At 57.9% G+C, this 110,600-nt stretch carries 116 protein-coding genes, 2 tRNA genes and 1 other RNA gene (2 of these 119 cut by a window edge); 60 read left to right on the top strand and 59 right to left on the bottom strand.

The features are described from left to right. From arcB to mtgA, 3 genes are all read left to right on the top strand, one after another. On the top strand, window positions 1-740 hold the 3' portion of the coding sequence (gene arcB, locus ACOI7Z_RS17780) for an aerobic respiration two-component sensor histidine kinase ArcB (protein ID WP_032454177.1). It extends 1,600 nt beyond the left edge of the window; the window shows 740 of its 2,340 coding nt (coding positions 1,601-2,340); its start codon lies beyond the left edge, outside the window; its stop codon occupies window positions 738-740. 233 nt (window positions 741-973) lie between these two features. Next, a complete protein-coding gene (gene elbB, locus ACOI7Z_RS17775) occupies window positions 974-1,627 on the top strand; it encodes an isoprenoid biosynthesis glyoxalase ElbB (RefSeq protein ID WP_086075708.1) in 654 nt (217 codons plus the stop codon). After that, window positions 1,624-2,349 carry a monofunctional biosynthetic peptidoglycan transglycosylase gene (gene mtgA, locus ACOI7Z_RS17770; RefSeq protein ID WP_087848552.1) on the top strand — a complete coding sequence of 242 codons (726 nt, stop codon included), beginning with the start codon at window positions 1,624-1,626 and terminating at the stop codon, window positions 2,347-2,349. The genes elbB and mtgA overlap by 4 nt, the downstream gene beginning before the upstream one ends. 63 nt (window positions 2,350-2,412) lie before the next feature. On the opposite strand, the gene npr is transcribed toward mtgA, so the two are convergent. The 11 genes from npr to ACOI7Z_RS17715 all read right to left on the bottom strand — a co-directional run bounded on the left by npr (window position 2,413) and on the right by ACOI7Z_RS17715 (window position 10,309). Continuing rightward, complete coding sequence (gene npr, locus ACOI7Z_RS17765) at window positions 2,413-2,685, bottom strand: PTS phosphocarrier protein NPr (RefSeq protein WP_002918431.1); 273 nt, start codon at window positions 2,683-2,685, stop codon at window positions 2,413-2,415. Then, window positions 2,682-3,536 carry an RNase adapter RapZ gene (gene rapZ / locus ACOI7Z_RS17760; protein ID WP_004206208.1) on the bottom strand — a complete coding sequence of 285 codons (855 nt, stop codon included), beginning with the start codon at window positions 3,534-3,536 and terminating at the stop codon, window positions 2,682-2,684. The genes npr and rapZ overlap by 4 nt, the downstream gene beginning before the upstream one ends. 45 nt (window positions 3,537-3,581) lie before the next feature. Further along, a complete protein-coding gene (ptsN, locus tag ACOI7Z_RS17755) occupies window positions 3,582-4,070 on the bottom strand; it encodes a PTS IIA-like nitrogen regulatory protein PtsN (protein WP_004144926.1) in 489 nt (162 codons plus the stop codon). Window positions 4,071-4,140: 70 nt separating this feature from the next. Beyond that, window positions 4,141-4,428 (bottom strand): ribosome hibernation promoting factor, encoded by a 288-nt coding sequence (hpf, locus tag ACOI7Z_RS17750; RefSeq protein ID WP_004206206.1) that lies wholly within the window; start codon window positions 4,426-4,428, stop codon window positions 4,141-4,143. A gap of 22 nt (window positions 4,429-4,450) precedes the next feature. Further along, window positions 4,451-5,884 (bottom strand): RNA polymerase factor sigma-54, encoded by a 1,434-nt coding sequence (gene rpoN / locus ACOI7Z_RS17745; protein WP_004206204.1) that lies wholly within the window; start codon window positions 5,882-5,884, stop codon window positions 4,451-4,453. Window positions 5,885-5,931: 47 nt separating this feature from the next. Beyond that, window positions 5,932-6,657: an LPS export ABC transporter ATP-binding protein gene (gene lptB, locus ACOI7Z_RS17740; protein ID WP_004206203.1), complete on the bottom strand. Its 726-nt coding sequence runs from the start codon at window positions 6,655-6,657 to the stop codon at window positions 5,932-5,934. A gap of 6 nt (window positions 6,658-6,663) precedes the next feature. After that, window positions 6,664-7,209: a lipopolysaccharide ABC transporter substrate-binding protein LptA gene (gene lptA / locus ACOI7Z_RS17735; protein WP_002918415.1), complete on the bottom strand. Its 546-nt coding sequence runs from the start codon at window positions 7,207-7,209 to the stop codon at window positions 6,664-6,666. Next, entirely contained in the window at window positions 7,178-7,753 is a 576-nt protein-coding gene (gene lptC, locus ACOI7Z_RS17730) for an LPS export ABC transporter periplasmic protein LptC (protein ID WP_002918413.1), read from the bottom strand. The genes lptA and lptC overlap by 32 nt, the downstream gene beginning before the upstream one ends. Beyond that, window positions 7,750-8,316 carry a 3-deoxy-manno-octulosonate-8-phosphatase KdsC gene (gene kdsC, locus ACOI7Z_RS17725; RefSeq protein WP_087848553.1) on the bottom strand — a complete coding sequence of 189 codons (567 nt, stop codon included), beginning with the start codon at window positions 8,314-8,316 and terminating at the stop codon, window positions 7,750-7,752. The genes lptC and kdsC overlap by 4 nt, the downstream gene beginning before the upstream one ends. Before the next feature lie 14 nt (window positions 8,317-8,330). Beyond that, complete coding sequence (kdsD, locus tag ACOI7Z_RS17720) at window positions 8,331-9,335, bottom strand: arabinose-5-phosphate isomerase KdsD (protein ID WP_369707981.1); 1,005 nt, start codon at window positions 9,333-9,335, stop codon at window positions 8,331-8,333. Next, a complete protein-coding gene (locus ACOI7Z_RS17715; RefSeq protein WP_023291127.1) occupies window positions 9,332-10,309 on the bottom strand; it encodes a calcium/sodium antiporter in 978 nt (325 codons plus the stop codon). Before ACOI7Z_RS17715 ends, kdsD begins: the two co-directional genes overlap by 4 nt. 209 nt (window positions 10,310-10,518) lie before the next feature. Here ACOI7Z_RS17715 and mlaF point away from each other — a divergent pair, with 209 nt between their 5' ends. The 7 genes from mlaF to murA all read left to right on the top strand — a co-directional run bounded on the left by mlaF (window position 10,519) and on the right by murA (window position 15,325). Continuing rightward, a complete protein-coding gene (gene mlaF / locus ACOI7Z_RS17710) occupies window positions 10,519-11,331 on the top strand; it encodes a phospholipid ABC transporter ATP-binding protein MlaF (protein ID WP_004206196.1) in 813 nt (270 codons plus the stop codon). A gap of 7 nt (window positions 11,332-11,338) precedes the next feature. After that, the gene (gene mlaE / locus ACOI7Z_RS17705) at window positions 11,339-12,121 is read left to right on the top strand and encodes a lipid asymmetry maintenance ABC transporter permease subunit MlaE (protein WP_004150949.1); all 783 of its coding nucleotides are present in this window, start codon (window positions 11,339-11,341) and stop codon (window positions 12,119-12,121) included. A gap of 4 nt (window positions 12,122-12,125) precedes the next feature. After that, window positions 12,126-12,677, top strand: a complete 552-nt coding sequence (gene mlaD, locus ACOI7Z_RS17700; RefSeq protein ID WP_004206195.1) for an outer membrane lipid asymmetry maintenance protein MlaD — start codon at window positions 12,126-12,128, stop codon at window positions 12,675-12,677. An 18-nt stretch (window positions 12,678-12,695) separates the two neighbouring features. After that, entirely contained in the window at window positions 12,696-13,331 is a 636-nt protein-coding gene (mlaC, locus tag ACOI7Z_RS17695) for a phospholipid-binding protein MlaC (protein WP_023291126.1), read from the top strand. Then, a complete protein-coding gene (mlaB, locus tag ACOI7Z_RS17690; RefSeq protein ID WP_023291125.1) occupies window positions 13,331-13,621 on the top strand; it encodes a lipid asymmetry maintenance protein MlaB in 291 nt (96 codons plus the stop codon). Before mlaC ends, mlaB begins: the two co-directional genes overlap by 1 nt. Before the next feature lie 136 nt (window positions 13,622-13,757). Continuing rightward, window positions 13,758-14,012 (top strand): BolA family iron metabolism protein IbaG, encoded by a 255-nt coding sequence (gene ibaG, locus ACOI7Z_RS17685; RefSeq protein WP_004144910.1) that lies wholly within the window; start codon window positions 13,758-13,760, stop codon window positions 14,010-14,012. Between the two features lie 53 nt (window positions 14,013-14,065). After that, on the top strand, window positions 14,066-15,325 hold the full coding sequence (gene murA, locus ACOI7Z_RS17680; RefSeq protein WP_023291124.1) for a UDP-N-acetylglucosamine 1-carboxyvinyltransferase: 1,260 nt from the start codon (window positions 14,066-14,068) through the stop codon (window positions 15,323-15,325). A 54-nt stretch (window positions 15,326-15,379) separates the two neighbouring features. On the opposite strand, the gene sfsB is transcribed toward murA, so the two are convergent. Continuing rightward, window positions 15,380-15,652 carry a DNA-binding transcriptional regulator SfsB gene (gene sfsB, locus ACOI7Z_RS17675; RefSeq protein WP_004206189.1) on the bottom strand — a complete coding sequence of 91 codons (273 nt, stop codon included), beginning with the start codon at window positions 15,650-15,652 and terminating at the stop codon, window positions 15,380-15,382. A gap of 203 nt (window positions 15,653-15,855) precedes the next feature. Then, the gene (gene ispB, locus ACOI7Z_RS17670; protein ID WP_023291123.1) at window positions 15,856-16,827 is read right to left on the bottom strand and encodes an octaprenyl diphosphate synthase; all 972 of its coding nucleotides are present in this window, start codon (window positions 16,825-16,827) and stop codon (window positions 15,856-15,858) included. A gap of 260 nt (window positions 16,828-17,087) precedes the next feature. On the opposite strand from ispB, the gene rplU reads away from it, so the two are divergent. From rplU to cgtA, 4 genes are all read left to right on the top strand, one after another. Further along, window positions 17,088-17,399, top strand: a complete 312-nt coding sequence (rplU, locus tag ACOI7Z_RS17665) for a 50S ribosomal protein L21 (protein ID WP_002918379.1) — start codon at window positions 17,088-17,090, stop codon at window positions 17,397-17,399. A gap of 20 nt (window positions 17,400-17,419) precedes the next feature. Beyond that, window positions 17,420-17,677 (top strand): 50S ribosomal protein L27, encoded by a 258-nt coding sequence (gene rpmA / locus ACOI7Z_RS17660; protein WP_002434222.1) that lies wholly within the window; start codon window positions 17,420-17,422, stop codon window positions 17,675-17,677. Between the two features lie 93 nt (window positions 17,678-17,770). Further along, window positions 17,771-18,736, top strand: coding sequence for a DMT family transporter (locus tag ACOI7Z_RS17655; RefSeq protein WP_004206187.1), 966 nt, complete (start codon window positions 17,771-17,773; stop codon window positions 18,734-18,736). A gap of 15 nt (window positions 18,737-18,751) precedes the next feature. Beyond that, a complete protein-coding gene (gene cgtA, locus ACOI7Z_RS17650; protein ID WP_004206186.1) occupies window positions 18,752-19,930 on the top strand; it encodes an Obg family GTPase CgtA in 1,179 nt (392 codons plus the stop codon). Between the two features lie 52 nt (window positions 19,931-19,982). On the opposite strand, the gene dacB is transcribed toward cgtA, so the two are convergent. After that, window positions 19,983-21,416, bottom strand: a complete 1,434-nt coding sequence (gene dacB, locus ACOI7Z_RS17645; protein WP_420702429.1) for a serine-type D-Ala-D-Ala carboxypeptidase — start codon at window positions 21,414-21,416, stop codon at window positions 19,983-19,985. Window positions 21,417-21,651: 235 nt separating this feature from the next. On the opposite strand from dacB, the gene greA reads away from it, so the two are divergent. Beyond that, entirely contained in the window at window positions 21,652-22,128 is a 477-nt protein-coding gene (gene greA / locus ACOI7Z_RS17640; RefSeq protein ID WP_002918375.1) for a transcription elongation factor GreA, read from the top strand. Window positions 22,129-22,280: 152 nt separating this feature from the next. On the opposite strand, the gene yhbY is transcribed toward greA, so the two are convergent. Then, window positions 22,281-22,574 (bottom strand): ribosome assembly RNA-binding protein YhbY, encoded by a 294-nt coding sequence (gene yhbY / locus ACOI7Z_RS17635; protein ID WP_002918374.1) that lies wholly within the window; start codon window positions 22,572-22,574, stop codon window positions 22,281-22,283. 123 nt (window positions 22,575-22,697) lie between these two features. Between yhbY and rlmE the strand changes: the two genes are divergently transcribed. The 7 genes from rlmE to ACOI7Z_RS17600 all read left to right on the top strand — a co-directional run bounded on the left by rlmE (window position 22,698) and on the right by ACOI7Z_RS17600 (window position 28,837). Then, entirely contained in the window at window positions 22,698-23,327 is a 630-nt protein-coding gene (gene rlmE / locus ACOI7Z_RS17630; protein WP_008806638.1) for a 23S rRNA (uridine(2552)-2'-O)-methyltransferase RlmE, read from the top strand. A 99-nt stretch (window positions 23,328-23,426) separates the two neighbouring features. Continuing rightward, window positions 23,427-25,361, top strand: coding sequence for an ATP-dependent zinc metalloprotease FtsH (gene ftsH, locus ACOI7Z_RS17625; protein WP_004206183.1), 1,935 nt, complete (start codon window positions 23,427-23,429; stop codon window positions 25,359-25,361). A gap of 96 nt (window positions 25,362-25,457) precedes the next feature. Next, window positions 25,458-26,306 (top strand): dihydropteroate synthase, encoded by an 849-nt coding sequence (folP, locus tag ACOI7Z_RS17620; RefSeq protein ID WP_004206182.1) that lies wholly within the window; start codon window positions 25,458-25,460, stop codon window positions 26,304-26,306. Next, on the top strand, window positions 26,299-27,636 hold the full coding sequence (glmM, locus tag ACOI7Z_RS17615; protein ID WP_004206179.1) for a phosphoglucosamine mutase: 1,338 nt from the start codon (window positions 26,299-26,301) through the stop codon (window positions 27,634-27,636). Before folP ends, glmM begins: the two co-directional genes overlap by 8 nt. A gap of 229 nt (window positions 27,637-27,865) precedes the next feature. Continuing rightward, window positions 27,866-28,195, top strand: coding sequence for a preprotein translocase subunit SecG (secG, locus tag ACOI7Z_RS17610; protein ID WP_002918369.1), 330 nt, complete (start codon window positions 27,866-27,868; stop codon window positions 28,193-28,195). 9 nt (window positions 28,196-28,204) lie between these two features. Continuing rightward, window positions 28,205-28,291, top strand: a tRNA-Leu gene (locus ACOI7Z_RS17605). 297 nt (window positions 28,292-28,588) lie between these two features. Beyond that, a complete protein-coding gene (locus ACOI7Z_RS17600) occupies window positions 28,589-28,837 on the top strand; it encodes a hypothetical protein (RefSeq protein ID WP_072420646.1) in 249 nt (82 codons plus the stop codon). A gap of 42 nt (window positions 28,838-28,879) precedes the next feature. Here ACOI7Z_RS17600 and ACOI7Z_RS17595 read toward each other — a convergent pair whose 3' ends face one another. From ACOI7Z_RS17595 to argG, 3 genes are all read right to left on the bottom strand, one after another. Further along, window positions 28,880-29,431 (bottom strand): YfaZ family outer membrane protein, encoded by a 552-nt coding sequence (locus ACOI7Z_RS17595; RefSeq protein WP_087848555.1) that lies wholly within the window; start codon window positions 29,429-29,431, stop codon window positions 28,880-28,882. Between the two features lie 344 nt (window positions 29,432-29,775). Continuing rightward, entirely contained in the window at window positions 29,776-30,405 is a 630-nt protein-coding gene (locus ACOI7Z_RS17590) for a winged helix-turn-helix transcriptional regulator (RefSeq protein ID WP_023291118.1), read from the bottom strand. 172 nt (window positions 30,406-30,577) lie between these two features. Further along, a complete protein-coding gene (gene argG, locus ACOI7Z_RS17585) occupies window positions 30,578-31,921 on the bottom strand; it encodes an argininosuccinate synthase (RefSeq protein ID WP_004144895.1) in 1,344 nt (447 codons plus the stop codon). A 307-nt stretch (window positions 31,922-32,228) separates the two neighbouring features. Here argG and ACOI7Z_RS17580 point away from each other — a divergent pair. The 12 genes from ACOI7Z_RS17580 to mtr all read left to right on the top strand — a co-directional run bounded on the left by ACOI7Z_RS17580 (window position 32,229) and on the right by mtr (window position 45,929). Then, window positions 32,229-32,305, top strand: a tRNA-Met gene (locus ACOI7Z_RS17580). A gap of 208 nt (window positions 32,306-32,513) precedes the next feature. Further along, complete coding sequence (gene rimP / locus ACOI7Z_RS17575; RefSeq protein WP_002918364.1) at window positions 32,514-32,966, top strand: ribosome maturation factor RimP; 453 nt, start codon at window positions 32,514-32,516, stop codon at window positions 32,964-32,966. A gap of 27 nt (window positions 32,967-32,993) precedes the next feature. Then, window positions 32,994-34,481 (top strand): transcription termination factor NusA, encoded by a 1,488-nt coding sequence (gene nusA, locus ACOI7Z_RS17570; RefSeq protein WP_002918252.1) that lies wholly within the window; start codon window positions 32,994-32,996, stop codon window positions 34,479-34,481. 24 nt (window positions 34,482-34,505) lie between these two features. Then, window positions 34,506-37,196, top strand: coding sequence for a translation initiation factor IF-2 (gene infB / locus ACOI7Z_RS17565; RefSeq protein WP_023291117.1), 2,691 nt, complete (start codon window positions 34,506-34,508; stop codon window positions 37,194-37,196). A 102-nt stretch (window positions 37,197-37,298) separates the two neighbouring features. Next, complete coding sequence (gene rbfA, locus ACOI7Z_RS17560; RefSeq protein ID WP_002918248.1) at window positions 37,299-37,700, top strand: 30S ribosome-binding factor RbfA; 402 nt, start codon at window positions 37,299-37,301, stop codon at window positions 37,698-37,700. Then, the gene (gene truB, locus ACOI7Z_RS17555) at window positions 37,700-38,644 is read left to right on the top strand and encodes a tRNA pseudouridine(55) synthase TruB (RefSeq protein WP_023291116.1); all 945 of its coding nucleotides are present in this window, start codon (window positions 37,700-37,702) and stop codon (window positions 38,642-38,644) included. Before rbfA ends, truB begins: the two co-directional genes overlap by 1 nt. A gap of 147 nt (window positions 38,645-38,791) precedes the next feature. After that, window positions 38,792-39,061 carry a 30S ribosomal protein S15 gene (gene rpsO / locus ACOI7Z_RS17550; protein ID WP_002918244.1) on the top strand — a complete coding sequence of 90 codons (270 nt, stop codon included), beginning with the start codon at window positions 38,792-38,794 and terminating at the stop codon, window positions 39,059-39,061. 242 nt (window positions 39,062-39,303) lie between these two features. Continuing rightward, on the top strand, window positions 39,304-41,439 hold the full coding sequence (gene pnp, locus ACOI7Z_RS17545) for a polyribonucleotide nucleotidyltransferase (RefSeq protein ID WP_023291115.1): 2,136 nt from the start codon (window positions 39,304-39,306) through the stop codon (window positions 41,437-41,439). A 108-nt stretch (window positions 41,440-41,547) separates the two neighbouring features. After that, the gene (gene nlpI / locus ACOI7Z_RS17540) at window positions 41,548-42,432 is read left to right on the top strand and encodes a lipoprotein NlpI (RefSeq protein WP_004206169.1); all 885 of its coding nucleotides are present in this window, start codon (window positions 41,548-41,550) and stop codon (window positions 42,430-42,432) included. Between the two features lie 104 nt (window positions 42,433-42,536). Further along, window positions 42,537-42,617: a protein YrbN gene (gene yrbN, locus ACOI7Z_RS17535; protein ID WP_085903200.1), complete on the top strand. Its 81-nt coding sequence runs from the start codon at window positions 42,537-42,539 to the stop codon at window positions 42,615-42,617. Continuing rightward, window positions 42,610-44,541, top strand: a complete 1,932-nt coding sequence (deaD, locus tag ACOI7Z_RS17530) for an ATP-dependent RNA helicase DeaD (protein WP_023291114.1) — start codon at window positions 42,610-42,612, stop codon at window positions 44,539-44,541. Before yrbN ends, deaD begins: the two co-directional genes overlap by 8 nt. Window positions 44,542-44,684: 143 nt before the next feature. Continuing rightward, window positions 44,685-45,929: a tryptophan permease gene (gene mtr, locus ACOI7Z_RS17525; protein ID WP_023291113.1), complete on the top strand. Its 1,245-nt coding sequence runs from the start codon at window positions 44,685-44,687 to the stop codon at window positions 45,927-45,929. A 44-nt stretch (window positions 45,930-45,973) separates the two neighbouring features. On the opposite strand, the gene ACOI7Z_RS17520 is transcribed toward mtr, so the two are convergent. From ACOI7Z_RS17520 to ubiU, 3 genes are all read right to left on the bottom strand, one after another. Next, window positions 45,974-46,981 carry a luciferase-like monooxygenase gene (locus tag ACOI7Z_RS17520; RefSeq protein ID WP_087848556.1) on the bottom strand — a complete coding sequence of 336 codons (1,008 nt, stop codon included), beginning with the start codon at window positions 46,979-46,981 and terminating at the stop codon, window positions 45,974-45,976. A 143-nt stretch (window positions 46,982-47,124) separates the two neighbouring features. Further along, a complete protein-coding gene (locus ACOI7Z_RS17515) occupies window positions 47,125-48,003 on the bottom strand; it encodes a U32 family peptidase (protein ID WP_087848557.1) in 879 nt (292 codons plus the stop codon). Between the two features lie 5 nt (window positions 48,004-48,008). Further along, on the bottom strand, window positions 48,009-49,004 hold the full coding sequence (ubiU, locus tag ACOI7Z_RS17510) for a ubiquinone anaerobic biosynthesis protein UbiU (protein ID WP_004206164.1): 996 nt from the start codon (window positions 49,002-49,004) through the stop codon (window positions 48,009-48,011). A gap of 221 nt (window positions 49,005-49,225) precedes the next feature. Here ubiU and ubiT point away from each other — a divergent pair, with 221 nt between their 5' ends. Both ubiT and ACOI7Z_RS17500 read left to right on the top strand, forming a co-directional pair. Continuing rightward, entirely contained in the window at window positions 49,226-49,750 is a 525-nt protein-coding gene (gene ubiT, locus ACOI7Z_RS17505; RefSeq protein WP_002918231.1) for a ubiquinone anaerobic biosynthesis accessory factor UbiT, read from the top strand. Beyond that, the gene (locus tag ACOI7Z_RS17500; RefSeq protein ID WP_087848558.1) at window positions 49,744-50,247 is read left to right on the top strand and encodes a GNAT family N-acetyltransferase; all 504 of its coding nucleotides are present in this window, start codon (window positions 49,744-49,746) and stop codon (window positions 50,245-50,247) included. Before ubiT ends, ACOI7Z_RS17500 begins: the two co-directional genes overlap by 7 nt. On the opposite strand, the gene ACOI7Z_RS17495 is transcribed toward ACOI7Z_RS17500, so the two are convergent. Continuing rightward, window positions 50,234-50,524, bottom strand: a complete 291-nt coding sequence (locus ACOI7Z_RS17495; protein ID WP_032429219.1) for a GIY-YIG nuclease family protein — start codon at window positions 50,522-50,524, stop codon at window positions 50,234-50,236. The two genes, ACOI7Z_RS17500 and ACOI7Z_RS17495, sit on opposite strands and share 14 nt — an antisense overlap. Window positions 50,525-50,573: 49 nt before the next feature. Between ACOI7Z_RS17495 and ACOI7Z_RS17490 the strand changes: the two genes are divergently transcribed. Beyond that, window positions 50,574-51,017, top strand: a complete 444-nt coding sequence (locus ACOI7Z_RS17490) for a YhbP family protein (protein WP_023291108.1) — start codon at window positions 50,574-50,576, stop codon at window positions 51,015-51,017. On the opposite strand, the gene ACOI7Z_RS17485 is transcribed toward ACOI7Z_RS17490, so the two are convergent. After that, on the bottom strand, window positions 50,979-51,515 hold the full coding sequence (locus tag ACOI7Z_RS17485; RefSeq protein ID WP_004206160.1) for a type 1 glutamine amidotransferase domain-containing protein: 537 nt from the start codon (window positions 51,513-51,515) through the stop codon (window positions 50,979-50,981). The genes ACOI7Z_RS17490 and ACOI7Z_RS17485 overlap by 39 nt on opposite strands. 128 nt (window positions 51,516-51,643) lie before the next feature. Between ACOI7Z_RS17485 and ACOI7Z_RS17480 the strand changes: the two genes are divergently transcribed. Both ACOI7Z_RS17480 and ACOI7Z_RS17475 read left to right on the top strand, forming a co-directional pair. Continuing rightward, entirely contained in the window at window positions 51,644-52,291 is a 648-nt protein-coding gene (locus ACOI7Z_RS17480) for an NAD(P)H-binding protein (protein ID WP_023291107.1), read from the top strand. A gap of 75 nt (window positions 52,292-52,366) precedes the next feature. Continuing rightward, window positions 52,367-53,407: a permease gene (locus tag ACOI7Z_RS17475; RefSeq protein ID WP_023291106.1), complete on the top strand. Its 1,041-nt coding sequence runs from the start codon at window positions 52,367-52,369 to the stop codon at window positions 53,405-53,407. Between the two features lie 120 nt (window positions 53,408-53,527). Here ACOI7Z_RS17475 and dolP read toward each other — a convergent pair whose 3' ends face one another. Genes dolP through ACOI7Z_RS17455 form a run of 4 tightly spaced genes read right to left on the bottom strand, consistent with a single transcriptional unit; the run spans window position 53,528 to window position 57,181 of the window. Then, window positions 53,528-54,103: a division/outer membrane stress-associated lipid-binding lipoprotein gene (gene dolP, locus ACOI7Z_RS17470; RefSeq protein ID WP_023291105.1), complete on the bottom strand. Its 576-nt coding sequence runs from the start codon at window positions 54,101-54,103 to the stop codon at window positions 53,528-53,530. A gap of 9 nt (window positions 54,104-54,112) precedes the next feature. After that, window positions 54,113-54,703 (bottom strand): DnaA initiator-associating protein DiaA, encoded by a 591-nt coding sequence (gene diaA, locus ACOI7Z_RS17465; RefSeq protein WP_002918211.1) that lies wholly within the window; start codon window positions 54,701-54,703, stop codon window positions 54,113-54,115. Window positions 54,704-54,728: 25 nt separating this feature from the next. Then, a complete protein-coding gene (locus ACOI7Z_RS17460; protein WP_044524830.1) occupies window positions 54,729-55,115 on the bottom strand; it encodes a YraN family protein in 387 nt (128 codons plus the stop codon). Beyond that, window positions 55,073-57,181 (bottom strand): penicillin-binding protein activator, encoded by a 2,109-nt coding sequence (locus ACOI7Z_RS17455; RefSeq protein WP_087848559.1) that lies wholly within the window; start codon window positions 57,179-57,181, stop codon window positions 55,073-55,075. The genes ACOI7Z_RS17460 and ACOI7Z_RS17455 overlap by 43 nt, the downstream gene beginning before the upstream one ends. Window positions 57,182-57,244: 63 nt before the next feature. On the opposite strand from ACOI7Z_RS17455, the gene rsmI reads away from it, so the two are divergent. After that, window positions 57,245-58,108: a 16S rRNA (cytidine(1402)-2'-O)-methyltransferase gene (gene rsmI, locus ACOI7Z_RS17450; RefSeq protein WP_023291102.1), complete on the top strand. Its 864-nt coding sequence runs from the start codon at window positions 57,245-57,247 to the stop codon at window positions 58,106-58,108. 199 nt (window positions 58,109-58,307) lie between these two features. On the opposite strand, the gene garD is transcribed toward rsmI, so the two are convergent. Continuing rightward, entirely contained in the window at window positions 58,308-59,879 is a 1,572-nt protein-coding gene (gene garD, locus ACOI7Z_RS17445; RefSeq protein WP_048298401.1) for a galactarate dehydratase, read from the bottom strand. A gap of 564 nt (window positions 59,880-60,443) precedes the next feature. On the opposite strand from garD, the gene garL reads away from it, so the two are divergent. The 5 genes from garL (at window position 60,444) to ACOI7Z_RS17420 (ending at window position 65,117) form a co-directional block, all read left to right on the top strand. Next, window positions 60,444-61,214, top strand: a complete 771-nt coding sequence (gene garL / locus ACOI7Z_RS17440; protein WP_087848560.1) for a 2-dehydro-3-deoxyglucarate aldolase — start codon at window positions 60,444-60,446, stop codon at window positions 61,212-61,214. Window positions 61,215-61,240: 26 nt separating this feature from the next. Beyond that, a complete protein-coding gene (gene garR, locus ACOI7Z_RS17435; RefSeq protein WP_032454164.1) occupies window positions 61,241-62,131 on the top strand; it encodes a 2-hydroxy-3-oxopropionate reductase in 891 nt (296 codons plus the stop codon). Window positions 62,132-62,379: 248 nt separating this feature from the next. Further along, window positions 62,380-62,762: RNase P RNA component class A (gene rnpB / locus ACOI7Z_RS17430), an RNA gene on the top strand. A 934-nt stretch (window positions 62,763-63,696) separates the two neighbouring features. Then, complete coding sequence (locus ACOI7Z_RS17425; protein WP_023291098.1) at window positions 63,697-64,560, top strand: mechanosensitive ion channel domain-containing protein; 864 nt, start codon at window positions 63,697-63,699, stop codon at window positions 64,558-64,560. 149 nt (window positions 64,561-64,709) lie between these two features. Beyond that, the gene (locus tag ACOI7Z_RS17420) at window positions 64,710-65,117 is read left to right on the top strand and encodes a Spy/CpxP family protein refolding chaperone (RefSeq protein ID WP_048298394.1); all 408 of its coding nucleotides are present in this window, start codon (window positions 64,710-64,712) and stop codon (window positions 65,115-65,117) included. A 73-nt stretch (window positions 65,118-65,190) separates the two neighbouring features. Here the strand turns inward: ACOI7Z_RS17420 and ACOI7Z_RS17415 are convergent, their stop codons facing one another. Together ACOI7Z_RS17415 and ACOI7Z_RS17410 are read right to left on the bottom strand one after the other, a co-directional pair. Next, the gene (locus ACOI7Z_RS17415; protein WP_004206134.1) at window positions 65,191-65,358 is read right to left on the bottom strand and encodes a hypothetical protein; all 168 of its coding nucleotides are present in this window, start codon (window positions 65,356-65,358) and stop codon (window positions 65,191-65,193) included. A gap of 24 nt (window positions 65,359-65,382) precedes the next feature. Further along, window positions 65,383-66,084, bottom strand: a complete 702-nt coding sequence (locus ACOI7Z_RS17410; RefSeq protein ID WP_023291096.1) for a pirin family protein — start codon at window positions 66,082-66,084, stop codon at window positions 65,383-65,385. A 104-nt stretch (window positions 66,085-66,188) separates the two neighbouring features. Here ACOI7Z_RS17410 and ACOI7Z_RS17405 point away from each other — a divergent pair, with 104 nt between their 5' ends. Further along, window positions 66,189-67,085: a LysR family transcriptional regulator gene (locus ACOI7Z_RS17405; RefSeq protein WP_004144865.1), complete on the top strand. Its 897-nt coding sequence runs from the start codon at window positions 66,189-66,191 to the stop codon at window positions 67,083-67,085. 39 nt (window positions 67,086-67,124) lie between these two features. Here ACOI7Z_RS17405 and ACOI7Z_RS17400 read toward each other — a convergent pair whose 3' ends face one another. From ACOI7Z_RS17400 to ACOI7Z_RS17350, 11 genes are all read right to left on the bottom strand, one after another. Beyond that, entirely contained in the window at window positions 67,125-67,493 is a 369-nt protein-coding gene (locus ACOI7Z_RS17400) for a DUF805 domain-containing protein (RefSeq protein WP_017900662.1), read from the bottom strand. 126 nt (window positions 67,494-67,619) lie between these two features. After that, window positions 67,620-68,606, bottom strand: a complete 987-nt coding sequence (locus tag ACOI7Z_RS17395) for a glutathione S-transferase family protein (protein ID WP_023291095.1) — start codon at window positions 68,604-68,606, stop codon at window positions 67,620-67,622. Between the two features lie 91 nt (window positions 68,607-68,697). Next, entirely contained in the window at window positions 68,698-69,090 is a 393-nt protein-coding gene (locus ACOI7Z_RS17390; RefSeq protein WP_002917920.1) for a DoxX family protein, read from the bottom strand. Window positions 69,091-69,450: 360 nt separating this feature from the next. Further along, entirely contained in the window at window positions 69,451-69,747 is a 297-nt protein-coding gene (locus ACOI7Z_RS17385) for a YqjK-like family protein (protein WP_023291094.1), read from the bottom strand. Then, the gene (locus ACOI7Z_RS17380; RefSeq protein ID WP_087848561.1) at window positions 69,744-70,142 is read right to left on the bottom strand and encodes a phage holin family protein; all 399 of its coding nucleotides are present in this window, start codon (window positions 70,140-70,142) and stop codon (window positions 69,744-69,746) included. Before ACOI7Z_RS17380 ends, ACOI7Z_RS17385 begins: the two co-directional genes overlap by 4 nt. A 2-nt stretch (window positions 70,143-70,144) precedes the next feature. Next, window positions 70,145-70,450, bottom strand: a complete 306-nt coding sequence (locus tag ACOI7Z_RS17375) for a DUF883 family protein (protein WP_002917916.1) — start codon at window positions 70,448-70,450, stop codon at window positions 70,145-70,147. Window positions 70,451-70,495: 45 nt separating this feature from the next. Then, a complete protein-coding gene (locus ACOI7Z_RS17370; protein WP_004206124.1) occupies window positions 70,496-70,864 on the bottom strand; it encodes a DUF1090 domain-containing protein in 369 nt (122 codons plus the stop codon). Between the two features lie 149 nt (window positions 70,865-71,013). Then, entirely contained in the window at window positions 71,014-71,391 is a 378-nt protein-coding gene (gene mzrA / locus ACOI7Z_RS17365) for an EnvZ/OmpR regulon moderator MzrA (protein WP_072096611.1), read from the bottom strand. 8 nt (window positions 71,392-71,399) lie between these two features. Next, on the bottom strand, window positions 71,400-72,062 hold the full coding sequence (gene yqjA / locus ACOI7Z_RS17360) for a DedA family general envelope maintenance protein YqjA (protein WP_023291090.1): 663 nt from the start codon (window positions 72,060-72,062) through the stop codon (window positions 71,400-71,402). A gap of 341 nt (window positions 72,063-72,403) precedes the next feature. Then, a complete protein-coding gene (gene exuR / locus ACOI7Z_RS17355; RefSeq protein ID WP_065812767.1) occupies window positions 72,404-73,180 on the bottom strand; it encodes a transcriptional regulator ExuR in 777 nt (258 codons plus the stop codon). A 130-nt stretch (window positions 73,181-73,310) separates the two neighbouring features. Beyond that, on the bottom strand, window positions 73,311-74,612 hold the full coding sequence (locus ACOI7Z_RS17350) for an MFS transporter (protein WP_023291089.1): 1,302 nt from the start codon (window positions 74,610-74,612) through the stop codon (window positions 73,311-73,313). 479 nt (window positions 74,613-75,091) lie between these two features. On the opposite strand from ACOI7Z_RS17350, the gene uxaC reads away from it, so the two are divergent. The 3 genes from uxaC to ACOI7Z_RS17335 all read left to right on the top strand — a co-directional run bounded on the left by uxaC (window position 75,092) and on the right by ACOI7Z_RS17335 (window position 78,695). After that, on the top strand, window positions 75,092-76,504 hold the full coding sequence (gene uxaC / locus ACOI7Z_RS17345) for a glucuronate isomerase (protein WP_023291088.1): 1,413 nt from the start codon (window positions 75,092-75,094) through the stop codon (window positions 76,502-76,504). 18 nt (window positions 76,505-76,522) lie between these two features. Further along, window positions 76,523-78,010, top strand: a complete 1,488-nt coding sequence (locus ACOI7Z_RS17340) for a UxaA family hydrolase (RefSeq protein ID WP_065882619.1) — start codon at window positions 76,523-76,525, stop codon at window positions 78,008-78,010. A 130-nt stretch (window positions 78,011-78,140) separates the two neighbouring features. Then, window positions 78,141-78,695 carry a YgjV family protein gene (locus ACOI7Z_RS17335; protein WP_087848562.1) on the top strand — a complete coding sequence of 185 codons (555 nt, stop codon included), beginning with the start codon at window positions 78,141-78,143 and terminating at the stop codon, window positions 78,693-78,695. A gap of 15 nt (window positions 78,696-78,710) precedes the next feature. On the opposite strand, the gene sstT is transcribed toward ACOI7Z_RS17335, so the two are convergent. The 5 genes from sstT to ACOI7Z_RS17310 all read right to left on the bottom strand — a co-directional run bounded on the left by sstT (window position 78,711) and on the right by ACOI7Z_RS17310 (window position 83,655). Beyond that, the gene (gene sstT / locus ACOI7Z_RS17330; RefSeq protein WP_023291085.1) at window positions 78,711-79,958 is read right to left on the bottom strand and encodes a serine/threonine transporter SstT; all 1,248 of its coding nucleotides are present in this window, start codon (window positions 79,956-79,958) and stop codon (window positions 78,711-78,713) included. Window positions 79,959-80,225: 267 nt separating this feature from the next. Next, window positions 80,226-81,197: a TerC family protein gene (locus ACOI7Z_RS17325; protein ID WP_004188496.1), complete on the bottom strand. Its 972-nt coding sequence runs from the start codon at window positions 81,195-81,197 to the stop codon at window positions 80,226-80,228. Window positions 81,198-81,469: 272 nt separating this feature from the next. Then, window positions 81,470-82,459, bottom strand: coding sequence for a Gfo/Idh/MocA family protein (locus tag ACOI7Z_RS17320; protein WP_023291084.1), 990 nt, complete (start codon window positions 82,457-82,459; stop codon window positions 81,470-81,472). A 73-nt stretch (window positions 82,460-82,532) separates the two neighbouring features. Next, window positions 82,533-83,033, bottom strand: a complete 501-nt coding sequence (locus ACOI7Z_RS17315; RefSeq protein ID WP_023291083.1) for a M48 family metallopeptidase — start codon at window positions 83,031-83,033, stop codon at window positions 82,533-82,535. A gap of 19 nt (window positions 83,034-83,052) precedes the next feature. After that, window positions 83,053-83,655: a helix-turn-helix domain-containing protein gene (locus ACOI7Z_RS17310; protein WP_065882621.1), complete on the bottom strand. Its 603-nt coding sequence runs from the start codon at window positions 83,653-83,655 to the stop codon at window positions 83,053-83,055. A gap of 43 nt (window positions 83,656-83,698) precedes the next feature. On the opposite strand from ACOI7Z_RS17310, the gene ACOI7Z_RS17305 reads away from it, so the two are divergent. Continuing rightward, a complete protein-coding gene (locus ACOI7Z_RS17305) occupies window positions 83,699-84,406 on the top strand; it encodes a B3/4 domain-containing protein (RefSeq protein ID WP_072420637.1) in 708 nt (235 codons plus the stop codon). 85 nt (window positions 84,407-84,491) lie between these two features. Then, entirely contained in the window at window positions 84,492-85,622 is a 1,131-nt protein-coding gene (rlmG, locus tag ACOI7Z_RS17300; RefSeq protein WP_023291080.1) for a 23S rRNA (guanine(1835)-N(2))-methyltransferase RlmG, read from the top strand. A 131-nt stretch (window positions 85,623-85,753) separates the two neighbouring features. Here rlmG and ACOI7Z_RS17295 read toward each other — a convergent pair whose 3' ends face one another. The 3 genes from ACOI7Z_RS17295 to lsrR all read right to left on the bottom strand — a co-directional run bounded on the left by ACOI7Z_RS17295 (window position 85,754) and on the right by lsrR (window position 90,602). After that, complete coding sequence (locus ACOI7Z_RS17295; RefSeq protein ID WP_087848563.1) at window positions 85,754-87,775, bottom strand: NADPH-dependent 2,4-dienoyl-CoA reductase; 2,022 nt, start codon at window positions 87,773-87,775, stop codon at window positions 85,754-85,756. Window positions 87,776-87,994: 219 nt separating this feature from the next. Next, window positions 87,995-89,593, bottom strand: a complete 1,599-nt coding sequence (gene lsrK, locus ACOI7Z_RS17290) for an autoinducer-2 kinase (protein WP_023291078.1) — start codon at window positions 89,591-89,593, stop codon at window positions 87,995-87,997. 37 nt (window positions 89,594-89,630) lie between these two features. Then, window positions 89,631-90,602, bottom strand: a complete 972-nt coding sequence (gene lsrR, locus ACOI7Z_RS17285; RefSeq protein ID WP_004206105.1) for a transcriptional regulator LsrR — start codon at window positions 90,600-90,602, stop codon at window positions 89,631-89,633. Window positions 90,603-90,820: 218 nt separating this feature from the next. On the opposite strand from lsrR, the gene lsrA reads away from it, so the two are divergent. Genes lsrA through lsrG form a run of 6 tightly spaced genes read left to right on the top strand, consistent with a single transcriptional unit; the run spans window position 90,821 to window position 96,551 of the window. Continuing rightward, a complete protein-coding gene (gene lsrA / locus ACOI7Z_RS17280; protein ID WP_087848564.1) occupies window positions 90,821-92,308 on the top strand; it encodes an autoinducer 2 ABC transporter ATP-binding protein LsrA in 1,488 nt (495 codons plus the stop codon). Further along, window positions 92,305-93,339 (top strand): autoinducer 2 ABC transporter permease LsrC, encoded by a 1,035-nt coding sequence (lsrC, locus tag ACOI7Z_RS17275; RefSeq protein WP_087848565.1) that lies wholly within the window; start codon window positions 92,305-92,307, stop codon window positions 93,337-93,339. Before lsrA ends, lsrC begins: the two co-directional genes overlap by 4 nt. Further along, window positions 93,340-94,338 carry an autoinducer 2 ABC transporter permease LsrD gene (gene lsrD / locus ACOI7Z_RS17270; protein ID WP_087848566.1) on the top strand — a complete coding sequence of 333 codons (999 nt, stop codon included), beginning with the start codon at window positions 93,340-93,342 and terminating at the stop codon, window positions 94,336-94,338. A 7-nt stretch (window positions 94,339-94,345) separates the two neighbouring features. Further along, entirely contained in the window at window positions 94,346-95,359 is a 1,014-nt protein-coding gene (gene lsrB, locus ACOI7Z_RS17265; RefSeq protein WP_064155346.1) for an autoinducer 2 ABC transporter substrate-binding protein LsrB, read from the top strand. Window positions 95,360-95,370: 11 nt separating this feature from the next. Beyond that, window positions 95,371-96,258, top strand: a complete 888-nt coding sequence (gene lsrF / locus ACOI7Z_RS17260) for a 3-hydroxy-5-phosphonooxypentane-2,4-dione thiolase (RefSeq protein WP_023291072.1) — start codon at window positions 95,371-95,373, stop codon at window positions 96,256-96,258. Continuing rightward, window positions 96,255-96,551, top strand: a complete 297-nt coding sequence (gene lsrG, locus ACOI7Z_RS17255) for a (4S)-4-hydroxy-5-phosphonooxypentane-2,3-dione isomerase (protein ID WP_004181386.1) — start codon at window positions 96,255-96,257, stop codon at window positions 96,549-96,551. The genes lsrF and lsrG overlap by 4 nt, the downstream gene beginning before the upstream one ends. Window positions 96,552-96,621: 70 nt before the next feature. Here lsrG and ygjG read toward each other — a convergent pair whose 3' ends face one another. Both ygjG and ACOI7Z_RS17245 read right to left on the bottom strand, forming a co-directional pair. After that, window positions 96,622-98,001: a putrescine aminotransferase gene (gene ygjG / locus ACOI7Z_RS17250; protein ID WP_023291071.1), complete on the bottom strand. Its 1,380-nt coding sequence runs from the start codon at window positions 97,999-98,001 to the stop codon at window positions 96,622-96,624. A 257-nt stretch (window positions 98,002-98,258) separates the two neighbouring features. Next, a complete protein-coding gene (locus ACOI7Z_RS17245; protein WP_023291070.1) occupies window positions 98,259-98,813 on the bottom strand; it encodes a PadR family transcriptional regulator in 555 nt (184 codons plus the stop codon). Between the two features lie 238 nt (window positions 98,814-99,051). On the opposite strand from ACOI7Z_RS17245, the gene ACOI7Z_RS17240 reads away from it, so the two are divergent. Beyond that, a complete protein-coding gene (locus tag ACOI7Z_RS17240; protein ID WP_074442618.1) occupies window positions 99,052-99,828 on the top strand; it encodes a siderophore-interacting protein in 777 nt (258 codons plus the stop codon). 154 nt (window positions 99,829-99,982) lie between these two features. On the opposite strand, the gene ACOI7Z_RS17235 is transcribed toward ACOI7Z_RS17240, so the two are convergent. The 5 genes from ACOI7Z_RS17235 to ACOI7Z_RS17215 form a co-directional block, all read right to left on the bottom strand. After that, a complete protein-coding gene (locus ACOI7Z_RS17235) occupies window positions 99,983-101,632 on the bottom strand; it encodes a glycerone kinase (RefSeq protein WP_048298371.1) in 1,650 nt (549 codons plus the stop codon). A gap of 74 nt (window positions 101,633-101,706) precedes the next feature. Beyond that, on the bottom strand, window positions 101,707-103,128 hold the full coding sequence (dhaM, locus tag ACOI7Z_RS17230) for a dihydroxyacetone kinase phosphoryl donor subunit DhaM (protein ID WP_087777160.1): 1,422 nt from the start codon (window positions 103,126-103,128) through the stop codon (window positions 101,707-101,709). Window positions 103,129-103,138: 10 nt separating this feature from the next. After that, on the bottom strand, window positions 103,139-103,771 hold the full coding sequence (gene dhaL, locus ACOI7Z_RS17225) for a dihydroxyacetone kinase subunit DhaL (protein WP_017899726.1): 633 nt from the start codon (window positions 103,769-103,771) through the stop codon (window positions 103,139-103,141). A 10-nt stretch (window positions 103,772-103,781) separates the two neighbouring features. Then, on the bottom strand, window positions 103,782-104,852 hold the full coding sequence (gene dhaK / locus ACOI7Z_RS17220) for a dihydroxyacetone kinase subunit DhaK (protein ID WP_065882628.1): 1,071 nt from the start codon (window positions 104,850-104,852) through the stop codon (window positions 103,782-103,784). Window positions 104,853-105,007: 155 nt separating this feature from the next. Then, entirely contained in the window at window positions 105,008-105,211 is a 204-nt protein-coding gene (locus tag ACOI7Z_RS17215) for a hypothetical protein (protein WP_048298715.1), read from the bottom strand. A gap of 251 nt (window positions 105,212-105,462) precedes the next feature. On the opposite strand from ACOI7Z_RS17215, the gene ACOI7Z_RS17210 reads away from it, so the two are divergent. Together ACOI7Z_RS17210 and dhaR are read left to right on the top strand one after the other, a co-directional pair. Continuing rightward, window positions 105,463-106,560 (top strand): glycerol dehydrogenase, encoded by a 1,098-nt coding sequence (locus ACOI7Z_RS17210; RefSeq protein WP_008806556.1) that lies wholly within the window; start codon window positions 105,463-105,465, stop codon window positions 106,558-106,560. Window positions 106,561-106,661: 101 nt separating this feature from the next. After that, the gene (gene dhaR / locus ACOI7Z_RS17205) at window positions 106,662-108,587 is read left to right on the top strand and encodes a dihydroxyacetone kinase operon transcriptional regulator DhaR (protein WP_044524806.1); all 1,926 of its coding nucleotides are present in this window, start codon (window positions 106,662-106,664) and stop codon (window positions 108,585-108,587) included. Here dhaR and ACOI7Z_RS17200 read toward each other — a convergent pair. The 3 genes in view from ACOI7Z_RS17200 to dhaT are tightly spaced (at most 20 nt apart) and all read right to left on the bottom strand, a layout consistent with a single transcriptional unit that may run on beyond the window. Then, window positions 108,565-109,095 carry a cob(I)yrinic acid a,c-diamide adenosyltransferase gene (locus ACOI7Z_RS17200; RefSeq protein ID WP_044524805.1) on the bottom strand — a complete coding sequence of 177 codons (531 nt, stop codon included), beginning with the start codon at window positions 109,093-109,095 and terminating at the stop codon, window positions 108,565-108,567. The genes dhaR and ACOI7Z_RS17200 overlap by 23 nt on opposite strands. Further along, window positions 109,096-109,449: a glycerol dehydratase reactivase beta/small subunit family protein gene (locus ACOI7Z_RS17195; protein ID WP_023291062.1), complete on the bottom strand. Its 354-nt coding sequence runs from the start codon at window positions 109,447-109,449 to the stop codon at window positions 109,096-109,098. A 20-nt stretch (window positions 109,450-109,469) separates the two neighbouring features. Then, window positions 109,470-110,600 carry the 3' portion of a 1,3-propanediol dehydrogenase gene (dhaT, locus tag ACOI7Z_RS17190; protein WP_032454132.1) on the bottom strand. It continues 33 nt past the right edge of the window, so the window shows 1,131 of its 1,164 coding nt (coding positions 34-1,164); its start codon lies beyond the right edge, outside the window; the stop codon is at window positions 109,470-109,472.

The raw sequence follows: 110,600 nt of genomic DNA, 5'->3' as shown, positions 1-110,600 counted from the left end.
ATATTGAGCTCAACGTCATTGTGGCGCGCTCGGTGCTGGAAAAGCTGGGCAACAGCGTGGATGTCGCGATGACCGGCAAAGCCGCGCTGGAGATGTTTGAGCCTGGCGAGTACGACCTGGTGCTGCTGGATATCCAGCTGCCGGATATGACGGGACTGGATATTTCTCGTCAGCTAAAACAGAATTTTGCCGCGGATGAGCTGCCGCCGCTGGTGGCCCTGACCGCCAACGTGCTGAAGAATAAGAAAGAGTATCTGGATGCCGGCATGGACGATGTGCTGAGCAAGCCGCTATCGGTGCCGGCGCTGACAGCCATGATTAAAAAATTCTGGGATGCGCCGGAAGAGGAGGCGCAGGAAGCGCCGGCGGCCGATCGGCATAAAGCCGATGCGGTGCTGGATACCGATATGCTGGAGCAATATATCGAACTGGTGGGACCGAAGCTTATCAACGATGGCCTCGCGGTATTTGAAAAGATGATGCCGGGCTATATGTCCGTCCTTGAGTCTAATCTCACCGCCCGGGATCAAAAAGGGATCGTCGAAGAGGGGCATAAGATCAAAGGGGCTGCGGGCTCTATTGGCCTGCGCCACATCCAGCAGCTGGGTCAGCAGATCCAGACGCCGGACCTGCCTGCCTGGTCTGATAATGTCGCTGAATGGGTTGAAGAGATGAAATCCGAGTGGCAAAACGACGTGGCGGTTCTGAAGGCGTGGGTGGCGAAGGCCGGGAAAAAATGACCCCGGACAGACCGGGGTGCGCGAATACTGCGCCAACACCAGGGAACTGGTGGTTGAGCCAGTGTGATTTGAGTGATGTTGTTACGTGGCGCAACCTGAGAAGTGGATTGCTCGCTCATTAAGATAGCAAAGCTTAACTAATTTGTTACATGAATCAGTAAAATATGTGAAGCATAGCGAGTAAATCGACATTTTTGACTGGTTTCAGCGAGTTGCATGGAGGAGCGAAGGCGATGAAAAAAATTGGTGTGGTACTGAGCGGCTGCGGCGTGTACGACGGCAGTGAAATTCATGAGGCAGTGATTACCCTGCTGGCGATCGCGCGCAACGGCGCGCAGGCGGTCTGCTTTGCGCCCGATAAACCGCAGCGCGACGTCATCAACCATCTGACGGGCGAACCGTTGACCGAGCAACGCAACGTGCTGCTTGAAGCGGCGCGCATCGCCCGCGGCGACATCCTGCCGCTGGCGCAGGCGCGTGAGGAGACGCTGGACGCGCTGATCGTCCCCGGCGGCTTCGGCGCGGCGAAAAACTTAAGCAGCTTCGCCGCCGAGGGCAGCGAATGCGAGGTGGACCGCGACCTGCGGGCCCTGACGCTGGCGATGCATCAGGCCGGCAAGCCGCTGGGCTTTATGTGCATCGCTCCGGCGCTGCTGCCGAAGATCTTTGCGTTTCCGCTGCGGATGACTATCGGGACCGATCTCGACACCGCCGATGTGGTGGAGGAGATGGGGGCGGAGCATGTGCCTTGCCCGGTCGACGACATCGTGGTGGATGAAGAGAACAAAGTGGTTACCACTCCGGCGTATATGCTGGCGGAGAATATTGCGCAAGCCGCTACCGGGATCGAAAAACTGGTCGCCCGCGTGCTGGCGCTGAGCGCATGAAGCTCCGCATTGCGCCCTTCGCGCAGCTTAAACGACTGGCGCTGCGTCTGCTGCTGATCGCCGCCGTCTTCTGGGGCGGGGGGATCGCGCTGTTTAGCGTGCTGCCGGTGCCCTTTTCGGCGGTCATGCTTGAGCGGCAGGTTAGCGCCTGGCTGTCCGGAGATGTCCACTATCTGGCGCACTCCGACTGGGTCGCCATGGATAACATCTCCCCGTGGATGGGGCTGGCGGTGATTGCCGCCGAAGATCAGAAGTTCCCTGAACACTGGGGGTTTGACGTCCCGGCGATAGAAAAGGCGCTGGCGCACAATGAGCGTCACGATACCCGCATTCGCGGCGCATCAACGCTGTCGCAGCAGACGGCGAAAAACCTGTTTCTGTGGGATGGACGTAGCTGGCTGCGCAAGGGGCTGGAAGCCGGGTTGACCGTCGGCATGGAAACCGTGTGGAGTAAAAAGCGGATCCTGACCGTCTACCTGAATATTGCCGAGTTTGGCGATGGGATTTTTGGCGTGGAAGCGGCCGCCCAGCGCTATTTTCATAAGCCCGCCAGCCAGTTGACGCCGGGGGAAGCGGCTCTGCTGGCCGCGGTGCTGCCAAACCCGATCCGCTATCGCGCCGACGCGCCTTCGGGCTATGTGCGCAACCGCCAGGCCTGGATCTTACGTCAGATGCGACAGCTGGGTGGGGAAGGGTTCATGCGTGAGCATAAGCTCTATTAGCGGGTTAATCCGGCGCCGGGGCTGGTACAGTCGCCAGTCGTCCGTCGCCGGGAAGCTTCACGTTTAATCTTCGTCAAACCCGGCATTAAACAGGGCAATCACCGCGGCGAGGGCTTCCACTTCCTGCGGACCGCTGGCCTCCACCTCTATCTGCCGTCCTTTCGCCGAGTCCAGCATCAACAGGGCAATGACGCTGTTGGCTTCCGCCTCCGTGCCTTCATCGTTGCGCAGCAACACCTCGGCATCGAAATTCTGCATTAGTTCGAACAGCTTCATCGCCGGGCGGGCGTGCATGCCCAGCTTATTGGTGATTTCAACGGTCTGCTTTACGGTCATGATTTACGTTTTTCCAGCGTCCGATGACGAGACTGTACGTTTTTGCCGCGCGAGCGGAAGTAGTCAGCCAGTTGTTCAGCAATATAAACCGAACGATGTTTACCGCCGGTACAGCCAATGGCCACCGTCAGATAGCTGCGATTGTTGGTCTCCAGCATCGGTAACCATAGCTCAAGATAGCTCCGGGTCTGGTAAATAAAGTTGTGCACTTCGGTGTGCCGATCGAGGAAGGCGGCCACCGGTTTATCCAGACCGGTCATAGGACGCAGCTTCGGATCCCAGTGCGGGTTTGGCAGAAAGCGCACGTCAAAGACGTAATCGGCATCGATCGGGATACCGTGCTTAAAGCCGAAGGATTCGAAGACCATGGTCAGTTCGCGTTCACGTTTACCCAGCAGCCGGGTGCGCAACATTTCCGCCAGCTCGTGAACCGACATCTCCGAGGTATCGACAATCAGGTCGGCCCGCGAGCGCAGGGGCTCCAGCAGATCGCTCTCTTCGTCGATGGCGCTTTCCAGCGACAAATTCTTGCTCGACAGCGGATGCAGGCGACGGGTGTCGCTGTATCGACGGATCAGCGTGTTGCGATCGGCATCGAGAAACAGCAGCTGCGGCGAAAAGCACTCCGGCAGGTTTTTCATGGCCTGCTCGAAGATCTCCGGTGATTCCGGCATGTTCCGCACGTCGATGCTGACGGCCGCCGAAATATTGCGGTCAGCCAGCGACCGTGCCAGATCGGGCAGCAGCACGACCGGCAGGTTATCCACGCAGTAAAAGCCCATATCTTCCAGCGCTCGCAGAGCGACGGATTTACCCGAGCCCGAGCGGCCGCTGACGATCATCAGTACCATGTACCGTTTCTCCTCAGTACGATAAAGGATAAGGTGCGACTGCCGTTATGCGTCATCGCTGCTTCCTGCTTCGGTGATGATCTCATACAACTCTTCATCGCTCTGCGCCGCGCGCAGGCGACGACAAATCGCTTTGTCGGCCAGCCGTTTGGCCACCAGGGAGAGCGTATGCAGGTGGGTTTTTGTCTGATCGGCCGGCACCAGCAGCGCGAACAGCAGGTCGACAGGCTGATTGTCGATCGCGTCGAAGGCGATGGGGGTTTCCAGCTGGACAAAAACGCCGACAGCACGCAGCGTATCCTCTTCCAGTTTTCCGTGGGGAATGGCGATACCATTGCCAATCCCGGTACTGCCCATTTTTTCACGGGTGAGGATCGCTTCGAACACCACCTGCGGCGGCAAACTTAACTGTTTGGCGGCCAGTTCGCTAATGATTTCCAGAGCACGCTTCTTGCTCTGGCAGTGAACCTGGCTACGGGTACATTCCTGGTTCAGGACGTTGCTCAGTTGTAGAGCCGAATCGTTGTTCATCATAATTTCACCTGAGCGCCCCCGCGCCCGTCGCCGATGTTAACTGACGGCGGACGCAGGGGGGCCCGGACAATTAGTGTTGTTTTAGTTTATCTTTATGCTTCGTTAACTGCCTTGCCAGCTTGTCGATAAGACCATCGACAGCCGCATACATATCCTGCCCTTCCGCACTGGCATGGATTTCGCCACCGTTGACATGCAGATTCGCGTCCGCAATTTGCGTCACTTTCTCTACTTTTAACACAATATAGACCTGATTGATCCGGTCGAAAAATTGTTCCAGCTTGCTGAACTTCGCCGTGACGAAGTCGCGCATCGCGGGAGTGATCTCGACGTTGTGTCCTGTAATGTTGAGCTGCATAGTGTCTTCCTTATCGGTTGTGTCAGACCAGTTGTTTACGCTGGTTTGACGGCGGGATGGATAAAGACTCTCTGTACTTCGCGACAGTGCGGCGCGCGACCATGATACCCTGCTCGGACAACATGGAGGTGAGCTTACTGTCGCTCAACGGCTTCGCGGGGTTTTCCGCGGCGATGAGTTTCTTCACCAGCGCGCGAATCGCCGTCGACGAGGCTTCGCCGCCGCCTTCGGTATTAACATGGCTGGAGAAGAAATACTTCAGTTCAAAAATACCGCGCGGACTGTGCAGATATTTTTGCGTGGTGACACGGGAAATCGTCGATTCATGCATCTCGACGGCCTGGGCGATATCGGCCAGCACCATCGGCTTCATATACTCTTCACCCTGTTCGAAAAAAGCCTGCTGCTGTTCTACGATGCAGCGGCTGACGCGAAGCAGGGTGTCGTTGCGGCTTTCAAGACTTTTGATCAGCCAGCGGGCTTCCTGAAGATTGCTGCGAATGAACTGGCCGTCGGCGTCATTGCGGGCGCTGTTGCCCATTGCCGCATACTGCTGATTAATTTTCAGCCGTGGAATGCTGTCGGCGTTGAGCTCCACGGTCCAGCGGCCGCTGACCTTGCGCACCAGCACGTCGGGAATGACATATTCCGGTTCGCTGGTTTGAATGGACTGGCCAGGACGGGGATCCAGGGACTGGATCAGATTTACCGCCTCTTTCAGCACCTCTTCTTTCAGGCGGGTCACCCGCATCAGGGTGCGGAAATCATGGTTGGCCAGAAGATCGAGATGATCGCTGATAATCAGCCGGGCCTCTTCCAGCCATGGCGTCTCTTTGGCGAACTGCGAGAGCTGGATCAGCAGGCAGTCGCGCAGATCTTTCGCCGCGACGCCAACCGGATCGAAACGCTGGATGCGCTTCAGGACGGCTTCCACTTCTTCGAGGCCGATCTCCTCATCGCCGATGCTGTCGACGATATCTTCAATCTGAACGGTGAGGTAGCCCGTATCGTCGACGGCGTCGACAATGGAGGTGGCGATGGCGCGGTCGGTATCGGTGAAGGGCGTCAGCTCGACCTGCCACATCAGGTAATCCTGCAGCGTCTGGGTGGTCTCGCCTTGATAAACGGGGAGTTCGTCGTCCTGGTAGTCCACGCCGTTGCCTGACGGCGTACCGGCGGTATAGATTTCATCCCAGCTGGCATCGAGAGGAAGCTCGTCGGGCATCTCTTTTTGCTCAAGCGCGTCGACGGTATCGAGAGACTCGCGGTCCTCCACCTCTTTCGCCTCTACCTCGTCGTGAAGATCGGTTTGCTCAAGCAACGGGTTACTTTCCAGCGCTTGCTGGAGCTCTTGCTGGAGTTCTAACGTGGACAACTGCAGCAAACGAATCGCCTGCTGCAGCTGCGGCGTCATGGCAAGCTGTTGGCTAAGCCTTAATTGCAAACCTTGCTTCATGTTCAGGGTAAATATCTCCGGCTAAAACGTCTGTAACCTCTACCCTATCAGAGTCTGAAGTCTTCCCCAAGATACACGCGCTTAACCTGCTCATCTTCGAGGATCTGCTGCGGTGTACCATGAGCGATAAGGTGTCCCTGACTGACAATATACGCGCGTTCGCAGACGGCGAGCGTCTCTCTGACGTTATGATCGGTAATCAATACGCCGAGGCCGCTGTCGCGCAAATGCTCAATGATGCGTTTGATATCGATAACCGAGATCGGATCCACGCCGGCAAAGGGTTCATCCAGAAGAATAAATTTCGGGTTTGCCGCCAGCGCGCGGGCGATTTCGACGCGGCGGCGTTCGCCACCGGAGAGCGCCTGACCGAGGCTGTCGCGCAGGTGCTCAATATGAAACTCTTCCATCAGCTCTTTGGCGCGATCTTCCCGCTGTTCGCTGCTCAAATCGTCACGGATCTGCAGGACCGCCATCAGGTTGTCATAGACGCTCAGGCGACGGAAAATCGAGGCTTCCTGCGGCAGATAGCCGATCCCCCGGCGCGCGCGCGCGTGCAGCGGCAGCAGGCTGATGTCTTCGTCATCAATGATGATATTGCCCGCGTCGCGCGGCACAATCCCGACCACCATGTAGAAGGTGGTGGTTTTACCGGCGCCGTTGGGGCCGAGCAAGCCGACAATCTCCCCCGAGTTAACGGTGAGACTGACATCTTCCACCACGCGGCGGCCTTTATACGCTTTAGCGAGATTCTTCGCAGTTAAGGTTGCCATAACGGATTAGTTACTCTTCTTTTGCTGGTTGCCGCTTTTGTCCTGCAGCTCGGACGGCACCAGAACGGTGGTGACGCGTCGACCTTTGTCGCTGAAGGCCTGCATTTTTTGCTCTTTCACCAGATAGGTGATCTTGTCGCCCTTGATGTTGCTGTCGAGCTGTTCAAGGTACGCGTTGCCGGTCAGCACGACGTAATCGTTCTGCAGCTCATAGCGCATTTTCGACGCCCGGCCTTTTACCGGTTTGCCGTTATCCTGCATCTGGTAGAAGGTGGCCGGGTTACCGAAACCTTCGATCACCTCTTTGCCTTTTTCATTGCCCGGACGGGTGACCACCACTTTATCAGCGTTAATCTTGATCGTCCCCTGAGTAACGACCACGTTACCGGTGAAGGTGACGACGTTGCCCTGCATATCCAGCGACTGCTGATCGGATTCGATATGGATCGGCTGATCGGTATCGCCCGTCTTGGCGAGGGCCGGCAGGCTGGCGGCCAGTAACGCGCCGGCGAGCGCAATCTTAAGGCTGAGTTTGTTTGTTCTGAATTTCATAAGAGGTTCTCACCTTTTCAATCAGCTCGGCATTTTTGCTGCGAAGGTTTCCACGCATTTTCAGGCCGCTGGAATTAAATGTGGTGCCGTATAACGTCACCATGTCATCGGAGGTAACGTCCTGCGTTACCAGATTTATCTGGGCGTTATCCGTCGTAATTTTGCGCAGTTGAGAGTCTGGCGCGAGCGCATTCACCTCAACGTGCCCGTAAAGATAGAGCATCCGGTCATTTGTCAGCTTCGCTTTATCAGCCCTGACTGACCAGGTCGGCACCTTATTGGTATCAAAGGTGGTCATCACCGGTTTGGTAAACCAGGAGACCTCCTGATCGGAAAAATACTCCACGTGCTCGGCGATCAGCCGATAGCTCAGGGCGCCTTCCGGACTGTACACCACGGTGTCAGTGTGTTCGCTTTTATACGTCGGGTCGTTGGGATTGACCTCCGGCTGGGCCGTGTCGTCCGTATTCGCCAGATTCAGGCCGATGAGGATCAGCGCAAGCAGCGACAGTAAAATGATAACCCAACGTCTGGTTTTACTCATATTGATTGCCCTTTGGCCTCATCCAGCTTGCCCTGCGCCAATAGTAACAAATCGCAGACTTCGCGTACCGCGCCGCGTCCGCCATTAATCCGGGTGATGTAATCGGCGCGCGGCAGCAGCAGCGGATGCGCATCCGCGACGGCGACGCTGAGGCCCACTTCGGCCATCACCGGCCAGTCAATCAGATCGTCGCCGATGTAGGCGACTTCCTCTGGCCGCACGCTCAGTTTGTCAATGAGATCGCGGAACGCCAGCAGCTTGTCCGACTGCCCCTGATACAAATGCGTAATGCCCAGCGTCTGACAGCGATCTTCTACCAGTTTAGCTTTTCGTCCGGTAATAATCGCCACTTCAATGCCAGAGGTCAGCGCGCAGCGGATACCATAGCCATCGCGGACGTTGAACGCTTTCAGCTCCTCGCCGTGATTACCCATATAGATAAGCCCGTCGGATAATACACCGTCGACATCGAGGATCAGTAGACGGATCTTAGCCGCGCGATCGAGAAACATCTGGCTTACCGGCCCATAGCAGGTCGCTAACTGAGCATCAGCATTATTCATTATTTTTTCCTTACTTACACTACGCCCGCGCGCAGGAGATCGTGCATATGTACCACACCCAGCAGATGGTCGCCATCGGCAACCAGCACGCAGGTGATATGACGGGATTGCATCAGGTTTAGCGCATCCACCGCGAGGGTGCCGGGACGGATGCGGATCCCTCCCCGGGTCATGACGTCGGCAATGCTGGCATCGCGCATATCGACGCCGGTGTCGAAGACCCGGCGCAGGTCACCGTCGGTAAAGATACCGATGATGTTCATGTCGTCATCGCAGATAGCGGTCATACCTAAATTTTTACGAGTGATTTCCAGCAGCGCATCGCGCAGGGTGGCCTGCAGGCCGACGTGCGGGATCTCATCACCGGTATGCATAATATCATTGACGCGCAGCAACAGCTTACGACCGAGTGCGCCGCCCGGATGCGAGAGAGCGAAATCCTCAGCGGTAAAGCCGCGAGCCTCCAGCAGGGCGACGGCGAGGGCATCGCCCATCACCAGCGCGGCGGTGGTGCTGGAGGTGGGGGCCAGCCCTAATGGACAAGCCTCTTTCGGCACTTTCACGCACAGATGGATATCCGCCGCGCGCGCCATGCTGCTTTCAGGCCGGCTGGTGATGCAGATAAGCTTCACCTGCTGGCGTTTCAGGACCGGGATCAGCGCGAGGATTTCGTTCGATTCGCCGGAGTTCGACAGCGCAATCACCACGTCCTGCGGCGTAACCATGCCCAAATCGCCGTGCGCGGCTTCGCCAGGGTGGACAAAAAATGCCGACGTGCCGGTACTGGCGAAGGTTGCCGCCATTTTGCGGCCGATATGACCGGATTTGCCCATCCCCATCACCACGACTTTCCCGCCGCAGCGGAAAATCGTTTCGCAGGCACGGGTGAAATCTTCATTTATATATTGATCGAGCTGGGCCAGACCTTCACGTTCAATTTCCAGCACCTGACGGCCGGCCTGTTGAAAGTCAAAATCCGTGGGCAAATCTATTTGCGACATGATGTTATCCCGAGTCATTCAACGAAGAGCGGCGCTGTCCAGAACAGCATCGCCAACCAAACCACAAAACCACCGACCAGCAGCGCGCCAACCAGTCGTCCCGGCTGCTGCCTACGGCGCCAGCACAGCACCGCGAAGATCAGGCTGACCAGCAACATCACGCCATAGTCGCGGGTAAAGGCTTCCGCCGCAAAGGCTCCCGGCGCGATCAGCGCCGGCAAACCCAGCACCAGCGCAATATTGAGGATATTCGCGCCGATGATATTGCCGATGGCAATGTCATCTTCCCCTTTGCGCGCCCCGGCGATGGCGGTGGCCAGCTCCGGCAGGCTGGTGCCTATCGCCACTACCGTCAGGCCGACGGTTAGTTCGCTGATGGCAAAATAGTTTGCCAGCACCGTGCTGTTATCCACCACCATGCGGGTGGCCATCGGCATGACGATCATCGCCACCCCTAACCACAGCAGAGCGACCGGCAGCGACCCTTCACGCGGCAGTTCCGCCAGCTGTTCGCGGGTCAGGCTATCGCTTCCCTGGCGTTCCGCCAGACGGGCAATCTTGATGGTGAACAGCAGCCATAGCAGCGCCAGCGCCAGTAAAAACAGGCCGTCGAGACGGGACAGTTGACCATCATAGAGCACCAGCCCCGCCAGCACGCTGACCAGCAACATTAGCGGCAATTCGCGGCGCAGAATATCAGAATGCACGGTAAATGGCCTGAGTAAGGCAGCCAGACCGAGGATCAGGAGAATATTGGTGATATTGGAGCCGAGCGCGGTGCCCACCGCCAGATCGGTCTGCCCATGCAGCGAGGCCGCGGTGGAAACCATGATCTCTGGCAGGCTGGTGCCAATACTCACCACCGTCATACCGATGATCAGCGGCGGGATCCCCAACATGCGACAAAGGATGGAGGCGGCATAGACCAGACGATCGGCGCTGTAGACAACCAGCAATAAACCAATAATTAACAGAGCCGTCGCTAAGAGCATCTAAAGTCCTTTCTTCAGGTATAATCGTCGCCTCGCTGGGTTATCCCTACGCAGCGTAACGAATTCTTAATTTTGACTTTATGCGTGCCAAAAGTAAAACAAATGCCAGCTTTCGCTAACCTGTGCAGGTAAGATTCTGTAAAAATGTTGTGATTGTGGCGTAAGAAAGGGCGATGCTTGCCCATCAGGTGCTTAGTAAGGATGATTTTATGAGCCAAACTCAGGCGAATTTAGTTGAAGTGCGCGGTATCCGCTTTTCTCGCGGCGATCGCGTGATCTTCGACGACATCTCGCTGTCGGTGCCGCGCGGTAAAATTACTGCGATTATGGGACCTTCGGGGATCGGCAAGACTACCCTGTTACGCCTGATCGGCGGACAGATCCCGCCGGACAGGGGAGAGATCCTGTTCGATGGCGAGAACGTGCCGCAGATGACCCGTTCACGTCTGTACACGGTGCGTAAGCGGATGAGCATGCTGTTCCAGTCCGGGGCGCTGTTTACCGACCTCAATGTTTTTGACAACGTCGCCTACCCGCTGCGCGAACATACGCATCTGCCGCCTGCGCTGCTGCATACGACGGTGATGATGAAACTGGAGGCGGTGGGGCTGCGCGGTGCGGCGAAGTTAATGCCCTCCGAGCTTTCCGGCGGCATGGCGCGCCGCGCCGCCCTGGCGAGGGCCATCGCCCTGGAGCCGGATCTCATTATGTTCGACGAACCGTTCGTCGGGCAGGATCCCATCACCATGGGCGTGCTGGTGAAGCTGATTTCTGAACTCAACAGCACGCTGGGCGTCACCTGCATCGTGGTTTCGCACGATGTGCCTGAGGTGCTGAGCATCGCGGACTATGCGTATATCGTGGCGGATAAAAAGATTGTCGCCCACGGCAGCGCCCAGTCGCTACGGGAGAATGCCGACCCTCGGGTTCGTCAGTTCATTGATGGTATTGCCGACGGCCCGGTGCCGTTCCGTTATCCGGCTGGCGACTATCACCATGATTTATTAGGCATAGGGAGTTGAGCGACTGATGCTGTTTAATGCGCTGGCCGCGCTAGGCCATCGCGGTATTAAAACCACCGCGACCTTTGGACGCGCCGGATTAATGCTGTTTAACGCCGTTGTCGGCAAACCAGAGTTTCGCAAGCACGCGCCGCTGCTGGTTCGTCAACTCTACAACGTCGGCGTTCTGTCGATGCTGATTATCATTGTATCGGGCCTGTTTATCGGTATGGTGCTCGGGCTGCAGGGTTATCTGGTCTTAACCACCTACAGCGCTGAGACCAGTCTTGGCATGCTGGTGGCGCTGTCGCTGCTGCGCGAGCTGGGGCCGGTGGTCGCCGCGCTGCTGTTTGCCGGTCGCGCCGGGTCGGCGCTGACCGCCGAGATTGGCCTGATGCGGGCCACGGAACAGCTCTCCAGTATGGAGATGATGGCGGTGGATCCGCTGCGCCGCGTCATTTCTCCCCGTTTCTGGGCCGGCGTCATTTCGCTGCCGCTGCTGACGATTATCTTCGTCGCGGTGGGGATCTGGGGTGGCGCGCTGGTGGGCGTGAGCTGGAAGGGCATTGACGGTGGTTTTTTCTGGACCGCGATGCAAAATGCCGTCGACTGGCGAATGGATCTGGTGAACTGCCTGATTAAGAGCCTGGTATTCGCCATTACGGTAACCTGGATTGCGTTATTCAATGGTTATGACGCTATCCCCACTTCCGCCGGGATTAGCCGGGCGACTACGCGCACCGTGGTGCATGCGTCGCTGGCGGTTCTGGGGCTGGATTTTGTGCTGACTGCGCTGATGTTTGGGAATTGAGTTCATGCAAACGAAAAAAAATGAAATCTGGGTAGGGGTGTTCTTACTGGTGGCGCTGCTGGCGGCGCTGTTTGTCTGCCTGAAGGCGGCCAACGTCACCTCGTTACGTACCGAGCCGACTTACCGTCTTTACGCGACCTTCGATAATATCGGCGGCCTGAAAGCGCGCTCGCCGGTGCGCATCGGCGGTGTGGTTGTTGGCCGCGTGGCGGACATCACCCTCGACCCGAAAACCTATCTGCCGCGCGTGGAGCTCGATATTGACGAGCGCTACAACCATATCCCCGATACCAGTTCGCTGGCGATCCGCACCTCTGGCCTGCTGGGCGAGCAGTATCTGGCGCTGAACGTCGGTTTTGAAGACCCGGACCTCGGGACGACTATCCTTAAAGACGGCGGTACTATCCAGGACACCAAGTCCGCCATGGTGCTGGAAGATCTGATTGGTCAGTTCCTTTATAACAGCAAGGGCGGCGACAATCAGAATTCTGGCAATGATAAGGCCGAGGCAGAAGGTCATACTGACGCGACGCCGGCAGCCGGCACGACGCATTAATTTCAGGAGAAATACGATATGTTTAAACGCTTACTCATGGTCGCCATGCTGGTGATTGCCCCGCTGACCGCGGTCCAGGCGGCAGACCAGTCCAATCCGTATAAGCTGATGAATGAAGCGGCGCAGAAAACCTTCGATCGCCTGAAGAATGAACAGCCGAAGATCAAGGCCAACCCTAACTATCTGCGCGACATCGTCGACCAGGAGCTTCTGCCGTATGTGCAGGTGAAGTATGCCGGCGCGCTGGTGCTGGGCCGCTATTACAAAGAAGCCACCCCGGCGCAGCGTGAAGCCTATTTTGCCGCCTTCCGTGAATACCTGAAGCAGGCCTATGGCCAGGCGCTGGCCATGTACCACGGTCAGACCTACCAGATTGCCCCGGAACAGCCGCTGGGCAGCGCGACCATCATTCCGATCCGCGTCACCATCCTCGACCCGAATGGCCGTCCGCCGGTACGTCTCGACTTCCAGTGGCGTAAAAACACCCAGACCGGCAACTGGCAGGCCTACGATATGATCGCGGAAGGGGTCAGCATGATCACCACCAAACAAAACGAGTGGAGCGATCTGCTGCGTACCAAGGGCGTTGATGGCCTGACCGCGCAGCTGAAAGCGATCTCCGCTCAGCCGATCACCCTGGAACAGAAAAAATAATGAGCGGGCAGCTGAGCTGGACTCGTGATGGCGAGACGCTGGCGCTGCACGGAGAGCTGGATCAGGATCTGCTGGTCCCGCTCTGGGAGGCACGCGCCCAGGCGACGGCGGGGACAGCGATCATCGATCTCAGCCAGACCACGCGCGTGGATACGGCGGGCCTGGCGCTGTTAGTGCATTTTGTCGCGCTGATTCGCCGCCAGGGCCGGGAAGCGCAGCTGATCGGCAAGAGCGAAAATCTGCAAACGCTGGTCGGTCTTTACAACCTGCCTGCCGATATGATCCCATAATCTTTTCAGTGCCTTAGCATTGAAGCTATTCCGAAAGCCCCGGCAATCTTTTCGCCGGGGCTTTTTGCTTGTTTAAGACCGCGCCACTTTCCTCTAAGATGTTGGGCTGTTTTCACTATCAGATAAATTTGAGCCCATGGAAAATCATGAAATTCAGACCGTGCTGATGAACGCACTCCCCCTCCAGGAAGTCCACGTCTCTGGCGATGGCAGCCACTTTCAGGTTATTGCTGTGGGTGAGATGTTCGATGGCATGAGTCGGGTTAAAAAGCAGCAGAGCGTCTACGCGCCGCTGATGGAATATATTGCTGACAACCGCATCCATGCGCTGTCGATCAAGGCCTTTACTCCGCAGGAGTGGGCGCGAGACCGCAAACTAAATGGCTTCTAAGCTGTGGGGGATCCCCTGCAGCGTATGTGAATTTTTAATAGAGAACAGAATCAATGGATAAATTCCGTGTTCAGGGGCCGACTCGCCTTCAGGGCGAAGTCACCATCTCCGGTGCAAAAAACGCCGCCCTGCCAATCCTCTTTTCCGCGCTGCTTGCCGAAGAGCCGGTAGAGATCCAGAACGTACCTAAGCTGAAAGACATCGATACCACCATGAAGCTGCTGAGTCAGCTGGGCGCGAAGGTAGAGCGCAATGGTTCGGTGTGGATTGACGCCGGCCCGGTCGATGTATTCTGTGCTCCGTACGATCTGGTGAAAACCATGCGCGCCTCCATCTGGGCGCTGGGCCCGCTGGTGGCGCGTTTCGGTCAGGGACAAGTCTCTCTGCCTGGCGGCTGCGCCATCGGCGCGCGTCCGGTCGATCTGCATATTAGCGGGCTGGAACAGCTGGGCGCCGAGATCAAACTGGAAGAAGGTTATGTTAAAGCCTCGGTCAATGGTCGTCTGAAAGGCGCGCATATCGTGATGGATAAAGTGAGCGTCGGCGCCACCGTCACTATCATGAGCGCAGCGACCCTCGCCGAGGGGACGACGATTATCGAAAACGCCGCTCGCGAGCCGGAGATCGTCGATACCGCGAACTTCCTTAACGCGTTGGGCGCAAAAATCAGCGGCCAGGGCACCGATCGCATCACCATCGAAGGCGTGCAGCGTCTGGGCGGCGGCGTTTACCGCGTGCTGCCGGACCGTATTGAAACCGGGACCTTCCTGGTTGCCGCAGCCATTTCCGGCGGCAAGATCCTCTGCCGTCACGCGCAACCAGATACCCTGGACGCCGTACTGGCGAAGCTGCGCGACGCCGGAGCCGACATCGAAACGGGCGAAGACTGGATCAGCCTTGATATGCACGGCAACCGTCCGAAAGCGGTTAACGTGCGTACCGCGCCGCATCCGGGCTTCCCGACGGATATGCAGGCCCAGTTCACGCTGCTCAACCTGGTCGCGGAAGGGACCGGCGTGATCACCGAAACGATCTTTGAAAACCGCTTTATGCACATTCCGGAACTGATCCGTATGGGCGCCCACGCGGAGATCGAGAGCAATACCGCGATCTGTCACGGCGTGGAGCAGCTTTCGGGCGCGCAGGTGATGGCGACCGATTTGCGTGCCTCGGCGAGCCTCGTGCTGGCAGGTTGTATCGCTGAGGGAACCACCATCGTCGATCGCATCTATCATATCGATCGTGGCTATGAGCGTATCGAAGATAAACTGCAGGCGCTGGGTGCCAATATTCAGCGCGTGAAAGGCGAGTAACCGCATCCTGTCAGGGCCCGGGCGTCTATCCCGGGTCCTTGTCGAACAATCACATCACTTGTCCATCTTCTTTTGACGCATCATCTGCGTTCTGTCGATAAACTCATGCGTTACCGGATCATGGTAGCGTGACGGCCAGATGACCCACGGCTGTGTATCCAGCGCTGTGGCGATGATTAATTCGCCTTTCGGCCAGGGGCGGGTCAGGGCGTTCGCCAGCGTTGAAGAACTCAGACCGTGCCGTCGCGACTCTGCCGCCAGCGATGTTCCCCGTTTACGTAATCCCGCAACAATATCTGCGGGATGCCAGTCGATGAACTTATCCATAAATTCTCCTGGTGATAAAGATCCTGATCGGCCCATATGGGCGACGGGGACACTATACCCGCGCACCAGGTAAGGTTCTAACAAGTTCTGTTAAAGCGCCGGAATATTCAGAATGTATCAAGGCATCCGGAAATTTACGGTAGGGAATGGGTTTTTACTGGAACTTTCCCGCGCATTGCGCGGGAAGGGGGAGGGGGAGGGGATTAATGATCGCGCTGAACCGCAATATGCGCCAGCCCGATCAAGGCTTCACGCCAGGGGGTGTCAGGGAGAACCTGCAGCGCGGCAATCGCTTTGTCAGCTTCTTCTTCGGCACGTTTCTGCGTCCACTCCAGCGAACCGCAGGCAGCCATCGTTTCCAGGACGGCATCCAGCAGATGGCGGCCGTTGCCCTGCTCGATTGCCCCGCGGATCATCGCCGATTGATCGGCGGTACCATGGTGCATGGCGTGCAGCAGCGGTAGCGTCGGTTTGCCTTCGTTGAGGTCATCACCGACGTTTTTACCAAGCCGCTCTCCGTCGGAGCTGTAATCGAGTAAATCGTCGATCAGCTGGAAAGCGGTGCCGAGATAGCGGCCATAATCCTGCAACGCGCGCTCTTCTTCCGCAGTGCAGTCGGCCAGTAATCCCGCACACTGCGAGGCTGCCTCAAACAGACGCGCCGTCTTGCTGTAGATGACGCGCATGTAGTTCTCTTCCGTGATATCCGGGTCATTGACGTTCATCAGCTGCAGCACTTCGCCTTCGGCAATGACGTTCACCGCTTCCGACATGACCTCGAGGATCTTCAGCGAGCCCAACTGGGTCATCATCTGAAAGGCGCGGGTATAGATAAAATCGCCGACCAGCACGCTGGCGGCATTGCCAAACGCCGCATTTGCCGTGGCTTTGCCGCGACGCATATCAGACTCATCGACGACGTCGTCATGCAGCAGGGTGGCGGTATGAATAAATTCAATCAGCGCAGCAATGGTGACATGCGCGCTCCCCTGATAACCCACCGCGCGGGCGGCGAGCACAGCAATCATCGGGCGAATGCGTTTGCCGCCGCCGCTGACGATGTAATAGCCTAACTGATTGATAAGCTGAACATCGGAGTTGAGTTGCTCAAGAATCGTCGCATTGACACCCGCCATATCTTGCGCGGTTAACTCATTGATTTTTTCTAAATTCATCGCAAAAGCCGGGCCAAATGTCCTGTTACCATGAATCCAGGTGGGATCACAGAAGGATTAAGACAGAATTAAAAGAAGTTATGATTGTACTGAAAAATTGCCGTAGATAAACGTTGTCGTGAAAGTTGTGTTTTTTTTCTGCATTGATCGCTAATCGCTCTTGTCAAAGGCTCGCGTTTTGCGTAATATTCGCGCCCTATTGTGAATATTTATAGCGCACTCTGAATCACACGAAGAGGTGCGCGGAAGCGGAGTTTTATATGTACGCGGTTTTCCAAAGTGGTGGTAAACAACACCGAGTAAGCGAAGGTCAGACCGTTCGCCTGGAAAAGCTGGACATCGCAACTGGCGAAGCTGTTGAGTTCGCTGAAGTGCTGATGATCGCAAACGGTGAAGAAATCAAGATCGGCGTTCCTTTCGTTGAGGGCGGCGTAATCAAAGCTGAAGTTGTTGCTCACGGTCGTGGCGAGAAAGTTAAAATCGTTAAGTTTCGTCGTCGTAAACACTATCGTAAGCAGCAGGGCCATCGTCAGTGGTTCACTGATGTGAAAATCACTGGCATCAGCGCCTAAGACCTGAGGAGTAGATTTAAATGGCACATAAAAAGGCTGGCGGCTCGACTCGTAACGGTCGCGATTCAGAAGCTAAACGTCTGGGCGTAAAACGTTTCGGCGGTGAAGCAGTTCTGGCAGGTAGCATCATCGTTCGTCAACGTGGTACCAAATTCCACGCTGGCACCAACGTTGGTTGCGGCCGTGACCACACTCTGTTCGCTTTGACTGACGGTAAAGTCAAGTTCGAAGTTAAAGGCCCGAAAAACCGTAAATTCATCAGCATCGTTGCTGAATAAGTTTTTCGCGTCCCGGTAACGGATGAAAGCCCCGCAACACGTTGCGGGGCTTTTTACATTCGTCTACCGGAAAATTTTTGCAGGGAAACAGGCATGAAGCAGCAGGCTGGGATTGGCATTATTCTGGCGCTTACCACCGCGATGTGTTGGGGAGCGTTGCCGATTGCAATGAAGCAGGTTCTTGAGGTGATGGCGCCGCCAACGGTGGTGTTTTATCGCTTCCTGATGGCCAGTATTGGCCTTGGCGCGATCCTCGCGATCAAAGGCAAACTGCCGCCGCTGCGAATTTTTCGCAAGCCGCGCTGGCTGGTCTTATTAGCGATTGCCACCGGCGGCCTGTTCGGTAACTTCATCCTGTTCAGTTCTTCCCTGCAGTATCTCAGCCCCACGGCTTCTCAGGTCATCGGCCAGCTATCGCCGGTAGGCATGATGGTGGCTAGCGTCGTGATTCTGAAAGAGCGCATGCGCGGCACCCAGGTGGTGGGCGCGTTAATGCTGCTCAGCGGGTTGGTGATGTTCTTCAACACCAGCCTGATTGAAATCTTTACCCGCCTGACGGACTACACGTGGGGGGTAATTTTCGGCGTTGCTGCCGCCACGGTGTGGGTAAGCTACGGCGTCGCGCAAAAGGTGTTATTGCGCCGTCTGGCATCACAGCAGATACTATTTTTGCTGTACACTTTATGTACGATTGCATTACTGCCGCTCGCTGAGCCTGGTGTGATATCCCGGTTAAGCAGCTGGCAACTGGCATGCCTGATTTTTTGCGGGCTGAATACCCTTGTCGGCTACGGGGCGCTGGCGGAAGCCATGGCGCGCTGGCAGGCGGCGCAGGTCAGCGCGTTAATCACCTTGACGCCACTGTTTACGCTACTGTTTTCTGATTTATTATCAATGGCCTGGCCCGATGTTTTCGCCAGACCGATGTTAAACCTGATTGGTTATCTCGGTGCGTTTGTCGTGGTTGCGGGCGCGATGTATTCCGCCATCGGTCATCGTCTTTGGGGACGTTGGCGTAAGCGAGAGGCGGTAGTACCGCTGCCCCGCTCAGGCGAATGATTTACGGAGAGTAAAATGAAGTTTGTAGATGAAGCAACGATCCTGGTCGTAGCAGGTGACGGCGGCAATGGTTGCGTAAGCTTCCGCCGCGAAAAATATATTCCGAAAGGCGGCCCGGACGGCGGCGATGGCGGTGACGGCGGCGATGTCTGGCTGGAAGCGGACGAAAACCTGAATACCCTGATCGACTACCGTTTTGAAAAATCTTTCCGCGCCGAACGCGGGCAGAATGGCCAGAGCCGCGACTGTACCGGTAAGCGTGGTAAAGACGTGACGGTAAAAGTGCCGGTCGGGACCCGGGTTATCGACCAGGGCACCGGCGAGACCATGGGCGATATGACCAAACACGGTCAGCGTCTGATGGTGGCGAAGGGCGGCTGGCACGGTCTGGGCAACACCCGTTTTAAATCATCCGTTAACCGTACGCCGCGTCAGAAGACCATGGGTACGCCGGGTGATAAGCGCGACCTGCAGCTGGAGCTGATGCTGCTGGCGGACGTCGGAATGCTCGGGATGCCGAACGCCGGTAAATCCACCTTCATCCGTGCGGTCTCCGCCGCCAAGCCGAAAGTGGCTGACTATCCGTTTACCACCCTGGTGCCAAGCCTGGGCGTGGTGCGTATGGACAATGAGAAGAGCTTTGTGGTCGCCGATATCCCGGGGCTGATTGAAGGCGCAGCGGAAGGCGCAGGCCTCGGCATCCGCTTCCTCAAGCACCTTGAGCGCTGCCGCGTATTGCTGCACCTGATCGACATCGAGCCTATCGACGGTTCCGATCCGGTTGAGAACGCGCGCATCATCATCGGCGAGCTGGAGAAATACAGCGAGAAGCTGGCCTCCAAACCGCGCTGGTTAGTCTTTAACAAGATTGACCTGATGGACAAAGCGGAAGCCGAAGCTAAAGCGAAGGCAATTGCTGAAGCGCTGGGTTGGGAAGAGAAATTCTACCTGATCTCCGCCGCCAGCCAGCAGGGCGTAAAAGATCTGTGCTGGGACGTGATGACCTTCATCATCGAAAACCCCATCGTGCAGGCGGAAGAAGAGCAGAAGCCGGAGAAAGTCGAGTTTATGTGGGACGACTATCACCGTCAGCAGCTTGAAGAGGCCGAAGCCGAAGTGGAAGATGACGAAGACTGGGATGACGACTGGGACGAAGACGACGAAGAAGGCGTTGAATTCATCTACAAACGTTAATCCTGACTTCTCTGGATCAAAAAGGGCCGCATCTGATGCGGCCCTTTTGTTTTTAGTTGTTCTGGTACAAATCTTTATAAAGCCGGCTTTCAAAGCGCACCAAGGGTATGCGGCGGTTACGCTGATCGGCTGGCTCCACGGCGTAGCCGGAGAGGTATTGCACGAAGGCCACCTTTTGCCCGCTGGCGGTAGTGATGAAGCCCGCAAGGTTATAAACCCCCTGCAGCGACCCGGTTTTCGCCGAGACTTTGCCATCGACGCCCGCCTGATGGAGGCCGGCGCGATACTGCAGCGAGCCGTCATGGCCCGCCAGCGGCAGCATAGAGATGAAGTTGAGCTCGGTGTCGTGCTGGGCGATATACTGCAACACCTGCATCATGGTCGCCGGGGCGATCAGGTTGTGGCGCGACAGGCCAGAGCCGTCGGCGATGATGGTGTTGCCGAGATCAACCCCAGCCTGTTGACGCAGGATCTGACGTACGGCATCGGATCCTGCCCGCCAGGTCCCTGGTACGCCGAACCGGGCATGACCGATGGTACGAAAAACGGTATCCGCAATCATGTTGTCGGATTTCTTCAGCATGATCCGCAGCAGATCGTGCAGCGGCGCCGACTGGGTGGTGGCTAATACCGTGCCGGGCTCATTGGCCAGCGTCTGACGCAGCAGCGTGCCGCTATAGGCGATCCCCGCCTGCTTCAGCTCCGCTTTAAGGATCGCCCCGGCGTAGCTGGCGCCATCCTGTATCGCGAAGGCCAGCGGCAGCGGTTCGCTACGCTGCGGCAGGCAGCCGGTGAGGGTATAGCGATTGAGGTCGCCCGGCACCACGTCCAGTTCGCAATACTGGGCTTCCGATGAGTCACGCGCCAGGGTGCGAACCTGACTGAACATGGTGACCGGATAATAGGAGGCGACGCGAATGAAGGCGAGATCGCCCGGCTTCTGCGCGCTATACAGCGAGACCGAGAAGCAGTTGCGGTCGACAATCGCCGCTGCAGGTGGAGCGCTGAAGCATTGCGTCAGGTCGTTCCACGGCCACCCCGGCGCTTTATCATGGCTGGCGAAGACCGAGGTATCGATAAGCACATTGCCGTCGATACGCTGCACGCCAGCTTTTTTCAGCATCGCCACCATGTTGCGAATATCCTGCCGCTTCAGCGTCGGGTCGCCGCCGAAGCGGGCGATCAGATCGCCTTTCAGCACGCCGCCGTCCAGTGAGCCTTTGGTTTCCAGCGTGGTGGTGAAACGAAAATCGGGACCCAGCTGCAGCAGGGCCGCCAGCGCGGTGATGACCTTTTGCGTACTGGCCGGAAGCGCCATTTGCTGGCTGTGATAGTCGATTTCCGGCGTCGATGCGCCGACCTTTTGCGCCATAAAGGCAAGGTTCGCACCGGCGGGAAGCTGGGTGATGTACTCGTCAATATTCGCCGCCTGAGCGCTAAGCGCTATACCGGCAGTCAATCCGATGATAAATCTGGGAAATCGCATAATCTCGCGCTAACAACCTGAAGCCAGGCCGTCATACTACGGTGCAACGCCCAGTAAAGTAAACGATGACCCATAATGAACTTCGGGGTAAAATACCTATCAAATGAAAAATTGCTGCTGACCTGGGGAGTGTTTCCCGGGTCGGTTTCTTTTTGCTCGTGTCCTGCCCGTGGACAGGACAGGTGGCGGAGCGGAGCTATCCGTTTCCTGAAGGAATGATAAAGAGGTATAACTAATGCAAGCGATTCCGATGACCTTACGTGGCGCTGAAAAACTGCGCGAAGAACTGGATTATCTGAAGTCTGTGCGTCGTCCTGAAATCATTGCCGCTATTGCTGAGGCCCGTGAACACGGCGATCTGAAAGAGAATGCCGAGTATCACGCCGCGCGTGAACAGCAGGGCTTCTGCGAAGGGCGTATCAAGGATATCGAAGCGAAGCTGTCCAATGCGCAGGTTATCGATATCACCAAAATGCCGAATAATGGCCGGGTGATTTTTGGCTCTACTGTCAGCGTGCTGAACCTCGATACTGACGAGGAACAGACCTACCGTATCGTGGGCGATGACGAAGCTGATTTTAAGCAGAATCTGATCTCCGTGAACTCGCCGATTGCCCGTGGTCTGATCGGTAAAGAGCAGGATGACGTCGTGACTATCCGTACACCGGGTGGGGAAGTGGAATACGAAATTACCAAGGTTGAATACCTGTAAGGCGAATTTCCCGCTACGATGTTTATAGATTGTAAAGAAAGGAAAAAGGCCGCATAGCGGCCTTTTATCAACGTCACGAGCATGGCATTTTGCTCGCCTGGCCACAGAAATCCCTCGTTTTACACAAAGTTGTGTCGGGATTGAGGATATTCTTAGCGTGGCAGCGAGATTTTACGCTCTGGCGTTGGGCGGTACAGAACCAGCGTTTTACCGATGACCTGTACGTTACAGGCGCCGGTTTCGCGCACGATGGCTTCCACGATCAAGGCTTTAGTTTCGCGATCTTCTGAGGCGATCTTCACCTTGATGAGTTCATGGTGCCCTAACGCTTGTTCGATCTCGGCCAGTACCCCTTCGGTCAAACCATTGTTGCCAAGCATAACTACCGGCTTGAGCGGATGTGCCAGACCTTTCAGGTGCTGTTTTTGTTTAGTACTCAGATTCATCGTATTTTTTTGCTTACGTTGGGATTGAAAACGGGTCATTCTACCGCCATCTCCCATATATCGCCAAACTACCGCGTCGATTTTTACGCAGTAAAGTACGATGAACCCGAACGGGAATGTTAAATGACAGGTAAAAAGCGTTCTGCCAGCTCAAGCCGCTGGCTTCAGGAACACTTTAGCGATAAATATGTTCAACAGGCACAGAAAAAGGGGTTACGTTCCCGTGCCTGGTTTAAACTTGATGAAATACAGCAAAGTGACAAAATTTTTAAGCCGGGGATGACGATAGTTGACCTCGGCGCTGCTCCCGGAGGCTGGTCGCAGTATGCGGTCACGCAGATCGGCAACAGCGGCCGCATCATCGCTTGCGATCTTTTACCAATGGATCCAATCGTTGGTGTGGACTTCCTTCAGGGCGACTTTCGTGATGAATTAGTCCTGAAAGCGTTACTTGAGCGAGTAGGCGACAGTAAAGTGCAAGTGGTCATGTCCGATATGGCGCCGAATATGTGCGGAACACCGGCGGTGGATATTCCCCGGGCGATGTATCTGGTAGAACTGGCGCTTGAAATGTCTCGTGATGTATTAGCGCCAGGTGGTAGTTTTGTAGTGAAGGTGTTCCAGGGCGAAGGCTTCGATGAGTATCTTCGAGAAATTCGCTCCCTGTTTACGAAGGTCAAAGTTCGTAAGCCGGACTCTTCCCGCGCTCGTTCGCGTGAAGTGTATATTGTAGCGACCGGGCGTAAACCATAACCGGCAGATTTCAAATGAAAGTTTGAAAGAAACTGGATATAGCGTATCCTGACGCTGTTTTTAACACAGTTGTAATAAGAGGTTAATCCCTTGAGTGACATGGCGAAAAACCTAATACTCTGGCTGGTCATTGCCGTTGTGCTGATGTCAGTATTCCAGAGCTTTGGGCCCAGCGAGTCGAATGGCCGCAAGGTGGATTATTCTACCTTCCTGCAAGAGGTCAATCAGGACCAGGTTCGCGAAGCGCGTATCAACGGACGTGAGATCAACGTTACCAAGAAAGATAGTAACCGTTACACGACTTACATTCCGGTTAACGATCCGAAGCTGCTCGATAACTTGTTGACTAAAAACGTCAAAGTTGTTGGTGAACCACCAGAAGAGCCAAGCCTGCTGGCTTCCATCTTCATCTCCTGGTTCCCAATGCTGCTGTTGATCGGCGTCTGGATCTTTTTTATGCGGCAAATGCAGGGCGGCGGCGGAAAGGGCGCGATGTCCTTCGGCAAAAGCAAAGCCCGTATGCTGACGGAAGATCAGATCAAAACCACTTTTGCTGACGTTGCCGGGTGTGACGAAGCGAAAGAGGAAGTCGGCGAACTGGTGGAATACCTGCGTGAGCCGAGCCGCTTCCAGAAACTGGGCGGTAAGATCCCGAAAGGCGTCCTGATGGTCGGTCCTCCGGGTACCGGTAAAACGCTGCTGGCGAAAGCGATCGCTGGCGAAGCAAAAGTGCCGTTCTTTACTATTTCCGGTTCTGACTTCGTAGAAATGTTCGTCGGTGTTGGTGCATCCCGTGTGCGTGACATGTTCGAACAGGCTAAGAAAGCAGCGCCTTGCATCATCTTCATCGATGAAATCGACGCCGTCGGCCGCCAGCGTGGCGCCGGTCTTGGCGGTGGTCACGATGAACGTGAGCAGACCCTGAACCAGATGCTGGTTGAGATGGACGGCTTCGAAGGTAACGAAGGCATTATCGTTATCGCGGCGACTAACCGTCCGGACGTTCTTGACCCCGCGCTGCTGCGTCCGGGCCGTTTTGACCGCCAGGTGGTGGTTGGCCTGCCGGATGTTCGCGGTCGTGAGCAGATCCTGAAAGTGCATATGCGTCGCGTTCCGCTGGCGCCGGATATCGATGCGGCAATCATTGCTCGCGGTACCCCTGGCTTCTCCGGTGCGGACCTGGCCAACCTGGTCAACGAAGCGGCCCTGTTTGCTGCCCGCGGCAACAAACGCGTCGTATCGATGGTTGAGTTCGAAAAAGCGAAAGACAAAATCATGATGGGTGCGGAACGCCGCTCCATGGTGATGACGGAAGCGCAGAAAGAGTCCACCGCTTACCACGAAGCGGGCCACGCGATTATCGGTCGTCTGGTGCCGGAGCACGATCCGGTGCACAAAGTGACGATTATCCCGCGCGGTCGTGCGCTGGGTGTGACCTTCTTCCTGCCGGAAGGCGATGCGATCAGCGCCAGCCGTCAGAAACTGGAAAGTCAGATCTCCACCCTGTACGGCGGTCGTCTGGCGGAAGAGATTATCTACGGTCCGGAACACGTTTCTACCGGCGCGTCTAACGACATTAAAGTGGCGACGAACCTGGCGCGTAACATGGTGACCCAGTGGGGCTTCTCCGACAAACTTGGTCCGCTGCTGTACGCGGAAGAAGAGGGTGAAGTGTTCCTCGGCCGCAGCGTCGCGAAAGCGAAGCATATGTCCGATGAAACTGCACGTATCATCGACCAGGAAGTGAAATCGCTGATTGAGCGTAACTACGGTCGTGCTCGCCAGCTGCTGAACGACAACATGGACATTCTGCACGCGATGAAAGATGCGCTCATGAAGTATGAGACCATCGATGCGCCGCAGATTGACGACCTAATGGCTCGTCGCGATGTTCGTCCGCCAGCGGGATGGGAAGAACCCGGTTCTTCTAACAACTCTGACAACAATGGCACGCCTCGTGCGCCGCGTCCGGTCGATGAACCGCGTACGCCGAACCCGGGCAACACCATGTCAGAGCAGCTGGGCGACAAATAAGCTGCCGCTGTTGATGTCTTGTTTTAACCTTAAAACCCCGGGGCGCCCGCTCCGGGGTTTTTCTTTTTTAACCTCTTCAGTCTCAGGGATTTTGTGATGAAACTTGTAGCCCAGGGCTCAACCCTCGATCTCTCTCACCCCCACGTGATGGGTATTCTTAATGTGACGCCTGACTCCTTCTCCGATGGCGGCGCCCATAATTCGCTGATTGAGGCGGTGAAGCATGCCAATCTGATGATCAACGCCGGGGCGACCATCATTGATATCGGCGGTGAATCGACGCGGCCAGGGGCGGCTGAGGTTAGCGTGGAAGAGGAGCTTGCGCGGGTGATCCCGGTGGTGGAGGCTATCGCCCAGCGCTTTGAGGTGTGGATCTCCGTGGATACCTCCAAAGCGGAGGTTATCCGCGAATCCGCCCGGGCAGGGGCGCATATCATTAACGATATTCGTTCGCTGACCGAACCCGGCGCGCTGCAGGCTGCGGCGGAAACCGGGCTGCCGGTGTGTCTGATGCATATGCAGGGACAGCCGAAAACCATGCAGGAGGCGCCGAAGTATGAGGATGTCTTCGCCGATGTGGAGCGCTTTTTTAATGAACACATCGTGCGCTGCGAACAGGCAGGGATCGCAAAAGAAAAATTGCTGCTCGACCCGGGATTCGGTTTCGGTAAAAATCTCACCCACAATTATCAACTGCTGGCCAGGCTGGGAGAGTTTCATCACTTTGGTCTGCCGCTGCTGGTCGGTATGTCGCGTAAGTCGATGGTAGGTCAGTTGCTGAACGTCGGGCCGTCGGAACGGCTGAACGGCAGCCTGGCGTGTGCCGTCATTGCAGCAATGCAGGGCGCGCAGATTATCCGCGTCCATGATGTCAAAGAAACGGTAGAAGCGCTGCGCGTGGTGGAAGCCACTCTCGCCGCTAAGGGAAAAAAACGTTATGAGTAACCGCAAGTATTTTGGCACCGATGGTATTCGTGGCCGCGTCGGCGATGCGCCGATCACTCCGGAATTTGTGCTTAAGCTCGGCTGGGCGGCGGGCAAAGTGTTAGCGCGTCACGGCTCGCGTAAAATTATCATCGGCAAGGATACCCGTATTTCGGGCTATATGCTGGAATCGGCGCTGGAAGCCGGGCTGGCGGCTGCGGGGCTCTCTGCGTCGTTCACCGGGCCAATGCCAACGCCGGCGATCGCCTACCTGACGCGCGCCTTTCGCGCCGAGGCGGGGATCGTCATCTCCGCTTCACATAACCCTTTCTACGACAACGGCATCAAGTTCTTCTCCATTGAGGGCACCAAGCTGCCGGATGATGTGGAAGAGGCGATTGAAGCCGAAATGGAGAAAGAACTCACCTGTGTGGACTCGGCTGAGCTGGGTAAAGCCAGCCGCATCGTCGATGCCGCAGGCCGCTACATTGAGTTTTGTAAAGGCACCTTTCCTAACGAGCTGAGCCTCTCCACGCTGAAAGTGGTGGTGGACTGTGCACACGGCGCAACCTACCACATCGCGCCCAATGTTTTCCGCGAACTGGGCGCCCAGGTTATCGCGATGGGCTGCGAGCCTGACGGCCTCAACATCAACGAAGAGGTCGGGGCCACCGACGTGCGGGCGCTGCAGGCGCGCGTGCTGGCGGAAAAAGCCGATCTGGGCATTGCCTACGATGGCGATGGCGATCGGGTGATCATGGTTGACCACGAAGGCAATAAAGTCGATGGTGACCAGATCCTCTACATCATCGCCCGGGAAGGGCTGCGTCAGGGACAGCTGCGCGGCGGCGCCGTCGGTACGCTGATGAGCAATATGGGCCTGGAGCTGGCGCTCAAGCAGCTGGGCATCCCGTTTGCCCGCGCTAAGGTGGGTGACCGCTATGTGCTGGAGATGCTCCAGGAAAAAGGCTGGCGCATCGGTGCGGAAAACTCCGGCCATGTGATCCTGCTGGATAAAACCACCACCGGCGATGGCATCGTCGCCAGTTTGCAGGTGGTTGCGGCGATGGTACGCAACCATATGAGCCTGCATGACCTGTGCAGCGGCATGAAGATGTTCCCTCAGCTGCTGGTGAATGTGCGCTTTACCGAGGGCAGCGGTAACCCTCTGGAGAATGAGCATGTCAAAGCGGTGACCGCAGAAGTGGAAGCGGCGTTAGGTAAGCGTGGCCGCGTCCTGCTGCGTAAATCGGGTACGGAACCGCTGATCCGCGTCATGGTGGAAGGCGAGCATGAAGATCAGGTGCACGAGTTTGCGCATCGCATCGCCGAAGCGGTAAAAAGCGTCTAAGCTTGTCGGCTAAGTGGTTAAAAAGGCGGCGCTTGCCGCCTTTTTTATGATCGAATACCGGCTTTTTGCTGTTTTTTTCTGCAGTTGATACAATGTGTCGAAATTGCCCTTGCGAAGGTCATTCGCTTTGGTTAGTATTCACACCCGCTTCAGTGGGAAACGTTAAAACGTCCCGCTTTATTGGTCGAAGCACTTGGTATGCGGCGAATCCGCAAGGAACAGGTTGATTATGTACGAAGCTCTTTTGGTTGTTTTCCTTATTGTAGCGATTGGCCTCGTAGGTCTGGTTATGCTGCAGCAAGGTAAAGGCGCTGATATGGGAGCCTCCTTCGGTGCAGGCGCTTCCGGCACACTGTTTGGGTCCAGCGGTTCTGGTAACTTCATGACCCGTATGACCGGCATCCTGGCTGCGCTGTTCTTCATCATCAGTCTGGCGCTGGGTAACATCAACAGCAACAAGACCAGTAAAGGAAGTGAGTGGGATAACCTGAGCGCGCCGAAAACAGAGCAAACTCAGCCAACTGCGCCGGCTCAGCCGACCAGCGATATCCCGCACTAAGTATTCTGTACCGAGGTGGTGGAATTGGTAGACACGCTACCTTGAGGTGGTAGTGCCCTAACGGGCTTGTGGGTTCGAGTCCCATCCTCGGTACCAATATTCCAGAAAAAAGACGCTGAAAAGCGTCTTTTTTTGTTTTTATCCCCGCCGGTCATTTATTAATAAACATCTCTTCACTGGCTCCCGCCTTTTACTGTCGTTAAAGTCGCCACGTCTAATCAACAGAGGTGAAGTGACACAATGAACAAGATCGGGTTGCTTATCGTCGCCGGCGCGCTCGGTTTAGCGGGATGCAGTTCAACATCGCCATCCAAAACGGTGGAGACGATTAATGCGCTAACCGTACCGGTATCATACAGTGAGCCTGGCGTTGCAGCGAATAATGCCCAGGCGGTGACGCGCTATTTCCAGGACAATACGGCACTGATTGGCCGCCTTAACCATTCATTGAAAAGCCATTATCTGCAGGATGTTGAGCGCCGCGATGTGTTCGACAGACACAGCGAGGCGTATCAGGTGTATGGCGCTCTGACCCGCCTGGAGCAGATGGCGTCCATGAATGAGGTTTACCGCAAAGAGAATAATGTTGCTGGCCTGCAGGAGATTAACCGCGTACTGAAAAGCGTGCCGCAGGCCAGTTAAGAATGAAGCAGGGACTGCCGGATGGCAATCCCTGTGCATGGATTAAAAGCGGAAGTTAACCCCGGCGTAGGCCCCGTCGGCGAGGGTGTTGTCGCGATGGCCGTCTTTCCCCGCCATATCGATATATCGATAGCCTGCTTCGATATTCAGCGACGGCAGCACGTTAAGGCGTACCCCGGCATTGGCCTCCACATAATCATCGACGCCGCTGGACATCGAGTCCGGCGAGTAATAGCCCTCACCGAAGAGCGTGAAGTACTGGCTGAGAGGAAGCTCTGCTCCGCCACCCGCGGCGATGGCGTAGCCTTCATCCCCATCTTTAGGGTTCAGATAGATGCCTTTACCGCCCAGCGTCATCAGGAAAGGCCCGAGGTTGAAGTTATAACCCATACCCAGTCCAATAGTGTCGCCGTCATTGTCACTATGCGCCCACTGGGTATTGAACGTCATTCCAGGTTCCCCGGCGCCAAAGCTGGCAGACAGATTGGTAAACTCGCTACCGGCTTCACCATGCAGATTAACGGATGCGCAGGCGGCGCCGCTGGCCCCCACAGCGATCATCAGGGCTACCATTTTTGGAGCAATAGACTTCATTGTTGAATTCCTTCAGATAAAAAAAAGCCCGATACGGGTGTTCGGGCAAAATTAACGGGTTTTTGGATCTCATCGTTATGGTCGAGCAGGCGGTAGGAGAGGGGATCAACTCCCGCTACCGCTGCTCACGCCTGGCCGATTGCCGGCGGCATATCCTGCACCTGCGCAGGCCCGGCGATGCACGCCTTGGCTGTCTGCTGGTCGTACCCGGCACAGGATGTCCTCCGGTAACTCAGGTATTTAGCTTAAAATTATTTTTTTGTTACCGTTAGCGTTTATTGGTTTAAATTTAAACAACTTCAGCTGTGAGATGAATAGCCACAAATGACAGAGGTTGGCGCGAGTCAGAATTTTTCAGGAAGTGAGGCAATGCTTTGTAAATAACCCCCCCGGGCAAAGGCAATATAACCGCCTTTCTTTAAGGCTGACAAGACATTAAGAATACTGCTGCGTGAGAGATGAGTCCGGTCCTGAATATATTCAAGAATAGATACGCGCTGTCGTGTCTCTTCGGTTAAGAGCATCATTTCCAGCAGATGGTTACGGATCACCGAATAGGTTCGCTGTTGCAAGACCAGATCGTCACGATACACCATATACGAGGTATGATAGGCCAGCAGGATTGTCACTTCTTCCCACAGATTATGCTGACGAAATAGCGCCGACGCCAGATCGTAGTCGATACGTAGCAGCTCGGATGAGACCTCTGCACGCAGGCTATGACTGCGGCTGGGCTGCAGCATTTCCGCCACGCCGAAAAGGTGGGGTTCATAGACGGTCACCATCAAGAGCCTGTCGGAATTACGAATAATCGACAACTCGCCTTTTTTAAAAATAAAGAGCTGGGTTTTGCCTTTATATTCCCACGTGAGTCTTTTTCTGGCGATCGCGTTAACGGGCGTCGCGTGTGGCTCAAGCACATCGATCAATCGGTCAATGGCCTTCTGCGGCCTGATAGGCGGTTTAATATTCATGATGTTTATCACCAGATACGAATTAATCAATTGAGGATATTATAGTCAACAATTTTGCTGACCAGGCGATAAGGAAATAATGCCTCTTTTCGAATTTTCTGGTGCAGACTGGTAACAAAAAATAAAAAAGCCGGCGGAGAGCCGCCGGCAGAGAGTAAACATCGTCAGGCGATTATTTGCCTTTGTTTTCCAGATTTTCAACCTGCGGTAAACCCGTCGCTGAGGAGGCGCTCAGCAGGCCAGACTGCGCGTAGCCGAACAGCTTCTCGCGGGTATCGGTGATATCCAGATTACGCATGGTCAGCTGGCCGATACGGTCTTCAGCGGTAAACATGGAATCGCCTTTTTCCATGGTCAGACGCTCTGCTTTATAGGTCAGGTTGTCTGATACCGTATTGAGGATCGAGTAGTCGTTGCCGCGACGCAGCTCAAGGGTGACTTCGCCGGTGATCTGGCTGGCGACCCAGCGCTGCAGCGAATCACGCAGCATCAGCGCCTGGGAATCGAACCAGCGGCCCTGATACAGCAGACGGCCCAGCTGGCGACCGTGAGCGTGATATTGCTCGATAGTATCTTCGTTATGAATACCGGTCAGCAGACGCTCGTAAGCGATATGCAGCAGCGCCATCCCCGGGGCTTCATAAATGCCGCGGCTTTTCGCTTCGATAATCCGGTTTTCGATCTGGTCGCTCATGCCCAGGCCGTGACGACCGCCGATGCGGTTGGCTTCCAGCATCATCTCGACGTCATCGGCGAAGGTTTTGCCATTAAGCGCTACCGGGTGACCTTGCTCAAAGCGTACGGTGACCTCTTCCGCAGGGATCTTCACGTTTTCGTCCCAGAACTTCACGCCCATAATCGGGTTGACGATCTTGACGCTGGAATTCAGAAACTCCAGATCTTTCGCTTCGTGGGTAGCGCCGAGCATGTTGGAGTCGGTGGAATAGGCTTTCTCGACCGACATCTTGTAGTCGAAGCCGCAGGCGATCATAAATTCGGACATTTCGTGACGGCCGCCGAGTTCATTGATGAAATCGCTGTCCAGCCACGGTTTGTAGATCTGCAGTTCAGCGTTGGTCAGCAGGCCGTAGCGATAGAAACGTTCGATATCGTTGCCTTTATAGGTGCTGCCATCGCCCCAGATGTTGACGCCGTCTTCTTTCATTGCCGCTACCAGCATGGTGCCGGTGACCGCGCGGCCCAGCGGCGTGGTGTTGAAGTAGGTCAACCCGCCGGTGGTGTTATGGAAAGCGCCACACTGAATCGCGGCGATCCCTTCTGCGACCAGCTGTTTGCGGCAGTCGATCAGACGGGCGCCTTCGGCGCCGTACTCTTTCGCGCGGCGCGGAATAGCATCGTAGTCGTCTTCGTCCGGTTGACCCAGGTTAGCGGTATATGCATAAGGCACGGCGCCTTTTTTGCGCATCCATAACAGCGCGGCGCTGGTATCCAGTCCACCAGAGAAAGCGATACCAATACGTTGACCAACCGGGAGATGCTTGAGAATCGTCGTCATAAAATAAAACCCTGCTCGATAGACTGTGGTGAGTTCGACTCAACAACCTTAACTGCATTTTTATGCATTAATTGTGAGTATTCATTTAACCATCTTTTACTGGTGACAGGAAGGGCTTCATCATCTTTTTGCTAAAAAAGCCTGAAATACCAGCACAAACGGCAATCGGGGGCGATAAAATGCATGTTGACAAAATATACTAATTGTCGTTACAATTCATCCCGATTTTATGTCCCGTCTTCGGTACCAAATCCCAGCAGTATTTGCGTCTTTTGCTCAAAAAGAGTAAAATATGCCACGTTTCAGGCGCGGGGTGGAGCAGCCTGGTAGCTCGTCGGGCTCATAACCCGAAGGTCGTCGGTTCAAATCCGGCCCCCGCAACCACTTTCCCATTAAGTACTTTTTCAAATATACTGTGAGGACTAGGTGTCCTTCGTAGCCGAATTTGAAAGAATTCTTGCGGAAGGTGTTCCAGATCGCCATGGCGATCTCAGGGTTCAGTTATCTAAAGCCCCGATTTATCGGGGTTTTTTGTTATCTGACTTCAGAATAACTGGGCTATACGCCCTTTTTTTATGTCTTGGGGGTGGGTTTGTCCACATTAGAGCAAAAATTGACAGAGATGCTCACTGCGCCGGTTGAAGCGCTTGGCTTTGAGCTGGTCGGCATCGAATTTATTCGCGGTCGCACATCCACACTGCGCATCTATATTGATAGTGAAGATGGCATCAACGTTGATGATTGTGCTGATGTGAGCCACCAGGTAAGCGCCGTCATGGATGTCGAAGACCCGATCACTGTCGCTTACAACCTGGAAGTCTCTTCGCCTGGTCTCGACCGTCCGATGTTCACCGCCGAACACTATCAACGTTTCACTGGCGAAGAAGTTGCGCTGGTGCTGCGCATGGCGGTTCAGAACCGTCGCAAATGGCAGGGCATTATCAAAGCGGTAGACGGTGAAATGATCACGGTAACCGTCGAAGGCAAAGATGAAGTGTTCGCGCTGAGTAACATCCAGAAGGCGAACCTGGTTCCCCACTTTTAACAGTCTGGATTGAGGTGAAAGGCCCCGATGAACAAAGAAATTTTGGCTGTTGTTGAAGCCGTTTCCAACGAAAAAGCGCTGCCGCGTGAGAAAATTTTCGAAGCGCTGGAAAGCGCGCTGGCAACGGCCACCAAGAAAAAATACGAACAAGAGATCGACGTTCGCGTTGAAATCGACCGTAAGAGCGGCGATTTCGACACTTTCCGTCGCTGGCTGGTTGTAGAAGAAGTCACCCAGCCGACGCGCGAGATCACGCTGGAAGCCGCGCGTTTCGAAGATGAAAGCATGAACGTCGGCGACTACGTCGAAGATCAGATTGAATCTGTCACCTTCGACCGCATCACCACCCAGACCGCTAAACAGGTTATCGTGCAGAAAGTTCGCGAAGCCGAGCGCGCGATGGTGGTCGATCAGTTCCGCGAGCACGAAGGTGAGATCATCACCGGCGTGGTGAAAAAAGTGAACCGCGACAACATCACTCTGGATCTGGGCAACAACGCTGAAGCCGTGATCCTGCGTGAAGATATGCTGCCGCGTGAAAACTTCCGTCCGGGCGACCGCATTCGCGGCGTACTGTACGCCGTCCGTCCGGAAGCGCGTGGCGCCCAGCTGTTCGTGACCCGTTCCAAACCTGAGATGCTGATCGAACTGTTCCGCATCGAAGTGCCGGAAATCGGTGAAGAAGTGCTGGAGATCAAAGCGGCAGCTCGCGATCCGGGCTCTCGTGCCAAAATCGCGGTGAAAACCAACGACAAGCGTATCGACCCAGTTGGCGCTTGCGTCGGTATGCGCGGCGCGCGCGTTCAGGCGGTATCCACCGAGCTGGGCGGCGAGCGTATCGATATCGTCCTCTGGGATGATAACCCGGCGCAGTTCGTGATTAACGCTATGGCGCCGGCAGACGTCGCGTCCATCGTGGTGGATGAAGATAAACACACCATGGATATCGCGGTAGAAGCGGGCAACCTGGCGCAGGCGATTGGCCGTAATGGTCAGAACGTCCGCCTGGCCTCGCAGCTTAGCGGCTGGGAACTCAACGTGATGACCGTTGACGATCTGCAGGCTAAGCACCAGGCGGAAGCGCATGCCGCTATCGATACCTTCACCAAATATCTCGATATTGATGAAGATTTCGCGACAGTGCTTGTTGAAGAAGGCTTCTCCTCACTGGAAGAGCTGGCCTATGTGCCGATGAAAGAACTGCTGGAAATCGACGGTCTGGATGAAGCCACCGTTGAAGCACTTCGTGAGCGTGCGAAAAACGCACTGACTACGCTGGCGCTGGCTCAGGAAGAAAGCCTGGGAGATAACAAACCTGCCGATGATCTGTTGAATCTCGAAGGTCTGGATCGTGCCCTGGCATTCAAACTGGCTGCCCGTGGTGTTTGTACGCTGGAAGATCTCGCCGAGCAGGGCGTTGATGACCTGGCTGATATCGAAGGGATGACCGACGAGAAAGCTGGCGAGCTCATCATGGCCGCTCGCAACATTTGTTGGTTCGGCGACGAAGCGTAATAAACTGTAGCAGGAAGGAACAGCATGACAGATGTGACTATTAAAGCGCTGGCCTCAGAGATTCAGACCTCTGTGGATCGCCTGATACAGCAATTTGCTGACGCAGGCATCCGCAAAACGGCTGATGATTCTGTGACCTCGCAAGAGAAACAAACTTTGTTGACGCACCTGAACCGTGAGCACGGTTCGGCGCCAGACAAGCTGACGTTACAGCGTAAGACGCGCAGTACGTTGAATATTCCAGGTACCGGTGGAAAGAGTAAATCGGTACAAATCGAAGTCCGCAAGAAACGCACCTTTGTGAAACGCGATCCGCAAGAGGCTGAACGCCTGGCCGCGGAAGAGCAGGCGCAGCGTGAAGCGGAAGAGCAGGCCCGTCGTGAAGCTGAAGAAGCAGCGAAACGCGAGGCGCAATTAAAAGCTGAACGTGAGGCCGCAGAACAAGCTAAACGTGAAGTCGCTGATAAAGCGAAACGTGAAGCTGCGGAAAAAGACAAAGTGAGCAATCAACATACCGACGAAATGACCAAAACCGCCCAGGCTGAAAAGATCCGTCGCGAGAACGAAGCCGCGGAACTGAAGCGCAAATCGGAAGAAGAAGCACGCCGCAAACTTGAAGAAGAAGCGCGCCGTGTAGCGGAAGAAGCACGCCGTATGGCAGAAGAAAACGAAAAAAATTGGTCTGAAACTTCAGACAGCCCGGAAGACACCAGCGACTATCACGTCACCACGTCACAGCATGCACGTCAGGCTGAAGATGATAACGATCGTGAAGTCGAAGGCGGCCGCAGCCGCAGCCGTAGCAGCAAAGCGGCGCGTCCGGCGAAGAAAGGCAACAAACACGCTGAATCTAAAGCCGATCGTGAAGAAGCCCGTGCGGCCGTTCGCGGCGGCAAAGGCGGTAAGCACCGTAAAGGTTCCGCTCTGCAGCAGGGCTTCCAGAAGCCGGCGCAGGCCGTTAACCGTGACGTCGTGATCGGCGAAACCATCACCGTTGGCGAACTGGCTAACAAGATGGCGGTGAAAGGTTCGCAGGTCATCAAAGCGATGATGAAGCTGGGCGCCATGGCGACCATCAACCAGGTCATCGACCAGGAAACCGCACAGCTGGTTGCCGAAGAGATGGGCCACAAAGTTATCCTGCGTCGTGAAAACGAGCTGGAAGAAGCGGTAATGAGCGACCGTGACACCGGCGCGGCGGCTGAACCGCGCGCACCGGTTGTGACCATCATGGGTCACGTTGACCACGGTAAAACCTCGCTGCTGGACTACATTCGTTCCACTAAGGTTGCCTCCGGCGAAGCGGGTGGTATTACCCAGCACATCGGTGCTTACCATGTAGAAACCGACAACGGCATGATCACCTTCCTGGATACCCCGGGCCACGCCGCGTTTACCTCCATGCGTGCTCGTGGTGCGCAGGCGACGGATATCGTGGTTCTGGTGGTGGCGGCAGACGACGGCGTGATGCCGCAGACTATCGAAGCTATCCAGCACGCCAAAGCGGCGCAGGTGCCGGTGGTGGTTGCGGTGAACAAGATCGATAAGCCTGAAGCCGATCCGGACCGTGTGAAGAACGAACTGTCCCAGTACGGCATCCTGCCGGAAGAGTGGGGCGGCGAGAGCCAGTTCGTCCACGTCTCCGCGAAAGCCGGTACCGGTATCGACGACCTGCTGGACGCGATCCTGCTGCAGGCTGAAGTACTCGAGCTGAAAGCGGTCCGTAACGGGATGGCGAGCGGCGCGGTGATCGAATCCTTCCTTGATAAAGGTCGTGGTCCGGTCGCTACCGTTCTGGTTCGCGAAGGTACTCTGCACAAGGGCGATATCGTTCTGTGCGGCTTCGAATACGGTCGTGTGCGTGCGATGCGTGACGAACTGGGTCGCGAAGTGCTGGAAGCGGGTCCGTCCATTCCGGTGGAAATCCTCGGCCTGTCCGGTGTGCCGGCTGCCGGTGATGAAGTGACCGTGGTTCGTGACGAGAAAAAAGCGCGTGAAGTGGCGCTGTATCGTCAGGGCAAATTCCGTGAAGTTAAGCTGGCGCGTCAGCAGAAATCTAAACTGGAAAACATGTTCGCTAACATGACCGAAGGCGAAGTTCACGAAGTGAACATCGTGCTGAAAGCGGACGTACAGGGTTCTGTCGAGGCGATTTCCGATTCCTTACTGAAACTGTCTACCGACGAAGTGAAAGTGAAGATCATCGGTTCCGGCGTAGGTGGTATCACCGAAACCGACGCCACCTTGGCTGCAGCATCCAACGCGATTCTGGTTGGCTTCAACGTTCGTGCCGATGCCTCTGCGCGTAAAGTTATCGAAGCGGAAAGCCTGGATCTGCGTTACTACTCCGTCATCTATAACCTGATCGACGAAGTGAAAGCGGCGATGAGCGGCATGCTGTCTCCGGAACTGAAACAGCAGATCATCGGTCTGGCTGAAGTGCGTGATGTCTTTAAATCGCCGAAATTCGGCGCCATCGCGGGCTGTATGGTTACCGAAGGGACGATCAAACGTCACAACCCAATCCGCGTGCTGCGTGACAACGTGGTTATCTATGAAGGCGAGCTGGAATCCCTGCGCCGCTTCAAAGATGACGTTAACGAAGTCCGTAACGGCATGGAATGTGGTATCGGTGTGAAGAACTACAACGACGTTCGCGTTGGCGATATGATCGAAGTGTTCGAAATCATCGAAATCCAGCGTAGCATCGATTAATCATCGGATGGCTAAGCCGTCGGGGAAGCGAAGCGCCACCCGGCAATCATTTTAAAAAGGGGCTTTAGGCCCCTTTTTTGTCTTTATTCTGGAGAATTTATTATGGCGAAAGAATTTGGTCGCCCGCAGCGCGTGGCCCAGGAGATGCAAAAAGAGATTGCTATCATCCTGCAGCGTGAAATTAAAGATCCGCGTCTGGGCATGATGACCACCGTTTCCGGGGTGGAAATGTCCCGTGACCTGGCCTATGCCAAGGTGTATGTCACCTTCCTCAACGACAAAGATGAAGCCGCGGTGAAAGCGGGCATCAAAGCGCTGCAGGAAGCCTCTGGCTTTATCCGCTCTCTGCTGGGGAAAGCGATGCGCCTGCGCATCGTGCCGGAGCTGACCTTCTTCTACGACAACTCACTGGTGGAAGGGATGCGTATGTCCAACCTGGTCACCAGCGTGGTGAAACACGACGATGAGCGTCGTGTGAACCCGGACGACAGCAAGGAGGACTGATGAGTCGTCCTCGTCGTCGCGGCCGCGACGTGCACGGCGTATTGCTGCTGGATAAGCCTCAGGGCGCCTCCAGCAACGATGTGCTGCAGAAAGTAAAGCGTATATATAACGCCAACCGCGCCGGACACACCGGCGCGCTGGATCCGCTGGCGACCGGTATGCTGCCGATCTGCCTTGGCGAAGCGACCAAGTTTTCCCAATACCTGCTGGACTCCGATAAGCGCTACCGCGTGATAGCTAAACTTGGCCAGCGCACCGATACCTCCGATGCCGATGGCCAGGTGGTGGAAGAGCGCCCGCTGACCTTTAGCGACGAACAGCTGGCGGCGGCGCTGGACAGCTTCCGCGGCGAGACGCAGCAGGTGCCGTCGATGTATTCGGCGCTGAAATATCAGGGCAAGAAGCTGTACGAATATGCCCGTCAGGGGATTGAGGTCCCGCGTGAAGCTCGGCCGATTACCGTTTATGAGCTGCTGTTTATTCGCCATGAAGGCGATGAGCTGGAGCTGGAGATCCACTGCTCGAAAGGCACCTACATCCGGACGATTATCGATGATTTAGGTGAGAAGCTCGGATGCGGCGCGCACGTGATTTTCCTGCGTCGCCTGGCGGTGAGCAAATACCCGGTTGAGCGGATGGTGACCCTCGAGCAGCTGCAGGCGCTGGTCGATCAGGCGGCGGCGCAGGATATTCCTGCCGCGCAGCTGCTCGATCCGCTGCTGATGCCCATGGACAGCCCGGCGTCGGACTATCCGCTGGTGACGATCCCGGAGACCTCCGCGGTCTACTTTAAAAACGGCAACCCGGTACGTCAGTCAGGCGCGCCGCTTAACGGGCTGGTGCGGGTGATGGAAAGTGAATCCGGCAAGTTTCTCGGCATGGGCGAAATTGACGATGAAGGCCGCGTGGCGCCGCGTCGTCTGGTGGTGGAATACCCGGCGTAAGCGCTTTTCTTGCGATAAAAGCCTGCTACGAGTAGAATATCGCCGCTTAACGTCCGCTAAAGTGTTTTAACATTTTCGGGCGTTGCATCAGGGGTCGCTGAATTAGAGATCGGCACCCTTTCTTTCTTTTAATTTTGGAGTTCTAAAATGTCTCTAAGCGTTGAAGCTAAAGCAAAAATCGTTTCTGAGTTTGGTCGTGGCGAAAACGACAGCGGTTCTACCGAAGTTCAGGTTGCACTGCTGACTGCACAGATCAACCACCTGCAGGGCCACTTTGCAGAGCACAAAAAAGATCACCACAGCCGTCGTGGTCTGCTGCGCATGGTTTCTCAGCGTCGTAAACTGCTCGACTACCTGAAACGTAAAGATGTTGCACGTTACTCTGCGCTGATCGAGCGTCTGGGTCTGCGTCGCTAATTCTGCGAGTTTCAGAAAAAGGGGCCTGACGGCCCCTTTTTTCGACCGGGCGGCAGCAATTCATTCAAAACTCATGTATTGTTGCTAGTAATGATCTTCATGCAGAGGTTCGCGCGGCTAATGAGAGGCTTCATCCGCAGGGGCGGGTAAAGGTTGTCATTAGTCGCGAGGATGCAGAGGATCGGGTCAATAGACGCTATGTCGTAGATATGGCGTGATTTATAGATAAAAAGGATAGAATTTTGCTTAATCCGATCGTTCGTAAATTCCAGTACGGCCAGCATACCGTGACCCTGGAAACCGGCATGATGGCGCGCCAGGCAACGGCCGCTGTGATGGTTAGCATGGATGACACTGCGGTATTCGTGACCGTTGTGGGCCAGAAAAAAGCGAAGCCAGGCCAGGACTTTTTCCCGCTGACGGTTAACTACCAGGAGCGTACCTACGCTGCCGGTAAAATCCCGGGTGGTTTCTTCCGTCGTGAAGGCCGCCCAAGCGAAGGCGAAACCTTGATCGCGCGTCTGATTGACCGCCCGGTTCGCCCGCTGTTCCCGGAAGGCTTCGTTAACGAAGTTCAGGTTATCGCCACCGTGGTTTCCGTTAACCCGCAGGTTAACCCGGATATCGTCGCGATGATCGGCGCTTCCGCAGCGCTGTCCCTGTCTGGTATTCCGTTCAATGGCCCAATCGGCGCCGCGCGCGTGGGTTACATCAACGACCAGTACGTACTGAACCCAACCCAGGAAGAGCTGAAGTCCAGCAAACTGGATCTGGTGGTTGCCGGTACCGAAGCGGCCGTGCTGATGGTGGAATCCGAAGCGGAACTGCTGAGCGAAGACCAGATGCTGGGCGCGGTGGTCTTTGGCCACGAGCAGCAGCAGATTGTTATTCAGAACATCAACGACCTGGTGAAAGAAGCCGGTAAACCGCGTTGGGACTGGCAGCCGGAAGCCGTCAACGAAGCGCTGAACGCGCGCGTGGCTGCGCTGGCTGAATCCCGCCTGAGCGATGCTTACCGTATCACCGACAAACAAGAGCGTTACGCTCAGGTTGATGTGATCAAATCTGAAACCATCGCTACGCTGGTTGCAGAAGATGAAACCCTGGACGCTAACGAACTGGGTGAAATCCTGCACGCTATCGAGAAAAACGTGGTTCGTAGCCGCGTGCTGGCCGGTGAGCCGCGTATCGATGGCCGCGAAAAAGATATGATCCGTGGTCTGGACGTTCGTACCGGCGTTCTGCCGCGTACTCACGGTTCCGCACTGTTCACCCGTGGCGAAACGCAGGCGCTGGTTACCGCGACTCTGGGTACCGCACGCGATGCGCAGAACATCGACGAACTGATGGGCGAGCGTACCGACTCCTTCCTGTTCCACTACAACTTCCCTCCGTACTCCGTAGGCGAAACTGGCATGGTGGGATCTCCGAAGCGTCGTGAAATCGGTCACGGTCGTCTGGCTAAGCGCGGCGTTCTGGCCGTGATGCCGACTATCGACGAATTCCCGTACACCGTTCGCGTGGTGTCTGAAATCACCGAATCCAACGGCTCTTCTTCCATGGCTTCCGTCTGTGGTGCCTCTCTGGCGCTGATGGACGCTGGTGTGCCGGTGAAAGCCGCCGTGGCGGGTATCGCCATGGGCCTGGTGAAAGAAGGCGACAACTTCGTCGTGCTGTCTGACATCCTCGGTGACGAAGACCACCTTGGCGATATGGACTTCAAAGTAGCGGGTTCCCGCGACGGTATCTCTGCGCTGCAGATGGATATCAAAATTGAAGGTATCACCAAAGAAATCATGCAGGTTGCATTGAACCAGGCTAAAGGTGCGCGTCTGCACATCCTGGGCGTGATGGAGCAGGCGATTAACGCGCCGCGCGGCGACATCTCTGAATTCGCACCGCGTATCCACACCATCAAGATCAACCCGGACAAGATCAAAGACGTTATCGGTAAAGGCGGTTCTGTTATCCGTGCCCTGACCGAAGAGACCGGCACCACCATCGAAATCGAAGATGACGGTACCGTGAAGATCGCAGCGACCGACGGCGACAAAGCGCAACATGCTATCCGTCGTATCGAAGAGATCACCGCTGAGATCGAAGTTGGCCGTATCTACAATGGTAAAGTGACCCGTATCGTTGACTTTGGCGCGTTCGTTGCCATCGGCGGCGGTAAAGAAGGTCTGGTTCACATCTCGCAGATCGCCGACAAGCGCGTTGAGAAAGTGACTGACTACCTGCAGATGGGTCAGGAAGTACCGGTTAAGGTTCTGGAAGTTGACCGCCAGGGCCGTGTCCGTCTGAGCATCAAAGAAGCAACTGAACAGACTCCGTCTGCCGCAGCGCCGGAAGTTCCGGCTGCCGAGCAGGGCGAGTAAGGTTGCCGTTAGCCCTCCGCTTTTGCGGAGGGCGTTTTACGGGCAGGACGCCTCGTTTGCAGCCGGGGAACAGGACGTTCATCCAATCGTTGTCTTCGGGAGTGGGAAATGAAGCCTTTTTTGCGCTGGTGTTTCGTGGCGACAGCTCTCACGCTGGCAGGATGCAGTAGCACCGCCTGGCGTAAGGACGCCGTCCTCGCAGTACCATTGCAACCGACTTTACAGCAAGAAGTGATTCTGGCACGTATGGAACAAATTCTTGCCAGTCGGGCTTTATCCGATGACGAACGCGCACAGCTTTTATATGAGCGCGGAGTGTTGTATGATAGTCTCGGTCTGAGGGCATTAGCGCGAAATGATTTTTCACAAGCGCTGGCAATCCGACCCGATATGCCTGAAGTATTCAATTACTTAGGCATTTACTTAACGCAGGCAGGCAATTTTGATGCTGCCTATGAAGCGTTTGATTCTGTACTTGAGCTTGATCCAACTTACAACTACGCGCACTTGAACCGCGGTATCGCCCTGTATTACGGCGGCCGGGCTAAGTTAGCGCAAGATGATCTGCTGGCGTTTTATCAAGACGATCCCAATGATCCTTTCCGTAGCCTGTGGCTTTATATCGCCGAGCGTAAACTCGACGAGAAGCGGGCGCTTGAAGCACTCAGAGAGCGCTTAGACAAGTCGGACAAAGAGCAATGGGGATGGAACATTGTCGAGTTCTACCTTGGCGACATTAGCGAAAAAGAGCTGATGACTCGTCTGAAGGCAGACGCAACGGATAACACCTCGCTCGCTGAGCATCTCAGTGAAACCAACTTCTATTTAGGTAAGTACTACCTAAGTCTGGGGGACAAGGACAGCGCTACGGCACTGTTCAAACTGGCGGTCGCCAACAACGTACATAACTACGTTGAGCACCGATACGCATTGTTGGAATTATCGCTCTTGGGCCAGGAGCAAGATGACCTGGCAGAATCGGACCAGCAATAGCTGACGAACACATCAGCCCATAGTTTTTTGCTTGCCATCACCTTCGCGGGTGAGGGCGTTGTTGTTCGTTAATACACCTACTTTGAGCCGGTTCACACTTTTCAATGAAAATTACCGTAAATTTTCACGATGAGTTATGTAGACTGGCCGCCATTAATTTTGAGGCACACGTACTACATGGCTGAATTCGAAACCACTTTTGCAGATCTGGGCCTGAAGGCTCCTATCCTTGAAGCGCTTACCGATCTGGGTTACGAAAAACCATCTCCGATCCAGGCTGAGTGCATTCCGCATCTGCTGGACGGCCGCGACGTTCTGGGTATGGCCCAGACCGGTAGCGGTAAAACCGCAGCGTTCTCTTTACCGCTGCTGAACAACATCGATCCTGAGCTGAGAGCACCACAGATCCTGGTGCTGGCGCCGACCCGCGAGCTGGCGGTACAGGTTGCTGAAGCAATGACGGAATTCTCTAAACATATGCGCGGCGTAAACGTGGTTGCCCTGTACGGCGGCCAGCGTTATGACGTGCAGCTGCGCGCCCTGCGTCAGGGTCCGCAGATCGTTGTCGGTACCCCGGGTCGTCTGCTGGACCACCTGAAGCGCGGCACCCTGGACCTCTCTAAACTGAGCGGCCTGGTACTGGATGAAGCAGATGAAATGCTGCGCATGGGCTTTATCGAAGACGTAGAAACCATTATGGCGCAGATCCCGGAAGGGCATCAGACCGCGCTGTTCTCCGCCACCATGCCGGAAGCGATCCGTCGCATTACCCGCCGCTTTATGAAAGAGCCGCAGGAAGTGCGTATTCAGTCCAGCGTGACGACTCGTCCGGACATCAGCCAGAGCTACTGGACTGCCTACGGCATGCGTAAAAACGAAGCGCTGGTGCGTTTCCTGGAAGCGGAAGATTTTGATGCGGCGATTATCTTCGTGCGTACCAAAAACGCGACCCTGGAAGTGGCTGAAGCGCTGGAGCGTAACGGCTACAACAGCGCGGCGCTGAACGGCGACATGAACCAGGCGCTGCGTGAGCAGACCCTGGAGCGTCTGAAAGACGGTCGTCTGGATATCCTGATTGCGACTGACGTTGCAGCCCGTGGTCTGGACGTTGAGCGTATCAGCCTGGTGGTGAACTACGACATCCCGATGGATTCCGAGTCTTACGTTCACCGTATCGGCCGTACCGGTCGTGCGGGCCGCGCCGGCCGCGCGCTGCTGTTCGTTGAGAACCGCGAGCGTCGTCTGCTGCGCAACATCGAACGTACGATGAAGCTGACCATTCCGGAAGTTGAACTGCCGAACGCAGAGCTGCTGAGCAAACGTCGTCTGGAAAAATTCGCCGCGAAAGTTCAGCAGCAGCTGGAAAGCAGCGATCTGGACCAGTACCGTGCGCTGCTGGCGAAAATCCAGCCGACGGCGGAAGGCGAAGAGCTGGACGTGGAAACGCTGGCTGCTGCGCTGCTGAAAATGGCCCAGGGCGAACGCTCGCTGATCGTGCCGCCGGATGCGCCGATGCGTCCGCGTCGTGAGTTCCGTGACCGTGACGATCGCTTCGAGCGTCGTGGCGACCGCAACGACCGCGCTCCGCGTGGCGATCGCGAAGATCGTCCGAAGCGTGAGCGTCGTGACGTAGGCGATATGGAACTGTATCGCATTGAAGTGGGTCGCGATGACGGTGTTGAAGTACGTCATATCGTTGGCGCGATCGCTAACGAAGGCGATATCAGCAGCCGTTACATCGGTAACATCAAGCTGTTCGCTTCTCACTCCACCATCGAACTGCCGAAAGGGATGCCGGGCGAAGTGCTGCAGCACTTTACTCGTACCCGCATCCTGAACAAGCCGATGAACATGCAGCTGCTGGGCGATGCGCAGCCGCGCACCGAACGTCGTGGCGGCGGTGAACGTCGTGAAGGCGGTCGTAGCTTCGGCGGTGAGCGTCGTGAAGGCGGTCGTGGCTTCGGTGGCGAGCGTCGTGAAGGTGGTCGTGGTGATGGTCGTCGTTTCAGCGGCGAACGTCGTGAAGGCCGTGCGCCGCGTCGTGACGATGCATCCGCGCCGCGCCGCGATGACTCTGCCGGTCGCCGTCGCTTCGGTGGCGATGCGTAATTAACGCAGCCCGCTAGCGTAAACTAAATAATACAGCCCCGATCGTTATGATTGGGGCTTTTTTTATTTCTTTTGTACTCGTGTACTGGTACAGTGCGTCACACCCATCGTGGGAAAGTATTTTTGACTGGAGATTTCGGTAAATGGCGACACTAACCACTACGGCAACCCGTCCGTCCCTGTTTGGCGGCGTGGTGATCATCGGCGGCACGATTATCGGCGCGGGCATGTTCTCGCTGCCGGTGGTGATGTCCGGCGCGTGGTTTTTCTGGTCGCTGGCGGCGCTGGTCTTTACCTGGTTCTGCATGTTGCACTCCGGTCTGATGATCCTCGAGGCCAACCTTAACTACCGGATCGGCTCCAGCTTCGACACCATTACCAAAGATCTGCTCGGCAAGGGCTGGAACCTGGTCAACGGCGTGTCGATCGCCTTTGTGCTGTATATTCTGACCTACGCCTATATTTCAGCCAGCGGCTCGATACTGCATCATACGTTTAGCGAGATGTCGCTGAACGTACCGGCGCGGGCGGCGGGTTTTGGCTTTGCGCTGCTGGTGGCATTTATCGTCTGGATGAGCACCAAAGCGGTGAGCCGCATGACGGCTATCGTGCTTGGCGCCAAGGTGATCACTTTCTTTCTGACCTTCGGCAGTCTGCTGGGGCACGTCGAGCCGGCGACGCTGTTTAACGTCGCGGAAAAGAACGCCTCCTATGCGCCATACTTGCTGATGACGCTGCCGTTCTGCCTGGCCTCGTTTGGCTACCACGGCAACGTGCCGAGCCTGATGAAATACTACGGAAAAGATCCACGTACCATCATCCGCTGCTTAACCTACGGTACGTTGCTGGCGCTGGGTCTGTACGTGGTCTGGTTGCTGGTGACGATGGGCAATATCCCGCGCCCGCAGTTTATCGACATCGCGCAGAAGGGCGGCAACATTGATGTGCTGGTGCAGGCCCTGAGCGGGGTGCTGAACAGCCGGAGCCTGGATCTGCTGCTGGTGGTGTTCTCTAACTTTGCCGTCGCCAGCTCGTTCCTTGGCGTCACGCTGGGGCTGTTCGACTACCTGGCGGATCTGTTTGGCTTTGACGACAGCGCACTGGGGCGCTTTAAAACTGCGCTGCTGACCTTTATTCCGCCGATGATTGGCGGGTTGGTGAAACCCGATGGCTTCCTCTACGCCATCGGCTATGCCGGCCTGGCGGCGACGATCTGGGCGGCGATTGTACCGGCGCTGCTGGCTCGCGCCTCGCGTAAACGCTTCGGCAGCCCACAGTTCCGCGTATGGGGCGGAACACCGATGATTGTGCTGATCCTGCTTTTTGGCCTGGGCAATGCGGTCGTGCACATTCTGTCGAGCGTTAATCTGCTGCCGGTTTACCAGTAAGAGGCTTACCCGGTGGCGCGACGTCCACCGGGCCTGGATTTTGATTAACCCAACAATTCCTCTTTCACCTGCATCGCTAAATCGAAAGAATGCAGGCGCGCCTGGTGGTCGAAGATCTGGCCATTGACCATGATTTCGTCCGCCTCGGTTTCCCGCAAAATCGACTCCAGGCCGTGGCGGACTTTGGTTTTATCACCCACCAGCGACATGCGCAGCGCCTGCTGCACGCCATACTGCTCGGACGCTGACCACAGCTGATGCATATTTTCCACCGGCGGCGGTAGCTGTCCGGTTTCGCCGCGACGTAGCTTCACAAACGCCTGCTGCATGGAAGTGAAGAGAAACTCCGCATCGCGGTTGCTGTCGGCGGCGATGATATTGATGCACACCATGGCATACGGTTTTTCCAGCCGCGCTGAGGGCGTAAAGTTGCTGCGATACAGGTGCAGGGCCTGGAACAGCATATCCGGCGCGAAGTGCGAAGCGAACGCGAACGGCAGGCCGAGCTGCGCCGCCAGCTGGGCGCTGTAGAGGCTTGAGCCCAGCAGCCACACCGGAATTCGTTCGCCATAGCCGGGAACCGGGCGCACGTGCGGGTTCGGATCGCGGGCGTCAAACCAGTCCACCAGTTCCGCCACATCGCGCGGGAAGTTATCGACGTCGCCGCTCATATGGCGACGCAGGGCGCGCATGGTGGGCTGATCGCTGCCCGGCGCGCGGCCAAGGCCGAGATCGATACGCCCGGGATAGAGGGTATTCAGGGTGCCGAACTGCTCAGCGATCACCAGCGGAGAGTGGTTGGGCAGCATCACGCCACCGGAACCCAAATGCAGGGTGGTGGTATTGGCCGCGAGATAGCCAATTAGTACCGAGGTCGCTGCGCTGGCAATGCCGACCATATTGTGGTGCTCCGCCAGCCAGTAGCGGTAATAGCCGCGCGATTCGGCCAGCCGGGCGAGATCCAGAGAGTGGGTAAAGGCTTCTTTAGCAGAAGATCCTTGCGGGATCGGCGCCAGATCGAGCACCGAGAACGGAACAGATTTGTCAGTCATAAAGGCTCACTTTGCTACAGCATCGTCATCAGATTGAAGGTCTTCTTCCAGCCTGGCGCATCCAGGACGCGCCAGCCAGAAAAGCTGCATCTTTAATAATGCATTAAAATCTGAGCACTGCTGTTAACAAAGTGAGCGGTTTATCAGGCCTGCAGCGCCAGCCCAGGCAGCCGTTTCCAGTAGCCGTTGCAATCGCTGTTGCCGGTGAGCGCCAGCGGCGCAGCGCCGTTTTCATTGGCGCGGAAGGCGTCGAGCATGGCGAAGGTCTCGCTGCCCATCGGCGACAGGCGCACCATATCCACCAGGCCGTGCATGGACGTCAGCTCATTGCCCAGGTTGTAGACATAGCCGCTCATGGTCTGGATACCGTTGAGCACGAACACCTGCTGGTTCTCCTGGGACAGCATGCTGCGCCCGGTTGGGTACTTGATGCAGCAGGTCTCGCACTCATCCTTTGGCCGATCTTCCGAGCGGGCGGTAAAGCAGCGGGCGGAATAAGCCAGCGGCAGATGGCCGTAGCTCAGCACTTCGACTTCAAACTGATTGCGAATACCCAGCTCTTCGCACTGGGTCAGTAAATTAGCCAGCCAGTCGCGGGAAAGCTCCACCGGCATGCACCAGCGCACCATACCTTGCTTAAGCAGCAGACGCAGAGTGACGGCGTTGTAGCAGTTCAGCGCATGCCCGGCGACGAACGGCAGCTTGCGTTCGGCGCAGAGGTTCACCACGCCCAAATCGCTGGCCTCAATCAGGAACTCACCGTTATCGACATAGCGCTTCAGCTCGCCCAGTTCAGAGGAGGCCTGCACCAGCGCGAGGGTAGACAGCACCACCTGCTTGCCGCTGCCGGCCAGCGCTTTCGCCATCTCGATCCAGTCGCCGACTTTGGTGGCGCGGCGTTTGCTGCACACCGCTTCGCCGAGATAAATGGTGTCGGCGCTGCAGTTTGCCGCCTGCTGGTAAAAATCTTCCAGCGTCTCTTTTGGCCAGTAGTAAAGCACCGGCCCTAATGAATATTTCATGTTTCTCACTGCCATTTACGGTGATAGGCGCCAAGGGTGGTTTGTGTCCCTTCGGACATGGAGCCAAGGGTTTCCATCCATGCGGATTGCGGCACGAAATTCTGCGGATCGGCTTTGCAGCGATCGATCGCCTGGCGCCAGACTTTCGCCACCTGGGTGACGTAGGCTGGGCTGCGCTGACGGCCTTCGATTTTCACTGAGGCGATATTGGCGGCCATCAGCTCCGGCAACAGTTCCAGAGTGTTGAGGCTGGTGGGCTCCTCCAGCGCGTGATAGCGCTCGCCATCGACCAGGTAGCGGCCTTTACACAACGTTGGGTAGCCCGCGTTTTCCCCATCCTGATAGCGGTCAATCAGCACCTCATTGAGACGCGATTCCAGCCCCTGCGGGGTTTGCTGCCAGCGAACGAAGCGCGCAGGCGAACAGGCGCCGACGGTGTTGGGCGATTCGCCGGTCAGGTAGGAAGAGAGATAGCAGCGGCCTTCCGCCATGATGCACAGGCTGCCGAAGGCAAAGACTTCCAGCGGCACCGGCGTGGCGCGGGCCAGCTGTTTCACCTGGTGAATAGATAACACCCGCGGCAGTACGACGCGCGCCACGTCGAAGTTGCGATGATAGAAGCGAATGGCCTCTTCATTGGTGGCGGAAGCCTGTACCGACACATGGCGTTCTATATGCGGATAGCGCTCCGCGGCGTACTCCAGCATGGCGATATCGGCCAGAATGAGCGCATCGGCGCCCAGCTGAGCCGCCATATCCACCGCGCGCTGCCAGCGGGCGTAGCCGTCGGGGTGGGCGAAGGTGTTGATGGCGATATGCAGCTTACGACGGTGCTGATGCACAAAGCTGACGGCTTCCTGCAGTTTCTTTTCGGTGAAATTAAGGCCGGCAAAGTGGCGGGCGTTGGTGTCATCTTTCAGCCCGATATAGACGGCATCGGCGCCGTTTTCGATGGCCGCCTTAAGCGCCGGAAGGTTACCGGCTGGGCAGAGCAGCTCCATAATTTTTCCTGAAAAATGCGGCCCGTCAGGGACGCTGAATGGTTAACGAGCAGGGATTTTAGTTAACCTTCTGGTGACAATTTTTGATTTGAGGCAGTTAAAAGTGTATTGGCGGCGCCAATAACTGGCTGCCGTCATCGCGTTTTTGTTGATTTACGCCGCTATGTTGTTTATGTGATATGGCACAATAGCGGCACAATTGCATTCATGGAGTAAAGCTTGTGTTGGATAAACTGCGTTCCCGGCTGGTCCACTTTGGCCCGTCTTTAATGAGCGTGCCGGTTAAGCTGGCGCCTTTTGCCCTCAAGCGCCAGGTGCTGGAGCAGGTGCTTAGCTGGCAGTTTCGCCAGGCGCTGGCGGAGGGTGAGCTGGAGTTTCTCGAGGGGCGCTGGTTAAGTATTCATGTGCGTGACATCGGTCTGCTGTGGTATACCTCGGTAGTCGATGGTCGCCTGGTGGTCAGCCAGCAGGCGGACGCCGACGTCAGCTTCAGCGCCGACGCCAGCGATCTGTTAATGATCGCCGCGCGCAAGCAGGATCCGGATACGCTATTCTTCCAGCGTCGTCTGGTTATTGAAGGCGATACGGAGCTGGGGCTGTATGTAAAAAATTTGATGGACGCCATTGAGCTCGAGCAGATGCCCAAAGCGCTGCGCGTGATGTTGCTGCAACTGGCGGATTTTGTCGAAGCTGGACTGAAGAGCCCGCAGAAACCTGAACAGACATCGGTAGGTGAGGCATGCTGATTCGAGTGGAAATTGGGATTGATGCACCGGGAATCGACGCGCTGCTGCGTCGTGCCTTCGGCCGCGATGCCGAAGCGCAGCTGGTGCACGATCTGCGTGAAGATGGACTGATCACGCTGGGGGTAGTGGCGACGGATGATGAAGGCCAGGTGATCGGCTACGTTGCCTTCAGCCCGGTTGCGGTGGAAGGTGAAGAGCTACAATGGGTCGGCCTGGCGCCGCTGGCGGTGGATGAACGCTACCGTGGACAGGGCATTGGCCGGCAGCTGGTCTATGAAGGGCTGGATTCGCTGAATGAGTTTGGCTATGCCGCGGTGGTGACGCTGGGCGACCCGGAGTTATACCGTCGCTTTGGTTTTGAACCGGCCGCGCGCTTCGATCTCCGCTGCCGCTGGCCGGACAGCGCGGAGGCGTTCCAGGTGCATCGCCTGGCGGATGACGCCCTCGAAGGTGTCCACGGCCAGGTCGAATACAGCGACCACTTTAATCGTTTTTGAGCCTTGCCAGCAGGGTTTCAACGGTATCCTCTCCGGCAACGAGGCGCTCTTTTTCGCGCTTCGTTAGCTGCTTAATGCGGTATTCCAGCCGCAAAGCAAGTGAGTGTTCACCAACTTCATGACTAAAGGCCAGTCGCAGGTCGCCTTTGCCGCGCAACGCCTTCGCGCCTTTCCCTGCCTGATGCTGGCGAAAGCGGCGCGGCACATCGGTGGTGATGCCGGTATAGAGGCGATTATCCGCGGTTCGAATGAGATACAGAAACCAGCACACGGTCACAAAGTCACTATGGTAAGGTTTATGCACCATAGCATAACGGAGAAGAAAGATGGATACGCTTGCCGCCATTGGCCGCTGGCTGAGTAAACAGCACGTCGTCACCTGGTGCGTCTCCCGTGACGACGAGCTGTGGTGTGCGAATGCATTTTACGTCTATGACCCGGATACCGTGGCCTTTTATCTGCTCAGCGAGGAGCACACCCGCCACGGCCAGATGACCGGCGAGCGGGCGAAGGTGGCCGGGACGGTCAACGGTCAGCCCAAGACCGTGGCCCTGATCCGCGGCGTGCAGTTTCAGGGCGAGATCCGTCGTCTGCGCGGCGACGAAGAGGCGCGAATGCGCCAGCGCTACGTCAAGCGCTTCCCGGTGGCCCGCATGCTGTCGGCGCCGGTCTGGGAGATTCGTCCGGACGAAATCAAGTTTACCGACAACACGCTGGGGTTCGGGAAAAAGCTACACTGGCGGCGCGATGCCGGCGCCGAGCAGGCGTAGCGCTTCGCGATTGAAGGCCGGCAGATCGTCCGGCGTTCTGCTGGTCACCAGCTGTTCGTTATCGACCACCACCTCCTGGTCGTAAAACTCGCCCCCGGCGTTTTTCACATCCACCACGATCGGTTTTACCGCCGTGAGCTTGCGCCCGCGGATCACATCGGCGCTGATCAGCAGCTGCGGGCCGTGGCAGATGGCGAAGACCGGCTTCCCGCCGTTGACAAAATCGCGCGTAAAGGTGACAAAGCGTTCATCCCCGCGCAGCTGGTCCGGGGAATAGCCCCCTGGCAGCAACAAGGCATCAAATTCACCCGGTGTGACGTCATCAATGGCCCGATCGATGGCGACCTCTGCTTCTCCCTGTTTACCCTTCACCGTCTTGCCAGCCTGCTTTTCGATCGTCACGACCTGATGCCCGGCGAGCTTAAACGCCTCGGCGGGAGAGGTAAATTCAGAATCTTCAAAGTCGTCGGTAATGAGCACGGCTATCTTTTTACTCATGCTTCCTCCGCTGTCTGGATGGTCAATGAGGTAATTCCATGATGATGGTGGATACTTACCTTGTAAGGTATTAAGCCTGGAACATGAGCGCGAAAGTGCAAGGCAGAGAATTCCGTAAAGGAGAATCAATGAGTCAGGTATTATTGACCGGCGCGACCGGGTTAGTTGGCGGTCACTTACTCCGGCTGCTGCAAAATGAGCCCCGCATCAGCACCATCGCCGCCCCGACGCGTCGCCCACTGGCGCCGGCGGAAGGCGTGTTTAATCCGTACGATCCGCAGCTGACCGATGCCCTGGCGCAGGTGGTCGACCCGGTCGACATTGTCTTCTGCTGTCTGGGAACGACGCGCCGGGAAGCGGGAAGTAAAGAGGCCTTTGTCCATGCCGACTTTACGCTGGTTGTTGATACGGCGCTGACCGGCAAACGGCTAGGCGCTCAGCATATGCTGGTGGTCAGCGCGATGGGCGCTAACGCCCACTCGCCATTTTTCTACAATCGGGTGAAGGGGGAAATGGAGGCGGCGCTGATCGAGCAGGGATGGCCGCGGCTGACTATTGCCCGGCCGTCGATGCTGTCAGGCGAGCGGGAAAAAAAACGGGCCAATGAGACCTTCCTCGAACCGCTGTTCCGACTCTTACCGGGGAACTGGAAATCCATTGCGGCCCGCGACGTGGCGATTGCCCTGCTGGAGGAGGCGCTGTCGCCCACTCACGAAGGGGTGCAAATTCTTTCATCGTCCGAGCTGCGGGAGCGCGCCGCGCGGCAGGCGGAATAGCGGTTTGCAAACGCAGGCTTCCGGCGTAGTATTCACGGCTTCAATTCATATCCACATTTCTTGCTGGGGAATGCTATGGCTGGTCAGTCTTCATCTCAGGCGGCGTCACCATTTCAATGGTGGAAACCCGCGCTTTTCTTTCTCGTCGTGATTGTCGGCCTGTGGTTCGTCAAATGGCAGCCGTACTACGGGAAAGCCTTCACCGCGGCGGAAACCCACAGTATCGGTAAATCCATTCTCGCCCAGGCCGACGCTAATCCGTTAAAGGCGGCGTGGGACTACGCGATGGTTTACTTCCTTGCCGTCTGGAAAGCGGCGGTGCTCGGCGTGCTGCTCGGGTCGCTGATTCAGGTGCTGATCCCGCGCGACTGGCTGCTGCGCACCCTGGGGCAATCGCGTTTTCAGGGGACGCTGCTGGGGGCGATTTTCTCGCTGCCAGGCATGATGTGCACCTGCTGCGCCGCGCCGGTCGCGGCCGGGATGCGCAAACAGCAGGTGTCGATGGGCGGGGCGCTGGCGTTCTGGATGGGCAATCCGCTGCTCAACCCGGCGACATTGGTGTTTATGGGCTTTGTTCTGGGCTGGCAGTTTGCGCTGGTTCGCCTGGTGGCGGGCCTGGCGACGGTGCTGATTGTCGCAACGCTGGTGCAGAAATGGGTAAAAGAGGCGGCGACGCAGCCTGCCGTGGTGCCTGAAGCGCAACCGGAAGCGGCCCAGGGCGGTTTCTTTAGCCGCTGGCTACGGGCGCTGTGGACGTTGTTCTGGAACACCATCCCGGTTTATATCCTCGCGGTACTGGTGCTGGGGGCGGCGCGTGTCTGGCTGTTCCCGCACGCCGATGGCGTGGTGGATAATACCTTGTTCTGGGTCATCGCGATGGCGATCGCCGGCTGCCTGTTTGTGATCCCTACCGCGGCGGAAATTCCGATTGTCCAGACGATGATGCTGGCAGGGATGGGCGTCGCGCCGGCGCTGGCGCTGCTGATTACGTTGCCGGCGGTGAGCGTGCCGTCGTTGATTATGCTGCGCAAAGCCTTCCCGGCCAAAGCGCTGTGGCTGACCGGCGGGCTGGTGGCGCTGTGCGGCGCGATTGTCGGTGCGCTGGCGCTGGTGTAGTGTGCTGTAAACGTACGGATAGCCGGATGGTGTGCCGGGCGGCGCTACGCCTAACTCGGCACATAACGAAAAGGGGACTGCAGCCCGGCTAAGCGTAGCGCCAGCCGGGAAACTGCAGCTTTATTTGATGTAGGTAAAGGCGGTGGTCACCCGGGACACGCCGCTCACCCGGCTGGCGATATCCGCCGCCGCGCGGCCTTCTCGGTCGGTCACCAGCCCCATCAGGAAGACTTCGCTGTTTTCCGTGGTCACCTTCACGTTCGAGGATTTGACCTGATCGGTGCCCAGCAGCTGCGAACGCACCTTGGTTGTAATCCAGGTATCAGAAGAGGCGGTGCCTAAACCAATCGGCTGGCCCTGGCGCACTTCGTTAAACACTTCCGTGGTTCCTTCCACGCCCATGGCGATTTGCTTGGCGCGGGCTGAGAGGTCCGGCGTCGGCGACTGACCGGTCAGCAGGACTTTGCCCTGATAAGCGGTAACGTTGATGCGGGCCTGTTTCTTAATCTGTTCATCTTTCGACAAGGCGCTATTGACGCGCAGTTCCAGGGTGCTGTCATCGACCTGGGTTCCCACCGTACGCGGGTCCGTTGCGGCTTTAGTGCCGACTGCTGCCGTTCCGACTACCGCGGCGGCAACGCAGCCCTGCAGCAGTAGTGCAGAAAGCAGGATGGCGAGGGGCGAGAGAGCCTTCATGTGTTCTCCTTAATCGTCCTGGTGTGGAAAAAGAGTGTTATCTATCAAATCGCACAGACAGTTGACGGTCAGCATATGCATCTCCTGGATACGCGCGCTGCGGTGTGAGGGGATGCGAATTTCGACATCCTGCTGACCTAACAGGCCCGCCAGCTCACCGCCGTCATAGCCGGTCAACGCGACGATGGTCATGTCGCGGGTCACGGCGGCTTCCACTGCCTTGACGATGTCCCGGCTGTTACCGCGCGTGGAGATTGCCAGCAGCACATCGCCGGCATGTCCCAGGGCGCGCACCTGCTTGGCGTAAATCTCATCATGCAGGCGATCGTTAGCGATGGCAGTTAAGACCACATTATCGGTGTTTAGTGCAATGGCGGGTAAACCAGGGCGTTCCGTTTCAAAACGATTAATCATGCTGGCAGCAAAATGCTGTGCGTTGGCGGCGGAAGTGCCATTACCACAACAGAGGATTTTGTTGCCGTTGAGCAGGGACTGCACGAGCGTCATCGCCGCCCGGGAGATGGCGTCCGGGAGTGCTTCTGCTGCGGCAATTTGGGTTTGAATGCTTTCGGTAAAGCAGGCTTTGATTCTGTCGAGCACGGGATCCCTTACTTCTGGTATTACGCTATTCGCCAAAGGCGTTTTTTAGCCATTGGATGTCGTTTCCGGTGAAGGCTACCACATCGAAACGGCAATCCACAGTCTCAAAGCTCCCATTCTGTCGGCAGAGCCACAAACGGGCGGCTTTAAGGAGGCGTTGCTGTTTTTGCGGGGTGACGCTGGCCGCCGCGTCACCGTACAGGGCGCTGCGGCGGTAGCGCACCTCGACAAAGACGGTGACGGCGCCGTCGCGCATGATGAGGTCAATTTCGCCGCCACGCTCGCGGGCGTTGGCGGCGATAAAACGCAGGCCCTGGCCTTCCAGCCAGCGGCGAGCACGGTTTTCCCATGCATCGCCGGTCTGTTTGCTTAGCTGGCCGGGACGATTTGTCCCTGCTGGTACTTGAGCCATGACAGTTTCCTGTTAATCACGCAGTCCTGAGTCGCCGTCAGATCGCCGGTATTCCCGTTCAGTTCGAAGCCCGGCGTCTGGCGCATTTGCGTGAAGTGGTTTGCCAGCGACCAGGCGTCAGCGCCCATCGCATAAAGACGCGCCAGCGAGTAGTCATTGCGCACCGCAGACAGCGCCTGCTGCAACAGCGCCGGGTTGCTGCCAGCCAGCATCGGGATTTCGCTATACTGCAGGCCTTCCATCTCCAGACGGAAATCCGGACCTGCGGTGCCCTGCGCGCTGCGCGAGCTGGCGTACAGGGTGACATTGCTCTGGCTGCCGTTGCGCATCGCGATCATGGGTTTGATATAGCCAATCTGTTCCGGGGTGGCGAGGATGTAGGCCGCGTCGACGCTGCCGCCGCTGCTAACCGGCATCTCATCCGCACTGCCGAGGACGCTGTTCTGCGCTGATGGCAGGGTGGAGACCGGGGTGCCGCTCAGCGCAATGCCCCCTCCGCCGTTAACGCCGGCGCGCAGCTCCGCCGTGGAGCCAAAACGCTGCTGCAGGACGCTGGCGCCGCCCAGTTTCAGCCACTCGTCGGCAAACGCGCTGACCACACGATCGCCCAGCGCGCCGCGCGGAACCAGCAGCAACGGCGTCTGTTTGCCCTGTTGATGGATATGTCGGGCGGCGTCACGCGCTTCGTCTTCCGGCGACAGCGCGAAATAGCAGATATTAGCGCGGCCTTCGACCTTCTCCGGCTGGTTGAGCGCCAGCACGTTGAGCGGCGTATTGCTCTTGATAACATCTTCGACGTTCTCTTTCAGCAGCGGTCCGACGACGAGGGTGGCGCCGTCCTGCTGAGCCTGAGCAAGCAGCTGGCCGATCGGCTGGCTGGTGGTATCGTAAATTTTCAGTTCTGCAGAGGGGTTGGCGGCGGTGGCGACCACTGGCTGCGGCTGTGCGGCCGGGGCAGTGACCGGCTGGGTGGCCGGAGAGGCGGTGGTCTGCGGCGCGGCGACCGCTGCCGGGGCCTGAGCGGCCGGCTCCGCGGCTGGCGTTGCCTGGGTTTGCGCCGGGGCCTGCACCGGTTCAGCGCGACTTCCGGTAGCCGTAAGATCGCTAATTTCCGCCTGCGACGGGCTTACCACGTCATCATTACCGGACGCGTTCGCCGCCTGGGCGACCTGAGCGGGAACCGCGCTGCCCGTCACCGACGGCGCGCCGTTTTTGGCGGCTTCGAAGCCCTGCTGGATGGTACGGCCGAAGATCGACGCCTGGCCGTTCAGCGGCAGGAAAAGCGCAATCTTGTTGATGGAGGCGGGCTTATAGTTTTGCATGTTCACCAGCGCCGTCGGCAGCATTTTGGCGCCCGGGTTTTGCGGGTAGCGCGTCTGCCAGTCTTTGACGCCGGCTTTCAGCAGCGTGGGATCGTTGCGGTTGTCAAACCACATCCGCTGCAGATCCAGCCAGCCCTGGAGGGTATTTTCATCGGCATTGATCACCAGCGCATTGGCCTGATCCTGGGTCATCGCGGTCAGCGCTTGCCAGGTCGCGTCAATATTTTGCTGGCGCTGTTTGGCATCGCTCAGCAGCGGCTGCTGGGCGATTAAGGCGCGCAGCAGCGTAACCGATGGTTTACCCTGGCTGGCATCGATTTGCGCCTGCCAGTAGCGCGCCTGCTGAGGCTGCTCCAGGCTTGCCGGGTCAAGCTTAGCCAACAGCGTACGGGCCCCCTGATAGTCGTTCTGCGCCAGCTTCACTTCTATCGCCAGCAGTGACTGTTCACGGGCCTGGGTGCTGTCCAGGTTCGACGGCAGCTGGTTAAACAGGTCGATGGCCTGCTGCTTCTTTCCTTCCTGCAGCAGTGCACGAATGGCGAGTAATTGCCAGTTGGTCTTGCTATCATTCGTGCTTTGCTGCATCTGCTGCAAGTAGAAACTGGAGTTGGCCTGCGACGTACCCTGCATAAACGCCGTACTTTGATCCTGCGTGTGGGTGCCGCAGCCAGCAAAAAGAAGAGTAGCCAGCAATACGGGCAGACAGCGCGCGGGCTTAGAACGAAGAAATGTTGACGGTACCATAAGTGTCCAGTGATATTTTTTTGGCTCAATGCTCAATATTAAATCGGCAATACGGACGAGACAATGAAACAACACGAATCAGCGGATAATTCTCAGGGGCAGCTCTATATTGTGCCCACTCCGATAGGAAATCTGTCTGATATCACGCAGCGCGCACTGGAAGTGTTGCAAGCCGTTGATTTAATTGCTGCGGAGGATACCCGCCACACCGGTTTGCTGCTGCAGCATTTTGCGATTAACGCCCGCTTGTTTGCGCTTCATGACCATAACGAGCAGCAAAAGGCGGAAACACTTCTCGCTAAACTGAAAGAAGGGCAAAACATCGCGCTGGTCTCCGATGCCGGCACGCCGCTGATTAACGACCCAGGCTACCATCTGGTGCGCACCTGTCGTGAAGCGAATATTCGCGTCGTACCGCTGCCGGGACCCTGCGCGGCCATCGCCGCCCTCAGCGCCGCCGGTTTGCCCTCCGATCGTTTCTGCTATGAAGGCTTCCTGCCGGCGAAATCGAAAGGCCGTCGCGATACCCTGAAAGCGCTGGAAGAAGAGCCGCGTACCCTCATCTTCTACGAGTCGACCCACCGGCTGGTGGAGAGTCTGGAAGATATCTGCGCGGTACTGGGAGAATCCCGCTACGTGGTGCTGGCCCGCGAGCTAACCAAAACCTGGGAATCGATCCACGGGGCGCCGATTGGCGAGCTGGTGGCGTGGGTCAGGGAAGACGAAAACCGGCGCAAAGGCGAGATGGTGCTGATCGTCGAAGGCTTTAAGGCGCAGGAAGAGGCGCTGCCGGCGGCGGCGCTGCGTACCCTGGCGCTGCTGCAGGCGGAGTTGCCGCTGAAGAAAGCCGCTGCGCTGGCCGCGGAGATCCACGGTGTGAAGAAGAATGCGCTGTATAAGTATGCCCTGGAGCAGCAGGGGGAGTGATCCTGTAAAACCAGTGAAAGCCTGGCAAGCCGCCCTTGAGATTGTGAAGGGCGGCTTGAGCGTCATCCGACATGTCGGAAGAAATGTCGGAAGAAATGTCGGAAGAAAAGTGCAGCCCGCCTTCCTTGCCGCACAGCACCCCTAACCAACCAGCCCGGATAAATCCGGGCTTAACGTGGTTAAACCCTTACGCTCTCGATCAGGTCACCGGCGCCGGGTTAAACACCGCCAGCTGGTTATGCAGACCCCATTGATCGGAGAAGGTTTTCTTGCGTCCGCTGGCGACGTCGAGAATGAATTCGAACAGCTTCAGCCCCACATCCTCAATCGTCTCTTCGCCGGTGGCGATGGTGCCGGCGTTAATGTCCATTAAGTCATACCAGCGGTTAGCCAGCTCGGTACGGGTCGCCATTTTTATCACCGGTACCGCCATCAGTCCGTAAGGCGTGCCGCGGCCGGTGGTGAATACCTGCACCGTGATGCCAGAGGCCACCTGCTGGGTGCCGCAGACAAAATCGCTGGCGGGGGTGGCAGCGTAAATCAGGCCGCGTTTGGTCGGGCGCTGCCCAGGGGAAAGCACCTCAACGATGGCGCTTTTGCCTGATTTGGCAATCGACCCCAGCGCTTTTTCCACCACGTTGGCCAGGCCGCCTTTCTTGTTGCCGGGGGAGGGGTTGGCGCTGCGGTCGGTTTTGCCCATGTCGAGATAGTTATCGTACCAGGCCATCTCTTCCAGCAGGCGTTGACCCACCTCTTCGTTGATTGCCCGCGGGGTCAGCAGATGGATAGCGTCGCGGACTTCGGTCACCTCTGAGAACATCACCGTCGCGCCGCAGCGCACCAGCAGATCGGAGGCGTAACCCACCGCCGGGTTGGCGGTCACGCCGGAGAAAGCGTCGCTGCCGCCGCACTGCATACCCACCACCAGCTCAGAGGCCGGGCAGGTTTCCCGCTGACGCTGGTTGAGTTTCGTCAGATGGCGCTCGGCGACCTGCAGAATGTCATCGACCATCGATTTAAAGCCCACGTGCTTTTCATCCTGCAGGCTGACGATGCTGGCGCTGTCCACCGGGATGCTTTTGACATCTTCGGTCCCCTGCAGCAGGCGTTCGGGCTGCAGCTTTTCACAGCCAAGGCCAATGACCATCACTTCGCCGCCGAAGTTCGGGTTAAGGGCGATATTGTGGATGGTGCGAATCGGCACCACCGCCGCTGGCGCATTAATCGCTACGCCGCAGCCATAGAGGTGATTCAGACCCACCACGCCGTCGACGTTGGGATAGTTCGGCAGCAGGTCGCGTTCAATGAGTTTCACCACGTAATCGACCACGCCCGCAACGCAGTGCACGCTGGTGGTGATACCCAGCAGATTTTTGGTGCCCACGCTGCCGTCGGCATTGCGGTAGCCTTCGAAGGTGTAGCCTTCCAGCGGCGGTAGCGGGGCGGGCACTTTGGTGGCCAGCGGCAGGGTGTTCAACGGCGGGGCGGTAGGCAACTCCACTAACGACTCGTCAATCCAGCTTCCCTGGGGGATGTCGCGCACCGCGAAGCCAATCACTTCTCCGTAACGGATAATTTCACCGCGGGCAGGGATATCCGCCAGGGCGACTTTATGCCCCTGTGGGATGTGCTCGATGAGCGTCAGGCCGTCCGGGAAACGCGTTCCGGCGGTCAATCCCCGATCGTTGACAATAATCGCCACATTATCTGTTGGGTCAACTTTTATATAAAACGCGGTCGGCGATGGTTGTCGAATTGAAATATCGGCCATTGTCCAGTTATCTCCAAACAGGTGCTAAAAATATAATTAAATGGTCATTCTGGCGCGGTAGAGCAGAATAATGAAATAAAGAATGTCAGGTGTGTCGGCATGAAGATGTGATCTGAATCACTCCTTGTCACCATGGATGCGTGCGGTGGGCGGGCAATCGTAAGAAGTGTGGATTAGCGCCCATGGCTTAAGGCTATCGCCCAATTTAAGCTTTAAAAAATGTGTTTATATTGTGTTTATGCATAGTGTCTGGCGAGTTGGCGCTGACTATACTGAGTCGTGTTTTTGTGACGTCCGATATCTGCATGGTTGGCCTTTGAATCGCGGGTTAATAATTTAGCCGTGACCTAATGAATAATAAAAAATGGTTAATTTGCGATGGGCTTACATTTTCCGGACTCAAGGTCAGGGAATAAAAAAGGACACCCATTCGCCGGTTTACTCTGCGGATAATATTTGGGGTCAGGCGATACGCTTTTCCAGCCTAATGGGGCTCTCTCGCCGGGCTGGTGATATAACGAATGAATTGCAGAAGTTAGCAACGGTTAACGCAAGGTAAAAATCATGGATAACGCAATTTTCCCGAATAAATTTAAGGCCGCGCTGGCGGCTCATCAGGTGCAGATTGGCTGCTGGTGCGCGCTGGCCAATCCGATTAGCACCGAGGTGTTGGGTCTGGCGGGTTTCGACTGGCTGGTACTGGACGCGGAACACGCGCCGAACGACGTCACCACGCTTATCCCGCAGCTTATGGCGCTGAAAGGCAGTTCCAGCGCTCAGGTGGTTCGCGTGCCGACCAACGAGCCCATCATTATTAAGCGCATGCTGGATATCGGCTTCTATAACTTCCTGGTGCCGTTTGTCGAGACAGCTGAACAGGCGGCGCAGGCGGTGGCTTCTACCCGCTATCCGCCGGAAGGGATCCGCGGGGTTTCCGTTTCCCATCGCGGCAATATGTTCGGCACCGTGCCGGACTACTTCGCCCAGTCCAATAAGAACATTTCCGTTCTGGTACAGATTGAGAGCCAGATCGGGGTGGACAACGTCGAGGCGATTGCCGCGACCGAAGGTGTCGACGGCCTGTTCGTCGGCCCGAGCGACCTGGCCGCCGCGCTAGGTCATCTGGGCAATGCCGCCCATCCTGAGGTGCAGCGCGCCATCCAGCATATCTTCGCCAGCGCGAAGAAGCACGGTAAGCCAAGCGGCATTCTGGCGCCGGTGGAGGCCGATGCGCGGCGCTACCTGGAGTCGGGCGCCACTTTTGTCGCCGTCGGCAGCGATCTGGGCGTCTTCCGTTCCGCAACCCAAAAACTTGCTGATGCCTTTAAAAAATAGTCACCAGGATGAAGAGAGAGAACAATATGACAATCAAAGTGGGTTTTATCGGTCTTGGCATTATGGGCAAGCCGATGAGCAAAAATTTGCTGAAGGCGGGTTACTCGCTGGTGGTGTCTGACCGTAACCCGGAAGCGATTGCCGACGTGATTGCCGCGGGCGCAGAGACCGCGACCACGCCGAAGGCGATTGCCGAGCAGTGCGACGTGATCATCACCATGCTGCCGAACTCGCCGCATGTCAAAGAGGTGGCGCTGGGGGAGAACGGCATTATTGAAGGCGCGAAACCGGGCACCGTGGTGATCGACATGAGCTCTATTGCGCCGCTGGCCAGCCGGGAAATCAGCGAAGCGCTGAAGGCTAAAGGCATTGATATGCTGGACGCGCCAGTAAGCGGCGGCGAACCAAAAGCGATCGACGGCACCCTGTCGGTAATGGTCGGCGGCGACAAGGCGATCTTCGACAAATATTACGAGCTGATGAAAGCGATGGCTGGCTCCGTGGTGCATACCGGCGACATCGGCGCGGGCAATGTGACCAAACTGGCCAATCAGGTGATTGTCGCCCTGAACATCGCGGCCATGTCCGAAGCGCTGACCCTGGCCACCAAAGCCGGCGTCAATCCGGATCTGGTTTATCAGGCGATCCGCGGTGGTCTGGCGGGGAGTACCGTGCTGGATGCCAAAGCGCCGATGGTGATGGATCGTAACTTCAAGCCGGGCTTCCGGATCGATCTGCATATTAAAGATCTGGCCAATGCGCTGGATACCTCCCACGGCGTGGGCGCTCAGCTGCCGCTGACGGCGGCGGTAATGGAGATGATGCAGGCGCTGCGTGCGGACGGTCTGGGCACCGCTGACCATAGCGCGCTGGCTTGTTACTACGAAAAGCTGGCGAAAGTGGAAGTGACTCGCTAACAAGAAGAGCTCTGCGCGGCCCGGTGGTTATGCCTGGCGCAACAGTATCAGACTGCCACGGCGGGGCGAGCCTGGACGCGGTATCGGCGTCGTCTTCCGCGTGTTTACCTCGGTTGCGACGCAGTAAGCGGCGTTTCGCGCGCGTTGGACAATATTTCTCGTGCGTCGCGCAATAGCGCTGCCGCCCTGCAGGCCGGGATGACGACAGAGGGATGACAACGGGCGGTAAACCCACTATACTGCGCGCCGAAGCTGACCAGACAGTCGCCGCTTCGTCGTCGTCCTCTTTCGGGGGGAGACGGGCGGAGGGGAGGAAAGTCCGGGCTCCATAGGGCAAGGTGCCAGGTAACGCCTGGGGGGTGTCACAGCCCACGACCAGTGCAACAGAGAGCAAACCGCCGATGGCCCGCGCAAGCGGGATCAGGTAAGGGTGAAAGGGTGCGGTAAGAGCGCACCGCGCGGCTGGTAACAGTCCGTGGCACGGTAAACTCCACCCGGAGCAAGGCCAAATAGGGGTTCATAAGGTACGGCCCGTACTGAACCCGGGTAGGCTGCTTGAGCCAGTGAGCGATTGCTGGCCTAGATGAATGACTGTCCACGACAGAACCCGGCTTATCGGTCAGTTTCACCTCTTTATGTCAAAACCCCGCTTCGGCGGGGTTTTTGCTATCTGAATCCGTGACGCGGATGAATGACTGTCCACGACGCTATACCCAAAGAAAGCGGCTTATCGGTCAGTTTCACCGCTTTATGTCAAAACCCCGCTTTGGCGGGGTTTTTGCTATCTGAATCTGTGACGCGGATGAATGACTGTCCACGACGCTATACCCAAAAGACAGCGGCTTATCGGTCAGTTTCACCGCTTTATGTCAAAACCCCGCTCCGGCGGGGTTTTTGCTATCTGAATCCGTGACGCGGATGAATGACTGTCCACGACGCTATACCCAAAAGAAAGCGGCTTATCGGTCAGCTTCACCGCTTTATGTCAAAACCCCGCTTCGGCGGGGTTTTGCTATCTGAATCTGTGACGCGGATGAATGACTGTCCACGACGCTATACTCAAAAGAAAGCGGCTTATCGGTCAGCTTCACCGCTTTATGTCAAAACCTGCTTCGGCGGGGTTTTTGCTATCTGAATACCGGCAACAGGATGAATGACTGTCCACGACGCTATACCCAAAAGAAAGCGGCTTATCGGTCAGCTTCACCGCTTTACGCAAAAACCCGCTCCGGCGGGGTTTTTGCTATCTGAATACCGGCAACAGGATGAATGACTGTCCACGACGCTATACCCAAAAGAAAGCGGCTTATCGGTGAGTTTCAACTATCTCTATAAAACCTCTCGACGAAGGTGTTTATTTTTAATTTCAGTCGGTTGTAAATCAGGTTTGTAGAATATCCACTTTTAAACAGTTTTTTGGCTGCTTTAAACACCGGATTCGTTAATACTGTCACGCTACGATGTTTTATTGTCTATCCGTTAGTCTCCATTCCCTGATTTGCAGCGGTCATCATTCAGCTTAATGGATAGCAGGTTTATAGGTTATCCAGACAGGAGTGATAGACGTGAAAAATGTAGTATTATTCCCGCAGCTCAAATCGGCAATAGCCTGGCTTATCGGTCATGGTGAAACAATTATGCAGTTTGCCTGGAATATCGTGGCAGCGCTGATTATTCTTTTTGTCGGGCGAATGCTTGCAAAAGTCCTCGCTAAAGCCTTCGAGAAAATTCTCTTACGACGCAACGTCGATGCGACAATCGTTCATTTCTTTGCTGCGCTCGTTCGTTATATTACGATGGCTTTTGCGATAATCGCCGCATTAGGTCGGGTAGGGATTGAGACGTCTTCCATCATCGCGGTTATTGGCGCGGCAGGGCTGGCAATTGGTCTGGCGCTGCAAGGCTCGCTTTCTAACTTTGCCGCTGGTGTTCTGTTGGTCACTTTACGTCCTTTTCGGGCCGGCAATTTTGTGCAGGTCGGCGCGATTTCTGGTATGGTGCAGTCCGTACATGTTTTTTCAACAACGCTACTAACCGTTGATAATAAAGAAGTTATTATTCCAAATGGTAAAGTCATCGCCGACAGTATTGTGAATTATTCCTGCCATCCTTTTCGGCGAATCGATCTGACCCTCGGCGTGGCCAGCGAGACTAAAATTGTGCAGGTTAAGCAGGTCATTCAGGCTATCATTGATAGTGAAAAGCGAATCGATCAATCTCGTGGTACTACGGTTCGTCTGCTTGAAATGATGCCGGGCACACTTAACTTCACTGTTCGTGTCTGGGTGAAAAATAGCGAATATTGGGAGACTTATTTTGATTTTCTTGAGGCGATTAAAGAAGCGCTCGATGAACATCAGATCACCCTCGCCGCGCAACGGATGGATATTAATTTAACCTCCTCGTCGTTATCGGACCTAAAAAAATAAACAATGCGGATGTTTAGCTTATAGATCATTTGATCTATGAATGTATTCAACCCCTTTTACAATTATGTTCATGCTTTTTTACACATCGCCGTTATTGTTCAGGGAATAATAGTGCGTCTTATCATGACGCACTTATACAGGATAATAAAATGACAAAAGTATCACGAGCTATATTATTGACCGCCGCCGTTGCAGGCTTTTCGCTGGCGGCGCAGGCCGCGGAAGAGACTGCGCCAGCACCCGCTAAGGACCCTATCGTCCAGCACTTAAAACTGACTTCCGATCAGGTGAGCAAAATTAACAGTCTGCATCAGCAAATGGAAAAAAACGTTGAGCAGATTTCACAGCAAGACATTAAAGATGGCGCGCTGATTAACGTGATTGATTCCGGTAAATGGAATGAGAAAGCGGTGAAGGATCAGCTGGCGGCATTCAGTAAAATTGATCAACAGGTACGTTATTATCGCGTGAAGTACTATTTTGATGTGAATCAGGTACTGACGCCGGAGCAGCGCACCCAGGTGAAAAAAGATCTTGCCGACGCGCTGAGTGAATAATGCCATCAGCCCCTTTCGGGGCCGGTATTAGCGGCAGGCCACCAACGATAGCCGAATAATCCATGCTGCAGCTTCAGGCGAGACTTTCTTCATCCCGCAGGCGAATCTCCGCCTCGGCGACGATGGCCTCCAGTTCGCTAAGCATCTCATCATAACCAAAGCTGACGACGCCGACGGTTTCCGGCGGCGTCGGGGCTAGCGGCGTCGGAGACGCCTTTTTTCTGTTTTTCTTCTTACTCACTGACAGACTCCATCCCTTCCGTTGTTACACCGGTAAATCTATCAGCAAAGCGCGCAGCGGCGTATCGGCGACGAGGGTAATGTTAGCTTCGTCACGAATAAATGCCCCATCACCACAGGTGAGAGCCTGTTTGGGTTGTTCCTGCGCGACGGCATGGACAGTGCCGTGGATCGACTGCAGGTAGGCGCGCGGGCCATGCAATTGCACGTTGATCTGCTCACCTTTTTCCAGCGCGATGTGATAGACCCAGGCCTGCTGGCGAAGCTGGAGGCTATTATTCCCCCCATCCGGTGAGGCCAGCAGCTGTAGCGGCGCGTTGGCGACCTCGATTTTCTGCTGCAGCGGGTTTTCCCGCTGCGGGCAGGCATCGAGCCATAGCTGCATTCGCGTTAACGACTGCTCTTTGCTCAGATTGTGCTCGCTATAGCTCACGCCAGGCTGAGTGGCGATAATCAACGCGTCGCCGGCCCTGGCCTGCAGGTGATTGCCGTCGCTGTCGCGATACTCCGCTTCGCCTTCCAGAATCAGGTTCAGGATATCGACCTTGGGATACGTTCTGGCCTGGAACGAGGCCCCGGGGGCCAGCACTTCCTGATTGAGAACGCGTAAGGACGCGAAGCCCAGTAATTTGGGGTCGAAGTAGTGGCCAAAGGAGAAGGTGTAGCGGGCCTGCAGCCAGCCGAAGTCTGCTTGTCCGCATTGTTTGGCTGTTCGGGTAGTAATCATGTTCTTGACCTCTCTTTACACTAAATCAATGGTAAAGGTATGGACGCTGTATTGTTAGCCAGATATTCTGCCCGGTATGTTCAAATTTCCTGAATGAGAAAGCGATGGCTAAAGAGAGAGCATTAACGCTGGAAGCGTTACGCGTGATGGATGCGATCGATCGTCGCGGGAGCTTCGCTGCCGCGGCTGATGAGCTGGGACGCGTGCCTTCCGCCCTGAGCTACACCATGCAAAAACTGGAGGAAGAGCTGGACGTGGTGCTGTTTGACCGCTCGGGTCATCGCACAAAGTTCACCAACGTCGGGCGTATGCTGCTGGAGCGCGGTCGCGTGCTGCTCGAGGCGGCGGACAAGCTCACCACCGATGCCGAAGCCCTGTCTCGCGGCTGGGAAACTCACCTGACGATCGTCACCGAAGCGCTGGTGCCCACGCCGGATCTGTTTCCGCTGATTGAGAAACTGGCGACCAAGTCCAACACCCAGCTGTCGATTATCACCGAGGTGCTGGCCGGCGCTTGGGAGCGGCTGGAGCAGGGGCGGGCGGATATCGTTGTCGCGCCGGATATGCATTTTCGTTCTTCCTCGGAGATTAATTCGCGCAAACTCTATTCGGTGCTCAGCGTGTACGTCGCGGCGCCGGACCACCCGATCCACCAGGAGCCTGAACCGCTCTCCGAGGTCACCCGCGTGAAATACCGTGGCGTCGCGGTGGCGGATACCGCGCGCGAGCGGCCCGTTCTCACCGTTCAGCTGCTGGATAAACAGCCGCGCTTAACGGTGAGCACCATTGAAGATAAGCGTCAGGCGCTGCTGGCCGGATTAGGCGTGGCGACCATGCCCTATCCGCTGGTGGAGAAGGATATTGCTGAAGGACGCTTGCGGGTGGTCAGTCCGGAATATACCAATGAAATTGACATTATCATGGCCTGGCGACGGGACAGCATGGGCGAAGCGAAGTCCTGGTGCCTGCGTGAGATCCCTAAGCTGTTTGCCGGCAGATAGTCGAGGACGCTCCTCCCGCTAGCGGGAGGAGCAGGAAGATCAGTAGGAAAAGGGTTTTGGATCGGGCCCGAATCGGTTGTTGCCTTCCGTTCCGCGCTGGCAGTTAAAGATCAGGATCACCAGCCAGCCGATGACCGGGATCAACAGCAGCAGCAGCCACCATGCCGAACGGTCGGTGTCGTGCAGACGCCGAAACTGCACCGCCCACCACGGTAAAAAGACCAGTATGCCATAGATGGTCGTCAGAATGCCTTCGCCGCCCGCCCGCTGCCAGCCCAGCATTTTATCGATGATGCTCAATACGCCGGTCAGGATGAGGTTGACCAGAATAAACATCCAGTACTCTTTGCGCCGCGCACGGCCGCCAAATCCTATATAGTTTTTTAATACCTTGAGATACCAGTCCATTTCTACGCCTCAATTAACCGTCAATCACTTGTTTTTTAAGCGATCGCAATAAGAATAGACGTGAATGAATGGTGGGTAAATATCTGTTTTCTGAATTATTGGGCGCCATCACTGGCGCCCGACGGATCAACGGAAGCGCTGGTCGCGACCGTGTGGTTCGCTGAGATCCTGCTGCGGCCCAATGGAGATGATGCCGGTAGGGTTAATGGTTTTATGGCTGCGGTAATAGTGGTGACGAATATGCGGAAAGCTCACCGTCTCCGCGATACCCGGCATCTGGTAGATGTCGCGCAGGAAACCGTAGAGATTGAGATAATCGCTGATGCGTCGTTTGTCGCATTTAAAATGGGTCACATACACCGGGTCGAAGCGTACCAGCGTCGTCCACAGGCGAATATCCGCTTCCGTCAGCTGATTGCCCGTCAGGTAACGATGCTGACCGAGGATCTGCTCCAGCCGCTCCAGCGAGGTAAACACCGCATCCACCGCTTCGTCGTAAGCCTGCTGACTGGTGGCAAAGCCGGCTTTATACACGCCGTTATTGACGTTGTCATAGATCCAGCCGTTCAGTTCATCGATTTTTTCCCGCAGCGCCGGCGGGTAGTAATCCCCGGCTCTGGCGCCCAGGCCATCGAAGGCGGTATTAAACATACGGATGATTTCTGCCGACTCATTGCTGACGATGGTCTGCTGTTTTTTATCCCATAGTACCGGGACGGTGACGCGACCGGTGTAGTGCGGGTCGGCGTGCAGATACAGCTGATAGAGAAAATCGTGCTGATAAAGGGTGTCACCGGTGGCTTCCGGGAAGCTGTCGTCAAAAGTCCAGCCGTTTTCCAGCATCAGCGGATTGACCACGGAGACAGGGAGAAAAGGCTCCAGTCCTTTCAGCTTACGCATAATTAACGTGCGATGCGCCCACGGGCAGGCGAGAGAGACGTACAGATGATAGCGATCTTTTTCCGCCGCAAATCCCCCTTCACCACTCGGTCCGGCCGCGCCATCGGCGGTGAGCCAGTTACGGAAGGCGGAAACGGAACGCTTAAAACGCCCACCGGTGGATTTTGTGTCATACCAGGTATCCTGCCAGACGCCGTCGACTAATTGTCCCATCTTTATTCCTCCTTCAGACTTCAGATAGCAAAAGCGAGGAGTGGTCTCCTCGCTTTTTCATTCATTCATTCATTCATTCAGTATAGTGCGCTTACCATTTCTTATTCAGTACACGGTCGATACTGAAGGCGCCCGGTCCGGTAATGGCCAGCAGCAGGTAACCGCCAGCGATGGTCAGGTTTTTCATGAACATCAGGGAGTTCACGCCTTCCGCAAAGTTGCTGTGGAACAGGAACGCGGTCAACAGCGTAAAGCCTGCGGTGAACAGCGCGGTGGTCCGGGTCAGGAAACCGAACAGAATCGCCAGTCCGCCGCCGAATTCAAGGAGAATGGTCAGCGGCAGCAGCGCACCCGGTACGCCCATGGCTTCCATATACTGCTGGGTTCCCGCATAACCGGTGATTTTGCCCCATCCTGCAGTGATAAACAGAATCGGCATCAGAATGCGCGCTACCAGTACACCAACATCTTCTAATTTTTTCATTTCTTACTCCAGAAAACCCAAAGGGCGGCGGTTTTGTTTTTTAGCGCAATCCCGCGTAGTTACGCGGGGTTGCTGTCGATGGAGAGGATAGTAGCGAGGCGGAGAGGGAATTGTTAGCAAGGAAAACTGTAGATCTAGTTCAAAGTTTCTGAGTAATCGGTAAGAGGGGGCGAAAAATGCCACAACGCGATAGGTCACGACCGGCGCTGGTAAAGGCCTGGCCGGGCGGAATGGCATGGGATCAGAGGGCTGGCTGACCGCGGATGGCGGCCAGGGGGCAAGTTTTTACGCACGGCGTTGCGTATCGAGCGAGGAAGTGGCAGAGCGGGGCGCCGGGAAAAGCGCCCGCGCTCCGGGCGGCTAACGAACTGCCGACTGGCGCAGGATCCCGCGGACCAGCCGCCAGGTACTCCATAAACCCAGTCCGCGTTTGGTCCAGCGCATTAAAAAATGCGGGTGTCGGACGGACCACACGGCCATCAGACCGCTGCCCACCATCAGCCACGAACGTAAACTAAGCAGCGTATGCCAGCCGCGGTCTAAGGGCGCAGTCGCTTCCAGCCAGTGGCGGCGACAGGCGCTCAGCTCCAGCCGTTGCTGCTGGATCTGGCGCAGCAGCTGCGCCTTTTGCCGTTCACGCTCCTGTCGGCCATTCATGGTTTATCTTCCTCCAGAAGGGCACGGTCGTTCTCCAGCTCTCTTCGCGTCAGGCGCAGCAGCGTGGAGCGTCGCGCCTTACGTAAGGTAAGGACACCGACAATCGCGGCGGCGAGAAGCAGCACGACGGTGGTGGCGATCATGACGTGCAGGCGGTACTGAGCGTCAACGGCCCAGATAACCAGCACCAGCAGACTCATGAGGCCAAACGCGGCAAACAGCAGCGTCAGTCCGGTCATGATCAGCAGCTGGAAGAGGTTGGCTTTCTCCTCCTCCAGCTCCACGACGACCAGGCGCAGCCGTGTTTCCACCATTTCGACCAGCAGCGTAACGATACGCTGGCCAATGGAGAAGACGCGCTGACCCGGCCCCTGCGTGTGTTGAGTATTCGCCATAATCAGCGACGCGACAGCAGGACACCCAGCACCAGCCCGACGGCGGCGCCAATCCCGACCCCTGTCCACGGATTTTCGCGAACATAATCATCCGCTCGCGCGGCGGTCTCACGAGTTTGACGCAGAATCGCTTCGCTGGTCTCACCCAGACGGGCGCGGCTCTCTTTCAGCGCGCTCTCGGCTTTACTGCGCAGTTTACCCATCTCTTCTTTCGACTTGTCCGCCGAGGAATTCAGTACTTCCTCCAGGGTGTCCGCCAGCGTTTTCAGTTCTGCACGAAGGTCGTCAGTCACATTCTCTTTAGCCATGTCGTTCTCCTGTAGCGTGGTCCGTATTGCGAAAGTTAATAGTGATTAGTAATCCCGAGACTCCAGCGTTTTCAACTCCTGTTGCGCTTCATTGAGTTTATGCTGGCGTTTGTTGATTTTGTCCGCATCGCCTTTCTTCCGGGCTTCCTGCAGATCGCGCTGACGTTCAGCGATCTCTTCCCGCTGTTTGGCAATTTTTTGCTGATGATCGGCTTTGAGTTTACTGTCGCTGCAGTTCTCCCGTACCTGGCGTAGCGCGGTATTTAGCCCATCAATGCGACTTTGATTGTGATGCTTTTCGGCATAGCTGATCTCTCGTTGAATATCCTGCTCTTTTTCCTGGCAGGGAGAGGCGGCTATGGCGCTGGCGCTAAGTGAAGACAGGGCCAGAAGCAGAGCGATGCGGTGTTTCATGGATAGTACCTTCCATTGTCTTAGGGGATACCCGGAGGATAAACCCGTTCCCGTTGGTAAACGTGAATGCGTTGATTCACGCAGGTTTAAGCATAGTAACAAATGCGGGAAACCACCAGACTGCGTTGAAAACGCAGTCTGACGGCCGTTTACCCGAGCCGATGCGGCGCGTCGCGCAGGCGGGATAACCAGGCGGTAGGCGAGTTATCGTCTTCCAGCAAGGCGATAATATAACCATGAGGCAGAGCGCGGCCGAGAACCTCTTTCGCCGCCGCGCCCTGGGCGGTGGAATCAAACTTAATCAGCAGGCCATCCTTTTGCGGCGTAATGCTCTTGAAGCGGATACCGTTGGCGTCGAGGTGATGCCAGACGGAGAAACCATCCGGCATACTGACGCCCTGGCCAACCGGACGGATCGCCAGCGTGGCCTCTTGCTGCTGCACCGCCAGCCATAGCCAGAACAGCGCGCAGAGCAGAAGAGAGCCACCCAGCAGCCAGCTGAGCTGGCGCAGGGAAGGGCGTTTTATGACCATCATTAGCCCCGGCTTCTGTATTTTTTCTTCCACAGCACCACCAGCGAGCCGACCAGTCCGAAGACCAACAGCGCAACCGGCAGGAGCATCAGGCAGGACATCAGCTGATCTTCATACTTAAGGAATACCGGGGTTTTGCCCAGCAGATAGCCCAGCGAGGTCAGGATGAGCACCCACAGCAGGCCGCTCATCCAGTTAAAGAACTGAAAGCGGGCGTTATTGAGGCCGGAAAGCCCGGCGATGGTCGGCAGCAGCGTGCGCACGAAGGCGATGAAGCGGCCGATCAGCAGCGCGGAGAGCCCATGTTTATGAAACAGGTGATGCGCGCGCTGATGATAGTGAGAGGGCAGATGCGACAGCCAGTTTTGCACGATCCGCGTATTGCCCAGCCAACGCCCCTGGATGTAGCTCAGCCAGCAGCCGAGGCTGGCGGCGGCGGTGAGCAGCAGCAATGTTTCCGGAAAGCCCATCGCCCCTTTGGCGATCAGCACGCCCACGAGCACAAGCAGGCTGTCCCCCGGCAAAAACGCGGCAGGCAGTAACCCGTTCTCAAGGAACAAAATCATAAACAAGACAAAATACAGCATGCCAATCATGGAGGGATTCGCGAGCGTTTCGTAATCCTGAGCCCACAAGGCATTCAATAACTGGGTTAATAGTTCCATTCACGATTCCTGGTACATCGGTTAACGGCACGTCTGAGCGCGCGGCATGTAGGGCGACAAGATTTTTATGAGATTATGGTCGCTGCTTCGGCGCTCTGAACGCTTCCCTGTATAAAATTGAAGTAAGTCGATACCTACTCCCAGAACGGCAAAATGCATCTAATTGTAACAAATCACCTGACTTTCCGTCAGAGAAATTGCAAGGTGTTGCTCGTTGATTTTGCTGATTGCGGCGATGGGAGGCGAGAGGATTTACACAGGCTGACACTATATATGTTTTGCTTACCCCAGCCTGCATGGGGAACAGGCGCGCAGGGGCCGCGCGCCGGGGGGATAAAGGCTTATTTCGCGCCGTTGGCCGCTGTATCGAGATGAACCACCGGGTTTTCGGCAAATAAGTAGCGATCTGCATTAAATTCAAAGTCGTCGCTGGTTTCGTTAAACAGCATTTGCTTGGTATTTTCCAGATGCTGCCACATTGCCAGTTTGGCGGCGTTCGGATCTTTACGCAGCAGAGCCTTCAGGATCTGATCGTGGTCGTCGCACCAGTTATCGACGGTGCGCAGGTCGATATGCTCATGCAGCTTTTTCCAGTACGGGTTATGCACGCGCTGGGTCCACATTTTTTCCACGATCGCCGCCAGGGCGCTATTCTGCGTGGCCAGCGCCACCTGGACGTGAAACTGCAGATCCCATTCGGAGTCGCGGAAACACTTCTCGTTGCGCGCTTTCTCCTGAATCTCCATCAGCTTCATGATGTCCTGCTTGGTCACCTGAGTGGCCGCGAATTCGGCGATATTGCTTTCAATAAGCTGCCGCGCCTGCAGTAGCTCAAAGGGGCCATAGTTGGCGAACTCCAGGCTTTCATCGGCCACCTGCTGGTATTTCGGATGGTTGGAGATGACGTGAATGCCCGACCCTTTACGGACTTCGACATAGCCTTCCACTTCCAGCATGATGATGGCTTCACGAACCACGGTGCGGCTAACGTTTTTTTCATCGGCGATAAAGCGCTCGGCGGGCAGCTTATCCCCTACAAGGTAGACACCTTGTTCGATGCGCATCTTCAGCTCAGCGGCAAGTTGCTGATAAAGACGGCGTGGTTCAATGATTTCCATATTCGCTCCCGCAAGATGGCGACAATATTCGATTTGTTATACCACTTTTACGCGATTTCCACCACTGGCAGGGATGAAAAAGCCGCCTGAGAAGGCGGCTTGGCAGGCGATCACCTCAGTATAAGCGTCTCTAACTCTGGGTGGCCGGTTTGCGGCTGCTAAGCGGCGTCGTGTCATCGTCAGCCGGTTTGTTTTTCAGCACCGTCCAGATGACCAGCGCGCCCAGCAGGTCAAAGACCGCCAGTACCGCAAACAGCGGGCTGAAACCGATGGTGTCTGCCAGCGCGCCGACGACCAGGGCGAACATGGTGCTCGCCAGCCAGGCGGCCATCCCGGTCAGACCGTTGGCGGTAGCGACTTCGTTACGGCCAAAGACGTCGGAAGAGAGGGTAATCAGCGCCCCGGACAGCGCCTGGTGAGCAAACCCGCCGATGCACAGCAGGGCAATCGCCACGTACGGGCTGGTGAACAGGCCGATCATCCCCGGGCCAATCATCAGCAGGGCGCCCATGGTGACCACCATTTTACGCGACACGATCAGGTTAACGCCGAACCAGCGCTGGAACAGCGGCGGCAGGTATCCACCGACGATGCAGCCGAGGTCGGCGAACAGCATCGGCATCCAGGCAAACATCGCGATCTCTTTCAGGTTAAAGCCGTAAACCTTAAACATGAACAGCGGGATCCAGGCGTTAAAGGTCCCCCAGGCCGGCTCGGCGAGGAAGCGCGGCAGGGCGATACCCCAGAACTGACGGTTGCGCAGGATCTCCCACGGCGACATTTTCTTCGCATTATTGGTCTGGTGTTGAGACTCCTGGCCGCCAATGATGTAGTCGCGTTCTTCGTCAGATAATTTCTTCTGGTCGCGCGGGTGTTTGTAGAAGATCAGCCAGGCGATGGCCCAGGCGAAGCTCAGAACCCCGGAGATAATGAACGCCATCTGCCAGCTGTGCATGACGATCGCCCACACCACCAGCGGCGGCGCGATCATGGCGCCGATAGAGGAACCTACGTTGAAGTAGCCCACCGCGATAGAGCGCTCTTTTGCCGGGAACCATTCGGAGCTGGCTTTCAGCCCGGCGGGGATCATCGCCGCTTCCGCCGCGCCCACCGCGCCGCGGGCCAGCGCCAGTCCGCCCCAGCTGCCGGCGAGGGCGGTCGAGCCGCAGAATATCGCCCAGGCGATAGCGAAGAAGGCATAGCCGACTTTAGTCCCCAGAATATCAAGGACATAACCTGCGACAGGCTGCATGACGGTATAGGCAGCGGAATAGGCTGCAATGATATAGGAGTACTGTTGGGTCGAGATGTGTAACTCTTCCATCAGCGTCGGCGCGGCCGCCGCCACGGTGTTACGGGTCAGGTAGCCCAGCACGGTGCCCAGCGTCACCAGTGCGATCATGTACCAACGTAACCCTTTAATTTTACGCATGTAAACCTCATCGTCTGTAATTTCTCCGCACCAGGTGCGGCCTCTCCTGACGGCGATACGCGGTCGGGAAAGCGAAACGGAGGGTTCAGGAGGGCGGTCCCCTCTGGCCCGAACCTTACCATCAGTTGTTATGTAAAAAGTCGGTATCCATTCCGTATAAGCCGATGCCATAAACACCGGTAAAGCATTCCGTCGGTTTATATGTTGCGACGGCAGAAAGATAACTTGTCATACAACTTTAAAAGTTGAGTGCTGTCACAAAAGCGGGAAAGTTAGTGTGGTCTTTATGATTGGAGAAGAAAGCCAGATACGGCGCGCTCTGGCGAGATGTTTGCCGCGCGCAGGCGGTTTTTTTATCAGCGTTTATTGATCTAACTCACGAAAAACAGTTCGGTCTGTGGAAATTGGTGTGATAACTTTGTCAGCATTGTAGTCAATCATCTGAAAGGCTCCCGCTCCGGAGCGAAGAGGACACACGAATGACACCGTTTATGACCGAAGATTTTCTACTCGATAGCGAATTTGCCCGCCGCCTGTACCACGATTACGCCAAAGATCAGCCTATTTTCGACTACCATTGCCACCTTCCGCCGCAGCAGGTTGCCGAAAATTACCGTTTCAAAAATCTGTATGACATCTGGCTGAAAGGCGATCACTATAAATGGCGCGCAATGCGCACCAACGGCGTGCCGGAGCGTCTGTGTACCGGTGATGCCTCCGATCGCGAGAAATTTGACGCCTGGGCAGCCACCGTGCCTCACACGATTGGCAACCCGTTATACCACTGGACCCATTTAGAGCTGCGTCGCCCATTTGGTATTACAGGTAAGCTGCTGTCGCCTTCCACCGCCGATGAGATCTGGGACCAGTGCAATGCGTTACTGGCGCAGGACGCCTTCTCCGCCCGCGGGATCATGAAGCAGATGAATGTGAAGATGGTCGGCACCACCGACGATCCGATTGATTCCCTGGAACACCATGCGGTTGTCGCCAAAGACACTTCATTTGATATCAAGGTGTTGCCGAGCTGGCGCCCGGATAAAGCGTTCAACATCGAGCAGGCGACCTTCAATGACTATATGGCTAAGCTGGGTGAAGTGTCCGACACCGATATTCGCCGTTTTGCGGACCTGCAAAGCGCGCTGACCAAACGTCTGGACCACTTTGCCGCTCACGGTTGCAAAGTCTCCGACCACGCCCTGGACGTGGTGCTGTTTGCGGAAGCGACTGACGCCGAGCTGGACGCCATTCTGGCGCGTCGCCTGGCTGGCGAAACCCTCAGCGAACGCGAAGTGGCGCAGTTCAAAACCGCGGTGCTGGTGTTCCTCGGCGCAGAGTATGCCCGTCGCGGCTGGGTGCAGCAGTACCACATCGGCGCGCTGCGCAATAACAACCTGCGTCAGTTCAAACTGTTAGGCCCGGACGTTGGCTTTGACTCGATCAACGATCGCCCGATGGCTGAAGAGCTGTCTAAGCTGCTGAGCAAGCAGAACGAAGAGAACCTGCTGCCGAAAACCATTCTCTACTGCCTGAACCCGCGCGATAACGAAGTGCTGGGCACCATGATCGGTAACTTCCAGGGCGAAGGGATGCCGGGCAAGATGCAGTTCGGCTCCGGCTGGTGGTTCAACGATCAGAAAGACGGCATGGAGCGGCAGATGACCCAGCTGGCGCAGCTCGGCCTGCTGAGCCGCTTTGTCGGAATGCTGACCGACAGCCGCAGCTTCCTCTCCTACACCCGCCACGAATACTTCCGTCGTATTCTGTGCCAGATGATCGGCCGTTGGGTGGCCGCCGGCGAAGCGCCTGCGGATATCGCGCTGCTGGGCGAGATGGTGAAAAACATTTGCTTTAACAATGCGCGTGACTATTTCGCCATTGAACTGAACTAAGACCAGAGGTCGGTTGATATGCAATACATCAAAATCCATTCGCAGGATAACGTCGCGGTCGCGCTGGCGGATATGACGGCCGGTAGCGTGGTGACGATCGACAATGACCCGGTCACCCTCGGTCAGGATATCGTTCGCGGACACAAGTTTGCACTGCGCGCTATCGCGAAAGGGGAAAACGTCGTTAAGTATGGGTTGCCGATTGGCCATGCGCTGGCGGATATCGCGCCGGGCGAGCATGTCCATGCGCACAATACGCGCACCAATCTCAGCGACCTTGACGCGTATCGCTATCAACCGGAGCAGGTTGCCCAACCGCCGCAGCCAGCGGATCGCGAAGTGCAGATTTATCGTCGCGCCAATGGCGACGTCGGGGTGCGCAATGAGCTATGGATCCTGCCGACCGTCGGCTGCGTCAACGCCATGGCCCGCCAGATGCAGAACCGTTTTCTGAAAGAGGCGAACGGCGCCGAGGATATCGATGGGGTGCATCTCTTCAGCCATACCTACGGTTGCTCACAGCTCGGGGACGACCACATCAATACCCGCACCATGCTGCAGAATATGGTCCGCCATCCGAACGCCGGAGCGGTGCTGGTGGTGGGCCTTGGCTGTGAAAACAACCAGGTGGATGCTTTTCGCGAAACGCTGGGCGAGTATGATCCGCAGCGCGTGCACTTTATGGTTTGTCAGCATCAGGACGATGAAGTGGAGGTGGGTGTGGCGCATCTCCACCAGCTGTATGACGTGATGCGTCAGGATAAACGTCAGCCGGGCAAGCTGAGCGAGCTGAAGTTTGGCCTCGAGTGCGGTGGGTCGGACGGCCTGTCCGGCATCACCGCTAACCCGATGCTGGGGCGCTTCTCAGACTATGTGATCGCCAACGGCGGCACCACCGTGCTGACCGAAGTGCCGGAGATGTTCGGCGCCGAACAGCTGCTGATGAGCCACTGCCGCGACGAAGCGACCTTCGACAAGCTGGTGACCATGGTCAATGACTTTAAGCAGTACTTTATCGCTCACGACCAGCCTATTTACGAAAACCCTTCGCCGGGCAACAAGGCCGGGGGGATCACCACCCTCGAAGATAAGTCGCTGGGCTGTACCCAGAAAGCGGGCTCCAGCCAGGTGGTGGATGTCCTGCGCTACGGCGAGCGTCTGAAGGTACATGGTCTGAACTTGCTGAGCGCGCCGGGCAATGATGCCGTCGCCACCAGCGCGCTGGCCGGCGCCGGCTGCCATATGGTGCTGTTCAGCACCGGCCGCGGCACGCCGTACGGCGGCTTTGTGCCGACGGTAAAAATCGCCACCAACAGCGAGCTGGCGGCAAAGAAAAAGCACTGGATCGACTTCGATGCCGGACAGCTGATCCACGGCAAAGCGATGCCGCAGCTGCTGGAGGAGTTCGTGGACACCATTGTGGCTTTCGCCAACGGCAAACCGACCTGTAATGAGCGGAATGACTTCCGCGAGCTGGCCATCTTTAAAAGCGGTGTTACCCTGTAAAGGCGTATACATATTGGCGCCCGGGCGGCGTTGATCGCGCATTGGCCTGATAGCGCAGCGTCATCGGGTAAGCAACAGCGGCGTTTCAGCCTGTGAAGCGCCGTTTGTTTTTTTCTCTCAGGGAGCTTTCATGACCGCATATTGGCTGGCCCAGGGGGTCGGCGTCATCGCCTTTCTTATCGGCATTACCACCTTTATCAACCGCGACGAACGTCGCTTCAGGCTTCAGCTGGCGGTCTATAGCGGCGTTATCGGCGTCCATTTCTTCCTGATGGGCGCCGCGCCTGCCGGGATGAGCGCCGGGCTTAATGCGCTCCGCACGGTCATTTCCCTGCGCACCCGCAGCCTGTGGGTGATGACGATCTTTATCCTTCTGACGCTGATCCTCGGCCTTGGCAAGCTGCAGCATGCTATGGAGCTGCTGCCGATTATTGGCACTGTCGCCAGCACCTGGGCGCTGTTTCGCTGTAAAGGGCTGACCGTCCGCTGCGTGATGTGGTGCTCCACCGCCTGCTGGGTGACGCATAACCTGTGGCTGGGTTCCATCGGCGGGACGCTGATTGAAGGCAGCTTCCTGATCGTCAACGGCCTGAATATTATTCGCTTCCGCCGGATGCAAAAGCGGGTTATCGATCCGTTCAGGGTTGAAAACGCGGTGCAGGAAGAGAGCCCCTCCGCGCGGTAGCGGAGGGGAAAGGCATTAGCTACGCAGGGCGTTTTTCGCCAGCTGGTCGTCTTCCGCCATGCAGGCGGCGGCGGTAAACAGGGCGTCGGTTGAGGAGTTCAGCGCGGTTTCGCAAGAATCCTGCAGCACCCCGATAATAAAGCCGACGGCAACCACCTGCATCGCCACATCGTTCGGAATACCAAACATATTACAGGCCAGCGGGATCAGCAGCAGCGAACCGCCCGCCACGCCGGAGGCGCCGCAGGCGCACAGCGAAGCGACCACGCTCAGCAACAGCGCCGTAGGCAGATCCACCGGAATATTCAGCGTATGGACCGCCGCCAGCGTCAGCACGGTGATCGTGATTGCCGCGCCCGCCATATTGATGGTTGCCCCCAGCGGAATGGAGACCGAATAGGTATCGCGATCCAGGTTCAGTTTCTCACACAGCGCCATATTCACAGGAATATTAGCGGCGGAGCTGCGGGTGAAAAACGCGTAGACGCCGCTTTCGCGCAGGCAGGTCAGCACCAGCGGATAGGGGTTGCGGCGGAGCTTCCAGAACACCAGCAGCGGATTAATCACCAGCGCCACCAGCAGCATACAGCCCACCAGCACCAGCAGCAGCTGGGCGTAACCCCACAGGGTTTCAAAACCGGTGGTCGCCAGGGTGGAAGAGACCAGACCGAAGATCCCCAGCGGCGCAAAGCGGATCACCACTTTAACGATAAAGGTCACCGCGTGGGAGACATCGTTGATCAGGTTTTTAGTGGTGTCGTTACCGTGACGCAGGGCGAAGCCAAGGCCCACCGCCCACACCAGAATACCGATATAGTTGGCGTTCAGCAGGGCGTCGATCGGGTTGGACACCATGCTCATTAGCAGGCCGCGCAGCACCTCAACAATCCCCGACGGCGGCGTGATGCTGTCGGCGGCGGTGGTTAAGTGCAGGGTCGAGGGAAAGACAAAACTGAACAACACCGCGGTCAGCGCCGCGCTGAAGGTGCCCAGCAGATAGAGAAACAGAATGGGGCGGATACTGGTTTTTTGTCCGTGCTGATGGTTGGCGATCGAGGCCATGACGAGCATCAATACCAGCACCGGCGCTACCGCCTTTAACGCGCCGACGAACAGGGTCCCCAGCAGGCCGACGGCGATAGCCGCAGGCTTAGAGACCAGCGCCAGCAGCACGCCAAGTACCAGGCCGACTAAAATTTGTTTCACCAGGCTGCCTTGTGCCAGGCGGGAAAGCCACCCTGATGAGGGAGTGCGTGTGGTCATAATTCATTCCTTCCAGTGATGTAGCAAGCCATCCCAGCCACGTATTATTTGTTACGTTTATGTCAGGATGTAAGTATATGTTTGCATAGTCGAGTATACGGAAAGAATGACGGGCGGGAAGCGCAAAATACTGTGATTTTAATCTGGATCTTATTTTTTAACTATGTAGCAACATAATTGTGACATGAGCAGGCATTATCGTTACGAGAAGATCTGCTATAGCCGATTACCGCGCCGCCAGCGGGGGCCGACGGCGCGCCAGGCAGGTTACTCAGGCAGTTTGCGCTGCTTGTCGTGCTGCTTGTTGACCCAGGCGTTAATCAACAGCGTGACGGTCAGGATACCACCCACGACCCCCAGCGAGATGGCGACCGGGATATGGTAGAAATCGACAATCAGCATCTTCACGCCAATAAACACTAGGATCACCGACAGGCCATATTTGAGCATCGAGAAGCGCTCAGCGACCCCCGCCAGCAGGAAGTACATGGCGCGCAGGCCGAGAATGGCAAACAGGTTCGAGGTCAGCACGATAAACGGGTCGGTGGTGACCGCGAAGATCGCCGGGATACTGTCGACGGCGAATATCACATCGCTCAGCTCGACCAGAATCAACACCAGCAGCAGCGGCGTGGCGAACAGCACCCCGTTTTTACGGGTGAAGAAGCGCTCGCTCTCGATTTTATCGGTCATTCGCAGATGGCTGCGGATCCAGCGCACCAGCGGTTTGTCGCCGATGCCGGAATCGTCCTCTTTCGCGAGCGCCATCTTCACGCCGGTAAACAGCAGGAAGGCGCCGAAGACGTACAGCAGCCAGTCGAACTGGGAGATAAGCCAGCTGCCGGCGAAGATCATAATGGTGCGCAGAACAATCGCCCCGAGGACGCCATACACCAGCACCCGGCGCTGCAGAGCAGGCGGCACGGCGAAGTAGCTGAACAGCATCAGCCAGACGAAGACGTTATCGACCGCCAGCGCTTTTTCAATCAGATAGCCGGTGAGGAAGGCCAGGGCCTGCGGATCGGCGACGGCGCGGCCCTGGGTTTGCACCAGATACCACCAGAACGCGGCGTTGAACAACAGAGAAAGTGTGACCCAGAGGATAGACCAGCCAGCGGCCTGCTTCATGGTCATGCTATGCGAACCGCGTCGTCCCTGAAGCAGCAGGTCGATCGCCAACATGATCGCGACGACGACAGCGAATCCACCCCATAGCAACGGCGTGCCGACAGTATTCATTTGATATTCCTTACATAAAAACAAAAACGGCTGACGTCGGAAGACGGCAGCCGCTGCGCTTTTATGCATAGACCTCGCCTTCCGGCAAGGTCTCACTTACAACAACCAAAGTTCATCGCGATGGGCTTTGGTAATTGCCCGGCGACCGGATGCGGTGTTACACGCATCGTAATGACGATCGGCCGGCAAGGAAGTTACTCCCCTTTGCTCGTAACAAAATATGTCACGGGGCGGTTTTCGTCAATGGCGGCCAGACGGGCCTTTACACTCTTTTACGCCAGCGGCTGCGTATCGGCCGGGAAGATCACCCCGGTCTGGCGACGAATTTCGCTCGACAGTTTCGCCGTGATACGGCTCACTGCCAGGCCCGGATGGTCGACATCCTCTGTTTCCACCAGCCGCGCGAAGGTCTCCGCCTCGTACAGCATAGTATTGATATGCTGCGGCTGCGTCAGGTCCTGGGCTTTGCCGCCGCGCGGCACAAACGCCAGCTTCTGGCACTCGGAGATTTTTTCGATCACTAACACCCCGTCTTCGCCCTGAATTTCACTGGGGATCGCCGAGTCGCTCACCTTGGAATGATGCAGCGTCACGTCGAAGTCGCCGTAGCTCAGTACCACGGTGCCTTGGGCGTCCACGCCGCTGTCCAGCAGGCTGGCGGTGGCATGAACGGCCCGCGGTTCGCCCCACAGCGCCACAGCGGACGCCAGGCAATAGAAGCCGATATCCATAATCGAACCGTTGGAGAACGCCGGATTAAAGGTGTTGGGGTTTTCGCCGTCGAGGTAGCGCTGGTAGCGCGAAGAGTACTGGCAGTAGTTAATGAAGGCTTTACGCAGTTTACCCACTTTGCCGAGGGTTTCCTTCAGCAGCAGAAAGTTGGGCAGGCTGGCGGTTTTGAAGGCTTCAAACAGCACCACGTTGTTGGCTTTCGCCACCGCGATGGCCGCCTCGACCTCCTGCAGATTCGACGCCAGCGGTTTTTCGCAAATGACGTGCTTTTTGTGGCTCAGGAACAGCCGCGTCTGCGGGAAGTGCAGGGAGTTCGGGCTGGCGATATATACCGCGTCAATGGCGTCGCTTTGCGCCAGCGACTCCAGCGAGGTAAACAGATGCTCGACCGGATAGTCATTGGCGAAGGCTTGCGCCTGTTCGAGGCTGCGGGAGTAGATGGCGGTAAGTTTATATTTGCCGGTTTCATGGGCGGCATCGACAAACTGCTTAGTGATCCAGTTTGTGCCAACAACTGCGAAACGTATCATAAACGGTGACGAACTCCATTAAAGGGAACCTGTCGTCACTCTATCATGCCCCCATGACAAAACCAGTGCGTGACTACGCAGAACGATTTAACGAAAGGTGCGTCAGCCACAGGCGGGTGTCGAACTCCAGCTGATGGTACTGCGGCTCCATATGGCAGCACAGCTGGTAGAAGGCTTTGTTGTGCTCCTTCTCTTTCAGATGCGCCAGTTCATGGACCACGATCATCCGCAAAAAGTCCTCCGGCGCGTCGCGAAATACCGTCGCCACGCGGATCTCCGCTTTGGCTTTCAGCTTGCCGCCCTGAACGCGGGAAATGGCGGTATGCAGGCCGAGCGCATTGTTCAGCACGTGGATCTTACTGTCATACATCACTTTGTTGATCGGCGCCGCGCCGCGCAGAAAGCGGTTTTTCAAATCCTGGGTGTACTGATATAGCGCTTTATCGCTGTTAACGTCGTGCCCTTGCGGATAGCGCTTTTGCAGCACCTCTCCAAGGCGGTTTTGCTCGATTAACGTGGTCACCTGCGCCAGCAGCGATTCAGGATAGCCCTGTAAATAAATGAGTTTTGTCATCGTCTTATCATTATGTCTGTCAGGAGGGCAGTTCAGCCACGGTCATGGTAAAGACCAGCGGCGCGGGCCCCGCATTCCGGTACCCATGCTCTGTTTCGGTACGGGCCACCGCGGATTCCCCGGCCGCCACCGTGCGGCAGGTCTCGCCAAGCGTCAGCGTCAGCGCGCCGGCTTCCACGTGCAGCAGCTCGAAGGTCGTCGCCGGATGGCCGGGCGAGGTAAAGGCTTCGCCGGGCTGCATCTCCCAGCGCCACAGCTCTATCATATTCGGCCCGGCGGTACCGGCGAGGAGCCTGGCGCTGCCCCCCAGCGGGCCTTGCCAGAGGGTGGGGATCTGCTCGGCGGGAATAATATGCAACGCGGGTTCGCTAGCCACATTGACAATATCCGCCACCGAGACGCCCAGCGCGGCGGCGAGTTTGCAGAGGATCGCAATGCTGGGGTTGGCGGCCTCTTTTTCCATCTCGACCAGCATGCCTTTGCTGATGCTGGCCCGGCGCGACAGCTCGTCCAGCGACATTTTTTTCGCTTTACGGTAGGCCTTCAGCCGCGTGGCGAGGGCGCGACTTACCTGGTCGACATCAGATCCTGAATCGGTCGTTATATTGACTTTTACGTTCATTGGTCACTATGATGAAACAAATTGGTCATTACAGGATTATCGAATGCGTAGCGTAACGCCGTCAATCGAATCTGCGGTCAGCCGCCTGGCGCCGGGCTTTCGGGCATTAAGTATTGTGGTGGAGAGCGCGCCGGTGGCCAATCCCGCCGTCGCGGAACAGGCGCTGGCCGAGGCCTGCCTGGCGGTGCAGCAGGATGATGTGCCCTGGGCGCAAGCGCACCTGGCGGCATGGGATGAAGCGTTCAGCGCCTTCGGCGCGAAGGCGAAACGTACCCCCTGTTCGGCGCAGGCGCTGCGCAAGCGGGTGCTGAAAGAGGGGAGCCTGCCGGCCATCGATCCGGTGGTGGATATCTACAACGCGATCAGCATTCGCTATGCCATCCCGGTCGGTGGGGAAAATCTGGCCGCCTACCGTGGCGAACCGCGGCTGGCCATTGCCCGCGGCGATGAGCCATTCGATACGCTAAAATCGGCAGAGCCGGTGGTGGAATATCCGGAGCCGGGCGAAGTCATCTGGCGGGATGATATAGGCGTAACCTGCCGACGCTGGAACTGGCGGCAGGGCGTACGCACCCGGCTGGACAGCGGCGCGCAGACGATGTGGTTTATTCTCGAAAGCCTGCCGGCGATGCCGTTGTCGGCCCTGCATGAGGCGGGAGAGCGGCTGGTAGGCTATCTGCAGCAGCTGATGCCCGGCGCCCGCGCCTCGATAACGCTGCTGCGAGCCGATGACGAGAGCGATCTACGCTGAGCGGCGATGATCAGCGATCTCTCTTCAACTGGACAGGATTTGCGTATAAACTCGCGGGTTTTACTATTCCGGAGGCGGAGAGGCGATGAGCCAGGCAGAGTTAAACGGTGAGTTATTCACATTAGAGCGGTTCCCACCTAACGCTGAAGAAGAAGCGCTTCAGGCGTGGGAAGCGGCGGATGAATATCTGCTGCAACAGGTGAATGACGTCGACGGCCTGACGCTCATCTTCAACGACGGCTTCGGCGCGCTCGCCTGCGCGCTGGCGGAACGCAACCCGGTGAGCATCAACGACTCCTTTATCTCCGAGCTGGCGACCCGCCACAACCTGCGGATGAACGGCATTGATGAAGAGAGTGTGCGTTTTCAGGATAGCCTGAGCCCGCTGCCGGCCGCGCCGGCGCTGGTGCTGATTAAGGTGCCAAAGCAGCTGGCGCTGCTGGAACAGCAGCTGCGCGCCCTGCGCGCAGTGGTGACGCCGGAAACCCGCATTATCGCCGCGGCGAAAGCGCGCGATGTGCATAACTCGACGCTGGCGCTGTTTGAAAAGATCCTCGGCACCACCACCACCTCGCTGGCGTGGAAAAAAGCGCGTCTGATCCACTGCGTTTTCACCGCCCCTGAGCTTGCCGACGCGCCGCAAACCTACAGCTGGAAGCTGGACGGCACGCCGTGGACCATCCACAACCATGCCAACGTCTTTGCCCGCAGCGGTCTGGATATCGGCGCGCGCTTCTTCCTGCAGCATTTACCGTCTGATTTAGAAGGCGAGATCGCCGATCTCGGCTGCGGCAACGGAGTGATAGGCCTGCAGGCGCTGGCGCAGAACCCCCATGCCCGCGTGATGTTCACCGATGAGTCGCACATGGCGGTGGCTTCCAGCCGGTTGAACGTTGAGCACAACCTGCCGGACGATATTGACCGTTGTGAATTTATGGTCAACAACTCGCTCTCCGGCATTGAGCCGGACCGCTTTACGGCGATCCTGTGCAATCCGCCGTTCCACCAGCAGCACGCCATTACCGACCATATCGCCTGGCAGATGTTTAACGACGCCCGCCGCAGCCTGAAATACGGCGGCGAGCTGTACGTCGTCGGCAACCGTCATCTCGACTACTTCCGTAAGCTGAAGCGCGCTTTCGGTAATTGCACGACGATTGCGACGAACAATAAGTTTGTCATTTTGAAAGCAACGAAGGTGCGTAAGCAGCGCTGATCCGTGTGGCTATTTCCCCGGCTTGCGGCTGTCGCCTTAGCCGGGCTACCGACTGTCGCTTTAGCCGGGCTACCGTTCGGGATTATCGTGGTAGCCCGGGGAAGGCGCATCGCGCCGCCCCCGGGACACGGCTAAATCGCCAGGGCCAGCTTCGTGCCCTGGGCAATCGCCCGGCGCGCATCCAGCTCCGCCGCCACGTCGCAGCCGCCGATCAAATGCACCGTTTTTCCCGCCGCGCGCAGCGGATCCGCCAGTTCACGGCGCGGCTCCTGACCGGCGCAGATCACGACATGATCCACCGCCAGCAGCTGGCGCTCGCCGCCGATCGTCACGTGTAATCCCTCATTATCGATCTTCTCATAGCTGACCGCCGGGATCATTTTCACGCCGCGCGCCAGCAGAGTGGCGCGGTGGATCCAGCCGGTGGTTTTGCCGAGCCCGTCGCCCGGTTTGCTCGCCTTGCGCTGCAGCATCACAATCTGTCGCGGGCTTTGACTCAGCTGCGGGCCTTCAGGACGCAGTCCGCCCGCCGTCCGCAGGCTGGTATCGATACCCCATTCGCGACAGAACTCGCCGATATCCTGGCTGGTGGCCACCCCCGACTGGCTTAAATACATCGCGGTGTCGAAGCCGATGCCGCCGCAGCCGATAATCGCCACCTTCGCGCCAACCGACGCTTTATCGCGTAAGACATCCAGGTAGCTGAGCACCTTGGGATGATCGATCCCTATGATCGCCGGCAGGCGCGGGGCGATGCCGGTGGCGAGGATCGTCTCATCGAACGCCAGCAGATCGTCTGCCGTGACGCGGGTGTTCAGACGTAGATCGACGCCGTTAAGATCGAGCATTCTACGGTAGTAGCGCAGGGTTTCATGAAACTCCTCTTTGCCGGGGATCTGTTTGGCGATATTAAACTGGCCGCCGATCTCCGGGAGGGCATCGAACAACGTGACGTGATGACCGCGGGCGGCGGCGTTAACCGCGAAGGCCAGACCGGCAGGCCCGGCGCCGACCACCGCCAGCCGCTTAGGGGCGTTGGCAGGCAGGACCGGCATCAGGGTTTCATGGCAGGCGCGCGGGTTGACCAGACAGGAGGTGACTTTGCCGACGAAGATCCGATCGAGACACGCCTGGTTGCAGCCGATGCAGGTGTTGATCTCATCGGCGCGATCGCTCTGCGCTTTCGACATAAATTCGGCATCGGCAAGGAACGGGCGGGCCATTGAGACCATGTCGGCATCGCCGCGGGCGAGGATCGCCTCCGCGACCTGCGGATCGTTGATGCGGTTGGTGGTGATCAGCGGGATCGACACCGCGCCCTTCAGTTTGCGGGTGACCCAGCTAAAGGCGCCGCGCGGTACCGGAGTGGCGATGGTCGGAATGCGCGCTTCGTGCCAGCCGATGCCGGTGTTGATGATCGTCGCCCCCGCCGCCTCGATGGCTTTGGCCAGCGCGGTGACTTCCGCCAGCGTGCTGCCGTCGTTAACCAGATCGAGCATCGACAGACGGTAGATGATAATGAAATCGTGACCGGCGCGCTGGCGCACGGCCTTGACTACTTCAACGGCGAAACGCATCCGGCGCGCGTAATCGCCGCCCCATTGATCGTTGCGCTGGTTAGTGCGCGCGGCGAGGAATTCGTTAATCAGATAGCCCTCAGAGCCCATCACCTCCACGCCGTCATAGCCTGCTTCCCGCGCCAGCTGGGCGCAGTGGGCAAAATCATCGATCAGCGTGAGGATCTCGTCGTGGCTCAGCTCATGAGGGGTGAACCGGTTAATCGGCGCCTGCAGAGGAGAGGGGGCGACCAGCGCGGGCTGGTAGCTGTAGCGCCCGGTGTGCAGGATCTGCAGGGCGATTTTACCGCCTTCCTGATGTACCGCGTCGGTGATCTGACGATGATGCGCCAGATGGCTGACATCGTTGAGTACCGCGCCGCCGGCCATGGTCACCCCGGACGGGGCGGGCGCGATGCCGCCGGTGACGATCAGCGCCACGCCGTGTCGCGCGCGCTCGGCGTAAAAGGCCGCTAACCGTTGCGCGCCGTCGGGCAGTTCTTCCAGACCGGTATGCATGGAGCCCATCAACACGCGGTTTTTGAGGGTGGTGAAGCCCAGCTCAAGCGGGGCGAAAAGCGACGGATAGCGGCTCATAATGGCTTCCAATGTAAAATTATTGTTATGTGGTCGGATGAGTTACTAATTTAGCCGTCGTGGAGAAAAAGGGAAAAGGGGAGTGCGGTGATTGTGATGGGATTCAAAGAACGGCGAAGCGTTGCCCCTCACCCCGGTCCTCTCCCAAAGGGAGAGGGGCGAGCGGGCACTGAAAATCAGGCTTCGCGCCGAACGGTTCCCTCTCCCGCCGGGAGAGGATTAGGGTGAGGGGGAAGACACAGCGCGCTGGCGGCGTTCGAGGCCCGGCGCCTGCCACATCGACGTTGTCAGCCCGCTATCGACAAGACCAAGCTGATCGGCATATACCGACTGCCATTTACTCATCATCTCCTGATACAGCTCGCGATGCTGCGGATTAGGGGTGAACTCGCGGTGCCAGCTCACTAACTTTTCTCCGGCGCTGGCCATGTCGCCGTACAGCCCGGCGCCAGCGCCGGCGGCGATGGCGCAGCCGAGGGCGGTGGCTTCGCGGACCACCGGCACCCGCACCGGCAGGCCGGTGACGTCGCTGAGGATCTGGCTCCACAGCGCTCCCTTCGAGCCGCCGCCGGCAAACACCAGGCTATCGAAAGTCACCCCGGAAAACTGCGATATCTGCGCCAGGTTGCAGGCGGAGACAATCGCCGCGTTCTCCTCCAGGGCGCGGAACAGAGTGGCTTTATTGCACTTCTCCGGATCGATGGAGAGGTTAATAAACGACGGCGCGGCGTGGTACCACTGCTTAAAGTGCATGGCGTCGGAAAAAATAGGCATCACGCCGTGGGAACCGGCGGGTACGCGGCTGGCCATCTCCTCCAGCAGCGAATAGGCATCGACGCCGAGGCGCTCGGCAATCAGCTTTTCTTCAGCGCAGAAGGCGTCGCGGAACCAGCGCATGGTCAGGCCGGTAAAAAAGCTGATGGACTCCGCCTGCGCCATGCCGGGAATGACGTGAGGGTTAACGCGAATATTCATCTGCGGGTCGGTGCGCACCTGCGGTAGATTCACCACCTGCTGCCAGAAGGTGCCGCCGAGCACTGCGCTTTGTCCGGCGCGCACCACCCCGAGCCCCAGGCAGCCGAGCTGCACGTCGCCGCCGCCCATCACCACCGGCGTCCCGGCGCGCAGGCCGCTCTGCTGGGCCGCCGCTTCGGTGACGGCGCCCAGCAGCGTGCCGGTCTCTTTCACCGGCGACAGCATATCGGCGCGCAGCCCGGCCATATCCAGCAGCGCCGGACGCCAGTCGCGGCTGAACAGATCGAGCATGCCGGTGGTGCCCGCGTTTGACGGGTCGACCGCCAGCTCGCCGGAAAGCTTCGCCGCCAGCCAGTCGCTGATCATGGTGATGGTCGCCGCCTTGCGGTAGATATCGGGCCGATGGTGCGCCAGCCACAGCAGGCGCGGCATCGCGCTGAGCGCCAGCGTTTGCCCGGAGACCTCGTACACCTCGGATTCAAAACGATAGTCGTGGATCTCTTTAAGCTCCGCGACTTCGCGGCTGGCGCGGGCATCAACGTTGGCGCAGGCCCAGATGGCCTCGCCGTTGCGGTCATAGAGGACGATCCCTTCGCGCATCGAACAGCAGGCGACGGACTGAATATCGGCGGGAGAGAGCCGGGCGGCGTCGAGCGCCTGGCGAATGCACTGGCAGGCCAGCTGCCAGTTGGTGGTAAGGTCGAACTCCATCGAGCCGGGGACGTTATCGACGCTCAGGTGTTTCCATTCGGCCTGGCCCACCGCCAGCTGGCGGCCATTGAGATCGAAAATGACCGCCCGAATGCTGCCGGTCCCGGCATCTAACGCTAACAGGTAACTCATGACATGCGCCTCGCTGTTGTCGCGCGGCGCCGGGCCTTCAGGAGGCCAGCGCGAGCACCGCGCGTGCTGTTGTCTCTTCCGTTACCAGGCCATTAATCCGCTTGCCAATCAGAGCGGCATGAATCGCCTGCGCTTTTTGTTCTCCCCCGGCGACGCCGACGATGGTCGGCAGCTGCGCCAGCTCATCCAGGGTCACGCCGAGCAGTTCCCGATGGATCTCCAGCCCCTCTACCGGCCGGCCGTCGGCCTGCAGGAAATAACCTAAAATGTCGCCGACCGCCCCTTTGCGGGCGTACATCAGCTGTTCGCCCTCGCTGATATAGCCGGAGCGCAGAATGGTCGCGTCGCGCCGCTGATCGATAGCGCCAATGCCAACCACCGCCGCGTCCGCCGCCGTCGCCGCCAGCATCACATCGCGCACGCTGGATTCGCGGCGCAGGATTTCGGCGACCTCCGCCGACGAGACCCGCAGCGGCGCCGGAATAATGCTCACGCTGCAGGCGGCATCCAGCTGACCGATGCCGGTCATATAGGGGCCGACGCCGCCGGAGAGGGTCACCAGCCGCACCTGCTGCGAGCCGATAAAGCCGCTGAGATGCTGCAGGCAGCTCATGGTGGCTTCGCCGAAGCCGACCGCCAGCAGCTGTCCCGGTTGCAGAATCCCCATCAGCGACTGCGCCGCGCCGATCCCCAGCCGGGTATTCATCGGCGGGGTGTTGAGCGCCGGCAGCACGCGAGCAATCTTGAGGCCAAAGCGCTGCTGGAGTTCGCTTTCCAGCGCCAGACAGCCTTCATAGCGCGAGTTGATCTGCACGCGGATCACCCCGGACTGGCGACCCTTCTCCAGCAGGCGGGAAATCTTCAGCCGCGGCAGCCCCAAACGCTCGCCGATGTCGTTTTGCGTCAGGCCGTCGTGGTAGTAACACCACGCCACCCGCGCCACCAGCTCTTCCTCGGCTAACGCCAGCCCGGCGTAGCGATGGTCTTCCGTAATGCGTTTTTCGCTCATAAATTGAACTCTTATAAAAATTTAGATCATATGTTCGCTATTGCGCGGCCGGAAAGTGTGAGCCGACTGGCAAAACGGATCTTTCCTCTCTGGCCCCTTTTTTCCGGACGATCTAAAGCGCCAAACTGTGATCTTCGCACGGTTGTAAATATAGTTCACCGTCTACGCTTTTGAACATTATTAAATTTAAAAATCATTTGTTCAAACGAGGCGCGACGATGAAGCCACTGCTTGAAGCTCGCCAGATCCGCAAACAGTTCTCCGGCGTTGCCGTGCTGAAGGGCATCGACTTTACGCTATGCGCGGGCCAGGTGCATGCGCTGATGGGGGGCAACGGCGCGGGTAAATCGACGCTGATGAAGATCATCGCCGGCGTCGAAACCCCGGATAGCGGTGAACTGACGATCGGCGAACGCGCGTTTGCGCGCCTTAACCCGGCGCTGGCCCACCAGCTGGGCATCTATCTGGTGCCGCAGGAGCCGATGCTGTTTCCCAACCTCAGCGTGCGCGAGAACATTCTCTTTCGTCTGCCGAAGCGGGCGGATACCGCCGCGCGGCTGCAGGAAAAACTGCAGCAGCTGAACTGCCAGATCAACCTGGACGCCAGCGCCAGCACGCTTGAGGTAGCCGATCAACAGATGGTCGAGATCCTGCGCGGCCTGATGCGCGAGGCGCGGATCCTGATCCTTGATGAACCCACCGCCTCTTTAACGCCGGGCGAAACGGAAAGGTTGTTTCAGCAGATCCGGGCATTGCAGGGGCTTGGCGTGGGGATCGTCTTTATCTCGCACAAACTGCCGGAAATCCGCCAGCTTGCCAGCCATGTGTCGGTGATGCGCGATGGGGCGGTAGTGCTCAGCGGCGAAACGGCGGGCTACGGCGACCAACAGCTTATCAGCGCCATGACGCCGGCCAGCCGCGACCATGCGCTGAGCGACACGCAAAAGCTGTGGCTGGCGCTGCCGGGCAACCGTCGCACCCAGGCGCAGGATTTTCCCGTTCTGCGGGTGGAGGATCTCACTGGCGAAGGTTTTATCGATCTCAGTCTGGAGATCCGCGCCAGGGAGATCGTCGGCCTCGCCGGGCTGGTGGGATCCGGGCGCACCGAATTTGCTGAAACCTTATACGGCCTGCGTCCGCCGCGCGCCGGGCGGATCTGGCTGGAGAACCGCGAGATTAGTCAGGAGAGCACCCGAGCCAGGCTGGGCAGCGGGCTGGTCTATCTGCCCGAAGACCGCCAGGTCTCCGGGCTGTTTCTCGATGCGCCGGTGCGCTGGAACACGGTGATGTTCAATCAGCCGTCGTGGTGGCAGCAGGGGAAACGGGAGGCGGCGGTGGTCGAACGCTATCACCGGGCGCTGGGGATCAAGCTGGCCGATGGCGATCAGCCGGTGCGTACCCTCTCCGGCGGCAACCAGCAGAAGGTGCTGCTGGCGCGCTGTCTGGAGGCTAACCCGCTGCTGTTGATTGTCGATGAACCGACGCGCGGCGTGGATGTCTCCGCCCGCGCCGATATCTATCAGTTGCTGAAAAGCGTTGCCGCGCAAAATGTGGCGGTGCTGATGATCTCCAGCGATCTGGATGAGTTCGTTGGCCTGGCCGACCGGGTGTTGGTGATGCATCAGGGCCGCTACAGCGGCGAGCTGGCGCGGCAGGCGGTGACCGTCGATCGCATGATGACCCTGGCCTTTGGAGGGCAGGCATGAAAACGTTACTCAAGAATCGCGAACTGAGCGCCTTCTTCGCCATCGTGGCGCTGTTTGCCGTGCTGGTGGCGCTCAATCCGGCCTATTTCAGCCTGCAGACGCTGGCGATGATTTTCGCCAGCTCGCAAATCCTGTGCCTGCTGGCGCTGGGGGCAACGCTGGTGATGCTGACCCGCAATATCGACGTGTCGGTGGGCTCCACCGTTGGCCTGAGCGCCATCGCCGTTGGGGTGGCGCTGAACAACGGCTACGGGCTGGCGACGGCGATCGCCTTCGCGCTGGCGATTGGCGCGCTGGCCGGGGCTTTTAACGGCCTGCTGGTGGTGGGGCTGCGCATTCCGGCGATCGTCGCCACCCTCGGCACGCTGGGGTTGTATCGCGGGGTGATGTTGCTGTGGACCGGCGGGAAATGGATCGAAGGCTTGCCCGATAGCCTGAAATCGCTCTCGGAGCCGCTGTTTATCGGCGTCTCGCCGCTGGGCTGGCTGGTGCTGGCGCTGCTGCTGGCGGGCGCATGGCTGCTGTCGCGCACCGCCTCCGGGCGTGATTTCTATGCCGTTGGCGATAACCTCGCCGCTGCCCGCCAGCTGGGCGTGGCGGTCAACCGCACGCGGATGCTGGCCTTTACCCTCAACGGTATGCTGGCGGCCTGCGCCGGGATCGTCTTCGCCGCGCAGATTGGCTTTGTGCCCAATCAGACCGGCAGCGGCCTGGAGATGAAAGCCATCGCCGCCTGCGTGCTGGGCGGGATTTCGCTGCTCGGCGGCACCGGCACCCTGCTCGGCGCGTTTTTCGGCGCCTTCTTCCTCACCCAAATCGACACCGTGCTGGTGCTGTTCCGCCTTCCCGCCTGGTGGAATGACTTTATCGCCGGCCTGGTCCTGCTCGGGGTGCTGGTCCTTGATGGCCGCCTGCGCCAGGCGCTGACCCGCCATCAGCGGGCGCTGAAGTACAGCCGTTTCCAGCCCGGCAACAAAGGGGGCAAACAGGTAGCCCGCTTTCCCGAACGCAAAAGCAAAGAGGTGGCGTAAATGAAGCTGAAGCTTAACTGGGAAAGCGCGCTGCTGGCGTTGTTAGTCGTGGAAATCCTGCTGTTCGGCGCGCTGAATCCGCGCATGCTGGATCTCAATATGCTGCTCTTTAGCACCAGCGACTTTATCTGCATCGGCATCGTCGCGCTGCCGCTGACGCTGGTGATCATCAGCGGCGGGATCGATATTTCGCTGGGCTCGACCATCGGCCTGTGCGCCATCGCCCTCGGGGTGATGACCCAGGCGGGCTGGCCGCTGTGGCTGGCGGTGTCGCTGACGTTGCTGCTGGGGCTGCTGTGCGGGTTAATCAACGCCACGCTGATCCACTACACCGGCATCAGCCCGCTGGTGATCACCCTCGGGACGCTGTATCTGTACGGCGGCGGCGCGCTGCTGCTTTCCGGCATGGCCGGCGCCACCGGCTATGAAGGGATCGGCGGCTTTCCCGACAGCTTCACCGCCTTCGCCAATTTAACCCTGGGCGGGCTGCCGCTGCCGCTGGTGCTGTTCGCGGTTATCACCTTTCTCTTCTGGCTGCTGGCCCATCGCGGGCGCTTTGGCCGCCATCTTTTTTTACTCGGGCAAAACCCGCGCGCCGCCCGCTATGCCGCGCTGTCGGTCAACGGCATCCCATATGTGCTGTATGGCCTGGTGGGCGTGGCGTCGGCAGTGGCGGCGCTGGTGATGGTCTCCTATTTTGGCTCGGCGCGTTCGGATTTAGGCCGTGATCTGCTGATGCCGGCGCTGACCGCGGCGGTGCTCGGCGGGGCCAATATTTACGGCGGCTCGGGATCGATACTGGGTACCGCGCTGGCGGCATTGCTGGTGGGGTATCTGCAACAGGGTTTACAGATGGTCGGCATCCCCAACCAGGTGTCGAGCGCGCTGTCAGGGGCGCTGTTGGTTGTGGTGGTGATGGGGCGTTCGCTGAGCCTGCACCGTGAATGGGTGCGCGCGACCTGGCGGCGTCTTTTCTCGCGTAAAACAATCGGAGCATAAACATACGATGAAAACCAAACGAATCCTCCAGACGAGCGTCCTGGCGCTGGCGTTAAGCGTGGCAACCGCCCAGGCGGCGGACCGCATCGCCTTTATACCTAAGCTGGTCGGTGTGGGCTTCTTTACCAGCGGCGGCAACGGCGCGAAAGAGGCGGGGAAAGCGCTGGGCGTGGATGTCACCTATGACGGCCCCACCGAGCCCAGCGTCTCCGGCCAGGTGCAGCTGATCAACAACTTCGTCAACCAGGGCTACAACGCGATTATCGTCTCCGCCGTCTCGCCGGACGGCCTGTGTCCGGCGCTGAAGCGGGCGATGCAGCGCGGGGTGAAGGTCCTGACCTGGGATTCCGATACCAAACCGGAGTGCCGCAGCATCTATATCAATCAGGGCACCCCGCAGCAGCTCGGCGGCCTGCTGGTGGAGATGGCGGAAAAGCAGGTGACCAGGCCCGCTGCCAAAGTGGCGTTTTTCTACTCCAGCCCGACGGTGACCGACCAGAACCAGTGGGTGAAGGAAGCCAAAGCCAAAATCGAAAAAGAACATCCGCAGTGGCAAATCGTCACCACCCAGTTTGGCTATAACGATGCCACCAAATCGCTGCAAACTGCCGAGGGGATCTTAAAAGCGTATCCCGATCTTGACGCCATTATCGCGCCGGATGCCAATGCCCTGCCGGCGGCGGCGCAGGCGGCGGAAAACCTCAAGCGCCAGGGCGTGGCGATCGTCGGCTTTAGTACCCCCAACGTGATGCGCCCGTACGTGGAGCGCGGCACGGTGAAAGCCTTTGGCCTGTGGGATGTGGTTCAGCAGGGCAAAATTGCGGTTAACGTCGCCGATCGTCTGCTGAAAAAGGGCGATCTTAACGTCGGCGACAGCGTTGAGGTGAAAGATATCGGCTCGCTGAAGGTCGAACCGAACAGCGTGCAGGGCTACCAGTATGAGGCGAAGGGCAACGGTATCGTGCTGCTGCCGGAGCGCGTGGTGTTCAGCAAAGAGAACATCAATAACTACGACTTCTGACGGAGGATGAGATGGCTGATTTAGACGATATCAAAGAGGGCAAGGACTTCGGCCTCGACCGCCCGCAGCAGAACACGCTGTATACCCTGAAAGGCTGCGGCTCGCTGGACTGGGGCATGCAGTCGCGGCTGGCGCGCATTTTTAATCCGCACAGCAACCGCACGGTCATGCTGGCCTTCGATCACGGTTACTTCCAGGGACCCACCACCGGGCTGGAGCGCATCGATCTGTCGATTGCGCCGCTGTTCGAGGAGACCGACGTGCTGATGTGCACCCGCGGCGTACTGCGCAGTCAGGTGCCGGCCGCGACCAACAAACCGGTGGTGCTGCGCGCCTCCGGCGGCAACTCGATCCTCAGCGAACTTTCCAACGAGTGCGTGGCGGTGGCGATGGAAGATGCGCTGCGCCTGAACGTCTGCGCAGTGGCGGCGCAGGTCTATATCGGCAGCCAATACGAGCATCAGTCGATCAACAACATCATCAAACTGGTTGACGCCGGCAACCGCTACGGTATGCCGGTACTGGCGGTGACCGGCGTCGGCAAAGAGATGACCCGCGATGCGCGCTACTTCTCGCTGGCCAGCCGGATTGCCGCCGAAATGGGGGCGCAGTTTGTGAAGACCTATTTCGTTGAGGAAGGCTTTGAAAAAGTGACCGCCAGCTGCCCGGTGCCGATCGTCATCGCCGGGGGGAAAAAGCTGCCGGAGCATGAGGCGCTGGAGATGTGCTGGCGGGCGATCGACCAGGGGGCGTCCGGGGTGGATATGGGGCGCAATATCTTCCAGTCCAGCGCCCCGCGCGCAATGCTGAAGGCGGTGAAAAAGGTGGTGCATGAGAATCTGAACGCGCGCGAAGCGTACCAGTTCTGGCAGGAAGAGAAACAGGGAGAGCGGAAATGAATGTGACGCTGGTGGAGATCAATATCAAACCCGAGCGGGTGGATGAGTTTCTCGAGGTGTTCCGCGCCAACCACGAAGGGGCGCTGCGGGAGCCGGGCAACCTGCGCTTTGATGTCCTGCAGGACCCGGAGGTGAAGACCCGCTTTTTTATCTACGAAGCCTATAAAGACGATGAGGCGGTGCTGGCGCACAAGAAGACCCCGCACTATTTAGCCTGCGTCGAAAAGCTGGAAGAGATGATGTCGCAGCCGCGGCAGAAGCGCAGCTTTATCGGCCTGCTACCGCAGGTGTGAGGGAAATCCAGAGCAGAAGATAATCCCGGTCCTCTTCCATTGGGAGAGGACCGGGGGGAGGGGCAGTTTATTACGCCTCTTCAACCGAGACGCGCAGGGCCGCCAGCGCCTTGCGCGCCGCCTTCAGCACCTGCTCACACTGCTCGAGGGTGAGGGTCAGCGGCGGTTCAACGCGGATCGTCTTGGCGTTATTTAACGTCCCGGCGACCAGCACCCGCTGTCTGAACATCTCGCTGGCAAAGTCGTAGCCAATCTCGTTATCGACAAACTCGATAGCCATCAGCATGCCTTTCCCGCGCACTTCATTCACCAGGTCCGGATACTCCTGCGCCAGCAGGCGGAAACCGTCCAGCAGCATATCGCCTTTCTGCGCCGCCTGCGCCGGCAGGTTTTGCGTCAACAGCACGTTGATGGTCGCCAGCGCCGCCGCACAGGCCAGCGGGTTGCCGCCGAAGGTCGTGGTGTGCAGGAACGGGTTGTCGAACAGCACCGAGAAGACCTCTTCCGTCGCCACCGTCGCGCCGATCGGCATCACGCCGCCGCCGAGCGCTTTCGCCAGACACAGAATGTCGGGCTGAACGTTCTCATGCTCGCAGGCGAACATCTTGCCAGTGCGGCCCATGCCGGTCTGCACTTCGTCGAGGATCAGCAGGGCGCCAAACTCGTCGCACAGCTTACGCACCGCCGGCAAATACCCCGTCGGCGGCAGGATCACGCCCCCTTCGCCCTGAATCGGCTCAAGGATCACCGCCGCGACGTCGTCGCCGGTTTTCTTGCACTCGCTCAGCATGGTGCGCATGGCGTTGATATCGCCGAACGGCACATGGCGGAAGCCCGGCAGCAGCGGCATAAACGGTTTGCGGAAAGTCGACTTGGCGGTGGCCGACAGCGCGCCCAGCGATTTGCCGTGGAAGGCGCCGCTGGTGGCGATGAAGGTGAATTTACCGCGCGGCGACTGATAGGCTTTCGCCAGCTTGATGGCCGCCTCTACCGATTCGGTACCGCTGTTGCAGAAGAAGCTGTACTTCAGTTTGCCGGGTGTTAAGGCCGCCAGGGTTTTCGCCAGCATCGCGCGTAGCGGATCCAGCAGTTCCTGACTGTGAAGCGGTTGTTTCGCGAGTTGATTCTCGACGGCGGATACCACAACTGGATTACGGTGCCCTACATTGAAGATGCCAAACCCGCCAAGGCAGTCGATAAACTCCTGTCCCTGGGTGTCGACAAGCGTATTTAACCCTCCCGCTTGCCACTCTACGGCTCCGTAATCCCCGCCGGCTGTGACCGATTTTCGATACTCTAAAAACCCCGGATTCACATGCTCTTTAAAGTATTCTCTGACCTCCTGGTTAAGTGCTTTCATTTCCTCATGGTCAAGCGTGCGCTTTTCAATGAGATTCAGTGCGTGTGCGCTGCAGGCCAGAGCCGATGCGCTGGAAGGTAACCTGTTCAAAATGTGCTCCTGGGGCGGACGTATCACACGATACTGGATTAAGTATTGCAGGGATTACGCCAGTTCGGCAGAAGCGGTGAAAATCGGGATAAATGCAAAGTAAAAGACGAAATGTGTAAAATTTAATCTCATGGCGCCATTATTGGCACGTTTTATTCCTGAGCTGACGAGATTTTCTGCCTTGCGGCGTTGAGCGGCACGAACCGTCGTGGTGCGGGCTGCCCCAGCGCGGGGCAGCTGATGGTGAGAAAGGAGGCTTAGTCGAGCTGGGAGATCTCCATCGCCGCCCGGTCGATAATGCCGATGATCTGCTTGAGCTGGGCGGCGCTGCTGGCCTGCTGGTTCACTTTCAGGTCGAGGACCGCTTTGAAATTCTCCAGCGCGCGCTTCATCTGCGGATCGCGGCGCAGCTCGCAGCCGACCATCCGCGCCTGCAGACGCTCCTGGATATGGGCCAGATGCTCCTGGTTCTCCGCGTGCAGCTGTTTCCCCTCTTCGCTGATGACGATTTTTTTGCGTCCGTTGTCGTCTTCCACGCTGATGAGACCCTGGTCCTGGAGCAGATCCAGCGTCGGGTAGATCACCCCCGGGCTGGGACTGTAGTTCCCCTGGGTGAGGGTTTCGATCTCTTTGATCAGCTCATAGCCGTGGCTGGCGCTGCGGCTGAGGATGTCCAGAATAATCAGCCGCAGTTCACCGTGGCCAAAGAAACGCTGGCGACGTCCGCCGCCGCGACGGCCATGGTCGCCGTGTTCGCTGGGGTCACCGTGGCGCCCGCGCGGCCCACGCCCGTCTTCATGATGATGTCGCATGGTTACCTCCTGCTATGTTTTGATATATCTAATTTATATCTAAAAAATGAATTCTCGCAATGCTGGTTGTGATTTATTTTTTAATTTGTTGATATTTATCTGTTTATTTTTGATTCTGGAATTTTAATGCGGTTTGTTTTGACTATATCAAAAAAAGACTTGCATTCTTTTTAGATGGCAATCATTATCATTTGCATCGAGTTTAGATATATCTATTTACTGTTCACGAAGGCGATCGATGATGACAAAAACCAAAGCAGACAAGTACCCGCAGCGTGTCCGCAATGAGCTGCGTTTCCGTGAGCTGACGGTGCTGCGCGTGGAGCGCGCAGGCGCGGCTTTCCAGCGCATCGTGCTGGGAGGCGAGGCGCTGGAAGGTTTCGTTTCCCGCGGCTTTGACGACCACACCAAGCTTTTCTTCCCGGAGCCGGGCGCGGCGTTTGCCCCGCCGCAGGTGACCGAGGAGGGGATTGACTGGGGCGAGGGCGTGCGGCCTGCTACCCGCGACTATACGCCGCTGTACGATGCCGAACGCCATGAGCTGGCGTACGACTTCTTTATCCACGACGGCGGAATCGCCAGCCGCTGGGCGCTGGAGGCAAAAGTGGGCGATAAGCTGGTGATCGGCGGTCCGCGCGGCTCGCTGGTGGTGCCGGAGGATTACGCCTGGCAACTGTATGTCTGCGATGAGTCCGGTATGCCGGCGCTGCGTCGTCGTCTGCTGGGTTTGCGTCAGCTGGCGGTGACGCCGCAGGTGACGGCCATCGTCACTATCGCCGATGCGTCATATAAAGATTATCTGGCGGATCTCGACGGCTTTAACATCGAGTGGGTGGTGGGCCACCATCCGGCGTTCGTCGCCGAGCGTCTGGCGCAGGTGAAGGTGCCGGCGGAGGATTATTTCATCTGGCTGACCGGCGAAGGCGCGGTGGTGAAATCGCTGCTGGCGCGCTTTGAGGATGAGAGCATCGATCAGCAGCTGGTGCGCTCGCAGGCGTACTGGCACAGCAAGTAAAAAGCCATCGTGGTCAAACCCGGATAGCGGCGCATAGCGTCTTATCCGGGCTATCCGCGGTGCCGTTTTTGTCGGGTGGCGGCTAACGCCTTACCCGACCTGCCTTTTGGCGGTGGGACGTTGCCCCGGTAAGCGCAGCGCCACCGGGGGAAGTTTATCGTTCCGCCAGCGCTTTAAACACCATCGCCACCGCGTGGGCGCCGGGGTCCATGTTGCCGAGCAGGCTGTCGCTATTGAGATAGGACGCTCGTCCGGCGCCGGCTTTGCCCGACTGGCAAGTGCGATCCGCGCCGGCCTGCGCCGCGGCAAAAGCGGCCTGCAGGTTCTCCGGTTCGGCGAGCAGCGCCGCCAGCGCTGGCTGCAGCGCGTCGATCATTGTCCGGTCGCCTTCCTCGGCGCCGCCGTAAAATTTCATCTGCTCCAGACCGGCGTTCAGCGCCTCGGCCACGCTGGCGCCGTGCCCCAGCTTCTGCCCGGCAGCGGTGAAGAAGATCGACATCAATACCCCGCTGGAGCCGCCCATCACCACCGTCAGGCGTTCGCCCGTGAGCGCGAACAGCGTGGGCAGATCGTTCAGCGGCAGCTGCTGGCGCTGCAGCAGGTCGGCAATCTCACGCGCCCCGGCGGCGAAGGTGGAGCCGGTATCGCCATCGCCCACTTTGGCATCCAGCGCGTTGAGATGGTCTTCAAGCCCGACGAGGGTGCCGGTCACCTGGGCCACGTAATCACCCACCTGCGGGTTGGCCGAAGGCGTAAAGTCGACGCGCGGGCTGGCGAGAGTGGACGGCATGATGTTAACCGTCCGCGGCTGCACCGGCCGCGGCCAGCCGGCGGTTTCCACATCCGCCAGCAGCGCTTTCTCAATACTCTCTTCCAACACGATGGCGCTCAGCGAGAAACCCTTCATATCCAGGGCCGTCACCAGCGAGGCCGGGCCAATCAGCCAGTCAACGCGCGCCTGCAGCGGCGTGTTGGCCAGTTCGCGGGTCAGGATCGCCATTTCGGCCACCGACACGCCGCCGAGGTTATTGAGCATCACCGCCAGACGGCCGGTTTCCGGCAGGGCAGCGGTCAGTTTTTCCACCATCAGGTTGACGATGTCCGCACTGTTTTGCGTGGCGATGGTGGAGGCGCCAGGTTCGCCGTGGATGCCCATTCCCAGCTCGGCGTGGCCGGCCTGATGGCGCGGCGCGCTGTCGGCCTCCTGCGGCAGATGGCAGCTGGCCAGCGCCACCCCGATGCTGGCGGTGTGGTTGGCGGCATACTGCGCTTCGCGCAGTACGGTGGCGAGATTGTAGCCGCGCTCGGCAAAATAGCCCGCCACCTTATGGACGAACAGCGTACCGGCGATGCCGCGCGGCTGTTTGTTTTCCGGCAGCGAAATGTCGTCGCCGACGATCAGCATTTCCACGTTGTAGCCGAGACGGCGCGCTTTCTCCGCCGCGAGGCCGAAGTTCAGCCGGTCGCCGGTATAGTTTTTTACGATCAGCAGGCAGCCCGCCTCGCCGGTCACCGCCTGAATGGCGGTAAGCACCGCGTCGACGCTCGGCGAGGCGAACAGATCGCCACAAACCGCGGCGGTCAGCATGCCTTTACCAATAAAGCCGACGTGCGCCGGTTCGTGGCCGGCGCCGCCGCCGGCGATCACCGCCACGTTGTTTTTATTCAGGTCGCGACGGACCACCACCCGGATCGCCGGGTCGCTCTCCAGCCGGGCGAGGTTGTTCCACGGACTGGCGATGATGGTTCCCTCAATCACATCGTTGACGAGGCTGGCGCGCTGGTTAAAAAAGAATTGAGACATAGTGGTTCCTGAAGAGTAAGCGAAAACTCACCCTCCGGAGGCAGGCCTCCGGAGCGGTAACGGATAAAGTGGATTTAGTGACGGATAAGGCGCTGGCGGCGCATATCGAGCGCGATGGGCTCGCCGGGCTGCACGCTGTTCAGCGCCTCGCCCTGCTGACATAGCCAGGCGATCCCCGCCGCGCGGGCGATAATCGCGCCGTGGGCCTGTTCGCTGCCGTCGCGCAGGCACAGGCCTTTCACGCGGCTGGCATCCAGTTGCAGGACGGCTGACGGGAACATGTTGTCGGCGATAATAATGGTCGGCTCGCCGGGCGTTGGCAGCGTTTCCTGCACGTTCTGCAGATGGCGCAGGGTGCGCTGCAGAATATCTTCGATATCGATATAGCGCGCCTGGAGATAGGGGTCATCCAGCTGGCGATACTGCTGGCTGAGCTCCATCAGCACCTGATGCCACGCCCATTCCGCCGAGCACGGCTCGGTGAGCAGACGATCGTTGGCGGCATCAAACAGATCCTCATCGTCGAGCAGGGTGTGGTGCCCGGCGAAAATCGCCGCGATATCGGCGTTAAATTTATTCTCCGCCAGCTCGGTCAGGGCAGTGAGATCCGCCAGCGTCTGGTCGATAGCCCGGCGCAGCCGCTGCTGCTCGCGGGCGACATCGGCGGCGGCCGGGCGGACCGGCTGGATCAGGGCCAGCGGATAGCGCAGCGCGATGCCTTCGACGCGTTCGGGGGCGGCCGGGGCGGCTGCCGGTTGCGCTGCAGGCGATTCGCCGAAGTTATCGGCGGCCAGCGCCTGAAACGCCGCCAGCGCCGCATCGGCCTCTGGCCCGCGGGCCAGCAGGCGCAGCTTATCGTTGCGCCGCACCTGCAGCAGGGCGATTTGGTTGAGGCTGTCCGGTTTGACGCACTTCCCGTTTTTCTCCAGCAGCAGATCGGCGTTAAAGCCCGCCAGCGCGGCGACCAGCTTCGACGCCGGACGCACGTGCAGGCCGTTGTGGTTCTGTATGACGACAGCAAGCGACTTGCTGTCGCCATCGTCGGCAAGCGTCGGCGCCGGGGCGGCGTCAGGGGTTGGCGAAGGTAAACCCAGCTGGATCCGTTTGGCCTCCAGGGCGTTCATGGCGTCGGCGATCACTTTGTCGATCCCGGCGCCGGAGGCGGCGCTGACGGTGGCCGCCAGCGTCCCCTCCACCAGCGGCGCGGCGCACAGCCGCACCTTCGCGGCAATCGCCGGATCGAGCAGGTCGAGGGCGGTTTCGGCGCTGAGCAACGCGCTGCCGATATCCATCATCACCAGCACGTGGTCGGTATCGGCGACGGATTCGATCGCTTCCATGACCTTGATCGGATCGGTGCCGATCGGGCTGTCGGGATCGTCGATCCCGGCGGCGATCGCCAGCTTGCAGCCGTCGTTGATTAACATCTGCCGGGCCAGTTCTCCGACACCTTCGCCCAGCCGGGCGCTATGAGAAACAATAACCAGGTTTACCATCGCGATTTCCTTACTCTTTGGCCGCGGCGGCCAGCATCTGCATCATAAACATCACTGACGTGGCGCCCGGATCCTGATGGCCGATGCTGCGTTCGCCAAGGTAGCTGGCGCGGCCTTTGCGCGCCTGCATGGTGATGGTGCTGTGGGCGCCGGCCTCCGCTGCTTTGCAGGCGGCATCCAGCGCGGCGGCGATCGACAGATGCTGCTCGCTGGACTGGCGCAGGGAGTCCACTACCGGCAGCCAGACGTCGCACATGGTTTTATCCCCTGGCTCCGCTTTACCGCGGTTGACGACGCCGTCCGCGCCTTCGCGGATCATCAGGTACAGTTCGTCGAGGGTCAGGCTCTGGTGGGCCTGAGTGACCTGCGCGGCGCGAATGAAGAAGGTGCCGAACAGCGGGCCGCTGGCGCCGCCGACGTTGGAGAGCAGCGTCATGCCGGTGTTTTTGAGGATAAAGCCAATATCTTTATCGGCAATCGACGGCAGCTTTTCCACCACCTTGCTGAACCCGCGGTGCATATTCAGGCCGTGGTCGGCATCGCCGATCTCTTTATCGAGGCCGGTGAGAAAATCGCTCTCTTTGGTGAAGATATCGCCGCAGCGGTACAGCCAGTCGACGATTTGCGTTCTGTTCAGTGACATGTCGTGCTCCTTAGTTTCCCCAGTTCAGCGCCGGGGTATGAACCGGGGCGTCCCATAGCGCCAGCGTTTCATCATCCACTTTCAGCAGGGTGATGGAGAAGCCCGCCATATCCAGCGAGGTGCAGTAGCTGCCGACGAGGTTACGTTCGATGATGATGCCGGACGCTTCACAGCGCTGGGCGAGCCGGTGATAGACGCCGTACAGTTCGGACAGCGGCGTGGCGCCGAGGTTATTGACCATGGCGATGACCCGATCGCCATTTTGTAGCGCGGTTTTGCTCTGCTTCACTTCCTGCCACGCGCCCTTAACGGTATCCCACTGGCGCAGCGTGCGGCTGTAGGCGCCATTCTCCAGCAGGGTATCGAACATCTCATCGACGGTTTGGTCCAGTGAGCTGAAGCGACGGCGGTCGATGCCCGGCTCGCCGTGAATGCCGACGCCGAACTCCATTTCATCGTCCTGCAGGGTAAAGGAGGGTTGTCCGGCGGCCGGTACGGTGCAGGCGCCGAGGGCGATGCCAATGGAGTGGCCGAGATTATTCAGGCGGCGCCCCAGTTCAGCGCAGGCCTCCAGCGAATCGCCGCGCTCGGCGGCGGCGCCGACCAGTTTTTCGATCAGTACGGTATTGGCGACGCCGCGGCGGCCTGCGGTATAGAGACTGTCTTTCACCGCCACGTCGTCGTCGACCACCACGGTGGTGACTTTTATGCCGCTCTCATGCAGCAGCTCGGTGGCGGTTTCGAAGTTCAGGATGTCGCCGGTGTAGTTTTTGATAATCAGCAGGACGCCTTCGCCGCCGTCAATCTGCATCGCGCATTCGAACATTTTATCCGGCGTCGGCGAGGTGAAGATTTCCCCCGGGCAGGCGCCAGAGAGCATCCCCTGGCCGATATAGCCGCAGTGCATCGGCTCATGGCCGCTGCCGCCGCCGGAGAGGAGGGCGACCTTGCCGGCCACCGGCGCGTCGGCGCGGGTGACGTACAGCGGGTCCTGGTGCAGGGTCAGCTGCGGGTGGGCTTTAGCCAGCCCCTGTAATTGTTCATTCAGTACATCTTCAACACGGTTAATCAGCTTTTTCATTATTCAGTGCTCCGTTGGAGAAGGTTCGATGCGGCCTCTCTGCTGGCGGAGGCGGTCATCGCGTAGGGGTATCGTCTGACGGTGCAGCGTGCCTGGCGATATGATGATTCTGGCTGAGCGGACGAAAAAAAGAATGCTCCGGCGATCGGGTTTCATTACGAAACATCGCCTGCTGATTTTGTTTCTTTATGGAACGTTTTTGCTGAGGAAACGGTGAAAATGCGAGCTGGCGCGCTTTTTTTCCTCTGCCTTAAGCGCCGATCATCGCGGCTGGCGCAGCGGGCGGAAAAAAATTTTTTGCTAAATTTCCCCCGGCTGTGGGGAAAAAGCCTGCCGCTAAAGGGGGATGGTAAGGGAATTATGCGGCAGAGGAGCGGATCGGGATCGCAATCCTGACGAAGACTAGGGTTTTTTGTTCCAATATGGAACGTAAAAATTTAACCTGTGTTTCAAATCAGAACAAAAAGGCGAAAGATTTTTTTGTTCCGTGCCGGCCCTACAGTGATCGCACTGCTCCGGTACATTCCGTTGAGGCCGCGCTTTACCGGCCGGCGCGGATAACGCCAGGGCTCATCATGTCTACATGCGCACTTATTTGAGGGTGAAAGGAATGCTAAAAGTTATTCAATCTCCAGCCAAATATCTTCAGGGTCCTGATGCTGCTGTCCTGTTCGGTCAATATGCCAAAAACCTGGCGGAGAGCTTCTTCGTCATCGCTGACGACTTCGTGATGAAGCTGGCGGGGGAGAAAGTGGTGAATGGCCTGCAGAGTCACGATATTCGCTGCCATGCGGAACGGTTTAACGGCGAATGCAGCCATGCGGAAATTAACCGCCTGATGGCGATTTTGCAAAAACAGGGCTGCCGCGGCGTGGTTGGCATCGGCGGCGGTAAAACCCTCGATACCGCGAAGGCGATCGGTTACTACCAGAAGCTGCCGGTGGTGGTGATCCCGACCATCGCTTCGACCGATGCGCCGACCAGCGCGCTGTCGGTGATCTACACCGAAGCGGGCGAGTTTGAAGAGTATCTGATCTATCCGAAAAACCCGGATATGGTGGTGATGGACACGGCGATTATCGCCAAAGCGCCGGTACGCCTGCTGGTCTCCGGCATGGGCGATGCGCTCTCCACCTGGTTTGAGGCCAAAGCCTGCTACGATGCGCGCGCCACCAGCATGGCCGGGGGGCAGTCCACCGAGGCGGCGCTGAGCCTGGCCCGCCTGTGCTATGATACGCTGCTGGCGGAGGGCGAAAAGGCCCGTCTGGCGGCGCAGGCCGGGGTGGTGACCGAAGCGCTGGAGCGCATCATCGAAGCGAACACCTACCTCAGCGGCATTGGCTTTGAAAGCAGCGGCCTGGCCGCCGCCCACGCGATCCACAACGGTTTCACCATTCTGGAAGAGTGCCATCACCTGTATCACGGCGAGAAAGTGGCCTTCGGCACCCTGGCGCAGCTGGTGCTGCAGAACAGCCCGATGGACGAGATTGAAACCGTGCTGGGCTTCTGCCAGCGCGTCGGCCTGCCGGTGACCCTCGCGCAGATGGGCGTCAAAGAGGGGATCGACGCGAAAATCGCCGCGGTGGCGAAAGCCACCTGCGCGGAAGGGGAAACCATCCACAATATGCCGTTTGCGGTGACCCCGGAGAGCGTGCACGCCGCTATCCTCACCGCCGATCTGTTAGGCCAGCAGTGGCTGGCGCGTTAATTCGCGGTGGCTAAACCGCTGGCGCCGGTCGGCGGTCTTTCTTTCTCCCCTCTGGCAGCGGCTGCCGGAGGGGTTCTCTATGGTAAAACGCGGAAAACAGTATGACTGTTCAGACTCAGGATACCGGGAAGGCGGTCTCTTCCGTCATCGCCCAGTCATGGCATCGCTGCAGCAAGTTTATGCAGCGCGAAACCTGGCAAAAACCGCACCAGGCCCAGGGCCTGACCTTTGACTCGATCTGTCGGCGTAAAACCGCGCTGCTGACCATCGGTCAGGCGGCGCTGGAGGACGCCTGGGAGTTTATGGACGGTCGCCCCTGCGCGCTGTTTATCCTTGATGAGACCGCCTGTATTCTGAGCCGCTGCGGCGAACCGCAAACGCTGGCGCAGCTGGCTGACCTGGGGTTTCGCGACGGCAGCTACTGCGCGGAGAGCATTATCGGCACCTGCGCGCTGTCGCTGGCCGCGATGCAGGGGCAGCCGATCAACACCGCCGGCGATCGGCATTTTAAGCAGGCCCTGCAGCCATGGAGCTTTTGTTCGACGCCGGTGTTCGATAACCACGGGCGGCTGTTCGGCTCTATCTCGCTTTGCTGTCTGGTGGAGCACCAGTCCAGCGCCGACCTCTCCCTGACGCTGGCCATCGCCCGCGAGGTGGGCAATTCCCTGCTCACCGACAGCCTGCTGGCGGAATCCAACCGCCACCTCAATCAAATGTACGGCCTGCTGGAGAGCATGGACGACGGGGTGATGGCGTGGAACGAACAGGGGGTACTGCAATTTCTCAATGTTCAGGCGGCGAGACTGCTGCATCTTGATGCCCAGGCCAGCCAGGGAAAAAATATCGCCGATCTGGTGACCCTGCCGGCGCTGCTGCGCCGCGCCATCAAACACGCCCGCGGCCTGAATCACGTTGAAGTCACCTTTGAAAGCCAGCACCAGTTTATCGACGCGGTGATCACCTTAAAACCGATTGTCGAGTCGCAAGGCAACAGCTTTATTCTGCTGCTGCACCCGGTGGAGCAGATGCGGCAGCTGATGACCAGCCAGCTGGGCAAAGTCAGCCACACGTTTGAGCAGATGTCAGCCGACGATCCGGAAACCCGGCGGCTGATCCACTTTGGCCGCCAGGCGGCGCGCGGCGGCTTTCCGGTACTGCTGTGCGGTGAAGAGGGGGTGGGGAAAGAGCTGCTGAGCCAGGCCATCCACAATGAAAGCGAGCGGGCGGGCGGCCCCTACATCGCCGTCAACTGCCAGCTGTATGCCGACAGCGTGCTGGGCCAGGACTTTATGGGGAGCGCCCCCACCGATGATGAAAATGGCCGCCTGAGCCGCCTTGAGCTGGCCAACGGCGGCACCCTGTTTCTGGAAAAAATTGAGTATCTGGCGCCGGAGCTGCAGTCCGCCCTGCTGCAGGTGATTAAGCAGGGAGTGCTTACCCGCCTCGACGCCCGCCGCCTGATCCCGGTGGATGTGAAGGTGATCGCCACCACCACCGTCGATCTGGCCAACCTGGTGGAACAGAACCGCTTTAGCCGCCAGCTGTACTATGCGCTGCACTCTTTCGAGATCGTCATTCCGCCGCTGCGCGCCCGGCGCAACAGTATCCCGTCGCTGGTGCATAACCGGCTGAAAAGCCTGGAGAAGCGTTTCTCTTCCCGGCTGAAAGTGGACGATGACGCGCTGGCCCAGCTGGTGGCCTACTCGTGGCCGGGAAATGATTTTGAGCTTAACAGCGTGATAGAGAACATCGCCATCAGCAGCGATAACGGCCACATTCGCCTGAGCAACCTGCCGGAATATCTCTTTTCCGATCGGCCGGGGGCCGATAGCGGCTCATCGCTGCTGCCGGCCAGCCTGACCTTTAGCGCCATCGAAAAAGAGGCCATCATCCACGCCGCCCGGGTGACCAGCGGGCGGGTGCAGGAGATGTCGCAACTGCTGAATATCGGCCGCACCACCCTGTGGCGCAAAATGAAGCAGTACGATATCGACGCCAGCCAGTTCAAGCGCAAGCATCAGGCCTAGTCTCCTCGATACGCGCCATGGAGAACAGGGCGTCCGACAGACGATTGCTGTAGCGTTTGAGCGCGTCGCGCAGAGGGTGCGAGCGGTCCATGGCCGTCAGCAAACGTTCCAGCCGACGGGCCAGGGTGCGCGCCACGTGCAGCTGGGCGGAGGCGAGATTCTTCCCCGGGATCACAAACTGTTTCAGGGGGCCGCTTTCGGCCATATTGCGGTCGATAAGTCGCTCCAGGGCGGTGATCTCCTCCTCGCCGATCGTCTGGCTCAGGCGGACCAGGCCCCGCGCATCGCTGGCCAGTTCGGCCCCCAGCGCGAACAGCGTCTCCTGAATCTGATGCAGACTTGCCCGCAGCCCGGCGTCGCGGGTGGTGGCGTAGCAGACGCCCAGCTGGGATATCAGTTCATCGACGGTGCCGTAGGCCTCGACGCGAATATGGTCTTTCTCGATGCGGCTGCCGCCGTACAGGGCGGTGGTGCCTTTATCTCCGGTGCGGGTATAGATACGGTACATTCAGCTTCTCTCACTTAACGGCAGGACTTTCACCAGCTGCCCGGCGTTGGCGCCGAGCGTACGCAGATGATCGCGGCTATCGGTGACGTGCCCGGTCGCCAGCGGCGCGTCCGCCGGCAGCTGGGCATGGGTTAGCGCGATCTCGCCGGCTGCGCTGAGCCCAATGCCCACCCGCAGCGTCGAGCTTCTGGCCGCCAGGGCGCTCAGCGTATCGGCGTCACCGCCTTCGTCGCAGGATACGGTCTGGCAGGGGACCCCCTGCTCCTCCAACCCCCAGCACAGCTCATTGATGGCGCAGGCATGGTGCCCGCGCGGATCGTAAAACAGGCGTACGCCCGGCGGTGAAAGCGACATGACGGTCCCCTCGTTAACACTCAGAATGCCTGGCGGAAAATCGCGGCAATCTCCTGCTCGTTGCCCTTACGCGGGTTCGAGAACGCGTTGCCGTCTTTCAGGGCCATCTCCGCCATGTACGGGAAGTCGGCCTCTTTCACCCCCAGATCGCGCAGATGCTGCGGAATCCCGATATCCATCGACAGACGCGCGATGGCGGCGATAGCTTTTTCCGCCGCATCGAGGGTCGACAGTCCGGCGATATTTTCGCCCATCAGTTCGGCGATATCGGCGAATTTTTCCGGGTTGGCGATCAGGTTATAGCGAGCCACGTGCGGCAGCAGGACGGCGTTGGCCACGCCGTGCGGCATGTCGTACAGCCCGCCCAGCTGATGTGCCATGGCGTGCACATAACCGAGGTTGGCGTTATTGAAGGCCATCCCGGCCAGCAGAGAGGCGTAGGCCATGTTTTCCCGCGCCTGAAGATTGCTGCCGAGGGCGACGGCCTGGCGCAGGTTGCGGGCGATGAGGCGGATCGCCTGCATGGCGGCGGCGTCAGTCACCGGGTTGGCGTCTTTAGAGATATAGGCCTCTACGGCGTGGGTCAGGGCATCCATCCCGGTCGCCGCGGTCAGGGCGGCCGGTTTGCCGATCATCAGCAGCGGATCGTTGATGGAGACCGACGGCAGGTTGCGCCAGCTGACGATCACAAACTTCACTTTGGTTTGGGTGTTGGTCAGGACGCAGTGGCGGGTGACCTCGCTGGCGGTGCCGGCGGTGGTGTTGACCGCGACGATGGGCGGCAGCGGGTTGGTCAGGGTCTCAATCCCGGCATACTGATAAAGATCGCCCTCATGGGTGGCGGCGATACCGATGCCTTTGCCGCAGTCGTGCGGGCTGCCGCCGCCCACGGTGACGATAAGGTCGCACTGCTCGCGGCGAAACACGGCGAGACCGTCGCGCACGTTGGTGTCTTTCGGGTTCGGCTCGACGCCGTCAAAGATCGCCACCTCGATACCGGCCTCTCGCAGATAATGCAGAGTTTTATCCACCGCGCCATCTTTTATCGCCCGCAGGCCTTTGTCGGTAACCAGCAGGGCTTTTTTACCCCCCAGCAGCTTGCAGCGTTCACCGACCACGGAAATAGCGTTGGGACCAAAAAAGTTAACATT

Origin of the sequence: Klebsiella sp. C283, from assembly GCF_048822555.1 — a bacterium.
Taxonomy (GTDB): Bacteria; Pseudomonadota; Gammaproteobacteria; order Enterobacterales; family Enterobacteriaceae; genus Klebsiella; species Klebsiella quasipneumoniae.
This window is presented reverse-complemented; position numbering and strand designations above follow the sequence as displayed.

Excerpts from the sequence above, each read along its gene's own strand:
- garL (WP_087848560.1), top strand. The coding sequence starts at position 60,444 with ATGGATAACGCAATTTTCCCGAATAAATTTAAGGCCGCGCTGGCGGCT.
- lptA (WP_002918415.1), bottom strand. The coding sequence starts at position 7,209 with ATGAAATTCAGAACAAACAAACTCAGCCTTAAGATTGCGCTCGCCGGC.
- truB (WP_023291116.1), top strand. The coding sequence starts at position 37,700 with ATGAGTCGTCCTCGTCGTCGCGGCCGCGACGTGCACGGCGTATTGCTG.
- argG (WP_004144895.1), bottom strand. The coding sequence starts at position 31,921 with ATGACGACGATTCTCAAGCATCTCCCGGTTGGTCAACGTATTGGTATC.
- npr (WP_002918431.1), bottom strand. The coding sequence starts at position 2,685 with ATGACCGTAAAGCAGACCGTTGAAATCACCAATAAGCTGGGCATGCAC.
- ACOI7Z_RS17295 (WP_087848563.1), bottom strand. The coding sequence starts at position 87,775 with ATGAGCCGCTATCCGTCGCTTTTCGCCCCGCTTGAGCTGGGCTTCACC.
- mtgA (WP_087848552.1), top strand. The coding sequence starts at position 1,624 with ATGAAGCTCCGCATTGCGCCCTTCGCGCAGCTTAAACGACTGGCGCTG.
- nusA (WP_002918252.1), top strand. The coding sequence starts at position 32,994 with ATGAACAAAGAAATTTTGGCTGTTGTTGAAGCCGTTTCCAACGAAAAA.
- rlmE (WP_008806638.1), top strand. The coding sequence starts at position 22,698 with ATGACAGGTAAAAAGCGTTCTGCCAGCTCAAGCCGCTGGCTTCAGGAA.
- dhaR (WP_044524806.1), top strand. The coding sequence starts at position 106,662 with ATGACTGTTCAGACTCAGGATACCGGGAAGGCGGTCTCTTCCGTCATC.
- rpoN (WP_004206204.1), bottom strand. The coding sequence starts at position 5,884 with ATGAAGCAAGGTTTGCAATTAAGGCTTAGCCAACAGCTTGCCATGACG.
- ftsH (WP_004206183.1), top strand. The coding sequence starts at position 23,427 with ATGGCGAAAAACCTAATACTCTGGCTGGTCATTGCCGTTGTGCTGATG.
- rpmA (WP_002434222.1), top strand. The coding sequence starts at position 17,420 with ATGGCACATAAAAAGGCTGGCGGCTCGACTCGTAACGGTCGCGATTCA.
- ACOI7Z_RS17520 (WP_087848556.1), bottom strand. The coding sequence starts at position 46,981 with ATGACTGACAAATCTGTTCCGTTCTCGGTGCTCGATCTGGCGCCGATC.
- lptC (WP_002918413.1), bottom strand. The coding sequence starts at position 7,753 with ATGAGTAAAACCAGACGTTGGGTTATCATTTTACTGTCGCTGCTTGCG.
- ACOI7Z_RS17240 (WP_074442618.1), top strand. The coding sequence starts at position 99,052 with ATGATGACAAAAACCAAAGCAGACAAGTACCCGCAGCGTGTCCGCAAT.
- ACOI7Z_RS17350 (WP_023291089.1), bottom strand. The coding sequence starts at position 74,612 with ATGCGTAAAATTAAAGGGTTACGTTGGTACATGATCGCACTGGTGACG.
- ACOI7Z_RS17305 (WP_072420637.1), top strand. The coding sequence starts at position 83,699 with ATGCGTAGCGTAACGCCGTCAATCGAATCTGCGGTCAGCCGCCTGGCG.
- uxaC (WP_023291088.1), top strand. The coding sequence starts at position 75,092 with ATGACACCGTTTATGACCGAAGATTTTCTACTCGATAGCGAATTTGCC.
- kdsD (WP_369707981.1), bottom strand. The coding sequence starts at position 9,335 with ATGACTCGGGATAACATCATGTCGCAAATAGATTTGCCCACGGATTTT.
- ACOI7Z_RS17320 (WP_023291084.1), bottom strand. The coding sequence starts at position 82,459 with ATGATACGTTTCGCAGTTGTTGGCACAAACTGGATCACTAAGCAGTTT.
- ACOI7Z_RS17210 (WP_008806556.1), top strand. The coding sequence starts at position 105,463 with ATGCTAAAAGTTATTCAATCTCCAGCCAAATATCTTCAGGGTCCTGAT.
- ACOI7Z_RS17475 (WP_023291106.1), top strand. The coding sequence starts at position 52,367 with ATGGCTGGTCAGTCTTCATCTCAGGCGGCGTCACCATTTCAATGGTGG.
- ACOI7Z_RS17195 (WP_023291062.1), bottom strand. The coding sequence starts at position 109,449 with ATGTCGCTTTCACCGCCGGGCGTACGCCTGTTTTACGATCCGCGCGGG.
- dhaK (WP_065882628.1), bottom strand. The coding sequence starts at position 104,852 with ATGAAAAAGCTGATTAACCGTGTTGAAGATGTACTGAATGAACAATTA.
- secG (WP_002918369.1), top strand. The coding sequence starts at position 27,866 with ATGTACGAAGCTCTTTTGGTTGTTTTCCTTATTGTAGCGATTGGCCTC.
- ACOI7Z_RS17395 (WP_023291095.1), bottom strand. The coding sequence starts at position 68,606 with ATGGGACAATTAGTCGACGGCGTCTGGCAGGATACCTGGTATGACACA.
- ACOI7Z_RS17375 (WP_002917916.1), bottom strand. The coding sequence starts at position 70,450 with ATGGCTAAAGAGAATGTGACTGACGACCTTCGTGCAGAACTGAAAACG.
- sstT (WP_023291085.1), bottom strand. The coding sequence starts at position 79,958 with ATGACCACACGCACTCCCTCATCAGGGTGGCTTTCCCGCCTGGCACAA.
- ACOI7Z_RS17655 (WP_004206187.1), top strand. The coding sequence starts at position 17,771 with ATGAAGCAGCAGGCTGGGATTGGCATTATTCTGGCGCTTACCACCGCG.
- ACOI7Z_RS17390 (WP_002917920.1), bottom strand. The coding sequence starts at position 69,090 with ATGAAAAAATTAGAAGATGTTGGTGTACTGGTAGCGCGCATTCTGATG.
- murA (WP_023291124.1), top strand. The coding sequence starts at position 14,066 with ATGGATAAATTCCGTGTTCAGGGGCCGACTCGCCTTCAGGGCGAAGTC.
- ACOI7Z_RS17595 (WP_087848555.1), bottom strand. The coding sequence starts at position 29,431 with ATGAAGTCTATTGCTCCAAAAATGGTAGCCCTGATGATCGCTGTGGGG.
- ACOI7Z_RS17715 (WP_023291127.1), bottom strand. The coding sequence starts at position 10,309 with ATGCTCTTAGCGACGGCTCTGTTAATTATTGGTTTATTGCTGGTTGTC.
- ACOI7Z_RS17455 (WP_087848559.1), bottom strand. The coding sequence starts at position 57,181 with ATGGTACCGTCAACATTTCTTCGTTCTAAGCCCGCGCGCTGTCTGCCC.
- rapZ (WP_004206208.1), bottom strand. The coding sequence starts at position 3,536 with ATGGTACTGATGATCGTCAGCGGCCGCTCGGGCTCGGGTAAATCCGTC.
- ACOI7Z_RS17380 (WP_087848561.1), bottom strand. The coding sequence starts at position 70,142 with ATGGCGAATACTCAACACACGCAGGGGCCGGGTCAGCGCGTCTTCTCC.
- greA (WP_002918375.1), top strand. The coding sequence starts at position 21,652 with ATGCAAGCGATTCCGATGACCTTACGTGGCGCTGAAAAACTGCGCGAA.
- ACOI7Z_RS17340 (WP_065882619.1), top strand. The coding sequence starts at position 76,523 with ATGCAATACATCAAAATCCATTCGCAGGATAACGTCGCGGTCGCGCTG.
- ACOI7Z_RS17460 (WP_044524830.1), bottom strand. The coding sequence starts at position 55,115 with ATGGCTCAAGTACCAGCAGGGACAAATCGTCCCGGCCAGCTAAGCAAA.
- yrbN (WP_085903200.1), top strand. The coding sequence starts at position 42,537 with ATGAAAATTACCGTAAATTTTCACGATGAGTTATGTAGACTGGCCGCC.
- ACOI7Z_RS17370 (WP_004206124.1), bottom strand. The coding sequence starts at position 70,864 with ATGAAACACCGCATCGCTCTGCTTCTGGCCCTGTCTTCACTTAGCGCC.
- mlaC (WP_023291126.1), top strand. The coding sequence starts at position 12,696 with ATGTTTAAACGCTTACTCATGGTCGCCATGCTGGTGATTGCCCCGCTG.
- ubiU (WP_004206164.1), bottom strand. The coding sequence starts at position 49,004 with ATGGAGCTGCTCTGCCCAGCCGGTAACCTTCCGGCGCTTAAGGCGGCC.
- mlaE (WP_004150949.1), top strand. The coding sequence starts at position 11,339 with ATGCTGTTTAATGCGCTGGCCGCGCTAGGCCATCGCGGTATTAAAACC.
- deaD (WP_023291114.1), top strand. The coding sequence starts at position 42,610 with ATGGCTGAATTCGAAACCACTTTTGCAGATCTGGGCCTGAAGGCTCCT.
- ACOI7Z_RS17315 (WP_023291083.1), bottom strand. The coding sequence starts at position 83,033 with ATGACAAAACTCATTTATTTACAGGGCTATCCTGAATCGCTGCTGGCG.
- lsrF (WP_023291072.1), top strand. The coding sequence starts at position 95,371 with ATGGCTGATTTAGACGATATCAAAGAGGGCAAGGACTTCGGCCTCGAC.
- ACOI7Z_RS17515 (WP_087848557.1), bottom strand. The coding sequence starts at position 48,003 with ATGAAATATTCATTAGGGCCGGTGCTTTACTACTGGCCAAAAGAGACG.
- exuR (WP_065812767.1), bottom strand. The coding sequence starts at position 73,180 with ATGGAAATCATTGAACCACGCCGTCTTTATCAGCAACTTGCCGCTGAG.
- lsrD (WP_087848566.1), top strand. The coding sequence starts at position 93,340 with ATGAAGCTGAAGCTTAACTGGGAAAGCGCGCTGCTGGCGTTGTTAGTC.
- rsmI (WP_023291102.1), top strand. The coding sequence starts at position 57,245 with ATGAAACAACACGAATCAGCGGATAATTCTCAGGGGCAGCTCTATATT.
- sfsB (WP_004206189.1), bottom strand. The coding sequence starts at position 15,652 with ATGGATAAGTTCATCGACTGGCATCCCGCAGATATTGTTGCGGGATTA.
- cgtA (WP_004206186.1), top strand. The coding sequence starts at position 18,752 with ATGAAGTTTGTAGATGAAGCAACGATCCTGGTCGTAGCAGGTGACGGC.
- folP (WP_004206182.1), top strand. The coding sequence starts at position 25,458 with ATGAAACTTGTAGCCCAGGGCTCAACCCTCGATCTCTCTCACCCCCAC.
- ACOI7Z_RS17490 (WP_023291108.1), top strand. The coding sequence starts at position 50,574 with ATGGATACGCTTGCCGCCATTGGCCGCTGGCTGAGTAAACAGCACGTC.
- rlmG (WP_023291080.1), top strand. The coding sequence starts at position 84,492 with ATGAGCCAGGCAGAGTTAAACGGTGAGTTATTCACATTAGAGCGGTTC.
- ACOI7Z_RS17410 (WP_023291096.1), bottom strand. The coding sequence starts at position 66,084 with ATGATTACTACCCGAACAGCCAAACAATGCGGACAAGCAGACTTCGGC.
- lsrB (WP_064155346.1), top strand. The coding sequence starts at position 94,346 with ATGAAAACCAAACGAATCCTCCAGACGAGCGTCCTGGCGCTGGCGTTA.
- ACOI7Z_RS17480 (WP_023291107.1), top strand. The coding sequence starts at position 51,644 with ATGAGTCAGGTATTATTGACCGGCGCGACCGGGTTAGTTGGCGGTCAC.
- ACOI7Z_RS17200 (WP_044524805.1), bottom strand. The coding sequence starts at position 109,095 with ATGTACCGTATCTATACCCGCACCGGAGATAAAGGCACCACCGCCCTG.
- ACOI7Z_RS17235 (WP_048298371.1), bottom strand. The coding sequence starts at position 101,632 with ATGTCTCAATTCTTTTTTAACCAGCGCGCCAGCCTCGTCAACGATGTG.
- ACOI7Z_RS17420 (WP_048298394.1), top strand. The coding sequence starts at position 64,710 with ATGACAAAAGTATCACGAGCTATATTATTGACCGCCGCCGTTGCAGGC.
- kdsC (WP_087848553.1), bottom strand. The coding sequence starts at position 8,316 with ATGAATAATGCTGATGCTCAGTTAGCGACCTGCTATGGGCCGGTAAGC.
- rbfA (WP_002918248.1), top strand. The coding sequence starts at position 37,299 with ATGGCGAAAGAATTTGGTCGCCCGCAGCGCGTGGCCCAGGAGATGCAA.
- elbB (WP_086075708.1), top strand. The coding sequence starts at position 974 with ATGAAAAAAATTGGTGTGGTACTGAGCGGCTGCGGCGTGTACGACGGC.
- ACOI7Z_RS17590 (WP_023291118.1), bottom strand. The coding sequence starts at position 30,405 with ATGAATATTAAACCGCCTATCAGGCCGCAGAAGGCCATTGACCGATTG.
- lsrA (WP_087848564.1), top strand. The coding sequence starts at position 90,821 with ATGAAGCCACTGCTTGAAGCTCGCCAGATCCGCAAACAGTTCTCCGGC.
- ACOI7Z_RS17335 (WP_087848562.1), top strand. The coding sequence starts at position 78,141 with ATGACCGCATATTGGCTGGCCCAGGGGGTCGGCGTCATCGCCTTTCTT.
- lsrC (WP_087848565.1), top strand. The coding sequence starts at position 92,305 with ATGAAAACGTTACTCAAGAATCGCGAACTGAGCGCCTTCTTCGCCATC.
- dacB (WP_420702429.1), bottom strand. The coding sequence starts at position 21,416 with ATGCGATTTCCCAGATTTATCATCGGATTGACTGCCGGTATAGCGCTT.
- garD (WP_048298401.1), bottom strand. The coding sequence starts at position 59,879 with ATGGCCGATATTTCAATTCGACAACCATCGCCGACCGCGTTTTATATA.
- rpsO (WP_002918244.1), top strand. The coding sequence starts at position 38,792 with ATGTCTCTAAGCGTTGAAGCTAAAGCAAAAATCGTTTCTGAGTTTGGT.
- ACOI7Z_RS17405 (WP_004144865.1), top strand. The coding sequence starts at position 66,189 with ATGGCTAAAGAGAGAGCATTAACGCTGGAAGCGTTACGCGTGATGGAT.
- dhaL (WP_017899726.1), bottom strand. The coding sequence starts at position 103,771 with ATGTCACTGAACAGAACGCAAATCGTCGACTGGCTGTACCGCTGCGGC.
- mtr (WP_023291113.1), top strand. The coding sequence starts at position 44,685 with ATGGCGACACTAACCACTACGGCAACCCGTCCGTCCCTGTTTGGCGGC.
- ACOI7Z_RS17325 (WP_004188496.1), bottom strand. The coding sequence starts at position 81,197 with ATGAATACTGTCGGCACGCCGTTGCTATGGGGTGGATTCGCTGTCGTC.
- ibaG (WP_004144910.1), top strand. The coding sequence starts at position 13,758 with ATGGAAAATCATGAAATTCAGACCGTGCTGATGAACGCACTCCCCCTC.
- ACOI7Z_RS17245 (WP_023291070.1), bottom strand. The coding sequence starts at position 98,813 with ATGCGACATCATCATGAAGACGGGCGTGGGCCGCGCGGGCGCCACGGT.
- garR (WP_032454164.1), top strand. The coding sequence starts at position 61,241 with ATGACAATCAAAGTGGGTTTTATCGGTCTTGGCATTATGGGCAAGCCG.
- lsrG (WP_004181386.1), top strand. The coding sequence starts at position 96,255 with ATGAATGTGACGCTGGTGGAGATCAATATCAAACCCGAGCGGGTGGAT.
- hpf (WP_004206206.1), bottom strand. The coding sequence starts at position 4,428 with ATGCAGCTCAACATTACAGGACACAACGTCGAGATCACTCCCGCGATG.
- glmM (WP_004206179.1), top strand. The coding sequence starts at position 26,299 with ATGAGTAACCGCAAGTATTTTGGCACCGATGGTATTCGTGGCCGCGTC.
- ACOI7Z_RS17485 (WP_004206160.1), bottom strand. The coding sequence starts at position 51,515 with ATGAGTAAAAAGATAGCCGTGCTCATTACCGACGACTTTGAAGATTCT.
- nlpI (WP_004206169.1), top strand. The coding sequence starts at position 41,548 with ATGAAGCCTTTTTTGCGCTGGTGTTTCGTGGCGACAGCTCTCACGCTG.
- dolP (WP_023291105.1), bottom strand. The coding sequence starts at position 54,103 with ATGAAGGCTCTCTCGCCCCTCGCCATCCTGCTTTCTGCACTACTGCTG.
- ACOI7Z_RS17385 (WP_023291094.1), bottom strand. The coding sequence starts at position 69,747 with ATGAATGGCCGACAGGAGCGTGAACGGCAAAAGGCGCAGCTGCTGCGC.
- mlaD (WP_004206195.1), top strand. The coding sequence starts at position 12,126 with ATGCAAACGAAAAAAAATGAAATCTGGGTAGGGGTGTTCTTACTGGTG.
- mlaF (WP_004206196.1), top strand. The coding sequence starts at position 10,519 with ATGAGCCAAACTCAGGCGAATTTAGTTGAAGTGCGCGGTATCCGCTTT.
- yqjA (WP_023291090.1), bottom strand. The coding sequence starts at position 72,062 with ATGGAACTATTAACCCAGTTATTGAATGCCTTGTGGGCTCAGGATTAC.
- rplU (WP_002918379.1), top strand. The coding sequence starts at position 17,088 with ATGTACGCGGTTTTCCAAAGTGGTGGTAAACAACACCGAGTAAGCGAA.
- ACOI7Z_RS17500 (WP_087848558.1), top strand. The coding sequence starts at position 49,744 with ATGCTGATTCGAGTGGAAATTGGGATTGATGCACCGGGAATCGACGCG.
- lsrR (WP_004206105.1), bottom strand. The coding sequence starts at position 90,602 with ATGAGCGAAAAACGCATTACGGAAGACCATCGCTACGCCGGGCTGGCG.
- ptsN (WP_004144926.1), bottom strand. The coding sequence starts at position 4,070 with ATGATGAACAACGATTCGGCTCTACAACTGAGCAACGTCCTGAACCAG.
- infB (WP_023291117.1), top strand. The coding sequence starts at position 34,506 with ATGACAGATGTGACTATTAAAGCGCTGGCCTCAGAGATTCAGACCTCT.
- lptB (WP_004206203.1), bottom strand. The coding sequence starts at position 6,657 with ATGGCAACCTTAACTGCGAAGAATCTCGCTAAAGCGTATAAAGGCCGC.
- ispB (WP_023291123.1), bottom strand. The coding sequence starts at position 16,827 with ATGAATTTAGAAAAAATCAATGAGTTAACCGCGCAAGATATGGCGGGT.
- mlaB (WP_023291125.1), top strand. The coding sequence starts at position 13,331 with ATGAGCGGGCAGCTGAGCTGGACTCGTGATGGCGAGACGCTGGCGCTG.
- yhbY (WP_002918374.1), bottom strand. The coding sequence starts at position 22,574 with ATGAATCTGAGTACTAAACAAAAACAGCACCTGAAAGGTCTGGCACAT.
- dhaM (WP_087777160.1), bottom strand. The coding sequence starts at position 103,128 with ATGGTAAACCTGGTTATTGTTTCTCATAGCGCCCGGCTGGGCGAAGGT.
- ACOI7Z_RS17400 (WP_017900662.1), bottom strand. The coding sequence starts at position 67,493 with ATGGACTGGTATCTCAAGGTATTAAAAAACTATATAGGATTTGGCGGC.
- lsrK (WP_023291078.1), bottom strand. The coding sequence starts at position 89,593 with ATGAGTTACCTGTTAGCGTTAGATGCCGGGACCGGCAGCATTCGGGCG.
- ACOI7Z_RS17310 (WP_065882621.1), bottom strand. The coding sequence starts at position 83,655 with ATGAACGTAAAAGTCAATATAACGACCGATTCAGGATCTGATGTCGAC.